This window comes from Vibrio sp. ABH4_348, from assembly GCF_056159765.1.
Genome location: NZ_JBSWVW010000001.1, coordinates 748,370 through 863,712 on the forward strand (window position 1 = coordinate 748,370; position 115,343 = coordinate 863,712).

Below are 115,343 nucleotides of genomic sequence, written 5' to 3' on the forward strand. Positions count from 1 at the left end.
AGGCTATGGGTGGCTTACTGGCGATGAGTGATGAGTGTAAAAGCCTAAATCAGCTCTGGTTAGATAACAAACAAGCGAGTGGTGTTCAGCAGGATCATTGGGCCAAATACGTTGAACAAGGCCTGCCAACGGTTAAGCACGAGGACTGGAAATACACCTCGCTTGAGTCTTTTAAAACAATAGACTTTGTCGCTAGCCCTTCAAGCGCGAATATAGATCAACAAGCATTTGAATCTCAACTGCTTGATATTGATGCGATCCGATTTGTGTTCGTTGACGGCCAGTTCGACCAATCGTTATCAAAGACTGAAGATGCTGCATTTGAATTTGCGATTGTTAGTTCGTCCGAGTTTGAAGCCCCGCAAGCTGTTGAGCCTGAGATCTTCCTTCATCTTAATGAAGCGCTGGCGAAAAGTGTATTAACCATAAAGGTTAAGCCTAACGTCGAGGTTGAAAAACCAATCCACATTGTCAACATTGATGCGAATTTGAACTCTGGCTCTAGTGTGACACGTCAACATATCGACATTGCGCAAGGTGCATCGGTTAATGTAGTTGAACAGTACTTATCACTAAACCCAGAAAACCAGCAAGGCGTATTTCACACCGGTAGGCTTTCGGCAAACGTCGGTAATAATGCAAGCTTTGAGCACTACTGCGTGATTCAAGGAGCAAAGCAGAGTCATCACTTTAGCCACAATGACATCATTGTTGGACGAGATGCGCGCATTAATAGCCAAAGCTTTTTGCTTTCAGGTCATTTGATCCGTAGGACAATCAGCACCGAGCTCAATGGCAACAATGCTTATCTTAGAGTGAATAGTTTGTCGCTACCGCAAGGCAATCAAACGTTCGATACGCGAACTTATCTTGAACATAATTCGACACACTGTGACAGTGAACAGCTACATAAAATCATTGCAACAGACCAAGCAACTGCTGTATTCAACGGCATGATTAAAGTCGCAAAAGGTGCGATTCAAACTGACGGTCAGATGGACAACCACAATCTATTGCTCAGTGAAAAAAGCCAAGTAAATACAAAACCGCAACTTGAAATCAACGCAGATGATGTAAAATGCAGTCACGGAACCACAACAGGTGCAATCAACCAAGATCAGGTTTTCTATCTAATGGCTCGTGGTATTTCACGTAAACAAGCCGAGAAAATTGTGACTATGGCGTTTGCTAATGAAGTGACCGACTTTATTGAAGTACAGAGTATCCGAGACGTTGTTGTCGAGGCGATAGATAAAGCAATTCAAGGCAGTATGAATGGCGATTGAACAGCAAAAAATTAGAGCGCAATTTCCCACTCTCAATGTAGAGGTAAACGACAAACCCTTGGTTTATCTAGACAGTGGGGCAACCGCTCTTAAGCCCATTTGCGTAGTAGAGAGAACAAACGAGTTTTACCAAAAAGAAAATGCCGCGGTTCACCGTGGCATTCATTCTTTAAGCGCTAACGCAACAGATGCGATGGAGTCAGTACGTACTCACATACAATCTTTTATCGGTGCTTCATATCGAGAAGAAGTTGTCTTTACTGCCGGCACCACAGCGTCGCTTAATATTGTTGCCCACGGCTTGTGTAATACTGTGCTAAACGCTGGTGATGAAATCATCATCACTGACATGGAACATCACGCTAACATTGTCCCTTGGCAAACTTATGCCAAGCGCCACCAGTTGACTGTAAGAATCTTGTATTCGGATACTAACGGTGAGTTGGATCTGAACGAACTGAAAGGCCTAATTAGCGAAAAAACCAAGGTCATTTCGGTTGCCCATGTTTCTAATGTATTGGGCACGATTAATCCTGTCGAAGACATCTGTCAACTTTGTCGCCAACAAGGAATCATTTCCGTTGTCGATGGTGCGCAAGCAATCGTCCACCAAGCGGTAGATGTTTCAGATCTAGGATGTGACTTCTACGCATTTTCCGCTCATAAGCTTTACGGACCGACTGGAATCGGAGTGCTTTACGGTCGAAAAGACCAATTAGATGCGTTGCCTCCATTTGAAACCGGTGGCGCGATGATTTCGCAAGTCGATCTTGAGGACGGAACTACCTTCAACGACATTCCTTGGCGATTCGAAGCAGGTACCCCTAATGTTGCTGGAATCATAGGCTTTGGTGAAGCTCTCAAATTTGTTGAAGAACTCGGTCTTGATGAGATTGCCGAGTACGATAATGACTTGATTGAATATGCGTATCAAAAACTGTCTTCAACTCAAGGTGTTACCATCTATGGTCCAGCTAAGCGGGCAGGTGTCATCTCATTCAATCTCAATGACATTCATGCTTTTGATGTCGGTAGCTTTTTAGACAAATATGGTATCGCGATTCGAACAGGTCACCACTGTGCAATGCCGTTGATGAAAAAGTATGGCGTATCATCGATGTGTAGAGCATCTTTTGCCGTTTATAACACCAAAGAAGAAGTTGATCTTCTGGTAGAAAAGCTTGAGCGTATTCGGCTTTTTTTTGAATAAGGTTTTTGAATAAGGTTTTTGAATTACGTTTTTGAGTTGGATTTTGGATTAGAGCAGTGGATAGACAAACAATAATAAAGAATTTTGATCGTTGTTACGACTGGGAAGACAAATACATGTACCTAATTTCATTAGGTGAAAAGTATGCAAATCTACCGTTAGAGGCACAAACAGAATCCAATGAAATTCATGGCTGTCAAAGCAAAGTTTGGATAAACGTAGAGCAGAAAGAGGGCAAGGTGGTATTGACTGGAACTAGCGATGCCGCGATAGTGAAAGGCTTAGTTGCAGTTGTGACGATTGGACTTTCGAATCAAACCGCATCCGATATTTTATCATTTGATATCAAAGTATTTCTGCAAAGTTTAGGGTTGGAAAAGCAACTTACGCCAACACGAGCTCAAGGGCTACAGGCTATGGTCAACACCATTTACCAAAAAGTATCTCAGCTCTAATTCTGTTTTATCACTTCAGTTCAAGAGCAGCGTTTTACGAAATCTCGTCGTAAAATTGCTGCTTTTTCGTTTATCTCATAGCAATCATATAGTTTGCAGATATGCGTTAACGCTATTCGAGCATACTTTTTGCTGATGGTTCTGGCTTCATAGCTGTTTGAATCATCGTCGTAGATGACCATCATTCGAGTATAGATTTTTCGTAAAGCCTGAAGATAACTCTTGTCGTCACCAAACTTTTGCGCGATTTTACTGAGCTGTTCGGCAGCCTTGTAAAACTCGATAATGACACTGGGCACCGCACCTTGTTTATTTAGGTTTTTCTCTGCGATATGAAACTCGACGGTCGAGTCAGTGAGCTGAAAGTGATAAGTATCGATTTCTTTTTTAATCCAAGCGTTAAACTGCACGGTCACTCCTTACATTTATTTGAAAATGATAATTATTATCAAATAAAACTGCAACGTTACAGTTTGTGTGGGATTAGGTCTGCTACGTCCCAAGTTTGATTGGCACGTAGCAGATTATCAGTGAACGGTGTGATGCGAAAATTCTATTGAACTAAACTCGTCGCCTTAACTTCTCGAATGAGTACCGCCTTCTCGCAAGCCTTGCGTTGCTTTTCACTAAGCGGCAGACCATTTCTCCATGACCCGTTTTCGAGGGCATGTTTAAATTCGACGTATAATTGCTCAGGCAATTGGTGCACGATAGACGCAAAACACGGTTCACTATGTAACACGTTAGGCTACCTTTTCTTCTGGGTGTGAATCAGCACTTTCGATCGATTCTACTTTTATTGGAGGAAGAGGGTTTCTTGAACCAACAGCCTCTTCAATTGAATTAAACCCATCTTTGTTAAGAAGTTTTACCAAGCCACGATTGATTTCGTTAATGTTCTGAGGACCATCAAAAATCATAGTGGTAATCATGTGCAGTAAGTTGGCTCCTGATGTGATTTTTTCGTAGGCATCATTTGCGCTAAATACACCACCCACACCGATAATGGTGATTTTACCGCGAGTACGACGATAAACATGGCGAATAACGTTGGTCGAGATACGTTGAAGTGGCAATCCACTCATTGCACCTTTACCTTTTGGCAGCTTACCTTGTGCTGAAGGGTATTCCTCTGGAATATGCTCTTCATTCGTTTCGGGTTTTGCTAGATTAGTCAGTACAACTCCGTCCATCTTGTGAGCAATACATCCGTCAACAATGACATTGATTTCTTCAAGAGTCATATCAGCCGCTAACTTTACGTAAATTGGTCGGTCAGTCAGTGGACGAATTTCTTCGTTAATGGCGGAAAGTAGTGCATCTAAGTAATCAGGATTAACAAAAGGTTCGCCATCTTGAGTGTTTGGACAACTGATGTTGACGGTAAAGTAATCACCAATGTCTTTAAACGCTCGCATGGTCTTTAAGTAATCCGCGATAGAATCTTCCAATACAAATTCAGGAGTGATATTCGATTTAGCGGCATTGATTCCAACCCGTAAGCGACCAAAGTTAGCATTGGCGAGTCGCTGGGCAATTTTTTCAGCACCTTGGTTGTTTAGACCATACCAAACCACAATGGCTTTTGATTTGACCATTCTGAATAGTCGACGTCCTGGGTTTCCGGGGCAGACTTCACCGGTAAATGACCCAAGCTCAGCGAGACCGAAACCTAGAGAAGGGTATATCTTGGTTAGTTCACCATCTTTATCGAAACCAGCGGATAAGCCAATCGGATTGCGATATTCGACACCATCGACGGTTGTCTTCAAGGATTTATGATTGTAATCGAACAGAAGGCTGGTTAACCCTCGTGTAATTGGATTAGAACCTAAGAAAATACCCACTTTTTTCAAAGCTGCGTGGGCCTCTTCTGGTTCCATTAAAAATATCAGAGGACGAACGATTCTGTATAGGACTCGTAGTATAAAGTTTCGGATTCCTAAGAGTGTACTCATGACTAAATTCCTTTGTAGGGCTTGTTATTTTAATGTAAATGATATTGATAACAATTATCAATATCATTTACATTAGCAGCGCTTGCGCTGTGTGTCGATAGTAAAAACAAGTTACTGTTAGCTCTGTCTCAGCTCTTATCGAAGGGCAAAAAAGAAAAATGAAAGGGTGTTTGATGGGGTGTCTTGGCTACAGCTAATCCGACATTCTTAGGTCTCGAGCAAGAATCAACGCCAATCCAATAATCTGAAGAAAGACGGCAAAGACTTTTAATCGGCTAATTCTAGTTTCAAGCAGCGTCGTTTGTTCATCCAATTCAAGGTTAGTGAGATACAAATCGTCTATTCGTTCACGTTGTTCACGCTGTGAATTTTGCAGATCGTTAAGCAGAGAAGACAAGTAGAGGTTTTCTTCAATCAAATTGACGTTAGCTTCTTGACCTGCGCTGACCCAATTTTTGAGTGCCGGATAAAGCTTTGCCCAATTTATTGGATGATTTTTAGAATTGGTGGCAGAGAGTACAGTGAGCATCTCAATTTTTCTTTCAATCGTCTCGACACTGCTCCAAGCCAAATCAATCATGTAGCGTTGTGAGGATTTTTATTCAGATAGCTGATCTACTTCTTTCTGGTAGTTTTCAATTGAGATGCTAAGCAAAAATATCGCAGTCATATTCATGATTAAGCCAAGTACAACTTTGACCCATGTTGACGACACTTTGAAATTTGGCATGTTAACTCCCGAGGCTCTTTGAGAGTGTAGACATTGCAAAACAGCTCTGCTGAGGGAAGTTAGTTGGACGCATAAATGCTTAAGTTAATGGGCAAAATATACGCTTGTGGTATTTCAACACCTATTGCAGTCTTCTAAAGGGTATACTGAGGCAAATGCTTGTATTAAGTCGAACATGGAAAAAATAGCCATCTTAGTAGACGTGCAAAACGTTTATTACACCACCCGAGAAAAGTATCGCGCTAACTTTGATTACAACCAGTTTTGGTATGTGGTTTCACAAGGCCGAGAGGTTGTACAGGCAAATGCCTACGCTATTGCTTCCTCTGATGCGAAGCAAAGACAGTTCCATCATATTCTTCGTGGAGTAGGGTTTCAGGTAGTGCTTAAACCTTTTATCCAAAGGCGTGATGGCAGTGCTAAGGGGGATTGGGATGTGGGAATCGCCCTAGATGCTATTGAGTTGGCCGAGTCAGTAGATACGATTGTTCTAGTTTCGGGTGATGGTGACTTTGAGATTTTAGTGGATAGAATTCAAACCAAATTTGGCAAGAAGGTCGAAGTCTATGGCGTGCCCGGGCTTACTGCACAAGGCTTGGCTGAGGTGGCAGATAAGTTTGTTCCCATTAACCAAGATTTTTTGTTGTGAACAAGTTTTGAGTTAGCGACGAGCGTGTATCTCGCTGCGATATTCTGTCGGTGTTGAACCTTTGTAATCCTTAAATTGTCGGTTGAAGTTGGCTTGGTTCTCGTAGCCAACCTTTTCCATTACGATTCTTATTGGAAGATCAGTGTTGATCAGCAAGTTGCACGCCACGCTGAGACGCACTTTTTTTAAATATTGGCTGAAACTCTCTTTAAAGTGGCTTTGGAAAAGCCTTCTAACGCTACTTTCACTGGTGTAAAGATGACTCGCGAGGTCGGCAAGGGTAATGGGTTCGGCAAAATGTGATTGCATAAACCGTTCAGCTTTCTCTAGCTTATCCTGATTGGTGCTCTCCGCATCAAGCGCACAACTTGGCCTCGGATTAAGCAATTTACGCGGTTTAGTGTCTTCGATAAGCAGTGCGAATACTAAGATTAGCTGGCTGATCTGCCGATGAGGAGGGAGATCAAGAACCGTGTCGAGAATCCCAACCACTTTTTCAGCTGTGTCGGGTGAGAACGTCAATCCTCGGTTTGAATCTTCTAGAATTACTTTGAGTGGTTGCAGTTCATTGCAAGTACCCACTAGCTGGTCTATCCATTCTTTTCTAAACCAAACCACGTGAGTTTCACAAACGGAGCTATCTCTATTGTGGTGAGAGTACACCGCGTGTGGCAGTCCAGGGCCAATCATGATCATGTGATTATGATTGACCACGGTTTCGTGGTGACCAATAAAACAGGTTCCAGAAAAGTGGCGGTGTATGGCGATTTCGTATTCTAGGTGGCGATGCCAATCAATCTTTTTCGCTTCCTCGACAATCTTTTGATAACGCCATGATACGCCAATTCGTTGCGGGACTCGTTCAAGCTTTCCTTTCATACAACACGCATAGTATTAAATAACCTTCTAAATTATAAAAGAAAAATACTCCTACTTAATGTGCTTGAACACATAGTATTGCAGGTTGAACAAATGCGACTTAACGAAGGTTGCCCAAGACATATGATGAGTTCAAACGAAACAGGAGAGCCATTATGTCAAACATCAATCAAACCTTATCTCAGCTAGTCGCCAATACTCGTAAGCAGTGGATTTCAACCATTGTCCGAGGCTATCGAATCAAAGTACCGAACATATGGAAATACTATGGCTACAAATCAGAGCAAAGTTTTTATGAAGATCTGATCGACTAAGCCGATTCGTCACAAACTAAGCTTGTGCGTTGTCAATGTTGTCTTCGAAAGCGAGTGTCTATCACACTGTGACAAGGATGTCGCAAGTTACCCATCCTGCCAAAGCGGTTGGAGTTGGCTTGCTTGGTGTTTGTCTAAGCCATAGCGCTTGTTGACATCACCAATGGTGAGAATGTTTTTGCCTTTTTGGTAGTCTTGTTTGAGTAGCGTGTTGAGCTCAGTAAGGGCTTTGCTGGGTTTTGCCCATTCCGATTCTGGGATTGGTTGGCTCCATGATTCGACTTCATCAAAATGGCGAGTGTGTTTCACCATTTGTTTGATGAGGTAGTTTTGGCGCCAAATACCCAGAAAAGTGCCATTAATTATCCACCATATCAAACGAGGACCAAATTCTTCAGGTTTGATATCGTTGGCGTCACAATGCTGCTGTTTAAGCTCTTCATAGGTGAGTGGCGAGGGCTCTCCAATCGTGTCTGGTCCTTGCTCCATGTAACTTCGAATCATTTCCCAGAGTCGAACTCCATGTTGCTGTGTCATCACACCTATCTGTACCGTTGCCCAAAAATGGCCGTAGTCTTCTTCATCATTGGCAGCAATTAACAAAGAGGCTTGGGTAAATACACCGCCAGTAGAGATGGCGCTGCTTTGCCCAACCAGTACACACACTTTTTCCCAAGGGAAAAATCGATATTCGGTTTGTTTGGTGTCTTCATTCCAGCGAGAGAACATCACCTCACGGCGTTGCCGATTAAAGCGTGGCGGAAGGGTTTGGGTGAGGGTTTTACGAGCGTTTGCATGGATTTTATACACGATGAAACACATTCCAAATATTGAGCCTCCGAATCCACCGACTAGCACAAAAAGCTCAAAGTAAGAAAACACTTCTTGCCATTGGCCATTTATTTTAACGTGTAGATACAAACCACTGATGATTTGACTAACTCCACCAGCCATTGTGGTTACCCCAACTGGGATAATCCAGCCCATGAGAAACATAATCCACATCAGTTGTGTTTGAAATATCACACCCCCCGCCCCACCAATCTCTAAGTAGGTCTGGTTTTTGGATACCAATACGTCATGGATTGCAAGTGGTCTGGTGTTGGTCTCTACAGGCATTGGGCTCAGTGCTGTGCCACCTTTCATGGCGCTTGAGCTGCGTTGGCCAGCTGAGAATGGGATAGAGGGTTTACTCATTACCCATCCTGCCAAATCGGTTCGAGTTGGCTTGTTTGGTGTTGGTCTAAGCCGTAACGTTTGTTGACATCACCAATGGTGAGAATGTTTTTGCCTTTTTGGTAGTCTTGTTTGAGTAGCGTGTTGAGCTCAGTAAGGGCTTTGCTGGGTTTTGCCCATTCCGATTCTGGGATTGGCTGGCTCCACGCTTCGACTTCATCAAAGTGGCGCGTGTGTTTCACCATTTGTTGTACCAGGTAGTTTTGGCGCCAAATACCCAGAAATGTGCCATTGATTATCCACCAAAAGGTCATGCCCGGGCCGAACTCTTCAGGCTTAATATTGTTAGCGTCACAATGCTGCTGTTTTACCTCTTCATAGGAGAGTGGAGAAGGCTCTCCAATCGTTCCAGGCCCATGTTCCATGTAACTGCGAATCATCTCCCACAGGCGAACTCCGTGTTGCTGTGTCATCACACCAACTTGTACCGTTGCCCAAAAATGGCCGTAGTCTTCTTCATCATTGGCTGCAATCAACAAAGAGGCTTGAGTAAATACACCACCTGTGGAAATAGCGCTGCTCTGGCCAACCAGTGCACACACTTTTTCCCAAGGGAAAAATCGATATTCGGTTTGTTTGGTGTCTTCATTCCAGCGCGAGAACATCACCTCGCGGCGCTGGCGATTAAAGCGAGGAGGAAGGGTTTGGGTGAGGGTTTTATGGGCGCTGGTGTGGATTTTATAGGCGATGAAACACATTCCAAATATCGAGCCACCGAATACACCTACCGTAGCAAAAAGGTCAAAATAAGATAATACTTCTTGCCATTGGCCATTGATTTCAACTTTTCGATATAAGTCATCAATTAGTTTAACTACTCCCCCAGATTGAACGGTTACCCCAACTGGGATAATCCAGCCCATCAGAAATAAAATCCACATCAGTTGAGTTTGGAATATTACACCTCCAGCACCGCCAATTTCTAAATAGGCTCCATTTTTGGAGACCAGTACATCATGGGTTGTCAGAGGAGCTGTGTTGGTCTCTACCGGCATTGGGCTTAATACCGTGCCGCCTTTCATCGCGTTAGAGCTGCGCTGGCCGACTGAGAATGGGATAGAGGGTTTACTCATTATCCATCCTGCCAAATCGGTTTAGGTGTTGGTCTAAGCCATAACGCTTGTTGACATCACCAATGGTGAGAATGTTTTTGCCTTTTTGGTAGTCTTGCTTGAGTAGCGTGTTGAGCTCAGTAAGGGCTTTGCTGGGTTTTGCCCATTCTGATTCTGGGATTGGTTGGCTCCACGCTTCGACTTCATCAAAGTGGCGCGTGTGTTTCACCATTTGTTGTACCAGATAGTTTTGGCGCCAAATTCCCAGAAAAGTGCCATTAATTATCCACCAGAGCAAACGAGGACCAAATTCTTCAGGTTTGATATTGTTGGCATCACAATGCTGCTGTTTAAGCTCTTCATAGGTGAGTGGCGAGGGCTCTCCAATCGTGTCTGGTCCTAGCTCCATGTAACTTCGAATCATTTCCCAGAGTCGAACTCCATGCTGTTGGGTCATCACACCTATTTGTACCGTTGCCCAAAAATGGCCGTAGTCTTCTTCATCATTGGCTGCAATAAGCAAAGAGGCTTGGGTAAATACACCGCCGGTAGATATGGCGCTGCTTTGGCCAACCAGTGCACACACTTTTTCCCAAGGGAAAAATCGATATTCGGTTTGTTTGGTGTCTTCATTCCAGCGAGAGAACATCACCTCACGGCGCTGGCGGTTAAAGCGAGGAGGAAGAGTTTGGGTGAGGGTTTGATGGGCACTTGCATGGATTTTGTAGGCTATAAAAAATCCACCAAATATTGAGCTTCCAAATCCACCTACTATCACAAAAAGGTCAAAGTAAGAGAGTATTTCTTGCCATTGGCCGTTGATCTCAACTTTTCGATATAAGTTATCAATTAGTTTAACTACTCCTCCAGATTGAACGGTTACCCCAACTGGGATAATCCAGCCCATGAGAAATAAAATCCACATCAGTTGAGTTTGAAATATAACACCTCCAGCACCGCCAATTTCTAAATAGGCTCCATTTTTCGAGACCAGTACATCATGGGTTGTCAGAGATGCTGTGTTGGTCTCTACCGGCATTGGGCTTAATACCGTGCCGCCTTTTATCGCGCTGGAGCTGCGTTGGCCGGCTGAAAATGGGATTCTCGTATTAGTCATCGATCATTGTCCGGTCGGATTTTCATTAGTTGAAGGGCTTGTTTTAAGTTGAACGGTGTTGTTAGCTGCATATCTTCTATTTCTAACAGTTCTACTTGATATAGGCCTGTCTGCCCCTTTACTGGTTCCAAATTTTCAGGCTGTTGCAGATTTATTGTGTAGCGTGCACCAGACTGTTCTTTGAATAAGATTTGTCCAGTTTGACACGTAACTTCTATTAGCAGATCTAAGTACTGCAAAGTTTTATGTCGCGCTGAGTCTTTCGGCCAGTCAAGTTGGTAGTGGGTGTTCATACCATCAAAAATGACATTGCCGAGTTGAATCAGAACAGATTGGGTGATGTCATTCGTTTGTTCTGAGCTGGTCGATTTGACAAACCCCGCAATGCGGACTTGATGGGGTTGAGCCTGAGGAACCATGATGTTGATTTTCGAGACATTATGGTAGGTCTTGGTAACACCGTAGTTGGTGCGATATTCAATGGTTGAGAACTGCTGGGCATTGACTGTGACTTGCGGAGTTTGTGTGACTTCTAGCCATTTGGTTTGCTGGGTTAAGCTATCCCAGTTTTTATTGCCGTCTCTAAACCAAGTGTCAGGTTTTCCCCAAGAGGAATTACTGATCCACTGCATTAGTGGAGTTGACTGAGTATAGTTATATAAAAACTCGCCCGCTAGCATCAACGCGCTAGCTGCTAAAAACCAAGGGTTAGCGAGTAAGGTAGCGCCAAAAACGGTTCTACCCGCTTGTAACCAAGTGGTTCTGCCTGCAATTGCGGCTATGATTTGTTGACCGCCGCCATAGGCAACCCGTCCAGCTTGCCAGCCTTGTATTCCGTCACCTGCTAGCGCTAAGCTGGCTCCCACTACCGCTGTCAAATCACCTTTTTTCCAACCTGAAAAGATTCTTTCTGATTGAACAAATCCATTTGACAATGAGGAAAAAAATAATGCCCCTGTTGAAATTGTGTTTCCAATTGACAACACTTTGCCTATTGCATTGGCACCAGCCGTTGACATAGCCTGAAAATACTGCAATTGAGTAGCAGTTCGAAGAATTTCTGTTGTGACAGAAATACCAGATGAAAATGCACTCAACAAATCTGACCAAAAGTCGAACTGTTCTATTTCTCGTAACTTCGACTTTCTGTCTAATTCTTTTGCCGTTTGGCCAAAGTTCCAAGCTTCTAATAAGAAAAACGCGAAGGCCAGTGAGCCACCACCAATCTGCCCATTGAGTGGTAGCCGAGTCCATGGTTTGTTCGCCTCATGCACACCATAGAGAAATTCATTGCGTAGCACCTGTTTTTTGGTTCCTACAATTTTGCGAACATCCTCCATAGATTGGTCTTGGACAGTCATTGAAATTTGGGACGGAGCATGTTTGCTACCGGGTTCAGCAATAGGGTTCGCAGATGCTTCTAATTCATCGAGGATTTGTTGGCTTGCAAACCCTAACTCATTCAAGGTTCTTTGATGTTGTGCTCGTAAAGCATCTTTTTGAGCGGTCCTGAGCCCTTTTATTTGCTCTACCTTATTACGTTCGCTCAACACGCTTTGGCTTTGAATTTTGAGGTCAATAATACGCTCGAGCTTGGTATCAATGCTTTCAGCAGCTTCTAGACTGCCAACATTAATTTGAATATTGGCATTTTTTTTGTGGCCAAGTAGAGTAAGACTTAAACCAAGGGGTAAGTGTTTAGTGATACTACTAGCTTTAAGCTCCAAGCCTTCCGCTTTTTCTATAAGTTCAGTTAATTCGTTGATTGACAAGTTGAAAAAATTTAACCCCAGCAAGCTAAATTCCGTTCGTATTTCGGGTGTTAGATTCTCAATTTCCGTAAAACCTTTGCCCTCCAAATAATCAGTGAGCACTTTTAACGGCGCTGCACCTTCCGCTGTTGCTAAGGAGTTGTCGATGACACCTCCTGTGTTGACCAGTTCATCTTTTCCGGTTTTGTCTTTAAATGTTGCGCAGTTTTCTTTGGTGCTACAAAACAGTTGTATATTTTGTTCACCGACTCGGTGGAAGAGAAATTCACGATACTTAGGTTCATTTTCTTTTAGGTAGGCAAGGTTGGTTGTCCAGTGGTTTTCAATTTGCAGTCTGGCAACTAGGTCATCTTTGACTTCCTTATCAAATACCGCAATTGACGCATACGCCTGTGGCATTATTTTAAGCTTATCGGTATCAAGCTGTTCGAGTTGCTCGTGCCAACGTATTACTTGTTTGTGAGCCGGGTCGAACCACGCTTCCATTGCTTCGTCGTCGATGCGATCGATAATTCCACGGTGGCCGAAACTACTCCCATCTAACAGCAAATCCTGTTGTGTATCTACATTTTTAAAAATGGTTTCAAGCTCCCGCTGAGTAATCCCTATGCGGTCGGCCAGTTCTTTGTTTAAAGTTTGTTGATTCTCAAAAGCTTTGTATTCTGGGGTGTTGGTAATGGCATCGGGGGAATCAACTCGCTGCGTGGCATCAGGTACAACCCTTCTAAATCTGTCACGAGCCTGAATAAATTCAAAGTGGCGATTGCGCACTTCCTCATAGTTGGCTTGAGCGTTCTCGCCCTGCAAGAAAGCCTTGAATTTGTCTGAATTAGAATTTTGTTGGAAGTTGTGGGGTTGTAACGATTTAAGTAATTTAGTTTGGGAGGCAGCAAAATAACGTGCGCTGTTGTCATCATCTTTGAGCCATTGGGCTTGCAGAGAAGCAATACCTATAAATGAACTAGATAATTCGGTCATGATACCGATCGGATCTTCTAGAATAAGTACTGCGGAATCATCGTAATAATCGGGTAATCGAGAGCTAACTATTGTGGCTGGATCGACTTGTTGAGGTTTTTCGGGTAACCAACACCATTGTTCATCAATGTTGTTCGCGCTTATCTCGGGAGTACAATCAGCTAGGTTTGTGCTTAGCGCGTCAGTTGGCAATAGATGTCTGTTACCGTCGATCGCATCAAAGTTAGAGACGTTACAACGCTGCATTATTTCAGCTTTTAATTCAGGGTCTGCGAGTAATTGACCTTGTAACTTAGCCGAGATGGGTGTTGGGCTGAATAAGACATGAATATGCCCCCGTTTTTTTACGATTAGCCCTTTTGAGGACTCGGTATAAACGAACTCTTGATGTCCGCTTTCATTAACCTGCATACCTTGTTGTTCAAGCTTGGTGACAACGCTTTGTTCATCCACAGTAAAGGCGTACATGATGTCAGAGCGTTCGCTATGAATGACATAGATGTAACTTAACTTGGGAATAGGCCTGATACCTAGTGGTCTGAACTTGATATCATTTTTGAGGCGGCTATCTACGGCTTGATGTTTTGCTCCGGCTTCAACAAGAGCATATCGAACGGGAATCAACTGGATTTTGTCTAGAGATAGCGGACAGGGGCCCAGTGGATCAAAGATATCCCTATTTGATGCGCAAAACGCCGCTTGGTTAGCACTAGACACCACAACACTCCTTCTTCCATTTCAGTTTTCTGTAATAGCACAACCCGCGTTAGGTTTTACTGCGGACAAAATCTTATGTCTTTTAATGAGGTACAGGGATGAATTCAAGTCTGGCTTTAGGGATTTACAGTGGAGATCAATATTAAGCAACTTATTGCTCATTGTTGGCAGGTGTTAGCTCCAAAATAAGGACTTGAGCAGCAATCAATCGATTAGGTGTTTAGATTTGTGTCTTGTTAAGCATTAACGCGTAGAATGAGAATATTGAATGCAGATCCGTAGGTATTTCCGTGTCCTCAAAAGAAAGGTCATTGACGAACACATCATTAGTTAGCACGTTTCAAGAATTTGCTGAACTTGCAGATTACTCATTACTCAATTCCCTCAATGAAGACCCACAGGCCACTAGTGATGGCGATGATCATTTTCCTCGGCAGGTGTTTTCTGGTCACTACGTACCCGTTGCTCCCACGCCGATTGCTGAACCAACCTATATAGCTCACAGTCAGCGCTTTTTTAAAGAGCTGGGGTTAGATGATGAATTAGCAACTACGGAAGAATTCAAACGCCTTTTTTCAGGTGATATGCAAAGTATGCCCGAGCCAATGAAATCAGTTGGCTGGGCGACCGGCTATGCCCTATCAATTTTTGGAACCGAATACACCGAACAATGCCCATTTAAGACTGGCAATGGCTACGGTGATGGCCGAGCAATCTCTGTATTTGAAGGCGTGTTAAATGGTAAACGTTGGGAGATGCAACTTAAGGGCAGCGGACCAACACCATATTGTCGAGGTGCCGACGGAAGGGCGGTATTACGCTCCAGTGTTAGAGAGTTTTTAGCGCAAGAATATATGCATGCGCTAGGTGTGCCGAGCACGCGCTCGTTATCACTATTTGTGTCTAAATCAGATACGGTTGATAGGCCATGGTATCGCGAAGGCTCACGCTCGGACAATCCAGATGTGATGGCAGAAAATCTAGTCGCGATTTCTACGCGAGTTGCATCCTCATTTTTGCGGGTCGGGCAGCTTGAACTTTTTAGTCGTCGGGCTCGAAAACAAGAACATCATACCGCCTTGCACGAGTTAGAATTGATTGTGCGACATATCATTGCTCGAGAGTACGGTGAACAAATCGATCAAAACCAACCTCTCCCGACACAGCTAATTAAGCTGGCGACGGAGTTTCGTGACAGATTAACTTCCTTAGTTGCAAACTGGATACGAGTTGGGTACTGCCAAGGTAACTTTAACAGTGACAATTGCGCCATTGGTGGTTTCACGCTTGATTACGGCCCGTTTGGTTTCTGCGAGTATTTTGAACCTTACTACCAGCCTTGGACTGGAGGTGGACAGCATTTTTCCTTTTTAAACCAACCGCTCGCGGCACAGAAAAACTTCGAGACGTTTTGTAATGCTCTTCTGCCTTTATTGATCGAACACGCAGATAAAAGAGCAGAACTAGAAAAGGTTAGAGATGACTTTTCCAAGGTCATGCAAATGAAAATGACCCAAATGTGGGCAGACAAACTCGGTTTGGTTGAACTTGATCACGAGCTACTTGCAGAGCTGTTGCAGCTAATGATGAAAAGCCATGTCGACTACACCATTCTCTTCAGAGAGCTGAGTAACATACCTAATACCATTGCTGAGTTGCGGGTCGGCTTCTATGCTGAGCCAGACAATGATTTATCCGAACAGTGGCAAAACTGGTTGGACAAATGGCGCAGCCATATTGACCAACAAGGCGACAGCCTAGCAATATCGCAGAAAATGAAAAAAGTTAATCCCAAATATACTTGGCGAGAGTGGTTAGTTGTTCCCGCTTACCAGCAAGCTCATCAAAATGATTACAGTCTTATTCATGAACTACAGAATTTATTTTCAGATCCATATGGGGAACAAACCGAACAGATTGCTGAGAAATATTACCAACTTAAGCCACTAGAGTATTTCCAAGCTGGTGGCGTGTCGCACTATAGCTGCTCATCTTAGGGCGCTATAAGAATGGCGAGGGTTTAATTTGTTCTCTCGTCATTACATCCTATAGTCGTCAAAGAAAATACGTTTACAAAAGCTCGCTTGAGAAGCAACGCAAGCAGATTATAGTTTTAGTGAGGGATGAAGAAGTGGGAGGAACCCTTTGACCGTACTTCTGACTATACTTGTTTTCTTATGCGGAATAGGCTTACTTGCGATAGGCGTGTTGCTATCGAAAAAGCCAGTTAAGGTAAGCTGTTGTAATCAATCAGACTCTGAAAAAGTCGCTTGTGGTAGTAACGAAGATACTAGAAATTAGCCTACAGCGAGAAGCAAAAAACCCGCACAAGGCGGGTTTTTTAATGTGGCGGAGAGATAGGGATTTGAAAGCTATCTCCGCAAGATCAAAACGCTTATTTTACAATGACTTAAAGTAATACCTCAAAAGACGATATTGTTGATTGTATAGTACATCTGTAACTAAATTTAGACAGACATACGAGAAAATATCTTTACGTTATTTCACTGCTCTTTTTGAATTATTCGTAATAGCTGTGAAGCTATTTCTTCTACTTCATGATGAGCACTTGATAAAGCGACCTTGTCCGCCAAGCTATGACTGAACCTAGAGACTTGCTCATGATCAACGCCGTGCCAAATGGGTAAGATAACTTTTCCACCTAACATTGACCTATTTACAAGAGCATCTAATTCATATTGAGGCCATTGCTTAGAAAAAAAAGCAGGAGATAATACAACAACGCCATACTTAGCATTACCAAGACCTGAATCTATGGAACGGCGCAAACTGTCTCCCATTTCTAAAGTAAACTCATCATACCAAATCTTTAAGCCTAACTTGTTTAACTCATTAACAAGAGGCCTCACAAACGCAGGCTTGTCTTCACTGGCGTGAGACACAAAGAAGTCATATTGCTCTAGTCTTTCCATTGTTCTTACTTTTTCACTCGAAACGGACATGCATTCACTGATAACGGCTTGAAGCTTCGCCCACTCAACCTCAGCCATTCTTGCTTCTTCATTGTAAAAAACCTCATGCATTGAGTACTCAACATCAGAGATATAGAAGAAAAATTTGTTTGAAATTTTCTGGGCATTTCTCTCAACCCACTTCCACTCGTAGTTAGTGATCGTATTGATAGAACGTTCAACATACGTTCCTTTAACTAAATTACCAAATCGAAATCGGCCTGTAGAGGGGCTAAATGCTATAAAATTAGAACCTCTACCTGAGAAGATAAAATTGAAACCATCATCGCGAAGAGTTGACTCGGAGTCTTTACTCTTTCTACGAGCATTAAAGAAAACGTAAATTGATCCCAGTGTTACCATCAATAGTAAAGTAGGGAATAAATATTCCAACATTAGTATCACCTACGTATATAAAGCAAGTTGGTGGCTCTTCAAAGAACCACCAATCCCATTCTTAGTGCTTCTTACTTGTTTTATTGATCGGAATCTTAAACATTCCACCATTTTTCCGAGTGATTCGCTTTCCTTTAACTGTGATATAAGGTCGATAAATGTATTCAATTTCTTCATTAGTATTTGTATTAGTAATACTCATAACTTGGATCTCTTTCAAAGAAACCACACTAGATCTTGACCATATACATAAATTTTGAGTATGCTCACGAAATCTAAGTGGTCATGCTTAGGAAAAGTTAGTCTGTACTGCAATTCAGTCTAACTCGCTTAGATGATTTATAGGGCAATGAAGCTGCAACTTCGTTGCCCTTTTCATTTCTGTTCTCTACGCACCCCCTTAAATGGTTCTCCATCCATTTTTACGTCCATGATTCGCCCAGTCTTAGTATCGCGTTTAGCCCAAAGACCTGACGGTGTTTGGAACTGCGAACGCCCTTTAACAGCTCCGATTCTTTTGTTGTCACCATATGGTTTGTTAACTGCCATGATTATCACCTTACTTGTCATATGAATTTTAAAATGAGCCTTAGCTCATAAAACATACTAACCTAATCATTTTGATCAGATCAAGTGGTTAAAGTGATTTTTTTGTGTAATACTAATTTTGGCTTAGGAGAATGAACAATGAACAACGAAAATCTATCATTTGCCGTGAAAGAAAGGCTGCAGTACATTGAGTTCTTATTACAGTTTCGTGGTTGGCTGGCTAGAGGAGATCTAGTTGATAAATTCGATATTTCTGCACCTGCAGCAACAAGAGACTTTAGAAAATACAAAGAGCTAGCGCCAAACAACCTAGACTTTGATGATAGCGGGAAAAAGTACATTATTAACGAAGCAGCGTTCTCGCCGATGTACCCTCTAAAAATTAATGAAGCCTTAGGAAAACTCAGAAGTCCAGTTTTAGCCAAATCACTAGGGCTTGGTGAGGGTGAGAGTTTCACTGTCCCGCCGCGCTTATCTTTACCCAAGCTCAATGTACTGATGTCCATTTCTAGGGCAATTCTTAATGGCAATGCGTTACAAGTTAATTACTTATCTGTACAAAATGGGGAATCTAGTCGAGTAATTGCCCCACACTCTATTGTTGACAATGGCCTCAGGCTGCATATAAGAGCTTATGATTATAAGAGGAACAAATTTTGTGACTTTGTTTTAGGTAGAATAATCAGTGCACATCATTCTGATAAGGTTGTTCTATCTGAGAATTCTAGGAAAGGGGATAACCAGTGGAATAGGTTCATTAGATTAGAGCTGGCTCCTCACCCAAATAAAAACAATGTCCAAAACAGTATCACCATCGAACATGATTTTGGAATGGTGGATGGTGCTAAAACTCTTGAAGTTAGGGCGGCCGTTGCGGGTTATTGGTTACGCCTTTGGAATGTTGATTGTACTAAAGATGCCTCTTTGTTGGGTAGTCAGTATCAACTTTGGTTGAGAAACCACGAAACTCTGTACGATGTTGAAAGTGCAACACTATCTCCAAGATCATAGTACTGTGAATCCAATGTAGCGTCTCATTAAGAGCAGTGAAGATATGGAGTAGTTTAGTACTGTAATAACTCTAATCACAAAACGCATGGTTATGCCTTGTGTTGCTTAGTGAATTTCTTCAGTATGAAGACTACATCTTTCTGAAAATTGCGCCTCTAAGGTAATGAGGTGCAATGTAACAAAATAAGCCTAGATACATGGATAAGATCAAAGAGTTACTCAAATCAGGTTTTTTTCCAGTCCAACTGCCGCCAACCTTTACAACAACCGAATTTGCTGAGAGTTATCATAAATTTCAAGGTCGATGGTCAGCACATAAACAACCAGAGACTAAGGCGGAAAAGTTTTCAGTAGCAAGATCTTCATATTATCGAAGAGCGACAAGCATAGTTAACCCGATTAGTTACTTTTTTCTAGTTAAAGAAATCGCTGAGTATTGGTCTGACATTGAACGACACTATAGAAAAAGCAATATTTCCTTGAGCAAACCTAAGCTGTCTCCATCGCTCAGAGCAATAGATATAAGTCGTTTTAGTGAGCTTTATGAAGCTAAAGTGACAAAATCTGCGGGTTATCGATATGCATTGATAACTGATATTACTAGCTATTTTCCTACTATCTATACCCATTCAATTCCGTGGGCTATTCACGGCAAGAGTGCAGCCAAAAGAAACAGGAAAGCATCATCAGCTTTTTTTGGTAATATTTTAGATAGTAAAAGTACTAAGTTGCAAGATGGACAAACCATTGGATTACCGATTGGCCCTGACACTTCACATATCATTGCTGAGTTAATTGGAGTCGCAATTGATAGAGAGCTCAAGGAAGCGATAGGATATTGGCCTGCTGGTTTTCGCTATGTTGATGACTACTGTTTATTTTTTGACAAACGAGAACAGGCAGAAAAAGCTTTAGCAGAACTAACTAAAGCGGTAAGCAATTTTGAACTTCAAATCAACCCATCAAAAACAAAAATAGTTGAAGTAAAAGAGTTAGTTAGTGAGTCTTGGAAATATAGTATAAGGAAGCTAAAGATATCCGATGAAAAAAGGAAGCAGAGAGATGATATCCATAACTACTTTGAAGTCCTTTTTTCGATAGAGGATAAGTTTAAAGATGAAGCAGTTGTAAAATATGGTCTAAAACAAATATCTTCGTCTATCATCCGCAAATCAAATTGGGATATTTTCGAAGCATACATACTGAAATGTGGTTATAGCTTTCCGAACACGCTCCAAGTTATAGCAAACCTTCTTTCAACATATAATTTTTATGATTATGAACTGAACAAGCCTGCTATTGAGAGGTTTTGTCATAACCAAATTAAAACCCACTCCATATCTGATCACCATAGTGAGGTGTCATGGTTGCTGACGATATGCAAGGGTCTTAAGTTAAATGTTAAGCGAGAAGTCGTGCGTGAAGTAGAAGGCATGGATAGTTCTGTTTGCAACCTTCTAATTTTAGATATGCATCACAGTGGTCAAATTAGCTCAAATATTCTTGCCGATACCTTAAGAAAATTTGCTAGTACCGACTCTCTAGAGAGTAGTTCTTGGTTACTATCTTACGAAGCTGGTAAACGTCTCTGGCTCAAGAACGAAAATACTGACTTTATTAAAACACACCATTTTTTCGGAGCTCTTCTCAAGCATAACATTAGCTTCTTTGAGCCAGAAAACCTAATTAGCCCCATATTTAAGTTCAAAGATACTGAAGAAGATTATGATTTTTCGACCTTTTTTGATAGTGATGATCATATCGAAACTCATTTTGACTTCGATGACCAAGACGATGAGTATTTTGATGAGCTGCCAAAATATGACGGTGAAGAGAGCAATGAAAGTTATGAAGATCAAGGCTTTGATTTTCTAGCGGATATATTATAGATAGTTGCTTCAATTGAACATAAAGCCTTGCCTTTATGGCTAAGGCTTTGTATCTAGTTGTATCTCCAAGTCTGCTTTTTTCTTTAGTTACACATCCTATCAGCAATTTCTTTTAGGCTCTTTAGATCTAGACGGCCGTTAGCCCAGCCTTCAGCAAATGGTATTGTGTTTGATTTAGGAAGTTGGTTGTCATGAAGATCTCTGACCCTGATTCTCGAAGGAAGGGCGGCACCTTCACCTACAAATATGGCTTCTTGTTGTGACAAAATGGGTAGTGCTCCAACCATCCCAGACAAGCCATCTGGTAGAAAGCGGGCGACATGCTGTTGATCCGCAGAGTTAGTAAGCCTTAACACAACCCAAGTGCCACACTGTGATATCACAGTGCTATCTACATCTGCGGGCCTCTGACTTACTAACATTAAGCCAATCCCATATTTTCGACCTTCTCGTGCAATGCGTCTTATTGCTCCTTGTGCTGCTGCATATTGTGCCTCTCCATGATCAGGTACGTATCTATGCGCCTCTTCACATACGAGCAGAATCGGATCTTTTTCTTTCTCTTCTTGTGTCTGGAATACTTTATATTGAAATAATAGTCTAGCAATCAAGGCAGCTAGAGGGCCCGCAACTTCGTTAGGGAGGCCAGAGATATCTATTATTCTAATATCTTTTTTATCCTCAACAGGAGCCCCAACAAGCTGGTTTAAAACCTTGTGAAGTTTCATTTCATCTTGTTCACCTTCCCAACATTGCAACATAAAAGACAGCCGTTTATCTCTTCGGAGAACTCTCACCTTATCTAAGACTGATGGAATACGAGCTTTCCCTAAATCCGTAGGTGGCAAGGTTTCAAGGATCTTCGAGCCTTTTTTAAAACGTCCTCCTTGTATGAATCTTATATGGCTCTCAAACTCATCTAAACAAAATGGTCTTGGTTTATCTCTATCAAACTCAAGAATGTCCGATGTGTCTTTTTTATCACAAAGGTTTGGATCATCATGGTTTTCTAGCTCTTTCAATACTTCCGTATCAAACTCTCTAGGACACGGCTGCACAATTCCAGCTGCAACCATTCGAGCATGTGTCAGAGCTTTTTGGACGATGTTGTTTTGGCTAGTGGCACTTTCTTCAGTCTTGCCAACTATCAAACTGGTAAATTCATCGCTTGACATTAACCAGTATGGTAATTTTATTAATTCTTGTTGATCCTCACCCGCTGTGATGCCATAAGCTCTATACTGTATAGCCCTTTTACTGAATGCGGCACCATATTCCCCATGTGGGTCAATTACGACAATTTGCGGAGAAAAACTCATCTCTCCAGTGTTATGCTCCAAAACGCTATGAATTATTGCGGCGACAGTTCCCGACTTTCCTGAACCTGTTGATCCCAATACAGCACAGTGCATCCCGAACATTTTGTTTATATTCGCTCTGCAAGCAGTTGACTCCGATGCGCTATATACAGCAAATGGAACTAGTGGGTCGACCTTCTCTTCTCGTTCACCTTCAGCTGAGCGATAAACACATGAAATCTCGTCATTTGTTAATAAAAACACGCCTTGTTGAGGCAATGGGTATGTCTTAATACCTCGCTTAAAGGACAATTTAGAACTAGAGTTATTCCAACTACCTTCGGCCAACAGTTGCACTTCCATAAGTCTTTGATCGGATTCAGTATTTATAGGCATTCCAGCCTCTAACAATTCTTCAGAACGCATTCGAAGCATTGTAACTAAACCGAAAATAACCTTTCGACCATAGTGGATCTTAACCATACTGCCGATTTGTCCTATTGGATAAACCCGACCTTCGAAAGTTCGAGTTAGTTCAGAGACCTTATTCGAGATTTCAACTTTGATAGTTGTCCCTGAGACCTCAACAACTTGACCTATTTTCAGCTCATCAGTTGGTGTAAACATGATTTATACCTCACATCCGTTTTTAAGTACTGATGTGACACCTTTGAATGTCCACCAATCGTCGTCATCGCCTTTTCTTTTAAAGGGGCCTTGCGCACCAACATATAGACCATGAAGAGATGCAATTATTACTCGCGAGCCATAACTCGACTTACGCCATCGCTCTAGACAGGATGGAATTTCTTTTCGGCATTCAAGAAAAGCAACTAAAACGGTTCTATTGTCGTCTTTAGATAGGGCGAACTCGATTTCATTGTTGATGTGGTCATCTCCAAAACTATATCCGCACACAGCTAACACATTACTATTTGGAGAGTTTAGAGCTTTGCGAAATAGGTCAAATTGTGCAGAGAATGGATCTTGTTGGGTTGCTATATATTTTGTAGCTTGAGGATAGATGAGGACTCGACGATCAGCTTTTGGATAGCGATCATTATCTCTGACTCGCCAGACATGTCCCTTTTCACATAGAAACCAGTCTATTGAACCATGCATTTTGACTAAGTTGGCACGTTGGCCATTAGTAGGGACAGGCTCGCCATAGCGTTGAGTTCGGTGAGCTACTGCACCTCCAGAAAAACCATCCCAGTAGGGGATTTTGTTCAATGCCAAAGCATCTTCTAGCAAGGTGTCATAGTTAGTTGTAAAAATGTTTACGGGTTTTCTCCGCTCATAAATACCAGCGCCTGCGTGATTGAACAGAGTGTCAATAAACTCTTTATGAGAGTCAATTTCGACTATTGGTTTAGATACAGTTCCTTGTTCAGTTGTGTTTCCCTCTTTGTCTTCAACATAGCCACTTCTAATTACATTCGAGATCGAGTCAAGTATTAAACGATGGGCTACTTGCAGTTCCTCCAACTTTACTTCATCACCATTTATGCTGACTTTTTTATCCTTACTCCTTTCCGCCAAGGCTGCATAGTCACCTAAATGGCTGAGAATATGTTCGATATGGCACTCTGGAGGCAACTCTATGAACAAAGGGGCAACAATCTGATCGAATATGCCCTGATTGTCCGTTTCTAAGTCTTTTTTAACTTTATTTGTCAACGGGTACATGAGTGGTAGTTTAGCGTCAAAACTAATACCTGCACCCATTAACCAGCTTTGCTCGGAGCACTTCAGGTGTTCCTCTACTTGAGAAAACAAATCTGCGTCTATGAGGTTTTCCATTCTAATCCTTTGATTTACCTTGCATGTGGTAAGGTTTTATTACTCCAATATTGCTCTTGTTGACTAAGCAACTCAAGTCATAATAATAAGCAATGTGATTTCATCGGATTTACACCATGAATACGATAGTGTGGAGCGCACATAAAACAACTTGGTAAATTACGGCTAGTTATAAACTGATTACTTGCTTCTATCGATTTTTCTAGCCATCTCTTACTTAGGTCGTCTGTCCTCAGAGGCTGTTAGCTTCGCCCGTGTTTCAGATAGGTTATCTCTAACCTCGACAGAGCAGCCAGCTCAGCAATGCTTAGAACGATGGCTCTCGTTTTCGCTCAGCGCAGAATCCAGCTTCACTTTCACAGATGTATACTCATTTTGCAGCGCGGAAAGCTGTTCATTGATGGATTGATGAGTCCCTTGAAGCGTGTCGTATTTCTCAGCAATGGAGTTTAAATTGCTTGTAAGTTTAAGATTGTCTTGAATTAACTCGGAATGACTTTGTCTAGATTCAGCCAGCTCACATTCTAGTTCTTCAATTCTGTCTTCAAGCTGTTCTTTTTCCACAACTTGTTTCTTAAGCCGTTCTTCAATATCAGCAAAGTCAGCTTCAGCTTGCTCCTTAGCTCTATATGTTAGATTGTACTTTGCGTCGAGATCTCTGACACGAATAGCCATCATGGTTTCATAATGCTCGTGCGCCTTGTTATTCAAAGCAGTCGTCATATCACGCATTACATTACAAAGCTCTTCCTCCCGCTTAGCTAAAAGTTCGTGCAACTCCACTGGAAGTTCATAAGACAGAAAAGCACGGGTAGCTTCACACTCTTTATAGTCTTGCGCATTGAGTGCTTCAACCGAGATATGTCCACCTTTTATCAGGCGATCTAAGTCCGATTGAATTGCGGAAATTTTTCCTCGGCCTAATACTTCTTTTATGCTCCAGCCCGAAGGCTTCTTTCCTTTACTGATCAATTGAGTCGCAATGTTGATGATATCGTCATCCGTATATGATTTTGGTCTAGCCATTTTTCACCTGTTTTTAGTTATCATTTTTAGGTTAGTTAGTTAGTGAAGTAAGTTAGTCACGTTAACTAACTTACTTATCTATTGAAGCTTCGGCTTCAATTGCAGTATTGGCCTTTTTAATAGCCTTAATTTCTCTGGTAACCCCTTGCGCTACCGAAGGAGGAAGCTCTAACGCGGCACTGAAAGCGGACTCAAGATACTCGGCTTGTTTTTTTGCCACTTTGTTGTCACGCGCATTGATAGCTAGTAGCACTTTCTTGAACACACTGACCAACCTCGGAACGATAGCGTCAGTTAGCTCTAGAGCCAGTTGGGATAACCTTGATTGTTGATCTTTAAGCTCTGTTATCTCAGTGGTTACTGTATCTTTTTCAACTTGAAGCTCACTAAGGTTGACCTGCACTTGAGCCACGTCATTGAGTAACTTGTCAAAGTTATCTTTTAAGGAATGAGTGTTTTCTACTAGCTCATTGTATTGCTGTTCTGCTGAATGAACCTTTGCTTGAACCAACTCAAGTTGGTGCGTGTAGTAGTTATGGCTTCGAGCAGACTTAGGCAAGTTTGCTTCCTTGTCTATCTTCTTGCGCTGCGCGGATTTTCGCTCTGCTTCAGGAGCAAATTCAGCTTTTAGCCCCTTGTTTTTAAAAAGGTGCTCATTGGCAAAATCAAGCATCATACGTTGATGGTAATGACCAAACTTTTGACTGAGCTTCCTGGTAAGCTTGCCATCCTCGGGAAACAACGCTTCGCTGCGGTGGTTTTCACGAATATACTCATTAACGATGTTAATCTGAGTTTTCCTCAAGTCATATTCACCAGTTTGGTTGTTCCTACCCGAGATAAAGTAGTGAGTATGTGCTCCAGTATTGACATCAACATTTCGCTCATCATCATGTCCAATAATTGCTTGAATATCATAAGCAGGATAATGGTGCTTCAAAAACTCACGCGTAAATGAAATGTATTCTTCAAGCGTTATGGTGTCGTTGCCAACGTTCCATTGATGCGGAACTTTAAAGATGCCTTCTTGCATAAATACATTGTTCGCTGCTGGTCGCTTCTGCAACTGGTTATAAGCATTCAGATACGTTTCTAGCATCTTGATGCGTTGCTTTTTCCGCTGCATTTTCAGCTTTTTAAATTGCTCGATACGTGAGTAGGGCACATGCCCTTTTGCGTTTAAGACTGCTTGCAAAAACTCCGCAGCCTCGGTATTTCCTTTGGTTGTTTCACTCTTAATGGCGTTGTTCATTTTGAGGCGATACTGCCGCTGCTGAGTTTGCAATTTCGATTGATTGCGAATTTTTGTCTGCGGTGCCAACTGATACAACAGCTCTAAACGCTCATCTTCGGGCAATGAGTGCAAGGGTAAAACCTTTGACCCTAGCCAAATTAAGTTGGTATCTGCCAGCTCCTTATTCCACTCTAACCGCTTAGAGTCATTAACAGCGGTGGGTGGTGCAATACGTAATGAGTGAGCTAGAGAGTGTTCGCACTTAACTCGATCAACTGGTTTTGATGTGAAGTTAAAGCGTCGATGAAAGAATCGAATTTCCTTCATAGTCACCCCCGAAGGGGTGAGTATGGTAGAGAGTCAAGAGAGCCATCTCTTGCCCGCAGCTCACGTTCATCTTTTTGGAACAAAAAGTGTGACGGGAGCGCAGCGGGTTGCTTAGTCATCTCACTTTTTAAGTGAATGACTTTGGCACCAATGGTGCCATTCTTGGCAGTGAAACTGCCATGGCTGACAACACAGATGACAATGGTGTCGAGAGTAATCATGGCTGACTCCCGACAAGCATTTTTACCGCAGCGAGAAGCTCAGGTTTAGTTTGTAGCACTTGAATCAAAGCTACGAACTCAGATGAAATTTCTGTCACAGGCACGGGCTCAGAGACTTCCATATCAAACGTACTAGACAGGTTCCTTGCCGAGGCACTTGCGTAGTCGGGGGAGTCTACAGCTATCCATTTGCCATAATGTTTGTCTATCATTGCCGTATCGCTATGGCCCATCTGACGCGCAATCCACTCTTTAGAAATACCTGCCGTCAGGTTTTGACTCGCAAAAGTATGTCGAAGTTGACTTGCGCCACGGTGCTCCACTCCAGCCTTTTCTAGAAATGGCTTGAAAAAGGTTTTATTAAACTGCGCTGCGTGAATGAAAGGGGCATCAGTTTGACTGTTGTAAAAGACAAACTGTAAGTGTTCTTTGATACGACTTTTGTTATCACTTTGCAGCACCGAGATTTCACGAGTCGCCTTGTCACCTGTCAGCTTAAGCTGTTTTAGCAACACTTGAATAGCCAACTCATTGAGCTCGACTTTCCTTATTGACTCTTCAGTTTTTGGAGTCTTGTAATCACTGAGCACCTTGGCCCGACGAACAAACATTTCCTTGCGCTTAAAGTCGATATCTTCCCAAGTTAGTGCAATCAGTTCACTAATCCGAACACCAAGAAGAACATTCAACATGAGCGCATGCTTGCCATGTAGACACCCATGAGTACTGTGAAGGCTGTTCAGTTCCGCTTTAGAGAAAGGCTTGGGTTCAACTTTGCACGCTTTAAAGTTCTTGACGTCTAACATTGGGCTAACACCAATAGCACCATCACTGGCAGCGTGCTTGAAAGTACCTCGCAATACGGTCATGAACTCATTGATTGTTTTGTTCGCATAACGCTCGTGGAGGTCGTCAAATAAATCTAGAATGTCGCTATGACAAATGTCGGAGATTAATGTCTCACCAAAGTAGCGCTTCAAGGCGCTCGCTTTGCACTTGTTGTTAACAAGAGTTGATGGAGCAACTCTGAATTTTCGGCTTTTGATGAATTTATCTGCGTAATCTTTAAATTTTTTGGGGTTCCTGTTTTCCATTTTCTCAACTTAGGCAGCTATGGCTGCTCTTCTATTTGAGAGCATCATATCTAGGCAAAATCAGGAAGTCCAAACTGAAAATACTAATATTATTAGTTACTTATTATAAAATCAGAGCACTTTCGTTCTTAATCAATCAGTTAAGAGTTAGCATTTTTTTTCAAAAAAAATGGAAGGCGGTACTGCCTTCCAGTGGTTGAACTTCAAGAGGTGTAACGGCTGATCTCTTTGAGGGTAAACCGACCGATTAAACTTTTCTTGCTGCTTTACTGACATGTTCTGCAAACTTCTCAGCCTCTTGTTCTGAGTAGTATTTACGCTTTCGTCGATGCTTCATTTTGCTATCTCCTCGCTCAATTTTTGTTTGGCTATTGAGTTCTACAGACGATGACTTTCTAACGAACTCATCAGGTTGATTTTTTGTTTCACTCATGTCTTTGCTTCAGTTAGATAGCAGCGCTTTCAAAAGCGCTGCGAATACGGGTGATTAAAGTTCTGCTCATAAGTAACTCCATCGGATTACCATGAGTGAGCAACGACATTGATTTTGTAAATCTGTCGCTGCAACAATGGCTATTTAATTCACTTCTGGGATTAAACTAAGTAGAAAATTGCTAGGATTGCCATGAGTAAGCAAACGGACTCCTCGTGTTAATTGATGATGCAAACTGCCTACTGAGTTCTTCACGGCATCATTCACTGCATAAGTCAGCGTAACGTCATCACACAGCTCTTTATTTTGTTGATTTACCAAACCCGTTTCAAACAGGTATTGCATTATCAGCAGATACAGCTCATCGACGTAATCGTTCCTGGTTGGTATGTGGTTCTTATAAGCAAACTCCTCATACTCTTCTTCAACGATATTCCACAAACTGTAGAGCGAGAAATTAATCGCTTGAAGCTCAGAAAACCAACTAATATCGTCACCAATACCTGATTCTCCTTTTTTTTCAAAACGGCACTCGTTTTCATAGTGATCAACAATACTCTGCGTCATTATCTCTGCAAGTCGATAATGCTCATGTACAAACAAGAGCAAAAGATGACAGTCACGCAATTGATGAAGTTCGTTATAAAGGGAAGAGTACTGACTATTCAGTTTAGGTGCATGCCGATAAGCATCAATTAGAACCTCGTTACATGAAAGTGACATGATCTTATAGCTCTGTTCATCAAAAGCAGAATAACGCTCTTTGACACTGCTGGGAGTGTAAAGGCGCTTATTATCTAGTCCCGTCCATGAGTTGGGAACGATCATGTTATCTCGTGAAGGAAGATGCCATTTTAAAAGATAATGACCTGTGGATGCTTTTGTTTCGTTTTCATCCGTTACTAAAACAAATTCGATACCGAGTGCACTTTGAAAGCTCATAGATATTAAAGATGGCTCTAAATCTAACAGAGCTGGTTTGATAGTGCTTGCGACTAACTCGATCAACTGCTCTTCCGATAAGCTGTAATCGCAGAAAGCCCTGGTGACACGTTGCCAAATGGTGTTTTGAAAGCGAGCCTCTAAAACGGAGTCACTTTCTTGCTTCCAATCCACCAATACATCTTTATTTCGACTTAACCTTTGGTGGACTTCATTAGGGCTGAGATTAAACAAAATGTACGCAAGCATATTATCCCTCTGACGAAAAGGAATACTTAGCTCTAGATTGCGTCTTAGATGTTCATTGAAAGCGTTGGTTAACTTAGTGTAAGTCGATTTGTTGCGTAAACGCATAGCTGTCTCTCCGACATGCAATAGCAAGCTGCGGCTGGCGTTTACAAAAGCTTACTAATGCACTGGGTTTCAGCACAAAGACTTTAAATTAAGTTAAACTGAGTACGGACAGAGGTAGGTATCGCCAGCGACCAGTGTATGTCATCCGCACTCATTGTAATCGGTTCTAAATTTTCAATGCAAGAGATTTAGAACCGATTAAGCGTAAATGCATTAACAGCATGCACCAGCTTCTCTGCTGGAAGTTGCTTGCCGTAGTGTCCGTAGGTCATGCTGGTATTTTTATGCCCTACGATTTGAGCTACCACATGTTCTTCAATATTAGCTTGCTTTAGTTCATCGACGAATGTGTGTCGGAAAGAGTACGCAGTGGGGCGACTACCTGCTTTAAACCCACAAGCAGTCAGAACGTCACCCATGCTGTCTCTGAAATCCTTTGACCAATCGGAATCCTTACCCCGAGGGGTAAAATCAAAGAGCTGCATTTGTTTTTTATCTTGCCGAGATTTCACATATTCGAGAAAGCCCATTTTTATTAACCCTTTATGGATGGGAACTTTCCGTTTAGAAGATGCATTTTTCAGGTGTTGCTGCTCTCCGTTGTCGGTAAAAGAGATGGTTGGTATCGGGCCATCTATGTGGATATCAGCTACTCGAAGTTGGCAAGCTTCCGAAGGACGGCAGCCATGCAACATCATGACTTTAGTGGCCCATTGGAAGGATGAATCCTGCTCTTGAAAAGCACGACTGGAAAGCAGGCGTGTCAGCTCCTTTTCGCCCCAGCGTAGGCGCTGGGAATGAGACGAGGTGTTTTGGGAGGGTAGCTTTACATGTGCAAATGGGTTGTTGGCTATCAGCTCTTGCACGACACACCAATTCATGAATTGTTTGATGGCCGCGAGATAGTCCCTTAAAGTCTTATGGCTTAATCCTCGACCTAAGAGCTTATCTCGATAAGCCATAGCAACACTACTGGTGATACTCGTTCCTTCCTGTTGCTCTACAAACTTTAAAAAATCCCCATTACGCTGCTTTAACTGCTTAAGAGTGAGGTTAGTGACTTTTTCTAGGCGCTTAGATTCAATAAAACGATTAAGAGCATCATTATTGATGGATGGTATCTGTTTATTCGGCTTGGGCTCATACGTTTCCGAGAGCAGACGACATTTTGAGTCTCCATCACCTGTTTGTTTATTAAAAGAGACTCTAAGCTTGTTAATCTCAGCATTAAGCTTTTGCTTAAAATCTGGAAAGGGTAAAAACTTTGTCTGTGCTAACTCGAAAAGCTCGAAGATTACTTTTGTCTGGTCAAGATTGCGTTTGTAAGCCATACGGCGATCACGCGTGGCTAGGGATAAGCGAATTTCCTTAGGAAAACCGTTTTTTTGAAGGGAAGTCGGGATTGTAACGCGTGTGTAGTACACGCTATTAGGTTGTCGAAACAAATACATCTGTATCATCCTCTTGTATTTGTCGACTTTTGAGTTATGAAAACGAAAAAACCGCTGTAAAAACAGCGGTTTAATCTTTAAAAGTGGCGGAGAGATAGGGATTTGAAAGCTATCTCTCCGTATTGAAGTTTGTTTTAAGTGTCTGATTTTATTTTAATTTGTATTTTTTTTGGCACATTGTGAGTGTCATTTATGTGCCATATCGTACCATCAACCTGTATCACTGAAAACTGAAACTAAATTGAGAAACTAATCATGTTCTTAGCATCAATATTTTGATTTCCGCGGACGTATTGATCCCAGATCAAGTAGTGCTTTCTAAGCATGTCAATATTTGAGTGGCCCACAAAAGTCGCTACTTCTTCATATGACATCCCAGATCGAACAGCATTTGTGATGTATGTATGCCGAGTTGGCATAATTCCTCGAAACACAATTCCACTTTTGACGAAGTACTTTTTGAGCTCTTTTGTGTAGTGCTTATGTGAGCTCCAGTGTCGATTTGTTGAGGGGTCGCAGAAAATGAAGCGAGCAGTTTGTGTTTTGCGCACATTGCTAACTTTAAATTCATCAAGAACAGACTTGTTCTGTGCAATGAGTTTATTAATGATGCGCGCAGATGCATCACAGATTCTGATATGGCGACTCGAAGAATCCGCTTTTGTTGCATTGAATTCTCCTAAAACCATTGATTTATTAATTGTCAGCTTCTGATTTTCAGGGCAGTAGTCATCGAATGTCAGTGCAAGCGCTTCGGATGCTCTCAATCCCTCGTTTACACAAAATATAAATAGTTCAATGACACCATTGTCATCAGCGTGTGACGCGATGCTTGTTACAACTGAATTGGGATAGGGATAGACGGGCTGTTTATCCCTTAGATTCTTGACTTTTATGTCGTTTGTGAACGGACTTCGCTTGAGTTCCCCTTTTTTAACTGAGTAGTTAAAAATTTTACGCAATAGAGATGCAACGCTTTTAATTGTTGATGTGCTATAACCAACCCCTTCCGAGAGCTCAACTTCTCTCAACCCTTTGTTTAAGAAGTCTTCTATTTGTAGCGGCGTAATATCTTTTACGTGGTAATCGCCAAGGTGATGTTCAATTATATTTAGTTTACTCAAATTACTTCGGTTAGTTGCTTCAGTGCCATTCGCAAAAAATGCTGTTTTCTTGAATTCACGAATTGTTGTTGTCATGCGTTTTCTTGTAGGGCGTTTGTAAGTGCTCACTTCTATGTTTTCCTATATTCGTTAAATGAAGTAATTTCGAAAGCACATAAAAATTTACGCACAAAAAAGTTGAGAGTGAAATATTTAGCTGATTCAGCTGAGAGTGTGTCAAAGATGGTACAGTCAGCTATTTGGTTGTTCGCTAATTAACCGTTTTTGAGGGGGTTTACTTGATGAAAAATTGTTTGTTGGCGACGACAAATTTTTTTGACATCACTCATTTGTGTTCGTAAACCTTCAATAAAACGAGGATGTCATGAAAGACCCACGTCAATTGGAGTTGTTCACCTTTCCAAACGAACAAGACACACAGCAAAGCGAAGAGAAACTGAAATTCGGGAACTACACGTTTTCACGCGGATCTAGCGGCTATGAAAAACAAGAACAATGGCTAGTCAATTTAATGATACCAAAGACGTCGTTTGGCGTGCTCTTTGGGCCCAGCGGTTCATTGAAATCTTACATTGCGATTGACATGTGTTGTGCAATTGCAACAACACAAAAAAGCTGGCTCGGTAAATCAACAGAGACATCTGCTGTTGTTTACATAGCAGCCGAAGGGCAAGCGGGAATCGCGAAACGTGTAAAAGGTTGGGAGCTTGAGAATAATCAAACTGTAAGAGACTTATACGTGCTTGGCGAGAGTATTTCACTCTCAGAACAGTTAACGGCTGCGCAACTAATCTATGCATTACAACAGATTGAAGAACGGCAAGGTGTGAAAATCGGCCTGATTGTTATAGATACACTTGCTCGTTGCTTTGAAGGTGATGAAAACTCGTCCCGCGACATGTCCAGTTTTGTCAGGAACTGTGACTATTTGCGCAATAACTTTGATGCGACTTTACTATGCATACATCATTCTGGTCGTGATGAAGCACGCGGAGCAAGAGGAAGTACGGCACTTAGGGCTGCATGTGATTTTGAATTCAGAGTCAAACGTATAGGAACCTCTACTAAAGTCAGCTTACAAAACACGAAGCAAAAAGAAGCCTGCGAAGCGGATCCTATTGACATCGAGTTTAGTCAGATTGACATCGGAACACGTTGTGAAGATAGTTTACCAGTCAATACTTTAGTGCGTTCAAACTACTCGTCTAGTTCCGCCACCCCAAGCACTCCCAATTGTTCAATTTTAATTGCTCTCCGAGCGTCAAAAGACAAAAAACTAACACGTGAAGAACTAAGAAATACTGTATTTGCGGGAGAGCGAAAACTCACCGACGCTATGCGTAAGTCCCTGTCTCGAAAGCTCGATAAATATAATTCTGAGGGCTTGATACAAGTGATGAAGGCAGGAATTAAGGCCTCAGATTCTGATTTGATTATTCTTTTGTAGTGTGTGAAGTGAAATCATGAATTGTAGGTGCGTGGTTTGGTAAATCCGAACCACTACATTAGCTGATTAAAGCGAATGAAGTATTTTATCCAGTGTAAATGGGCCTTTTCAGTTTTGATACTACAGCCTCGCATTCGCATGTGCCTGCGGATTTCTTAGATGAATTTGCTTGCCATTTGCCACCTCCTAGAACTGTGTTTTTATACAGTTTATTGGTGTTGGACGGAGTTTGAGTATGAAAAATGGCTTGTTTTTTCAGGATTAGTGGCTCGTTTATTCGGCAGGGAAATTACTAAGTCATTGATAATTAATAAGTTGATGCCAAATCTCACTAAGATACCGTGCCACGTCAAAAAGTGATAACAGGCCGGCTCGTTTTTATGTGATGGTTAAATAAGAAACTTGACGTATATTCTTTAATTATTAGAGAGTTATGGTAGGTTAGTTGTACGTTAGGCCGGCGGGATAACGAGCCGGCCTGTTATTAAGAATGTTAGCAGCCCTAGAGGAATCATGGAAGATTTAGACCTTCTTTATAACCCCAAATTTAGAGAGGAAAATGGCCTTATAATTTTAGAGTGGGAACTTGATAACCTAAAAGCCAACTCAAACACTCTTGGTGCTCGCGAGCCTGAAGACAACGAATTATTTCTGTCTGTTACCGCTATTCTTGATTGGTTTGAAAACAATGCTGAACTTGATGAAGAGCCTTGGTATAACACTGAAAGCTCAGACTTTTTGAGAGCATGGGAAATAAGTAAAGAGCTGGTAGAGTTGTGGGGGAAAAAATTAATATCTCAATTTCCCTCTTATAGCTTTTATGTCGCAGCAAACAGACTTGATCAGCCTAAAGTTAGGTTTTATAAAATTCGCAGTCACGATGTACCATCGCAGTTATCGAGCAAAGATAGTTTTAGTATGGTGTTTAGGGGCAGCTAACAAGTTACTCAAAAGGACGCAAAACGCTTGGCTTGCGCTCCTTCGTCGCTAATTTTAGCCAAGCATTTATGCGCCCATTAGTAAGGCGTTAGCTACCTAAAGGATAAATCGTGCTAAAACTCTATCGTTTTACCGAAAATAAGAAAGAGTATTGGGAAACTTGGGACAATGACGATGGTTCACATACAGTACATTGGGGGCAACTTGGCACTCAAGGTGAAAGTAAGGTAGTTAAATCTAGTTTTTTCAAAAAACCTCAGGACAAAATTCAAAAAGAAATAGATGAGTTAGTCACAAACGGATATCAGCAAGCTGAGCAGGAGTTTACCTTATTAGTTGAATATGAAGTTGATGGTTTCGGGACTAGTGAAGACCTAGATAAACGGGCTAGGTTACAAGATCGAATGAATGAAACTCTTGGCTGGACAGGCTTAGGTCATTGTGATGGTGGCAGTATTGGTAGCGGCACAATGGAAGTTTGCAATTATGTAGTAGATTTCGAAGTTGCAAAAGCTGTAATTGAAAACGACTTGAAAGGTACGGAGTTTGAGGATTATACGCGTATTTACGATGAGAATGCTGAGTAATCGGTAGCTAACAAGGCCGTCAAACAAAGGACACAAAACAGCAGGCTGTGCTCCTTCGTCGCAAATTTTAGCCTGCTATTTTATGCCGTTTACGGCAAGCGTTAACTCTCTTAGAGTAGATCATGGACATATTTAAGAAACTATTTGGAACTAGAGAAAAGATAGATTGGGACAAGGTTAAGGAATCCTTAGGGCCTAAAATTGAACGTTTAAAACGCCCAGCTGTAAGGCTGAAAAAGACGTCTAAATACAAAAGCACCAAGTTCGGTGGAAAACCATTTGTTAACAAAAATGATTTCGAATGGCCAATAAGTAAGGGAAAGCCAATGGCTTTTCTTGCCCAAATAGACTTATCTGAAATTTCTAGCGTGCATCGTTATGAGTGGCTTGCCGATAAAGGCTTCTTGTTATTTTTTTATGATGTAGTTGAGATGCCTTGGGGGTTCGATCCAAAAGATCGGGGAGGCTGGGCTGTATTGTATCATCCCGAGCCCGATGGTTACGTCGAATATCCACTGGACTTGGATGAAGAGTGCAAAATTAAAGAGATATTCATTGAGCCAGAACTAGTTCAAATACTCCCAAATTACGACGATCCTAATGTTGAGAAACTAGAACTATCTGATGAAGAAGTTGATGCATATATTGATCTTAATGATTGTGATGACGAACCGTCCCATCAAATAGGTGGCTACCCGTCACCTGTCCAAGGCAATCATATGGACCTAGAATCTCAACTGGCTTCCAATGGTGTTTATGTTGGGGGGCCAGAGGGTTACGAAAGTGAAGAGGCGAAAAAGCTAGAGGCCGGCGCTAAGGAATGGAAGCTGCTATTTCAATTTGATAGTGATGACGATTTGGATGTTATGTGGGGTGATTGTGGGATGGTATATTTTTGGGTGCAGGAACAAAAATCTAAACTTAACCAATTCGATAATAGCTGGTTGATACTCCAGTGCTGCTAGCTAGAGTTAACAAGTTTGTCAAAAGGACGCTCCTGTCGTCGCGCCTTTTACAAAGGCGTTATAACGCTAAAGGAGTACAGAGTGAAAATAGGCATTGTTCAGATGCAAATGAGATGGACTGTTGCACAAAATCTTACGACGATATCTGGGTACATTAAAAAGCTAGGTGCACTAGATGTCCTAATTTTCCCTGAACTCGCATTAAGTGGCTTTCATAGAAATATAAAAGCTGAATCTAAAGAGCTCTTAATTCAAAATGCCATAGTCGAACTACAAAATTTAGCGAAAAAGTATCGAACAAGTCTGTTTTTTGGTGCACCTAAAGTAGTTGGCTCAAATGTGTTCAATAGTTATTTGTGCATCAGTAAAACTGGTCAGGTCATAGCACAATGGGACAAGGCTGGATTAACTGAAAGTGAATCCCAGTTTTTTGCTAAAGGTGGTAATAGAAGCGTGTTGGATCTTGATGGAACTCGCTGTACCACGGTAATTTGTAGAGAAGTCGAGGATGCAGACTGGTTTATCTCTCAAGTTCGTTCCCGCTCTCCAGAAATTATAGTTTGGCCTAGCTATATCAGCCAAAGCGGCAATGATAATACCCTAACGGGCTATTTTTCAGCGGCTTCTGAAATAGCTAAGGAACTTGAAGCATTTGTTTTACAGTGCAACTGGCCACAAGCGCTCAACGATCAGAACATTCGTGGATTAGGTGGTAGCCGTATATTTGGAACTGATGGTCAATGTCTTTTGTCCATGCCAGTAGATCAACTTGCGATAAGTATCTTGGAGTTTTCTAAGGGGGAGTTGAGGTCGGTTGAGGCTTTGAGTTCACTGGAAACCGCGTTATAACAAATAAGGATTAAGCGCTGCGCAGCCAGCGTTAAATCCCGAATGTTGAACGAGCCCGACGCTGCTTTATATAGGAAATTGTGGGTGTTGGTGTGGCGCTGATTCAGACTGAGGGATTTTCACAGCGCGAGTCAGTTCGGATAAGTCAGTCAGCGCTGCCTTATCAATGCGTTAGCTATTCTTTGGTCTCGTTTTTTTCTGTCTTCTCCTCTTCGTTAAGTGAAGGCCACTCTCCTTATTCTGTTCGCCTTTCGGCTAGGTCGGTCGACTCACTTCCACACAGACCATCTGATGATGACAACACGGACAGACTCGAATGGCGGCAGGGTGTACTCTTTTCTCCTCGGGTGTGAAACTCGAGTCTTGCGCCATCAACAGTCGCTGTATCTGCACTAAAGTGGCCCTCGCTTGTCCGCGCCAGAACCAATAATCACGCACCCGTTGAAACCCCTTGGGCAACACGTGCTGTAAGATGAGTATTAAAAACGCTTATATAAGTAAGCAAAACACTTAAGTGGTGAGCGCCTCGCAAGTTGGGTTTCTCTGTTGCTTGAGGATAAAACGTTTTATTCCATTGCCACGCGCCCTCGCCATACTTAATCGAGACTTCGCCACGTACGCGCCCAAGCCAGAACCAACCTTTGCTGACGACTTGCCTGAACCACGTATTTCTAAAGCCAGCGTCAGAGACAATAATATGGCTAGAGTTGCGAACGTTTGATCTAAAAAACCAAGCCCCCTGTGACAGCGTGACACACTCTAGAGTGTGTCACGCTGTCACAGGGGGAAAAGGGAGTCGAGAGGGACCCCCTCTCGCAAGTAGTAAACCTAAACTGAACGTAGTTAACAGTTGGGTTTGCTATCTTGACTACGAAGCGAAGATCGTTGTTTTTGAAACGGAAGAAAAACTTCGTAAGCTTCTAATAAATCATGGCGATCAAAAACTGGACGGTTACCGCAGAATCAACAGACAGCGTATTTGCACGCGAGATCTATTTGCTCAATGCAAAACACCCAAACCACCAACACACTGAGAAAATTATTCCAATCTGTGGTGGGAAAGGCACCGCATTTCGCATTCACGAACACTATGAGCAGTATCGAACACGGCAATTGCTAGCACGAAAAGGCGGTAGACCACCTAAAGCCGCGGTTGAATTTGTGTTTACGCTTCCTAAAGGCATTAGGCCAAGCAAAGAAGACTGGACGGAAATCCTCAAACAGTTGGTCAGTAACCTAGCCAAAAGCCTCTCTGTACCCAGTTCCGAGCTTATTTCTTTAGTTCGAGCGGTCGTTCATCAGCAAAATCAAAGCCCTGAAGTTAAAGGGACAGGAGACCACATGCATGTTGTGATTGGGAAGTTCACCCAAAGTGGTACACATTTGAGGCAGTTGCAAAAGAAAGCAACCTTATTACTCATCAAGCAGGTGTACAACCAAGCCATCCTGTCCGTTCTTGGCTTAGACCACACCCAGTATCAGGCCGAAAAAAGTTATCAGGGAATGGCTAAGAAAAAAGCGCCCACGTGGAAGGTAAAGGCTAAGCGGCGGCATGAAGCAATGGACGCCAAACAAAAAGCGCTGATTGGTCATTTAACCCGATTGCAAAACCAAGTTGAAAAATGGGTACTGGCTTATCAGCAAAACAACATAAAGCAACTGAACAGGCAGGATAATAGGCTGTGCAAAACGCTGTCTGAGCTTGGTGCTATATCCGCGCAATGTGCGCCCGAAGAGCAACAAAAAATCAAGCAAACCCTAGCCCAACTCATGGAATCTATCGCCCTAAAAAGACCAAGTTCCAAAGCTGCGATTTCTTATCAAAAGAAATTTTGTTTCAAGATTTAGACTTCGTATAGTTAAAAAAAAGGAACTATGTCTACTACGTTTTCAGAAGCACTTAAACTAACGATCACAAAAGTTAATCTTAGTAGATTTAATCGAGCTGTGACTGCACGGGTTTTAAACATAATTGCACAAGCAAAAGACGGGCTTGATACAGTCGAACTCAACTCAAACTGGACACTGCAAGAAACAGAACGGCAGCTGGTACGTGTACATGTGATATTTAGCAATTGCAAAGATGAAGTCGATTTCACTGAAGAACAATTGATTGCGGAAACCTCTTATGAAATTGCCGTGAATATCATTAACAAATTTATGGATGCACATCCCTACATCAATCAGAGAGGCCAACACGGTCAAACTCGGATAGAGCCATAATGCGGAAATGGCAAAACGTATTGTGAGTAAGCCTAATACTTGCTCACAATTTTTGCTGTTTATGGTTTGTGCAATCAGCCGCTCTGTGTCCTTGTTCATCTAGTCAGCTCATATTCCTCAATGTTAATATTAAATCTATAAATAATAGAAGTTGGATATGGAAAACAAAGGCTAGGTTGTATGAAATTAATGAAGAAATTAACGGCTTTATGTTTGGGTTTGGTAGCGTCGGCCAGTGTGAGCGCGAACATTCCGGCAAAGGTTAAGGTGATGATGAGTGACAAGGCAAGGGATGCTAATGCACCTATGTTTGAGCATTACGAGAAAATTGTGACGGCTTCAGGTGGTGTTCTGGCTGAGTCTGAAATCTTCCCAGCGGTTGCCGCTGCCGTTGCCGCAATATCCACGCTCCCACGAGACGACTTTGATCTAAGTTCAACCATTGAGCCAGAGTTGTTTGCTAGATATGTTCGCGTCTTGGAGTTGATAGCTGAGAACAACGACAACATCATCGCTTCATGGGCATACGCTCAGGAAATCACCCTCGGTGAATATGGCGAACTGTGCGGTGAAGGTGTGGCTGGTTGCCCTGAAATAATGCCAAAAGCAGCAGTACCTCATTTTGAAAAAGCGGCAAATGGTGATGTGACAGGAAATGCTGCGAGTCATTATGCTAATTATATTTCGGATTACTGGGGTGATGATGCGGATTACTATGCGTGGAAAGCTCTGGGATCAAGACTTCGGGCGGAACACGAAGCTGCAGAAAACGCCAAGTACGCAAACTAACGTCAACTCAAATATCAAGGAGCCTGCTTATACAGCAGGCTTTGTCGTTTTTGACGTACATATACCTCTTGCTGGCCATTCGGCACCTTGCGTAAAGACAACATATTCAGTTTTAAGCATTGCTGAAGACCTCGGCTACATGACAATTTCTACCTAGACAATAAGCTGGCAAATTGCTTGATGTTTGATTTTAACGGGACTTGCTTTGGCGTATCTGCCATAGGTGATATTAGGTTTTGCGTGCCCGACAATATCGGCAACCAAGTTCTCACTGATACCGAGCGCTTGCATGTCGTTTACAAATTTGTGCCTCAGACCGTGAAGTGTGGGCCTGTAAGTCGGCATAAAACCGAGCTCGTCCAGTAGCTTCGAGAATCGGTTCACAAAGGTTTTTGACCAGTCTCGATACGCGCCAAGGGGTTTAAAGCTAAATAGCTTTTTACAGCCTGCTTGGTAGCGCTGCTCAGCGTATTGAAGTAAACCGTCTTTGATTAAAGATGGATGAAGCGGCACGGTGCGCGACGCCGCTGCACTTTTTAGCCGTTTGTCGCTCGTGTTTTCATTAATATCGATACACCAAATATCATCAATCAGTTTGATGTCTGCTACATCGAGCTGACAAATTTCTGAAACACGCGCTCCGGTTGCTAGCAGCAAACGAGGGACCCAATAGTTTTCGAGTTCCGTTTGATGGTGTAACCGCTCAGCACAACTATCTAAAGAAGTATGTTTGAGCAGCTTATCCAGTTCGCACTTACGCCATACCTCGCGACTGTCGCTGGCTTTACGTCGCGCACCTTTGTGAGTCACTTCATCAAATATATTCTTGCTTATTAACCCTCGGATTTTTAGCCATTTCAAGAACTGTCTACACGCGGCAAGGTATTCAATCACCGATTTGTCGGATTGCCCTTTTGCCAGTAAACCATCTCGAAAATCAATGGCGTTAGCTTCTGTCCAGTTTTCAAAAACTCGCCCCGCAAAGCGAATAAATTTCGACACGCGTGATTCAAGCTGCTGCATGGTTCGGGGTAGAACCCCTTTCAGTTTCTTAGATTGAATGAATAAGGTGAGTTGCTCAGCCACACTCGTTATTGGCTTAGTGGCTATCGCTTGCTCATGTTGTATTGAAGTGGAAGCGACTTGCTCACTTTTAGTTTGCACAGAGGGGATTGGCGAAGCATCGAATGAGAAGTGTGCTTCGCGAATGGCCTTAAGTTGATTCTTGAGTTGTTGAAGGAAGTGTTGGGTTTCTTCAAGGGTAAATGACTGAGATTGAACTTTGGAAAATTCGCGTCTCAAAAAGCTCACTACAACCAATAGGCGATCGATCGCAATAGCGCGATTTTTGGTAGCAAGTGAGAAACGAAGTTCTTTTGGAAAGCCCTTGTCCATAAATGGAACAGAAACATTGTATCGGGCGTAGTAAGTTGCGAAGCGGTCTTTGAGTAGGTACATTTTGCGTATCACTTGTCAGTAACATGCCAAAATGCAAAAACAAATAAAAAGCCTAAGCACTTTAAAATCAGTAACTTAGGCTTCGAAAAATGGCGGAGAGATAGGGATTTGAACCCTAGATACGCTATTAACGTATGCCGGTTTTCAAGACCGGTGCTTTCAACCACTCAGCCATCTCTCCGTGTGGTGCAGATAATAGCCCTGAGCTTATGGGCTGTAAAGTACTAACTTAACTAAATGGGTCTTTTTTCAACAATTGCTGGCTGTTTGCCGTATATTTAACCAAAGAGTTGTTTTTTAGTAAGTTATCAAGGGTTAAAAACGGAAAAAGGGAAGCATTTGCTTCCCTTTTTAGGTGTATGGTCGGACTGATAGGATTTGAACCTACGACCCCCGACACCCCATGACGGTGCGCTACCAAGCTGCGCTACAGTCCGATGGCTGTTAATCTAACTGCAAAGGTTTTACTCGTCAACCGCTAGATTTAGTCAATCTAATGATTTAATTACCTTTTGTATAAAAACGCTGCAATTCGGTTAAACCTTGCATAAGAACAGGCAGCGTTGGATTTTCGTCAGACAAACGCTGGTAATTCTTATCGTATAACTTAAAGTTGCCGAACTTATCAATTACGGTCGTATGTTCGTTGGTTATTAGTGCTAATTCTCGAGCGTCACCAGCTAATATCCAACTGCGTTTGCTTTCATCAAATAAGCTTCTGCCGCTGCTAAAGTCGTTTGGATTAGAGGAAACGCCCAATAGATCTTGCATCAAGGTAACAGATACATCTAAGTGGCTGGTTCTGTGGTCAAAATCAGATGGTACTTTACCTGGCCACTGAATGATAAGCGGTACGTGCAATTGAAAGCGGCTGTAGTTAGAGTTTGAGCCCCATGCATTAGATTGAGTCTCGTTAAATTCTGAGCCGTGATTTGATGTCAACAAGACCAGAGTTGAAGTATTAAGACCAAGGTCGTCAATACTGTCAAAGATGGTTTTCAAGTGTAGGTCAACGGCGGCGGCAGACAAAGCGTAGCCAGCAGACAACCTATCTGTAGCACTTCCCACGTTGGTATTCGCTGTATTGTAACTACCGAACTGTTCGACAGTAGTAAGCTCAATGAATGAGAACCAAGGTTGACTCTTTGATTGCTCTCCAACCCACTTACGCCAAGAATCAATAGCTTGAGCATCTTGGCTTCCAGTACCTGAAGCTTCGACGTTATTCGGGGTAATGCCACGGAATATGGTTTCTTCAAACAACTCTTCCTTAAAGTTATTACCGCTAAACAAGCCAAATTGGTAATTTTGTTGCAACAGAGCGTCAACCAGCACTGGTCGCGAGGCTTGCGAGCGAATACTGCTGGCGTAACTGCCAGGCAAACCGTAAAACAACCCAAACATTCCGTAACTGTCGTTACTAGATGAATAGTGATTGTTGTATCGCAATGAGCGCTGAGCAAAATCTTGGGCATGAGGCATGGCCTCAGCCTTTAACATGTCTGCTCTGAGGTTGTTGACAGACACAATAACGATGTTCAGAGGATTTGCACGTCTGCTGTATTCGATTTTCTCAAGCGGGTATCGAACCAACTCAACGTTGCCTTCGTTTTCAGCTTGTCTTTTTAAGTACTCTTCCCGATCCAGTAGGCCGTGTTTCTCCATAAAGCTTTTCGCTGTCATGGGGTAAGAGAGTGGGAAGTTTGCACGCTGAGCAGTAATTGGATTGTAGAAGTAGGCGTCGGCCCAAACATAAATTAGGTGACTGGCGATGAAGGCGACAAAAAATATTCCTGCCAGTGGTTTACCTATGTGTTTGTGAGCAAGACGTCGTTGTTTAGCCCATACCCATTCAGACAATGCAAGCTGCAATAGGAAAATCAGCGGGACAACGACAAAAAGATACTGCAAGTCTTGGCTAAGTGAGTTGTTCGATTCATCGGTAAACAGAACCTCCCAGACCACTGGAGTAAGGTGGAGGTTGATCGCTTGATAGGTTTGAGTATCAATCAAAAGAGTGGTGAGGCCGATAGTGGCAAATACCACGGCTACCATTCTAAATAGCTTTCTAGAAGGCATTAAAAAGCTCAGTGGGAAAAGCACCAAAAGGTAGAGTGCAAATACCAGAAAGCCGAAATGACCAACCCAAGAAACCGCTAAATAGAGCTGGCCCAAGAAACTCTCAGGCCAAGGAGATTGTGAGATATAGCGGGTGCCGATAAGCATGGCCGCGATAATATTAAAGAATGCGAACCAATGTCCCCAACCAACCAGTCGAGAGACGCGCTCACCGTATGAATTTCCGTTATCTACCATATCTCGTTGTAGGGTCCGATTTTTCTTATTCTTCGTTAATAGATGAAATGAGTGCTTCAGCGAATTTCTCAGCTAATGCCTTACGTTGACCCGCGCTAACGTTTTGATTGAGGACATTTGTAGCAATGTTGCCAGCAATCATGAGTGACAAATCGGGACTTACTTGGTGCTTGTCTAAAACCGCGATGACTTCCGCCAAAATGTTTTCAACTTGTTTGTCACTATATTTAGATGTAATCGGCATAACGAACCTAGTCTTGATACCTGGTGATGATAGTAAAGCGGGTTATGATAACCTACAATGCGTAACACCTTAAGCGAGTACAACGAAAAATTCACAATGAGCCTGCACTTATCTAACGTTATCCTTCACCAACTTCAGAAAGACGAAAGCGATGAGTTATCCGTTACTTTTCGCCAAGATTCCCTTGAGCATAATACATTTAGCGAAAACCTTGTCGCTGAGTTGCATCGTGTTTTTAACGCAAAGGCAGGCAAAGGTTTTGGCTCTTTTAAATCAGACAGCGAATTTCAAGACTGGTTGCAACAAGTTCGTCAGGGAACGCTAAAGTTCTATGATTTTTCACAAAACTGTGCGAACCGACTCAAAACTGAGATTGCAAAGTATCCTTTTGCTGAAGAAGGTGCCTTGGTAATTGCTGAATATCAGTCGCTTGCCACCGACTATTTGTTTATTGGCATTATTCCTACCAATGAAAGCTTAAGAATTACTGAAGGTCTGAACATCGGCTCGACTGACTACTTAGACTTGTCAAAAATGGATATTGCTGCGCGAATTGACTTATCTACCTATGAAACAGATAAAGATTCGAATCGTTATTTGTCTTATGTTAAGGGGCGAGTAGGGCGCAAAGTGGCCGACTTTTTCTTGGATTTCTTGCAAGCGGATATTGGCTTAGATGTAAAACAGCAAAATCAGGTTTTAATGCAGGCAGTGGAAGACTTCTGCGCAGATTCTAAGCTAGAGAAATCAGAATCGACCGAATATAAAAAACAAGTATACGACTATTGCAACGAACAGCTTAAATCTGGCGATGAAGTGGCAGTCCGCGAGCTGAGCGGCGAGCTACCTGCCGCTCAAGACGGGACCAGTTTTTTGGATTACACTCAAGACAGAGGTTACGAGTTAGAAGAAAGTTTCCCTGCTGATCGCTCAACCATGCGCAAGTTAACCAAGTATGTTGGCGCCGGAGGTGGCCTAAACATAAGCTTTGACAGCTTATTGCTGGGCGAACGTATCTACTACGATCCAGAAACCGATACGCTCACTATCAAGGGTACGCCGCCTAATCTTCGCGACCAATTGACACGCCAGAAGAATTAAAGGCTATAACAGGTCGCCACTACGCATAGTCCTCTGTGTATAGTCTGGCGACTTCAACTCCCAAAAATGAAACTCAAAGAGCAAAAAGTGAACTGAACGGTACTTTAGTTTGGGTTTTATCGTCATTTAACTCTATTCTTATAGTGTTTTCTCTCCACTGATTGGCTGAATTCTCCGTTATTTGCTTCGTACTTAAGTAGCGCAGTAATGAAGAACAGGTGATAAGCGCCGCATAAGGTGGAAACTAAGGGTAAGAGCATCTAGCGTCTATGAAAGTTCGAGCAAAACCAATTTGGGTAGTGATTGTCCTGTGGGCAATTTGCGTACTGACGATTTTGTGGTTCCAGTCAAAACATATTCGTTTGATAGAACATACGGAGCTGTTGCGCTCAAAGGCGGTCGAAATTCGCGAGTCTTTGTATTACGAAAGGTCCTTTCGTAATCAACTGACCGACAAGATGGCGGAAGACTTACAACAACTATTTGTATTGCGAAATCGCATCGACAAAGAGTTTGAAGCTGGGTGGTTTTCTTATGATATCAGTCACCTTATGTACACTTCAGATCGTTATATCAATGATGTACAAAGCTATATTGATACTGAATTAAAGCTCCGAACTGTCATGGACCAAGTACATCGGCAGCGAGATGTCGAAGGCCTTTCCGATGATGCGATGGCGCGTTATTACCAACTTAGTGCCTATTTGTTTGAGGGCATTTTTGGGGATTCACAGCGTGTGTCAGTGATCTATCGCGCGTTAGACCAACTTTATAGCTTGTCATTATCTCTAGAAAATACTGATGAGAAAAAGCAGCTACAATTTTTGCTTCACAATACCTCGGAAGTATTAAGCAGCTATGCTCAAAACGATCACCTTGTTAGAGTGATGAAGGACCATCCTTTTTTCGAAGAAGTCGAACTGGTACGTTTACACTATTACTGGTTGGAGAGACGAAGCACCCAATTGGTCGCCATGCTTAGTTTGTTGGCTCTGATTCTAAATGGTTTTTTTGTTCTTGCACGACGTGATGTACAGAACGCACAGCCTCTCAATGAAACAGATTTTGAACTCGAACAACCTACTGCCCCAGTAAAGCATGAGTCCATGGAAAACGTAGAATCCAAACCTGTGGCAAGTTACTCAGATATAGTCACGGTTGAAACTGAACACGATGCAGAGTCGAATCCGTTTCAAAAGCTTTACGATTCGCTCAATCATGAAAAAGAGGCGGTGTTCCAACTGCTGACCATATTTGTTGACGACCACCAAAACGATATACATAAAATACGCACCGCCGCCTCGGAAGATGTAGATGTGGCCATTAGAGCGGCGCATAGTTTGAAAGGTGTTGGCGGTAATATTGGTGCAGCTCAACTTTCTAGTGCAGCAGAAGAAGTGGAAACTGCGCTCAAGCAGGGTACTAGCGACTATTCGAGCTTGCTCACCAAGTTGCAAAACGAGCTAGAAAATACCGTGAATCTTGCTCGTATTGAGCTGAACAAACTTCGTTAACTCTAGCCGTTTGATTGAACCTCCTATTCGGTTTTAAAAAAGGCCTTAGTTATCTGTAGAAACTGCTTGTGTTTACTCACCAAACAATGAAATATGTGTATGTCGTTATTTTATTACATGGAGAGTGCACAAATGAGAGTAGGTTTAGTTGGTTGGCGTGGCATGGTGGGTTCTGTCCTAATGCAACGTATGGTTGAAGAAAAAGATTTTGACCTTATCGAACCAGTATTTTACAGCACCTCTCAAGTGGGCATTCCAGCACCAAATTTTGGTAAAGACGCAGGTGTACTGCAAGACGCCTATGATATTGAAAGTCTGAAACAGCTGGATGCCGTGATCACTTGTCAGGGTGGCAGCTATACAGAGAAAGTTTTCCCTCAGCTACGTCAACAAGGCTGGAAAGGTTACTGGATCGACGCCGCGTCGACATTGCGCATGGCAGAAGATTCAATCATTACCCTCGATCCGGTCAACTTGGCGCAGATCCAACAAGGCATTCACGCAGGTACTAACACATTTGTTGGCGGTAACTGTACAGTGAGTCTGATGCTAATGGGTCTTGGTGGTCTATTCGAAAAAGGTTTGGTTGAATGGGCAAGTGCAATGACGTACCAAGCAGCCTCAGGCGCGGGTGCCAAAAATATGCGCGAGCTTATCAATCAAATGGGTGTGATTCGCGACTCGGTTGCTCCAGAGCTTGCTGATCCTGCTAGCTCAATTCTTGATATTGACCGTAAAGTAGCAGATGTGATTCGTTCTGATTCATTCCCAACTGATCAATTTGGTGCACCTCTAGGTGGTTCATTGATTCCTTGGATTGATGTAAAACGCGAAAATGGTCAGAGCAAAGAAGAGTGGAAAGCAGGCGTAGAAGCGAACAAAATTCTAGGCTCTGAATCACCGATTGCGATTGATGGTACCTGTGTGCGAATTGGTGCGATGCGTTGTCACTCTCAAGCATTGACCATCAAGCTTAAGCAAGATGTACCAATGGATGAAATCGAAGAAATCATTGCTACGCACAATGATTGGGTGAAAGTGATTCCAAACGATCGTGACATCACAGCACAAGAGCTAACACCGGCTAAAATTACCGGCACCATGACCGTTCCTGTGGGTCGTCTGCGTAAGATGGCAATGGGCAATGACTTCCTAAATGCCTTCACTGTTGGTGACCAGCTATTGTGGGGGGCTGCAGAACCGCTACGTCGCACATTGCGAATCATCCTAGCCGAAAAATAAGCCATAGCAGCTACTTATAGAATGAAAAAGCAGCGAATCATCGCTGCTTTTTTTATTGGTGTTACTTTTTCTGTCCTCGGGTCAAGCGTCATCTGGGCGAACAACCCGAACATCTGGCTCTGGCAATTCACAACCGCAATGCTTGCAATGCATAGCATCGGAATCGTGGCCTGATCGCGAACAGTTACTGCATTTAACCAGTGAGCGATGCGAGCTCATTTCCTGACTCAACTCGGCAGTTATAATCCCTGTAGGTACGGCCAAAATAGAGTAACCCAACAACATGGTCAAAGATGCAATGGCTTTACCCAAATCAGTTTGTGGAACTAAGTCACCATAGCCCACCGTGGTAATGGTGACGATGGCCCAATAAATACTCTTGGGAATACTGGTAAACCCGTTTTGCGGTCCTTCAATCACGTAGATCAGTGAACCAAAAATCGTGACCAAAATGGCCACGGAACTGAAGAAGATAAAAATCTTCCGTTTAGCCATTAATAAAGAACGCAGCAAAAGGTTTGAGTCTTGAAGGTATCGAACCAACTTGAGAATTCGGAATATTCGCATCACACGAAGTAAGCGAATGACGCCAAAGAATGTCGCGCCCGGGAAAAAGAACGCCAAATAGGTCGGCAAGATGGCAATCAGGTCAACAATGCCGTAGAAGCTTTTGGCATAAGCTGCGGGTTTAGGCGAACAGTACAATCGCACTAGGTACTCAATAGTAAACAAAGCAGTAAAGCCGTATTCGATAAATCGAAGCTCGGCGTGCCATTGATTGTTTATAGTGGGAATGGATTCAAGTAACAGAACCACAAGAGAGGCTAAAATCACAACGATTAGTGCGATATCAAAGTTGCGTCCCGCTGGCGTGTGATGACCAAAAATAATATCGTAAAGGCGAGTTTTTAAGTTGGTGCTCATAACACTGAAAAACAAAAAATAAGCAGCATCATAACTCAAAAACTCACATTGTTTAGGTGCTTTCTCTGAAAGCTGATGAAAGTCGATGTTTAGGCGAGACCTGGCAGTAATCCTTTTAGCCCGTTGACGATAAACTCAATCCCTAACGCACCCAAAATCAACCCCATGATACGGGTGATCACGTTAATACCCGTTTGACCAAGAAAACGGACAATAATTGGTGCGGAGCGAAATAGTAGCCAAGTGCCAAAGCTAAACACAGCAATGGTCACGCAAATCCCTACCGTCTCTAATAAAGAAGGGTAACGAGCACCGTATACTATGGTCGAACTGATTGCACCAGGGCCTGCCATTAGCGGCATGGCCAGCGGAACCACACCAATTTGTTCGCGGCTGACGTATTCTGACTTTTCTTGCTTGTTTTGTTTTTCTTCGCCGAGTTTACCGCTCATCATGGTAAAAGCGATACTCATCAACAGCAGTCCCCCTGCCACTCTGAATGAATCGAGTGAAATACTAAACATGTCCAATAACCACTGACCAACGAGCAAAGACACAATTAAAATAATGGCCACAGAGGTTAGGGCTGTCGTCGCTGTTTTAGTACGCTCTTGCGCATCCATATGGCCAGTCAGACTAACAAAAACGGGCATGATGCCGACTGGATTGACTGCGGCAAACAAACCAAGAAAAAACTGGAGGTAGATAGCAAGTTCAATACTGCTCATCGTCGTTGTAATTTCCAAACAAAGTCATGCGCTGAAACGCGAAAATTTGGCGCTAATGTAAGGCATCTTGCCCTTTTCGACGAATGAATATTTTTAGTCAAAACCGGCCAGTTCAGATGAGATTTTTTAATAGTTGTCGAAACGGTAAATGAATTGTGCTCGGTTAGTTAAATCACGATGTCGTTTCCTTTCAATAAAACTGTCGAAATACGCACAAGTTCAAAATATGCTTCTAGTTTTATAGTGTTTTAAGCCTATGATTAGTAGCACGAAGGGGGCGTAAAACAGGATGTTTTATATCCAAAATGTAAAAAAATTACATTTAGTGTGGTTTTTCTGGCACGTAAAGTGTGTGCTGATCACATTTTGGGGAATACATGATGTTTATTAAAAGATATAAATATCAGTGTCTTAGTGATTTGTCGGGGTTGGTTTTTTGCTCATGGTCACATTTAGTATTTTATAACTGATCTGAGTCAATATTTGCGAAAGAGTGAAACCTTATACTCAGTCCTGAAAGCAATTTACTAAGAATGCTAACGGCGAAAGCCCTTAATTTATACCGACTTATAAAAGCAGCACACTTAATAAAAAGTTTTTAGTATTGTTAATTGAGGAGATTCACTATGCCTGTGACTAACTTGGCTGAATTAGATGCACTCATTGCACGAGTCAAAAAAGCACAAGCGGAATTCGCTACTTTCTCACAAGAGCAAGTAGATGCTATTTTCCGCGCGGCTTCACTAGCAGCAAACCAAGCACGTATTCCTTTGGCGCAACAAGCCGTTGAAGAATCTGGTATGGGTATTGTGGAAGACAAAGTAATTAAGAACCACTTTGCTTCTGAGTACATTTACAACAAATATAAAGATGAGCAAACTTGTGGCGTTCTAGAAGAGGACGACAGCCTAGGCACAATGACCATTGCCGAGCCTGTAGGTATCATCTGCGGTATCGTACCAACTACGAACCCAACTTCTACTGCGATTTTCAAATCTCTTATCTCTTTGAAAACTCGTAACGGTATTATTTTCTCTCCGCACCCACGTGCGAAAAACTCGACTAACGACGCAGCTAAGCTAGTACTTGATGCAGCGATCAAAGCGGGTGCTCCAAAAGACATCATCGGCTGGATCGACCAACCATCTGTTGAGCTGTCTAACGCGCTAATGAAGCATGAAGATATCGCACTTATCCTAGCAACTGGTGGCCCAGGCATGGTTAAAGCGGCGTACTCTTCTGGTAAGCCAGCTATCGGTGTTGGTGCGGGTAACGTACCTGTTGTTATCGATGAAACAGCGGATGTTAAGCGCGCAGTTGCTTCTATCCTAATGTCAAAAACATTCGATAATGGTGTGGTTTGTGCATCTGAGCAAGCGGCCATCGTAGTAGACGACGTTTACGATGAAGTGAAAGAGCGTTTTGCAACTCACAAAGCTTATGTATTGAACAAAGCTGAAGCAGACAAAGTACGTAAAGTACTGCTTATCGACGGTGCACTAAACGCGAAAATCGTTGGTCAACCAGCTCCAGCGATTGCTGAGTTAGCCGGCGTAAAAGTTCCTGCTGACACTAAAGTACTTGTTGGTGAAGGTCTGGGTAAAGTGTCTTACGATGATGCATTTGCTCACGAGAAATTATCTCCAACACTTGGTCTATTCCGCGCTGACAACTTTGAAGATGCGGTAGCTCAAGCGGTAACTATGGTTGAGATTGGCGGTATCGGTCACACCTCTGGCCTATACACTGACCAAGACAAAAACAAAGATCGCGTTCGCTACTTCGGTGAGAAGATGCAAACAGCACGTATCTTGATCAACATTCCAACCACTCACGGTGGTATCGGTGACCTTTACAACTTTAACGTTGCACCGTCATTGACTCTTGGTTGTGGTTCTTGGGGTGGTAACTCAATCTCTGAGAACGTCGGTCCTAAGCACTTAATCAACAAAAAAGTTGTAGCGAAGCGAGCTGAGAACATGTTGTGGCACAAACTACCAAAATCTGTTTACTTCCGTCGCGGCAGCTTGCCAGTGGCATTGGGTGACCTAGAAGGCAAAAAACGTGCTTTCCTAGTAACTGACCGCTTCCTATTCAACAACGGTTACGCAGACGAGACTATCAACATCTTGAAAGCGAACGGTATGGAAGTACAAACGTTCTTCGAAGTTGAAGCTGACCCAGTATTGTCTGCCGTTAAGAAAGGTGCAGACGCGATGAAAGCATTCCAACCTGACGTGATTCTAGCGCTAGGTGGTGGTTCACCAATGGATGCAGCGAAGATCATGTGGGTAATGTACGAGCACCCAGACACGCACTTTGAAGACTTGGCAATGCGCTTTATGGACATCCGTAAACGTATCTACAAGTTCCCGAAAATGGGTGTGAAAGCTGAAATGGTTTGTATCCCAACCACATCTGGTACAGGTTCTGAAGTAACACCGTTTGCGGTTGTAACTGACGACGAAACTGGTGCTAAGTACCCACTAGCGGACTACGAGCTAACGCCTCAAATGGCTATCGTAGATGCTAATTTGGTAATGAGCATGCCTAAGTCTCTATGTGCATTCGGTGGTTACGATGCGGTAACTCACGCTCTAGAAGCTTACGTATCGGTTCTTGCGAACGAGTACTCAGATGGTCAGGCTCTACAAGCACTTAAGATGCTAAAAGAGTACCTACCTTCTAGCTACGCAAATGGTGCAAACGACCCAATTGCTCGCGAAAAAGTACACAACGCGGCAACTATCGCTGGTATCGCATTTGCTAACGCATTCCTAGGTGTGTGTCACTCAATGGCTCACAAAATCGGTGCTGAGTTCCACTTACCACACGGTATGACTAACGCAATGCTGATTGACAATGTTGTACGCTACAACGCGAACGACAACCCAACTAAGCAAACTGCGTTCTCTCAGTACGACCGCCCACAAGCGCGTCGTCGCTACGCTGAAGTAGCAGACCACCTAGAGCTATCTCAGCCTGGTGACCGCACTGCTCAGAAGATTGAACGTCTTCTAACTTGGTTAGACGAGCTGAAAGACAACTTGGATATTCCTAAGTCTATTCAAGCAGCGGGTGTTCAAGAAGCAGACTTCTTGGCTCACGTAGACCAACTAGCAGTAGATGCTTTTGATGACCAATGTACTGGTGCGAACCCTCGTTACCCACTGATTGCTGAACTAAAAGAAGTGATGCTGTCAGCGTACTACGGCCGCCCATATGTTGAAGGTGAAACGTTTGAAGGTACTACCGTAATCAAAAAGAAAGCGGACCAAAAAGTGGAACCTGAAAAAAAAGTAGCTAAAAAAGCGAAAGCGGAAGCTTAATAGTAAGCCGACGTTATGAGATAGGCCTCGCTAGCACGTAGCCCATCTTATCGGGAACTTAAACCCCAGCCTGTAAAGGCTGGGGTTTCTTTTTGAGCAAAACAAAGGCAAAAAAAAGCGCTCAATTGAGCGCTACTAGATTAAGAATTAAGATTACTTATCTTCTTCCGGCAACTTAACGTTCAGTTCAAGGACTGAGATGTCATCGTCTTTATGTTCAAACGACAAATCGACCATGTTTGGATCGATATCGACGTACTTACTGATAACGTTCAAAATGTCTTGTTTCAGCTCTGGCAGATAAGCAGGGGCCGGGTCATTTTGACTACGACGCTCAGCAACAATGATTTGCAACCGCTCTTTGGCTAGGTTAGCCGACGTCTTTTTTTGTGGTCGAAAAAACTCTAATAGTGACATCTGGTTAACCTCCAAATAAGCGCTTTAACAAGCCTTTTTTCTCTTCGGTAACAAACCTAAGCTCAACGTCTTCCCCTTGGATACGGCGAATCGCATCTTGGTAGGCTTGGCCTGCATCAGAGTCTTCATCAAAGATCACGGGAACACCCTTGTTAGAGGCGTTAAGCACAGATTGGCTTTCAGGAATCACACCAGCCAAAGGTATATTTAGAATTTCTTGCACATCTTCCAAAGCCAACATTTCGCCCTGACTGACGCGCGCTGGGTTGTAACGAGTTAGTAGCAATGATTGACGGACAGGGTCCAAACCTTGCTCTGCACGGCGTGATTTGGAATCCAAAATGCCGAGAATTCGGTCAGAGTCTCGAACTGATGAGACTTCTGGGTTGGTCGTGATAATAGCTTCGTCAGCAAAGTACAGCGCCATGAGCGCGCCTTGCTCAATACCAGCAGGTGAATCACAAATGATGAACTCAAAGCCCATATCGACAAGACCCTCAAAGACTTTTTGTACGCCTTCTTTTGTGAGGGCGTCTTTATCTCGCGTTTGTGAGGCGGCCAATACGTATAGATTTTCGCATCGTTTGTCTTTAATTAACGCTTGGTTTAGCGTTGCGTCACCTTGAATGACATTCACGAAATCGTAAACCACTCGACGCTCACAACCCATGATTAGGTCTAAGTTTCGAAGGCCAATATCGAAGTCGATAACCGCGGTTTTTTTCCCTTGGAGAGCAAGACCCGAGGCAATGGCTGCACTAGAAGTAGTTTTACCTACACCGCCTTTGCCTGAGGTCACAACAATAATTCGTGCCATGGTGTTTCCTTTAATAATTATCATACGGCGCTGCTTTGGCGAACTGCTAAGAGCGAACGTTTATAGGGTGATGTGTTTGAATTCGAGTTTGTCTCCGCTTAGTGACAACATCACTTTCTGCTGCCAGTATTCGGATTGGCTATCGTCAATGAGCCAGTAGTGACCGGAAATTGAGACCAGTTCGGCCTGCATTTTTTGGCAGACCAAAACAGAATGGGTATTGCCCTGTGCGCCAGCGATTGCTCGGCCACGCAGTGTGCCGTGAATATGAATTGAGCCATCGGCAATCACTTCAGCGCCTTCACTCACATTATTAAAAATAATCAGATCCGAACCCTGCGCGTAAACTTGCTGCCCGGACCGCACCGGGTTGAAAATAACCTTAGGCGGTTTGCTTTGAGCTTCTTCTTTAGCTTGGTTAGCTTGCTGATGAGCAATTTGACTGGCGCTCAGAATGGCAAAGCCGGACTGACGGGCCGCTGACTTTAAGGTTTCGTCATGGCAACCCGTGATTCCCACGGGAATCATGCCTGCAGACTCGATTCCCACTTTTAACTGATCAAAATCGATCTGTTGGTGAAGTTTGCTTACATTTAAAACCACAGGTGCTGCTTGAAAAAAGCTAGGTGCTTGTGCGACTTTTTCAGTTACGTAGTTAATGGCGTTCTCGACATTATGATCAGCTAAATGCAAGACCGACAGGGTAAAACTGCTACCTTTTAGATCGGGTTTGCGGGAAGAAGTACGTGTGTCACATGATGTCATCTAGATTTCCTTGATACAGCGGAGCATTTGACATTGCCTGAGGCAGGGTGAGTCATGTTATATTCCCCGCTACACGGCAGCAATAGAGCCAAAACTGATTGGTTGTTTTTTGGCAAAAAATTGACTGTTTTTTGACTTAATGTTTGACGGGCCTTTGAACTGACTTGTTATTTGCCTGACATAAAGAGAGAGTAAGTAGTAGTACTATGTTGACTGCCATCTATAAAAGCCCCAAAAAAGAGGGCATGTATTTATATTTAAATAAGCGCGACGATTTTGAACGCGTTCCAGAAGTATTACTGGAGAAGTTTGGTTCGCCCATTTTTGTCATGATGATAAAAATGGAGGGCAGACAATTGGCACAAGTTGATATTGAGAAAGTGAAGAAGTCGCTACTGGTTGATGGTTTTTTCCTACAAGTACCCCCACCACCAGTCGATTTATTAAAAGAACACAAAGAGCGCAAAGCTAAACTGCGCGGTGAATCAGATACCGAGTAGTCAGCTACCTTTGCAAGGAGGCGAGATTGAAATCACTACTATCATTGGTCGTCGGGTTAGCAATTTCCGGGAGTGCATTGGCTAACTCCCCAACCTTTGATGAATACGTTGTTGGGCTAAAACAAGAAGCATTAGAAAAAGGGATCTCGCAAAGTACATTAGATGCGGCATTTGCAGACGTTGAATACAAAAAACGTTCAGTAAAAGCTGACCGCAATCAGCCTGAGCGCCGTCTCACTTTGGATGAATACATCCCTCGTGCGGTACCAGATTGGAAAGTAAAACAAGCGAAAGGCCTGTACCAAAAACACTATGATGAGTTGAATCGCATCGGAGCGCAGTACGGTGTGCCACCTAGATTTATTGTGGCACTGTGGGGCGTTGAAAGTAACTTTGGCAAGTTTACAGGTAACTTCAATGTCATCTCCGCTCTTTCGACCTTGGCGTATGAAGGCCGACGTGAGGCGTTTTTCCGCAAAGAAACACTTGCTGCATTGACCATTCTAGAACAAGGCCACATCGCACCTGAAAACATGAAAGGCTCTTGGGCTGGTGCAATGGGACAGTGTCAGTTCATGCCATCTTCTTTTTTGACCTTAGCGGCCGATGGCAATGCAGATGGTCGTAAAGACATTTGGAACACTAAAGCCGATGTATTTGCGTCAACGGCTAATTACTTAAGTGAGTCTGGTTGGCAAGAGGACTACACCTGGGGGCGTCAGGTCAAGTTGCCCAAAGGCTTTGACATGTCTTTGCAAGGCCGTGAAGCTGCAAAAGGCAAATACATTACTGAATGGAATGAGTTGGGAGTTCGTCGTTACAACGGCAGTCCACTACCTAAGCTGAGTCAAGACATCAAAGCTTGGTTAGTCGCGCCAGATGATGAAAACGGTCGCGTGTATTTGGTATACAACAACTATAACGTGTTGATGAAGTGGAACCGCTCTCATTATTTCGCGATTGCGGTAAGCCATTTGGCCGATCGAATCGCTTTTGACTAGGAGCGAAAACCACAGTTCCCTTAAGCTGGGAAGCCAATTTTAGGTTGACAGAAATACCCGCACTCGGTATGTTGTCGGCATGAATACAGTTAAGAACATCCAACGAATTATTATCATCATTCCCTAGGAGTGGTGGGTTCGACTGTAGAAAAATTTCTAACCCGCCTAAGAGGCGGGTTTTTTAATGCCGCCTCTTAGACAGAAGAGGCAGATATGACGGATAAAAAGCAAAACTCATCGAATCATGCGTTTTCTTTTGTAGACGCTGAGCACGACGTGTTAGCGTTCTGGAAAAAGGAAAATGTCTTCCAACGTTCGTTGGAACAAACTAAAGATAAACCTGAGTACGTCTTCTATGACGGCCCTCCGTTTGCGACTGGTCTACCGCACCACGGCCACCTAGTTGCCTCTACAATCAAAGATATCATCCCTCGTTACCAAACCATGCTGGGCAAGCACGTTGAACGCCGCTTTGGTTGGGACTGTCATGGACTACCTATCGAGCACGAAATCGACAAATCTTTGGGTATGTCAGCCAAAGAAGCCGTTGAGTCGTTAGGTATTGCAAAATACAACAACGAATGTCGTGGCATTGTTCAGCGTTACACTGCCGAGTGGGAAAAAACAATCAGTCGCCTTGGTCGTTGGGTTGACTTCGAAAACGACTACCGCACCATGGAACCTTGGTTCATGGAAAGTGTTTGGTGGGTATTCAAGCAGCTTTGGGACAAAGGCTTAGTTTATAAAGGCGAGAAAGTTGTTGCTTACTCGACTGAACTAGAAACCGTTCTGTCTAACTTTGAAGCCTCTTCAAACTACAAAGACGTTCAAGATCCTGCAGCCACTGTTCTTTTCAAGATGGAAGACCAAGACGCGTACATCGCAGCGTGGACAACAACACCTTGGACTCTGCCATCTAACCTTGCATTGTGTGTGGGCCCAGACATTGATTACGTATTGGTTGATGACAAGACCATAGGTAAAAAAGTATGGGTGGCTAAGGCACTTCAAGAAGGTTTCTCAAAAGATAATGAAGTTGAAATCGTCGCTGAAGCCAAAGGTACTGAATTAGCAGGTCAAAGTTACGAGCCTCTATTCCCATACTTTGCTGAGCACGCTGAGCGTGGCGCATTCCAAATCTTCGCAGACAACTATGTCTCGACCGAAAGCGGTACTGGTGTTGTTCATATGGCGCCGGCATTTGGTGAAGACGATAACCGCGTTTGTAAAGCAAACGGCATGAAGGTAAGTGAGTGCCCTTTGGATAGCCGCGGTCGATTCACGGCAGAAGTTACTGATTTTGTTGGTCAATACGTTAAAGATGCAGATAAAGGCATCATTCGTTCACTAAAGGATTCTGGTCACCTATATCGCCAAGAAACCCTAGTGCACAGCTACCCACTGTGTCCTCGCTCTGATACGCCAATTATTTACCGCTCGGTACCGTCTTGGTACATCGAGGTCACTAAGGTTCGCGACAACCTAGTGAAAAACAACCGCCAAATCAATTGGGTTCCAGGTCATATCCAAGAAGGCCGAATGGGCAAATGGCTAGAGAATGCGATTGACTGGGCTGTATCTCGTGACCGTTACTGGGGTACACCGCTTCCAATCTGGATCAACGATGTGACTGGCAATGCGGAATGTATTGGTTCAGTCGCTGAGCTGAAAGCACTATCTGGTGTTGAAGTATCAGATCTACACCGTGACTTCGTTGATGAACTGACCTTTACCAAAGAAGGTGAAGAGGGTGTTTATCGCCGTATTCCTGAAGTCTTTGACTGTTGGTTCGAGTCTGGCTCAATGCCTTACGCCCAGCAGCACTACCCATTTGAAAACAAAGAGAAGTTTGAGAAGAACTTCCCAGCTGCCTTTATTGCAGAAGGCGTTGACCAAACTCGTGGTTGGTTCTACACACTGCAAGTATTGAGTGAGTGTTTGTTCGGCAAGCCTGCCTTTAACAACGTTATCGTGAACGGTATCGTGATGGCGGAAGACGGCAAGAAGATGTCTAAGCGCCTTAAGAACTACACGGCACCAGACATCCTGATGGAGCAATACGGTGCAGATGCACTGCGTCTTTACTTGATCAATTCAGGTCTAGTAAAAGCCGAAGAGCAGCGCTTTGCGGACTCCGGCGTTCAAGAAATGGTGCGTCAGGTATTGCTGCCTTGGTACAACGGCTTCAAATTCTTGCAGACTTACGCTGACATCGACGATTGGAAGTGCGACCAAGGCCCGGGTGAAAACAACATCCTTGACCAATGGATCGTATCTCGCCTAGAGACATTGAAAGAAAAAGTGAACCGCGAGATGCAAGCTTACCGGCTGTACAACGTGGTACCACCGTTGTTTGACTTCCTAGAGCAGTTAACCAACTGGTACATCCGCTTGAACCGCTCGCGCTTCTGGCAAACAGAAATGACGCAAGATAAGCAAGAAGCGTTCGCAACATTGCATTACTGCTTGTCGACCTTCTCTAAGTTAATGGCACCGTTTGCGCCGTTCTTGTCTGAGCACGTTTACCAAGGTTTGGCTAAGTACTCAGCGCAAGACGACCAACCAATCTCGGTTCACCTATGTGATTACCCGAAACCGGATGAAAGCAAGCGTAAGGCTGCACTAGAATCCAGCGTAGAGCGTTTCCAACACCTGGTAACTATGGGTCGACAGAAGCGTAATGACATTAAGATCAAGTTGAAGACGCCACTGCGTCGCGCGACTGTACTTCACAAAGATCCTGAAGTGTTGGAAGACGTGAAAGTGCTTGCGGATTACATCGCAACTGAGCTTAATATTAAAGAAGTGAACTTCAGTACTCAGGAGCAGGATTTCATCTACCTAAGTGCCAAAGCTAACTTCCCAGTGCTTGGCAAAAAGCTTGGTAAACGCATGAAGCACTTTGCAGGCTTGATCCAGAAAATGACTGAAGCTCAACTTGAAGAGCTACAAGACCGCGGACAAATTGAGTTGGATGGTGTGGTATTTACCGATCAAGAGATTGTTATTTACCGCGCGGCGAAAGAGGGCGTAAACGCAGTTTCTAACCGTTACATTTCCATGGAGTTTGATTCTGAACTCGATGAGTCTTTGATTGCTGAAGGTACAGTTCGCGAAGTGGTAAACCGCATCCAAAAGCAGCGTAAGACGCAAGGTTTAGAAGTCACAGACCGTATCAACCTTGAGCTAGCTGCAGGTGAGCCTCTAGCCGGATGGATCAAACAGCACCAAGATTACCTAACCAGTGAAACGCTAACGACAACTATCTCGTTTGACTTAGCGGAAGGTGAAGGTGAAGCATATAAAATTGATGAGCATACGTTGAACGTTAAGCTGACCGTTGCTTAATTACCTTAAGTAAGGTGAATAAAAAGCGCCCCAACATAGGTTGGGGCGTTTTTGTTTGTAACGTTTTGTCGGTAGACCAAGTTATTTGAGCTTAAATTTTCCCATCATATCTTCAAGATGATCCGAGGTGTCATCGATATCTATGCTGATCTTCGCCGCTTGGTCGGCATTGGTGTTCAGTTCGTTCACCATGTCTTGAATTGCCACCATATTCCGGCTCACTTCTTCGGTGACTTGGCTTTGTTGCTCAGCAGCCGTTGCCACTTGAGCATTTAAGTCATTTATCTCCAAGACTGAGTCCGTCACTTGCTCTAGCGAATCCATTACACGGTGTGTGTTTTCTGCAGTCTGCTCGCAACTGTTTCGCGTAGTGTCCATTGCACTTACAACGCTCTGAGTTGTACTGTTCAACTGTTCCAACATTTGGTTGATTTGAGAGGTGCTATCTTGAGTTCTTGCGGCAAGCGCACGAACTTCATCAGCAACCACAGCAAAGCCTCTACCTTGTTCACCGGCGCGCGCCGCTTCAATTGCAGCGTTCAGGGCCAACAGATTGGTTTGCTCGGCAATATCACCAATCACTTGCAATACCGAGCTGATTTTTTGCGTATCAGCGTTCATGTCATTGATGGACCTAGACATGGCTGCAACTTCATCAACCAAAGCAGAAACGCTTGAAACGGCTTGGGTAACAATCGCTTTTGACTCATTAGCCGCGCTGGTGGTTTTATCAGTCAGTTGAGCCGCATCTGTTGCACTTTGCGCAATTGAGCTGGAGGTGGCGTTCATTTCGTCAATCGCGGTGATCGCCATTTCAGTTTCGCTGGTATGTTTAACCAGCGTTGATTGGTTGTTTTGAGTTTGCGATTTCAGCTCTTTACAGGCGTCGCCAATGTGCTTTGAAGAGTCACCGACCTCAATAAACATTGCTTGCAGGTTAGCAATAAATTGGTTGATGGATTGGCTAATTTGACCAATCTCGTCTTGCGAGCGAACTTCGAGGCGCTGAGTTAGGTCACCGTTGCCTTGTGAAAGGTCAGCAATAACGAGTTTAAGCTTCTCAAGCGGTTTAAACGCAACGTGTAACATTGCGATACTGATGGCAATAATAACTAACCCGCAAACCACCAAAACAAGTGTGATTGATTGGTTAAGCGAATCGGTCATTTCTTCAATGTGGTCATAATCGATATAGCCGGTGAGTTGCCAGGTTCTATCTCCCAACGCAACAGGGCGTGAAATCGCTGATAGGTTGCCATCTTGCTTGTTGGAATAGAGAACTACCCCACTTTCAGAAATAAGCTCTAAGTAACTACCCGACACTTGATAAAGTGACAGCAAGTCCTTTAGCGTTGTCAAATCGAGTACAAAAAAATCAACTGAGTCATCCATCCTCTTTAATGAAATTAGCATCCGTGGCTTGCCGTCTACAACCTCTACCGGGCTAATCGATGGTGTTTCAGTTTGTTGATTGGCCAGTTCAATATAGGCTTCACCACCATCAATGCCGAGGTTGCCATTTTCGTTAAACGCATAGCCATTGACCACTTTTACTATTTCATCAAATTGGGTTTTTTCTTTGGTCTCGGCAATGTCCATCATGGTGAAGTTTAGACTGCGTACTAGCCCAATCAGATTATCCAACTCGGACTTAAGGTTTTGATTCGCCAGATCGATATTGTGTCGAATATTTTGGGATTCACTGGACTCAATGTAGCGGCTGACTACTTGATTCACACTGACGTAAGAGGCTGCAATCGTAATTGCAATGATGGAAACAATAAGTAGAACAATTTTGTATTTGAACGAGAGTAACTTCATACCATGCACATCCATAAGCAACGTTCAGTCACCTTCGACTGAGTATCTGTGGCGAATATCCGACGAGAGACTAACCCGAAGGTAATATTTTTATCGATAACTATAACGTGCTTGTTTTGTCTTAAACAAGAGATTTGATGCTAACCTGTTGAAAATTAATGATTGCTAGAGTGTTTTTTGAACAAGTGTCTCTCAACAAATGGCAACAAAAAGGGAGCCATTGAGGCTCCCTTGACACAAAACGTTTTGACTTTACTTGGTGTGGTATTGTTCACACGCCATCAGAGTGTTTTCAATTAGCGAAGCGACGGTCATCGGGCCAACACCTCCAGGTACTGGAGTAATAAGGCTGGCGTTACCGCGTGCCACGTCGTATTCCACATCGCCAACCAACTTACCAGACTCAAGACGGTTGATACCCACATCGATTACCACAGCACCTTCCTTAATCCATTCACCAGGAATGAAATTCGGTTTACCTACGGCAACAACTAGCAGATCAGCTTGGCGTACATGACCTTCTAAATCTTTAGTGAAGCGGTGGCATGTGGTTGTCGTACAGCCACCAAGAAGCAGCTCCAGAGTCATCGGGCGGCCAACAATATTGGAAGCGCCAACGATCACCGCGTGTTTGCCATGTAAAGGCACGTTGTAACGCTCAAGCAGCGTCATAATACCTTTTGGGGTGCAAGAACGTAGCTTTGGAATACGCTGTGCCAAGCGGCCTACGTTGTATGGATGGAATCCATCCACGTCTTTTTCAGGAATAATACGTTCCAGAACCACAGTGCTATCGATACCTGCAGGCAACGGCAATTGGACTAGGATGCCATCGATTTCTTGATCATTGTTGAGCTCATCAATCAGAGCCAGCAGCTCTTCTTGCGAGGTGTTAGCAGGCATGTCATAAGACTTAGAAACAAAACCCACCTCGTCACAAGCGCGACGTTTACTGCCGACATAAACCTGAGACGCTGGGTCTTCACCAACCAGCACTACCGCAAGTCCGGGAGCACGTAAACCAGCTTCAAGCCTAGCTTTTACTCGCGCCGCGACTTCTGAGCGAACAGTTTGAGAAATAAGGGTTCCATCGATGTTTTGAGCAGACATGACTTTCCTTTAATGTAAGAAAATTAGATAGCGTTGGAAATTGTTGCGCATTGTCGCAAAAAAATCACTGAACATCTATAAGCAAACGTTTGCTTTGTGTTTTTATTGAGCATGGTGAGGAGGGGTGAGCTTTTTTTGCTCATTCAGATCAGAATGTTATAGAAACCCGTTGATTTAGGCCGAGCAACTCGTATAATCCTTTCCCTGTAGCGCGCCCTTAGCTCAGCTGGATAGAGTACAACTAACCCCCTAAAGGTTACCACTTTATCTAAAATGCTTATTGTGCTGAGGTCTTGCTAGATGGTAAGATTACCACATGGAATTAATGTGCTTACTACTAAGTTTTATCACTTACCACATGGGAGATAATGTGGTAAGTTCAAATTAAGTCCCCTTAGCTCAGCTGGATAGAGCACGTGCCTTTAACCGAGGAGCCTGTATTTGGAAACATATACAGTGCAGAGGGTGAATTCAAGGGAACCTCAGCGCGTAATGGCGGTGGCAATCTTGAGCCAAGCTCTACAAGCGTGTAGAGAAGGTGCAGAGACTAGATGATGCAATGCGATCTCATTGCGTAATACATCACTAGCGCCCTCCACCCCAACAGATAATGCTGTGGGTGATGATATAGTCCAGACTACAAACATCATATGATGGCAGTGAAAACTGTAGTGGTACGCTAAGCATGTGGTCGCAGGTTCGAATCCTGCAGGGGACGCCATACATGTAAAGACGCAGCATTGGTAAATGCTGCGTCTTTTTTGTTTCTGATCTCTTCCGAAAAAAAACATCGACTTTATGTCGTTGATACTTTATTCGCCCATCTACTTTGTTTTTTACCAATGCCCCCAAATCCAAGCTCGGACAGACTGGAAAGAGTCTAAATGCTGTCTTCTCAAGCTCACATTCAAAATCGCTTAGTAAAATAGACCTAACAATAGTTGTTAAATATCTTCACATGGCAAGAAACATACAAGCTAAGTAAGTCATTTATATTTCAATAAGATAACGTCGTTAGTTTGGTTGAGGATACAGAAGAAAATGCCAAGCTTACTAATAAAGTGGTGTCAGTTCTTGATTATCCTGATGGTTGTATCTCAATTCGTTATGGACATCGTGAACTTAACTTCAAGACCTTTGATAAACTCGAAAAAGTTTACCAAGCTCGAATCGTCGACTACAAACTATTGGATAAAGTATTTTAAATTGCAAAACAAAAACAGGATGAATTTGAGCAAAATCAGCTTAGAGAAAGAAGTAAAAGATCTTCAAAGTGGACAGCCCCAAAAACGAGCAGTTGAAGTACAGCTAAGGACACGAAATCCGGTACTCGTTGAATCAAAGAATAGCAAAGCGAGCCAATCGAAAAATAGTTAGCCATGAACGATTGCATAATATGCTAATAGGATTGTGATATACCCTGACAATAGTGCCAGTGGCTGGCATAACTGATTGTCCGGTTTAAGGTAGGAATAAACAGAACAAAACAAAAAAATGGCTACGATAGGCAAAAGAAACCAAAAATCAACAAACATAGTCACCACTAAAAAAAGCCGCACAAACACGGCTGTCAACTTAAGGAGTCAAACTCAAATTAGGTTTTACATAGGAAACTGGAAAAGCTTAGTATGGAAGGAGGTTTCTTGTTGGGCCTAGATCACAATATGCAACAACATTCCTATTTTTTTGCTAAGGTGTGACTTAGTTCTTCTCGTTGTATTCCTGACAATTTTCCTGATTCTATCAAAAGCATTTCGAGGTGTTGAAACCGACACAAGTAGGTCACTGTTACCCCTTGGCACACACCCGCTCTACGTAAATTAGGTACGAAATTTGATTGAATTAGTGGTGAGCTTGTAAACTCGTTCAAACCTGAAACAATCTCGACTAAGTCACTGTGTTATATCTAGCAATTTGGCTAGCTCTACAATGTCAATAAAGTGATTCATCACTACCTCAGTAATTTATACTGATAATAGTGTAGTTTACATGTCAGCCAGTACTTTAGTTCTAGCTAAATTAAATAGTTAGAACAGAACTTTTTAAAATGGGATTGGTAACTTTGTAGCCTCGAAAGTTATTACAGGTAAAGTATTGAGTGAGAGTGGTTTAAACTCCAGCTGCCTGCCGATGGAAGAGCAAACAGTCTATTACCTGTATAGTGAACGACTGTTTCATTGTGGCTTTGTGAAGAACATCTTCAATAACGTCGGTAGCCGTTTGAATCATTGTAAAAAAAAGGCTATCTCGATTACAATATTCGTAAATAATAAGCGTCAGAATGCATAATGGAATCAGAACTATTAAATCTCGTTATTACGTCGATTAAACGTGGTAATGATAATCAAGCAGTAGCCAAGACTAGAGCACATGAGAATGATGTTTCGGTGTTGTCAGATGCGATAAAGGAAAAGCTAACCTCAATTTTTCAAACTACAGGCCTTCGTCTGGGTCGCTTTAACACAGAGCCGCGTCGCCCGAACTTTGCGAGTACTCTCGAAGAGTACTTTAGCCCAGAGGGTTATAGATTTTCTAACTTTCAGAAATTTGCTTCAACTTTGGGAGCAGATTTAGCCGCGGAGTTGAACAGAGGCCAAGCACAAAAAGCAAAAGACGGCTTTCTTCTCACTTACTATTACTCGATGACTCAGTTTGATGATGACACTGAAGAAGAGCTCACTGACTATTTTTTGGGAGTAATCTTCTTACATCGATTGGATGGCGTGGATATTGATCCTGTTCGCCTTGACTTAGAGGATATTGAGCAAATTAACCTTGATTCACTAAATCTAGGTGCTCGTATTGACATAGAGCAGTACTTGAATGAGCAATTGGATACGGCTCTCAAACCGATCGCGTTTAAAATTGGTCGAGGTTCTGACGTAAGAGTTTACTTCCAAGAATTTGTTGGTTGTAGTGAACCTAGTAACTCTAAGTTAGATAGCCAGAATTTACTCGAAGCAATTGAAATGACGTGTAGTCGTTTGGAGTACGATGAGGATCAGAAACGAACTGCATCTGAGTATGCAGAGAACTATAGCTTGATGATATTGAGTGGTGGACAGAATTCGATGAGCTTGGAACACTTCGCACAACATGTATTTCAGGAAGAAGGTGAGGCTGAGCAGTTTATTGCAATTGCAAATGAGAGTTTTAACTTAGGTGAGACTGTTGGTTTAGATAAAGCCGAAGTCAAAAAATTTGGTACAATTACGATAAGAAATGAAGCTTTTAACATCAAATTCAGTAAAGCCTCTCTTAGCCGTAATGATAACTCTGTAGTTTGGGATGAAGGCGCTAGTTGTCTGAAACTGTATGGTTTAAGCGATGAAGATATACTGCGCTTAAACTTAAACACTTGATGTGGATAATACCTTTTGAACTTTTATGAGCTTCGTGATTTATTGGTTGAACTTGACCCGACTTGGACTGAGTCTGGGGATTTAGTCGCGTTTTTCGAACTTGACGAGAGTACTCATAGCCTGCTCTCGGAACAGTACGACATCACAATCGATAAGTTAAAAATACAAGGTGGTCGACGCTCAAATATGGCGCGAGAACCATCTTCAATCACTCCAGCGATGTATGGAAAGGTTGTCGAATGTTACTTCAAGACTAAAAATAATGCGCTTGGCGGAATTTACCAAAATATAGAGGAACTTGCGAAAGATCATCCAGTATCACCACCTGATAAATTCATTCTTTTCAAGAACAGCGGTGAACATAGCTATTATGATTGTGAAGACGAAAGCATTTCCTTGGAGGGCAAGGTTAAGCACTACGTTGAAATCTCTCTATTGTGGTCACGTTTGCAGGAAAATGCGGAAGATCATTCAGATACGTCTTTAACATTTTTATACCGTAGAAAACTGAAATTGCGTGCAAAGTATGATGTGAGTTTGCTTAGGCAAGAATACGGCTCACTTAATCGATTTCAACGGATTCTTGACGTGTTAGCAGAAGATGCTCATAAAGATGCGAAACCACATATTCTTCAAAATACGTTAGTTCATGTTTTATATCATGTGGCTGAAGAAGAGCGATTTGGCTATCTTTTGAAGCATTTTGAGCAGTTTACAACTAAGTTCGATGATGGATATCATGCATATGTCGTTGGATTTTCTTTTGATGATCTTAGAAAAGAGTATGAAGAGCGCTACCGTGAATATATGGTTAAGATCAATGACCTGATTTCTTCGTCACTTACAAAGGCTCTTATGATACCAGGTGTTCTGTATCTTACAGCAACAAGAACGCAAGCATACCAGACATCAAAAGGCCTATCTGCTGGATTGGAGGCTTTGGTTGTAAATATGGGGATAGGAATAGCAGCTATAACCGTGTTCATGATTTATTGGTGTATCTTGAGCAATGAAAGGAAATCATTGACATCAATCGAAGATGAATTTGAGAGCTTGATGAGCCGCCTTGAAGAAAAATCTCCACATGCAGTACCCCAAATAGCAAAGTTTAAAAGCCATATTACGGAGAGATTGCGAAACGGAAAAACTTATATTTGGATTCTTATTCGTTGTAACTTGGTCGCATTGCTATTTGCGTGTACTTGGATTGGAGTAAGGACATGCTCTATTTAAAGCTACGGTTCCAGTAGAGACCCCGTAAATTGTACTGTGTAACTGTCAGAGCAGGTCTGAATGAGTAAAATTCAGTGAGTCGGTTTTCGGATATAATCGCAAAGCGGTTCAGAGGTTGTCGCCAGTTTCCAATTTGTACTAACTCAGACCGGATACACTTTTCGGTGTATTCAAATCTAAAGTTTCTTGTTCTATTTGAATGACTTTTTTATCACCCAACTTGGAAAGCTTTGAAACTATTTTGTCTGAAATAACTAAAGGTCTTGTTTTGGTGATGATCGCTAATAATTCCTTAGCTGAGACTCCATTAGCGTCATCCGATTTATTGATTATATCCATTTGATGAGGGAACAACGGTCGTTCAAAAAGCTCTCCCATGAAACGTAAAATCTTGAATCCTCCAAGATCGATATCTCCCCAATGGTAGAAGTTAACTGAATTATTTAGCGCAATATCTAAAGATTTAAAGACTGAGTGCCAGCGGCGGGAAGGAAAACCATTGGTGTAAATAATTAGGCCGCCATCATCAATTTCACGACAATAGCGTTCAAATGTCGTTTTGTTTTCGATGAACAGTACATAACTAGGCTCTGTCGTTACAATAACATCCTTGATTGCATCAGGTGGAATACCAATAAATGGCCAAGCATTATCTACACAAAAAAGGCCTTTTGTGGTTTTAATCGTTAATTTGCCTTTTATTTTTAGAGAAGGGGGGAAACGGTATAGTCCCCAATAAGCCAAAACAGCATCAGGTTTTGAATCATCTAATTCCGGAGTATCAGGCTTAAGAAGGTTGGAAATCGTTAACTTAAGTTGTTCTAACCTTTTAGACTCTTTAAAAAGCTTCACAGACAATGTTCGATAATCTATGGAATAGTTGCTTGGTTGTTGGTGCAAGTACTCAATAACTCGCAAGGCATCAATAAGCTTTCCAAATGATGTAAAATCACAGCTGAAATACCGCTTTCCTTTCTTCCAACTGTTGCTTAACTCCATCTCTAAGTTTTCGAATCGTGGAGGTAACACAAGATTTGCATCTACAACATGTCGAATAGCCTCTGAAATCTGTTCTGCTACGACAGGCTCTCCAAGGTAAGCTAAAAAATCTCTGGATGAAGCAATTTTTATGCGTTGAAGCAGATCATGCTCATCAAAGCCTCTAGGAATAAAACTGATATCTAACCATGAAAATTGATGAGTGAGATCATTTAAATATGCATGCAGTGACTCCCGCTCATCAACAGTAGCTTCATGATAGAACTTAAATCCAGACACTGATATTGGCACATCCAATGAAGGTTTTAATCCTTGGGATTTGTTGACTTTTCCAGCAAGATTATCGAACAATGTATTTATGATAGAAGTCATGGAGTTAGTATCCCTCCATTTCAGCTACACGTTCATCCACCAAGTGTTGATTAATGCTTGGGTCATCACTTTGCAACATCTTCCTCGCCGCCTCCTTATATCGCTTTGGATCTAAGTACATCGCATCGGCTGACCGGATTACATTATAGCTTTCTTCTACATATGGGCCGATTTTAGCCTCACTTTCAGGTGGTGCAGCTAAAATTACCTGAAGTCCTATATCCTCAAAAAACTGTAGTGCAGCCTTGGAGTTACTTCCGTCAATCTTTGAAAATGCCTCATCAAAAATTGCAATAGCTGCGCCACCAAAGGCCTCTTTTCCTGAAACCCGAATCTTGAAGGCCGTCATAAAAGCAGCCCCCAGTGCAACATAGTATGGTGTGCCTTTCTCTCCGCCAGAGCCTTTGGACACCAATTCTTTAAAGCCTCGTTTTGTCCCAGTAGCCTTTGATGTTGATTCTAAGTCGTAATTGTAGAAAGCTCGATAATCAGATAGATCCATAAGCCGACCTTCTTCAAGCGTTTTAGTAATTAGCTCGATAGCAGGATGATCTTCCGGTGTGGCGAAAAGGCCATCGGGACTAACCAGCTCTATATCACTAGTACTCGTAGCATAAGCGTGAACCTGTTTAAGAGCGCGGTCTTCAACCAAGGGGTACTTGAATTGATAAGTATTACCGTTGAAAACAATGCCCGTCAGTGCATTGTTCAAGTCTTTGAAAGTACTTTCCACTTTTTGGAAGTTATCCTTCAACTTCGCTACAACTTCTGAACGGAAACCCTTAATCATATTTTCGCGTACAATATCAGCATCATTTTTGTATCGAACGATATCAGTCTTCTCAATTCGCTCAGCATGTTCCCGGCAACGAGCATACAGCTCCGTACCCGACATACCATCAAATTCACGACGGTCGGGCACGTTATACTCAACAGCATAAGCCATAGCCTTTGATTTTCCGGAGGTTAAATTGACTTGAGCCCTTTTAGCGTGCTCCTTTGTTTTTGATTGAGCTTCACTAATAATTTCATCGTAATTGTCTTCACCAAAGGTTTCTTGAAGTACCTCTAAGCAATGTATGCTCTCTTCAGTTTCGTGTCCTTCGCGTGCTTCAATCTCTCTCCGTTTATCAATTGCTTGCTGACCTATCGCTCTAAGCTTAGAGATCCTTTCATTCTCTTCATTGATGTCTCGATCGAGGTTGGCATGCTGAACATTCAGTTTCCCTTTTTCTTCGTTGGCGTTTTGCAACGCCTTATCGTGAGCACGGTAAGCATTTTCTAAATAACCATCTTCAGAACCTTTCAGTTGCACCAAAGATTCTGTCAACTCGTCGATACAGCCACAAGCTTCATGGTAGCTCGCGAGAGTATCGTATAGAACTACACACTGATGCTTGAGATCTGTAACGGTGTTTAAATGATCGTAGACTAAAGAAAGTCCTTTTATTTTCTGATCCATATTGTCTAGCTTGACTTTGAGCAATTCAATTTCTTTTGCTAAGACTATAGAGCTATCCTTACGAGCTTTCTCGCCAAGCAAAACAAAATCAATTTTATTACCCCCCCCAATGGTACCGTTTGCGGCCACCATTCCGTCACGGGTAATCGCGCGTTTTGACTGCCGTAGTTCAGACTCGGTTTCTACCAAATCAAGGTTTCTTAACTGGGCATGTAAGTAGCGCTCTGCAGTAGGGTGGTTGGCTTTAATCAAGCCAGCAGCAAAACCTTGCACTTGGTTTTCAGGTGTTGTTGGTATTTTTTCGGGATTTAGTAATTTGGCACGGCGAACTCGCGAGTCAGTTTTCTTAGCTACCCTATAGATAGAGATTGCGCGCTCAATCAATTCAGGTGAAGCTTCTCCGCCATCGGGGCCTATAATCACAAGGGCTTCACGGTTGCTACCGAGAAAATGTTCAATTCCTTTTTGCCACGACGTGTCTATGACTTCAGCCAAGTCGCACACAGGTGAAGAATTAATACCTTCATCATCCAATACCTTAACTAACGCTAACGTAGACTGGTTCAAACTGGATTGACCTTCACTGAGCCTACTTAGCACTTCCCCTTTTTTTCTAATCTCATCGTTAAGCGGTCTTCTTTCTACTTTCAGCTCGAGTAACTGCTCAGCGACATTAGAAGCAATATCCTCGAACTGTAATAAAGCCTCTTCTACAGCTTGGATGTCTTGTTTTGACTGAGGCCAAAGAGAATTAAACATACCCAAAGAGCTACCTGACGCAAAACATAAGGCATCAATTGCTTGATTGAGCTGAGACTTTAAAGTTTCGTCAACGTAAAGAGGTGAATACTCCTTAATTAATTCAGAAATAAGGCCTCTCACACGAGAAAGTGATGCTATCATCTCACCCTTAATTTTATTTTGGGCTTCGATATCTTCTTCAATTTTCTTTACTGAGCTCGCATAATCGGAACTTGTATAAATCAATAACGCTTCATCACGTTTTTCCTGAAGCTCTGGAATCTTGGTATCTAACTCCCCTAAGCGCTCCAAAACATCGTTGAACCTTCTATTTTTGTCTTCAAGTCGCTCTTCACAGAAATTTTTATTCGTATCTGAAGAAATGACTAGAGATTCTTGTTCAGCCCACTGGAAGGCTCGCATTTTCCTCGTATTCGTCTCGTATTTTTTTAAGAGACTGTTAATACTACGAAGCGCTTTCAATCGTTCAAGCGCCTCAGCAATAGTCTTTTGAATTCTTGTAAAGTTTTCGTAGTCGTTTTCTATTCTAACTACATCAATGTTTTGCTGAGGTAATATAAAGTCACGACAAAACTCAGACATACTATCGCGCTCTTTGAACGTTAGGCCATTCTTAATTGCACGGAACATAGCTACCGAAGATATCTGATTAGATGCACCAGGTGCTGACATAAGGCCGGAGCAAATATCACGGTATTCGCGAGCACTGTTTGCTGCTAGGTACGTTCCTTTTCCTGCTCTGAGACGCTGCTCAAAAGTTTTCCATGTGATAACTTGGTCACCTTCTAGCATAAAGTCGTCGGCTTTGATCTCACCGCCATCAAGAGCAAAGTGCTTTTTGGTCACCTCTGAATGCTTCTCTCTGGCGTGCAAGGAAACACCAAAAGAATAAAACCCGCCATCATTCTTTTTTTGAAACGTTAACGCAATATAGCTGTTGGATTCCGCCCTTGGTTCACTCGCAGAACGCCCAGGCGACTCAGCCACCTCTCCCAATACATAAGAACGAACAGAACGCCCCGATCGTTTACCGTTACTACTGGCCGCATTCATTGACATCAGATGTTCATCTGCTCCCGCTAAACAAGTTTGTATACCGTCTAGAATTGAGCTTTTTCCCACTCCATTTTGCCCGCGGAACAATGTACTATTCGGTGAGACTTCAATATCTTCAGCAGAAAATAAGTACCAGTTAACAAACGTTATTCGAACCAATTTATCAAAATGCCTACTCATTTTCAGATACCTCACTACCATCATTACTAAACTCAACATCTTCATCATATGGCGTGACTTCGTCATCTACGCCACACAAATCTAGCATTTCTTCAATATATGATTGAGAAACCACTTTCATGATTGAAGGGAGGATAGTAATTTGACGCATATCGGTTTCACTGTTTTTTGGGCCCAATTCAATAACTCCATATTTCGCCAACCGCGCAAGCGCTTCATGAGTGTCACTTGATTTGGGCTTAATACGTCCAGTCAACCTCTCATATTCATCAAGAAGCAAGTCTTCACTAGGACTTGTTCGACCTTCATCGCAACATCCCTTCCGCAGTTCGCCATCATGTAGCTTAGCCAATATAAGGAGGAAAAAAGACTCGTTGAGTTTGAGGGCTGGAGTGCTTTTTTTAGGGATGATCCCACAATAAGCATATTGTTCATCAACAAAGAAAGTATCACCAAATGCACCAAACAAGTTTTCAAAATATTCTCGAAAATCCTGATGGCGCAAAATTTCATAATGTCGCCCCTGACCATGTCCTGACTGCCATATGAATTGCTTGGCACGCAGTTCTGCGGCTGCGCCTATAAGATCATCCTCAGAAATGTTTCTGCTCTCGTATTTGTCAACCAGCAGTCCTAATTCTTTAAGCATTTATACCTCTTCTTAATCGCAAAACCGTTCCACTCGTAGTGATGGGGCAGTAATGTATTCATTATCTGTTGTCACACCTTCTATACGAGAAACCTTATATGTCTTAGACAGTTGCTCGAATGGACTATCAATTGGAACACTGTTATGTAGCAACTCTCTTAACTGTAAAAATGCCAACAGATCCTCTAGGCCATCAATAGACATCTCACAAGTGGTTATAGATGGTTTGTCGCCAAGCTCTCTCAATATGTAGTCTTCAAGGCGTTGTGGCTGATCTGCTCTGCGAGTTAAATACTCGTCATAAACTCGGCCATATGCGATATCCCAATTATTAACGGTTTTAATTCTCTGCTTTGTCGGTTGTGCTTCAGGTTTAGGCTTACGTGGTGAGGTTAACCTACAATCTGCTAAATACTCTTCATGAACTACAGGTGCCAGCAAAAGCATACTTGATTCACACAATGAAAAGTTAGCTAATGCCTTCGTAACAGTTTCGATTTTCCTGCCTATTTCTGGTACAGCCTGGAAGCTGTACTGCATAGCCTCTCGGGTACGCCGAATTGTGACGCTTCTATAACGCTCAATAATATCCATCAATCTAGGGATGCTGCTAAAAACCCTAAATATTTCATTTAGATCATTTGTGACTAACTGCTTCTGATGTTTGTAATCTGTATGACTATTCTCTCTAGCCAATCTTGCCGAGATCTGGTCAAGTTTTTCTTCATCGTTGAGAAGGCGTGTAAGGACAGAAAGAGTTTCAGAGCGGTATCGTTCTGGATGACTATTAATCTTGATATGGTCAAAACTGCCAAGACATTCCGTCAAGAACTCATCAAAAAAGGTTTGAAACAAATGAGCGTCAACACTTTGTTCACGCATCTTGTGTGTCACTTCTCGGGCACTTGCTGCAACAGACTTAAGCTCATTACTAAGCTCACGGGTTACTTTTGCGGCAAAGGTTACTTGAGCACAGTATTCTATTGGGTTGCTTTCAACGGACAACAAAGCGCCATATACCCCTTGAAAGGTAGCGCCAATCGAAAAATCACGTTTATCGCTAACACTTTTAATGGCTTGTAGTAAACGAGAAGACTGTTGCGGGATATACACTATCCGGCGATACCCCACATCATCCATTTCAATAACCCAGCCTGTTTTTCTCAGTACTGAGTAGATCTGAGCCGCCATGGATGTATGGTCCAGAATCTCTTCACCTCCATCTTCTTGAATCCATTCAACATTTTGGTTACCAGAAGATAGTGCGTTATATATAACCTGTCTGGCTTGTTTCGGCGTACATTCACCCTCAATGTATTGGTTCACAAGAGACTCATAAATAGCGAAAAGACCCGCACCATATAAGCGAGCATTTTTAGAGACTAACGGCCTAAACAGGTCAGTATTGATATGATCAAAAAACATAGCTCTATCATCTTCATTGCAACTTAGCACATAATGAGTCAACTAACTTGACATGTCAACTTAGTTGACTCGTTAGTATGATGTTAATAAACTAATGTTGTTAACAACAAAAAGGGTCATATAGTGACAACAACAAAGATAGATAATATCCCATGGGCACAGATACAGAGACTAAAGTACATTGAACGTCAACTTCTTTGGGGGCGGGGTCTTAAAACTCGGATGCTCGTTGATACTTACGGCATATCTCGCTATCAAGCTATTAAAGACATTAAACTCTACAGTGGAGTGTATCCCGGCAACTTAGCACCTTATGACCCAGCAGAAAAATCGTATCGCCCGGCCCGTATCTTTACACCCAAGTTAATTTCACAAGACCCGGTAGAAGTCATACGTGAAGGAGGTTTTACTTGTATAGAAGGTAGCGAAGTGGCCACCGTACCATTGCTTCATCGCCGCGTTATTGATGGTGTTATCCCTTCAATTCTTGCTGCCATTGATAATAGATCTGATGTTGAAGCTATCTACGCCTCAGCCTCCACTCCTATAGGTAAACGTCGCCGAATGCACCCAAAAGTAATAACCTACACCGGTAACCGATTACACGTTCGAGCATACTGTTATGAGCATGAAGGATATCGAGATTTTGTTTTGTCTCGCATTTTGACAAAACCAAAACACCTGGAGCCAAAGACGCTTCCAATTGACGATGTTAACTACTCTGAAAAAATTGAAATTGAGTTGTTTGTTAACCCTGCTTTATCAGCAGAGGGTCAGGACTTGATTAGACGTGAATATGGATTGATAAAAAATAGAACAGTGTTAGTCCGAAGATGTCTTGTGCAGTATTTCCTGCAAGCCAACTCTCTCCCAGTATCAAAAAAGCAGCTGGAAGAGTCAAAGAGCAGTCCTTGGGCCTTTCCTGTAATCTCGAGTCATCAAGATTTTTGGTAACTTTTGTTTTAAGATTTTTAATGTATTGAATCTACAGATACATTTCCTTGTTACGCTAGTAAAGGTACGACTACGTACACACTCAATCAGACTCTTTTAGTAGATCGCCAATCAGTTCAAGTACTTTCGTTTTATTTATCGGCGAGAGCCTATAAAATTTCAAAGCCAATTCCGCGGAAGTTTCATCTTCGCAAAAAAAGTAGTTTAACGGTACTTCGAGCTTGTCAGCTATTGCTTTCAGCGTATTTACATCTGGCGTGTGCTTTCCCTTTTCATATTGGTTCATCCTCGGGCTTGCAGTGCTTTCATCCATACCTATACAGACACCCAAAGCTTTTTGGGATAAACCCGCGTTCTTGCGTGCTTCCTTAAGTTTCGAGGGAATTGGGTTACTAAATGGCACTTATTGTTCATTGCTTTAATCCGAAGGTACTAAGATTTTCTTAGTTTTACTGTTTTCTGTATACTAAGCAATCCTTAGTTATTTGGATTTGTGAGTTGTAAATGAATCGTTCTACCAAAATCAATACCGTGATGCATAAGTTATTGATTGAAAGAAAAATAGATGGATTTTCTGTATTAGAGTTACGAGATGCGTTTCTTTCAGGGAGTGATACTGATGTTGAACCTGGGGAAGCAAGGCGAATGATCTATCGTCAAATCTTACGGTTCACCAACAAAAAATGGCTTTATGTTGAAGTTCGAGGAAACAAGAAAAAGTACTTTCAATCGGAGTTGTTTAAAAGTCTTCATGTTGTACCCAAAAAACAAAACTGCGGATCAAATAACCCTAACTATTCCGTATTGCAGCTCGAACACACAAAATTCAAGACTGAACTTAAAATCACTTTAACAGAAATTGAGGAATACCAGTCACTTATGGTTAGGTTTCCAGAGCTCGAATCGAGACTCATTGCACTGCATGAAGCTGCAAAAGAACGATCCGTGCAATTATTAGGAAAAGTAAATGTACTCAATAATACACTTAGCACATTATCTGATGGTGGATCGCTATGTTGAGACATTGGCAATCTGACTGTATTAACTCAGCTGTGAGAAAATATCAGTTTTATGGCAGTCACTTCTTTTGTCAGGCAACCCCCGGTGCGGGAAAAACTGTTATGGCTGCTCGTGTCGCTTTAGAACTGATCAACAGTAACATGGTGGATCTTGTACTATGTTTCTCTCCCTCACTCACAGTTGCTGAGGGAATAAAAAGGACGTTTTCAAAGACTCTCAACTGTCCGTTTAATGGTGGTTTGGGCTCTTTAGGTAAATCAACAACATACCAATCTATGAAATACCTCGATGATGACTTTTGGGAAACGCTATCTAATTTTCGAGTCTTTGTCGTGTTTGATGAAATCCATCATTGTTCAGGATCTGATATCAAAAATGCGAATGTTTGGGGACAACAAATAATACTAAAAGTACTAGGGCTGGCAAAGTACACGTTAGCGATGTCGGGTACACCGTGGAGATCAGATTGCCTACCAATAGTGTTGGCAGAGTACAGTAATTCTGAGGGCAAACTCCTAGTTGACTATCAATACACGTTAAAACAAGCTGTTGTTGACAAAGTGTGCCGACTTCCTCAAATCGTTCTAGTTGATAACGAACATCTTACAGTTTTAAGTGACAAAAAAACTCAGCATTTTTCGTCGATTCTCGAAATGATCGAACAAACGTCTACTACATATCGAAGTATCTTATACAACCAAGAAGCCATGGAGCATCTTCTAGGTCTTGGTGTTGAAAAACTCAATGAAATTCGACAGCGAGTTTCGTTTGCTGGCGGCTTAGCGGTTGCTGCATCTGTCGAACACGCGATTCATATTAGAAACATACTAATGCACAAATACGGCCAATCAGTTTCCATCGTGACCTATCGCCATGATGAACCACTTACAGAAATAGAGAACTATCGAAATGGCTCTGTTCAGTGGATAGTCAGCGTCGGGATGGTAAGCGAAGGCACTGATATACCAAGGCTCCAGGTATGCTGCCATATGAGTACGGTCAAGACAGAGCTTTATTTTAGACAGGTTCTTGGTCGAATTCTTAGAAGAGATAGCCCTGAAAATCAGACAGCATGGCTATTTACATTCGCTGAGAAAAGTTTGATTGAGTTTGCAGAAAACGTTGAGCAGGATATCCCTGATTCAAACTCATATGTACAAATGGAGTCCCCAATTACGTGTGATGCATCTAAGCCAGTACCATTTGAGTCTGACACAGCCACCCCAGATGAGAATTGTTTTCGAAGCACTTTTTCAAATGCTAAGTGGTGCGACCAAAGTCAAATGAAAGCTAAATCTCAAACGTCTCAGGATTCGATGGAAGAAATCAAGCTTGGGTCATTTAAACACAGAGTAATCGCTGCATTTACTTCTAGTCATCACCCATCCAAAGGTCACTAGAGTTGGAAGGCCAAATATAGGAAATAGAAATGAGTAAATACGATGAGCTTCCAAGTCTGGAAGAGTTCAAACTAAATCAAGTCCCTTTTCGAGTAGTAAATCCAACACTGCTTCCAGATGCTACTTTCAGCGCTTTTCAGAAATTTATGGCAGGCTCTACCAAACCTCACCGAATATACGTATACGCACACGACTACTCTCGGTTTTGTTTACTAGTTCGTAGGGGGGAAATTACTTTCTAAGTATTCATAAATAATTAAAGTCTCGACGGCTGGAAAGAAAGTGTGTGCTTAATGTTGCAAAAAACTTCTTTATAAAAATCACCATTACAAACTAATGGTCGGTAACTATAGTAACCATTGGAAAACCAAATTTTCAGCTTGAAGATAGGTGGTAGATTTTTATTCGTGCATATTCTTGGGAAAAAATCCATATATTCATCTTTGTAGGATTTAAATCCTAGTTTCGATGATGCGCATTCTTCAAAATCGTTCGAGTCGTAGCATTCTTGAAAAACCTCAGCATCAATCTGAAACCAATTATCTATGACTTTACCATGTGTATCTTGTACTTGCCTATAGTTGATATTAAAACCTTTACTTTTACAGTTAGAAACGAATGTGTCAGAGACAAACAATTCATCATCATGCCAGTTTAGTTTGAAACAGTCTAAGTTTTTGGGAATCGCACTTCTCTTTATTCTAAAAGGTGCAATTTGATGTTCTCTAGGTGTTTTTTGACTACTAGAGCCAGGTCCAAATATTCTATTCAAATAATCAAAGTCGCCAGAAGGCTCGGGATAACCATGGTGCTTTTTTGTACGAATATGTAAAAAATAGGCTTTATTTAGTTCATTTTTTGTAAATTCCGGGAATCGAGTGAAAAAATCAGTGTATTTTTCCATTTCTGTTAAAACAGATTCAAAATCCGGAGAATCCTCATCTATTATAAAAGCTTGAAGTCCTGTCGACTTACTTAATTTTCCGGCTTTTATAATATTGTATTTCTGTGTAAAATCATCAGTTTTATTGTCCACTTTAATTACAAATCTAGTATATTTTTTCATCTTTTCCGTTCGTGAGTAATTTGAATTGGAAACGAAGAATGGTTTATTGATACCTAATACAACAAACCAGCCTTCATTTTCGATCATTTAGCAGAGTTTAAGTCTGCCAGTGCCGCATTTTTAAGAGCTGGATAATCCGAATATATATTATTAATGGCTCTTCTTAGGCTATCTGGTGTTGCTCTCTGCGTACCAGTTCCATATGGGAAATATGCACGCCAAGCATTGGTGAAAACTTGATGTTCACTAGGTGTAACTGCAGCAGAGGACATTCTATTTGCGTTCAAGCCAAGCATAGGGGCAAATCTTTTTTCTAAAAGATGGTGGCTCTGTATACCTGTCCCCTTAAGCTGATATCTTAGCTGTCCATAAGGTTGAATTCCATAGTTACTTGCTTGACTCAACCCCCCAAAACCCAGGCGACCTCCGCGACCTCCACCACAAAACTGCCCGGGGCCACGGCCAGTGTTCATTGGGGAAACACCTAAATAATCGTGCTGATCCAAATTTATATGCTTGGATTTTCTAGTTAAGTTTCCTGGTGTATAGTCTCCTTGCTCAGACCATTTATTTACCATATCAATATGGTGATAAATGACTCTTTCTTCATGCTTATTCGTCGACTGAGACATCCAATCATTTAAGGTCCTTAGAGACCTAAAATGGCTACCGTAAAAACTGTTGTAACTGATATAACTAACTTGAAGTTTTATTAGTGTTGAGTTATCTAATTCAGACTGGTAGGAACTTATTATTTCTGTGTAATTCGCACCTAATTGAGCTAATTTTTTTCGTGTTTCGAAATAATTTTTCAGAAACTCTAAGTTGTGATTATCTGGAATCTGGCTAGACTGTAATTGAACAAGCCAGTCAAAGATTTTGTCGTCACCTTGTTTCAACGTGCTGTTGATAAAACTAATTTTGGCAACTGATTTTGCAGCTTCGATCAGCTCCCCCAAAATAAGATTTTTTTCTAACTCCCTTTTTTCTTCAATAAGTGAATATTTTTTGTCATCAGTATTGACATGAGAATATCTGATATCTCTTAAGTCTTTAACAAGTCCTCTTAATTGAATGTTCGAAATCTTATTGAGAATTAGTTGTTTTTTATTTTCTCGCTCATCTGGCTCTCCCCAAGCTAAAGTAGCTCCGAGCATTTTATGGAGCAAAGAACGCCACTCTGCATCAGCTGGAGAAACTAATTTACTAACGTAAAAATCGGATATAGTTCTAGATCTCAATAACATGTACTTTGAATAGTCTCTTGAACTTCGTACCCACAAGTAATCCGGATATGAGAATAAAAGGCTGTCAAAAAATTCCACTGGTCTCTCAAAGTCTTCAACCTCTTCAATAGCTGCTATATATCTAACGTAAACGCGGCCAAAGTCTTGTTGTGAGTGGACTATTTCTCTTAGTTGCTTTTCAAATAAATTAATTGCTGCTTCATTATTATTATTTTGTTGCAACTCAATTGCATCTATATAATCTCCCATCCAAGGGGATTCGCTTTTGACTGTTCTATCAAGAACTTCGTAGCTATTCTCTTTTGAGTTTGCGAATGAACTTAATAACAAAAAACTAATTAGTACTAGTACTTTCATTTTATTTACCTCCGAGGCATATAGTATTTTCCTATCAAATTTTTTTTTGTTTAGAATATGGAGCTGGAGGCTAATTCGAATTATTGGACAAGAAAACACTGACATTGATGTGTCATGTCACAAACTAACATCTCAGGATTACGGATATGTGGATTCAGTTCGGTAGGTGGTATTTTTCATATTCTCAAATTTCACCTGTTTCTGGGTTGTTTTTAAGTAGAGAACTGTTAGGTAAAATGAGCTCGTTATTGCCAAGAGATATGAGTACCAATACGATTTTTATGGATTTTTGCGTATTTTATTTTAGTTACAATCGTAGCTAACAAAGCTCGTAGTTAGGCGATTATCATTTTTCAGGAATACCTACCTTTGTAATCTTTTATTCTTACGGAAGTTTAGGTAATTTAGGTAGCGTAATTGTTCAACTTATTTTTCGTACTGAACAGATTGTTTCAACGGAACTTGGCGTCTATGAGATGGAATGTTAATGATAGCCGCATTTCTATTACCTGTTCTCACATAAACCATAGGGCTTTTGGCAAGGGACGGATAGTTTACGAGGGCGTTGTTGATCAAATCAGCTTGAGGATCAACAACGCCGTAGATGACTAGCAGTTAGCCTCTTACGGGCATACCTAGTCTTATGACTTTGTTTATAGCTTTAACATTCGCCATAATTTCGCCCACTTGAGCGTTGTAACATCTCAAGCTCAGTTTACCGCTTGTGAGTTTTTTATATCGGGATATTGCAGTCTCAGATATTGAGCGATAGTGATAACCAGACTCGGATTTCCACTCCGCTATTCTTCCGTTTTTCAGAGCCTCTACGGCTTCATTTCTGGGATGCCCATCTTCCCAAAACGCTGCATTCTTACGAGGGGGTATTAACGGAGTACAACCTTTCTTTTTCAAAGTCTCGTGGCAACTTTTTGTGTCATATGCTCCGTCAGCAGATACAGCATCGATCTTTCTACGTAAAGGGTTGAGCAACGTTGGCAGCACTTCGCTATCACCAACATTGACCAGACTGACCTCGGCACTAATGGCTTCATGGGTATCTACATCAACGGCTAAGTGCAGCTTGCGCCATGTTCTGCGTTTTTCTGCCCCGTGCTTTTTCACTTTCCACTCACCCTCACCAAAGACTTTGAGACCAGTCGAGTCAATGGCGATATGGCGGATAGCCCCTCTCGATTTATTGCGATATTTGACCTGAACCGTCTTCGAGCGTTTACTGATACAAGTGTAGTCAGGGGACGTCAATTGTACGTTCAGTAGTTTAAATATCGAGTCGATAAAGCCTTGAAGAGCTCGTAACGGCAGAGAGAAGATACCCTTAATCATCAACGCAGTTTCAATCGCAGTATCTGAGTATTGGAAGCCTCTACCACGGTTACCATGATGGGTTTTGCATTGCCATGCATCAATGGCTGAGTCATCTATCCAGAACGTAACCGAACCACGCTTGCACAGAGCTGTATTGTACTCGGCCCAATTCGTTATCTTCTTTTTCGCTTTCCCCATGTCATCACCGCTCTTGCCATCACAAAGGATCAGATCGCAGGACTTGGAAAAGGTTCAATTGATTTAGGCAACAACGCCGTTTACGAGGATACCCATGTTCCTAGAAGACAGCGTCTTGTTTCGGTGGAATTTTCGGTGGTGCCAGTTTGCCATGCATCAAAGATGGGTACATGAAAAGGGTAGCTGAGCCCAGTTTAAACATAGAATTAATGACGCGTTAAAGTCTCTTAATGGCAGTAAAAATACGTGCTTAATTATGAGAACTGCCCTAATCGCTAAGTCACTAAACAAAACAATTGACCTGCTTGGTTTACTTCTATTGGTGAGCGGTCTCTTTATCAGTCCAAAGTGTCAGTTATTCACGATTGATTACAGCTTGGTTTAGGAAAAAAATCATTTGAGAACTACAAGCTAGATCATCCGCTCATAAAAATAAAACCATTTGTATTAAACACAGAATGTAAGGCTGTCAGTCCTGCGCCACTTTTGCCTACGATGTTTGCAGTATTTGAAGAGTTACTAGCGTTAAACATATGTTTAAGATTGAACTTTACGGAAAAACTCAACTACATACGATGTTCAATCAGAATCTCTATGTGATGAAAAAAAGTCTACAATTTTAGGCTCTTTCATCATAGTCGTCTTTATTTTCTAATTGTTCTTCAAGCCTTATTTTGATTTGTGCTAACTCTGTATACTCTTGATCACCGCAGATTCCGGTCATTTCATTTTCTACTAAATGTAAAAGTATTTTTATTTGATAACCATTTAGTTCCATTGCGCCTTCTCCACTATTCAGTTTATCCTTCTATAAATCATTTAATGAGTTTATTGGGAAGCAGCTTTTCAAGAACATCCTTGAATCCGGGATCTGAGACGACTGTATGTTTCCTAAGTGGTCGTGCTGCATAAAGTGTCCCTTCATCATTAAAGTAAAACTGGCCACATTGACCATCCAAAAAATTTGTCAGAATCTCTACATCTAAACTATTAAGCTGTGGTGAGGGAAGATTAAGTTTGGAGTTTTGGTCCGAAGGCGGTACAACTTGGTTTGGGTAGACCGCTGGTAACTCTCGAAGCTCGCGTATTGCGGCGTTTTGCTTGCTCAGAGAAGTCATCTGACCATACAAAACGGAAATCTTGTACCGTAATACAGGATCAGCAATATTCAGTAGGTCATCTTCAGTAATAAAAGGGTTGGGTTTATTTACGCTGGTAGCTTGTTTAGTGCTAGCTAAAACAGCAGCTTTAAGCCCTTTTTTTTTTCCCTGAGCAACTTTAATCCAAGCGTCAATTAAAATAGGGTAAGGGTTTTTACCAGCTCTTCGGTTGTAGATTGATTGCTCAGAGATGAGAGTTCCATTGCTAGCTAACGCCTTAACCACTGCCGGAACCGATGGGGATCCGTTTAATCCCACGATTTTTTCGCAGATATCTTGAATACTCTTAAGTGTAGTTTTTACTTGCTCTCTACGTGTAGTTCCCAAAAGCTCTTCAAACAACTTATTTACATCATTACTCGTTATTACGTCTTGTTTTTTCATGTTTAGTTCGTTTGCTCAGTTCGCTGTTCAATTAAATCGTTAGGAATATCAACTGGGAATACCTCTAGAAGTTCCTTTTCAAGTCCAAGCTCTGATAGCTTGGTTCGGCCATCTTTTAGAAGTTGGAGAGTCCTGGAGTCTACTTTTGTTACTAAAAGCTTTGCGAAAGCGTCTGCAGATATCTGCTTCTCCTCTTTTGTTAAATTCATAAGCATCAGGGGTTGATGTCCATTTCTTAGTAAGATTTCATCCATGAACATGTCACGTTCGCGTTCAAAATCGATGTTTCGTTCTTGCTTATAGAAGCGACTTGCTTGAATGACGAAATCCAAGCTTTGGAAATTGTTTGGCGCCTCGACATAATCTATATCAAACTCTGAGTCGCTATGCATTAATAGAGTAGGAGCATCATTCATTTGAGCACTATGTTTCTCGGCAATAGGAGCATTAGGAAGTTTTTTCACTTTCTCAATTAGGTTATGTGTTGCGTGTAACTCCATAAAAACATTGTCAAGCTCAATCGAATACTTTTCATTTAAAGTCTGAGCCTTTTTGATCTTTGCGTACAATTGCGAAGATACTTCCTTGCCATCTTGAATCAGAACCTTGCGCTTCACCTTCAGGATTTGTTCCTCTTGCTGGGAGTCACTTAGAACGTTCGAAATCTTCTCTGACTTCAGAATCAGAGAGTTGCCATGAACCCAAAGCTCAGTCAACCAAGGCAACCCCGTGATAAAGTGACGACACATCACACAGTTTTTATCTTCAACAGGCAAATAGACCGCTTTTGATTTACCACTTTTACGGACACAATCACCACCGTCATGACATCGGGTACCATTATATGGACACAAACCTAGATTTGTGCCGTCCCACAAAGAGGCGGTGCAACGGGACACCTTAGATTTTGCACCATCAATTGCATCCTCAGAGTTATAGGCGGCATATTTCGCAACCTGATCCCAAGCTGCGTCTTTCAACCAGTTTTGAAAGCTCTTCTGGTACTGAAGTTCTATATCACGACTGGCTTCATTTAGGACTTCACTAATGTGGCGCGGATGAAACTTTTGATAGTAGATTGTCATTAAAATACTTTTGTGACCTGCTACAATCTTACTCAAAATCTCAATAGGAACCCCTTGATGGGCAAGAGAGGTCAGCCCGGCAACTCGCAGACCATGAGGTGTATAGAGCGCTTGCTGAGGGGCGTTAGTGTACTCGTTACGAGATAGAATAATTTGACAATTTACACCTTCTTCTTGTAAGCGTTTTTCCAGCTCGGCCATTAACTTAACCCAGAACTCGTGCAGCATACGATTTGTTGGCGGCATTTGACGATTGCCATTCTTAATATTTTTAGCTGAACGGAATAAATAGAATCGGTCCGGTATGGAAGCCATTACTTTTTGCGAGGGGTCATCTTCGAAAACGGTAATTGGAATGTCTTTATATTGAACAGGTGCAGTTACAGGGTTATGCCTTTCTTGCCAATTCCTTAATTCGTCAAAATATTTGATAACATGAGGGTTTTTCCATGGAATTTCATAACCTGACTTTTCGCTATAGCCGACTTTTTTATCAGCCGTTTTATTGGAATTGATATATAAAACAAATTCAGGATTTAAAATACCATTGATTAACTTCCTTCTGAATACGCCTCGATTCGTAACTTTTGCACCAATGTTCTTCCAGTAATTAGCAAGCTGGTGGGTGTTTTTTACCCAAGTGTCGGCCTGAGCGTCGTATCGCCACATATCGCCTTCGCCAGAGTCAAGGCGTAGTACTTGAATTTTTCGCAGAGGAATTTCAAGCATCACTAGATACAGAAATGTAATGACAGGGATCCAAACAGGATCACCGCTTTCGTCAACAATACTTTTATTGTACTGAGAAGTGATGGACTTAGCCCATTCGTAATCATTTTCAGTCAGTATTTCTTTTAGCTTAAGAACCATCCACAAAGGAGGACTTGGCTTCGATGACTCGCTTAATTTGATATCACTATTGTTTTCACTTCCATGCAATTGAATTACTTGGTTTATTTTGTGGTTACTCAAAATCGGGTGACCCAGAGTTACTAACTCACCATTTTCATCTGTGTCCGACATATAAGTCGCTATATACCAATTTCCGAAGGAATTCATCCTACTTATTGTTTTGATTAATGTTTTACTGGTGATCTTGTTATTCTCTACAAGGGTGTTTAACCAACTGTAAAACTCTTCACCGCGGTATTTTGAAAAATATAGTAATGGATCATCAGGAAAGTGGTTTGGGTCATCTGACGCATATGTCTCTTCAATGAAATCTCGCATTTTTGTAGCGCAATCTTTAAAGCTTTTGGTGGAAAAAGCATTTTTTGCATCTAAGAACTCAAGCCAAGAATCGACCCACTTTTTCATGTGTTTGTCAGGGTTCGCGAACAGATCTCTCGTTCTATCGTTAGTGTCAGAACGTTGAACTTCAACACATTTTACGTAGTCGTCGATTTGAAAGTGATGATCGAGGCAGAGAGCCATAGCTCGCAAAGCCTTGCGAACTTGTGGATTGGTGTCTTCATGCCATCGGTTGTTTTCAGTTCGAATTGGGAGAATGAACTTCTTAAATATGTCGACTGATATCTCGGAAATTGAGCTTACATTATTGATATATTGAAAAAACGCTATAGATCTGTGGAAATGACTATTTGCTGACCTACGGCCTTCTTCACTAACAACATTGCCATTGAGATTTAAGTTGTCATGAATGATGCTCAACTCATTATGTAAAATCGAGACGCTTGGTTTAGTGAATTGACTAGCATTGAAGCGGTTATTATTTCCAAGATTTTGATAGAAAAAAAGACTATTAATTTTTACTTTACCATCTTTAGCAAGACGCTTTAAGGTGGCCATTCCTTTTTCATGAGCAGATATTGCTTCTAGACTTTGTTGAAACTTAGGTACAAAAAACATAGCGCTGATAGTAGCTTGCTCGTAATCACTTACAGACTCACAAAACTCAATACCTTTCAATTTTTGAGTACTTTCGGAAGTCATCATCTTTATCCTTAGATACCACTAATCTTAAATTTGTTTTCCACAGGATGGCCAATGGAATACCTACTAAGGGTTGCTCTGATTTTCTCTGCAGATATATCTTTGTAGGCTTCTTGAGAATTGATGCTTCGCTGGCGTAAGGCTTTTTGTATCATTTTGGGAGGCACCCCAAGATCTGTAAGCGCCTGTGCAAAGAGATGGCGAAGTGAGTGAGGGTTCATTGCTGCATCTCTCCCACGGGGAATTCTTTGACCCAAGTATGATTCAAGCCGATAAAGTGCTTTGTCAAAGCTTTTATCAAATTGGCTAATTGAATATGGAGCACCTGCGTAACTCTCGCCAGTTCTATGGTCTACACCTGTGGCTACAAATAAAAAAGGATGGTCGTGACCATGATTTTTTTGATAGTCCAACATTAATTTGCTCCTGTACGATAGATATATAGAGTACATAGAAGAGAATAGTGCTTCTGCTGATTCGTGTAAAAAATATACGTCTGCATGATATGACTTTTTGTCTACAGCAAGTTTTTTCCATCCAGCTTTGAGTGATTTAGGGTTATTTGGCTTGTGTCTTGGCAGGATCCCTCGTTCCTTAAGGTACTGAGCTCTAGTCTTAGGTCCTTCACCAATTAAGTTTACTTTCGCTAAGCTAGGGTGAAAAAGCTTAACTTGGCATTTAAATTCACTGGTAGGATAGATGTCGTTAAACCACAAGTGCAGTGGTTCACTTTTTCTCATGCCTCCGAATAGAAGCAGTAAGGTAATCATTTTTGCAGTAATGTCTTCGCGTTCAAAAGGATCAGTCGCTAGAGGGTTTTTTACAAATCCATACTCAAAAAGTGGTACGACAAGTTCCACAGGGAAGCTTTTAGTTTCAGATTCAGCATTGATGTATGATTTGGAGTCATCTTCGAACTCATATCCGAATGTCCGGCGTGTCTCAATCAAAGCTTCAGCAACCGTATTTGGGTTTTTGGCGTGCTCCATAAAGCTTTTACTAATAATGTTTCTTGCAGACTTTAGTAGAGATAGAGTTAAATTTTCTGTTGAGCTAAACGACTGTAGGAATGCAGGCTCATTCTTTGGCTGTTTCTCAAACTCTGATATCCAATCAATGAACGTCGAGAGGGAAGACCTTAATCTTTTTGCTTTATCTAAACCAGTTGGTGCCCAATAGAGACAAGTGGGGTCTTTACCATCGCTTCCAATTGTTCCGTTTTCAAGGCTAGACATGAAACTGCGAAGCTGCGTGTACTGATCAACATCAATTTTACGCTGGGCGGTGCAGTAATCATAAAACAAGCCCACTGAACGCGTGACGTCACGCATCCATGTGTCACTTCGAGAGGGATATGCAAGAAAATAAGAGACTAGTGACCACATGACCGTATGACCATTTTCTGTTTCGAGATACAACACAGGAAACGCTGTAGCTGGGCTAGTTGCCACCGTTTGCTTCACAACAAAATGATATCGACCTGTAGGAGCGAATTCCTTCATCCATTTCTCTTTATTCTATGATTTATGTTAATGGTAACTTTGGTTAGGGGGTAGCGCAATTTTGATTTTGAATTCCAAATTACAATGATGGTGACTAAATTAACTAAAATATCGGTTAACTGGTAATTATAGGTAAGTTAATTGTAGGGTGTTAAACGAGCACGTCCCTTCTAAGGATGTGGTCGTAGGTTCGAATCCTACAGGGCGTGCCATTATTAAAAACCCCAGTACCTTGTGCTGGGGTTTTGTCGTTTTGGCCCTTGAACGACAAAAACTAAAATCTGTCATGAGGGTGGGTTAACTGATCGGCTTGTTTTAACCTCGACAGCATGTTTTCACGGCGAAGGTCCAATATCTCATCGATAAGTTTTTCTTTTGCCGTTAATCCAAAATGCTCTGAGTAGTTTTTCACTTTCGCGATTTCATCAGAATGTAGACGGTACACTTCTACCTTAAGTAGAGCCTCTGCTTCGCTCTTAATTAGCCCCTTACCCTGAAGTGTTCTGATTATTTTTCCGTCCAACGGGTTGTCTTTTCTAGCCATTCTCCATCTCCAAGTGAAGCGCGACGCATATTGTTCGAAATTACGTCGCATAACTTAGAGCTTCTTTGTTGCAGTTCTATGGCAGTCTATTCAATTCCATTTGACTTAGGTATTGGTCGATGCGTTTTTCATCGACTTTGACATGCTGTCTTTCAAGCAGAATTTTATCTCCCACTACGTGAGGCCACTGGCAGCGGTTCAGCATTTCGATATCGTTATGGTCATTGCCAAAGCAAGCGGTCTGCCTCCAATCGATACCGAATTTTTCTAATGCTGTTGCTTTGTTTGTGGTCTCTTCTTGACTAGGCACAATATCAAAGCTGCCTTCACCTAAGTGGTGATAAATGGCGTAGCCAGTGATTTCACTTTTGACGAACTGCTCGATAATTGAAAGCTGCGAGTAATCCAGAACAATCATCTTGGTTACAGGCTGCGCCATCATGTCTTGTACTGAAACTTGATAGTTTTTCACGGAATCAAAACGTTGATGGAAGTTATCTGGCTGGCTTGATAGGCAAAATTGCATCACTGAGTCTGCGACAAAAGGAATCTTGTTGCTTTCTAAATACGCTAACAATTTTGCGGAAGCGTCAATTGAAAAACTCTGATACTGGGTAACTTGTGCCCGTTCGCTGATCATAGAGCCATTACACCCAATGATGAGTTGTTTGGTCAGTGATTCTGGCAGCAAAGGTAGCGTGTCTCGAAGTGGCCTTGCTGTGGCAAAAATTACCTTGTGCCCGTTCTCAACCAAGGTATCGAGCGCCTGGGCGATCTCTGTTGCCAGTGGTTTATTGTGGAAGACAATAGTGCCATCTAGGTCGAAAACATAATTTAGTGATTGGTTTGCTGAGTGGCTTACTGAATAGCCCATTGAATTACCTATTGAATCGTAGTTTGAGGCTTAATATGTATTTGCCATTTTAGAGAGAGATTTAGTTTGTTTTGGCAGTTATGGCTCGAAATATGGTAGTTTGGGCCCAACTCAAAGTTTTCATTCAAAACCCGTATGGCCAAGCTACAACGCATTCAATTTGATCCGAATACCTGTATTCGTGTTCATCATATGACAAACAGACCACCAATTTTTGACTGGCATAAACACGACTGTTTTGAACTGATTTTAGTTTGCTCAGGCGACGCACAGAAAAACGGTCTTGGATTAGCCGATAACAAATCGGGTAGAAAGTACTTGGCTAACCAAGTTTCAGATATTGTTGAGCAAGAGTTGGTTATCATTCCTCCTTATGTAGAACACACGTGGGACACTGAACTTACTGCTGAACATGTTGTGGTGGTATTGCTTGATAAATCATTTTTTGATTGTTCATTGCCTGAAATTGGTGAAGCGATTCAGTGGTTATCTCAACTGAATAGTGTGATTTCTCTCAGTGCTAGTAACTGGAAAAACGAAACTGATTGGTACGAACAAATAGTAAAACCCTTAATCCAATTAAAAGTACAAACCGCATTAGAACGTTTGATAACGGTAATGCGTGTGGTAAACAGCTGTGCAGAGCATGCACCGCAAACTTCCAGTTCGACAAACTCGTTGTTAGCGACAGATCAAGACTTTATTCAGCAAGTGATGTCAGCAATATCTGATGTTACGGTCCGCACTCTTGCCGATTGCGCACTACAGTTAAACGTCAGCCAATCAACCCTAAAGAGAAAGCTCAAGCAAGAGTTGGGACAGTCCTATTCGCAACTTAGTCGTCAGATCAGAGTCGAGCGGGCGCAAAGTCTGTTGGCAACAACGAATCTTCCGTTGGCATTGGTGGCCGAACGATCCGGCTTTACCAGTGTTCGCGCGTTCAATTTAGGTTTTAAGCAAGCCACGGGCGTAACGCCTTCAAAGTATCGAAAGCAAAATCGCTGGCGAAGTATACGCAGTAGTTAAAAGTATCTAATTTATTGTGTAATGAATATGTTTTATATATGATTTGTATATAGTTTGAAGCTGCGAGTCAAAGACATGGGTATTGTTAAAATCTCAGATGAGTTACACGAAGAAATCCGCAAGGTAAGTGCTGTGATGGAGCGTTCCATCAACTCCCAAGCCGAATTTTGGATCAAAGTTGGCATGGTTGCTGAAACCAACCCGACAATGAACTTCCAACAGATAGTGGCGCAAATGCTCGAGTGTGCAGATTTGAAAGGCTTACAGTGTGAGACATCCGATGCCTAAGCCTGAAATCACGATTAAAACCAAACAAGAGCAAGCATTGATGCGTGAGTCGGGCCGATTACTGGCGCAGGTTTTTGTCATGCTTGATGGTTTTATCAAACCTGGCGTGAACACCATGCAAATCAACGACAAAGTTGAAGACTTCATTGTGAATGAGCTTAATGCCCGCCCAGCGAGCAAAGGCCAGTATGACTATGAATTTGTGCTCAATAGCTCAGTCAATGATGTGGTTTGTCACGGCATTCCAAAAATCAGTCAAACACTAAAAAAGCGAGATATCGTTAATATTGATATTACGTTGGAAAAGAATGGCTTTATTGCTGACTCAAGTAAAATGTTTGTAATGCCTGATGCGCCACCACTGGCAAAAAAGTTGGTAGCGGAAACGTATCAGGCGATGTGGCTTGGCATTAAGCAGGTAAAACCGGGCGCGACGCTCGGTGATATTGGCCATGCCATTCAGTCATTTGCGGAAGGTAAGGGTTACAGCATTGTCCGCGAATATTGTGGTCATGGCATCGGTCGAGAGATGCATGAAGAACCTAGCGTGTTGCATTATGGCCAGCCGGGTTTAGGTGAAGTACTTCGCGAAGGTATGACATTCACCATTGAGCCAATGATTAACCAAGGTAAGCCGCAGACTAAGTTACTAAAAGACGACTGGACTGTGGTTACCCGTGATAAAAAGTTATCGGCGCAATGTGAGCATACGATATTAGTAACAAAAGATGGTTATGAAGTGCTCACGCTTCGCCCAGATGAAAACATCCCAGTTTGATTCAGACTGAAAACAAGCAAAGGCAAAGTTATCTCAAAACTTTGCCTTTTCTTACTACCTTGGAGTAATACCTTGAAGCATTACCTTGATTTAACGCCTTGAATTAGCGCCAAAATATGAAACTAACTTAGTGGTTTAACTGAGCCACAGAAAAATCAGAGCACTGCCCGATAGCGCTTCAAGCCATCCCAAAGCTTTCATTTTTCCCTGACAAGCGTGTCCGTGCAAATAAGACAAGACTCTCGCCATAGGTTGAGAAAGTAATAAAGCTGCGACCGCTAGATGCAATTCGTCGGATTGCGTCATTGCTGCCCAACATGCAATACCGGCTTTAGCAGTAAACACGCCAGCGTAGATCGCCATGAACTCATTGAATCCATCTCCGCTCAGTTTTCCATAGCCAATAAACTGAGACAGACTGTGTGGTTTGAACCAAGTCCAGACCGCAAATAGTAAAAACGTCGCGGCAATAGCAAAAAGTAGCAGTGATGAGAGAAGAGGGGTTGTCTCTTGCATAATCCGTTTCCTGAGCGTGAGTTGATTAAGGTGTGGTTCACGGTATCACTGCAAATTTGCAAATATAATAGCCAAAAATCCAAATCAGTTTTGCGTATGAGCAATAATAAAATCAGTCCAACGCGTATTACAAACCTAGATCACCTAGCCGATTTTGTTACGGTAGGGAAGCTAGGTAACTATACGCTGGCGGCGGAGCACCTTGGCGTCCCTGTCAGTACTATCAGTCGCAGAATTCGAGCGCTTGAGGCCCGGCTTGATACGCGCCTATTTGAACGTAATACTCGACACGTCCGGTTGACGCAATCTGGCTCAGAATTGTTAGAGCAACTGATGCCCTTGATTTCGGATATTCAAGATGTCACCCAGAATATTATTCGAGGTGAACAAAATCTGTCAGGGTCGATGACGGTCAGTGTATCGAGCTTTGTTGCCGCAAATGGTGTGACTGATTGGACTTTGGAATTTATGCGTTTACATCCCGAAGTTCGGGTTCAGTTGTTGATTGGCAACGAGTTTGATTCCTTGTTTACTCAACCCATTGATGTTGCAATTCGCAGTGGAGAACTCGCCGACTCAAGTCTTATTGCCACCAAGTTATGCGAGCCAAAATTCACGATTTTTGGCTTGAAGGCATTGCATCAAAAAAACGTTAGCGATTGGGACGGTATTGCTGCGACCTCTTGTTGTGTGCCTAACCATTGGCCATCAAGCTGCCAGCTCAAGAAGCAAAGTAAAACCAAAAGACTGGAGTTGACGACGATTGCGATGGGCAATGCACCGGAGCCGTGTTATCGAGCGGTAGAGTTGGGTATGGGAGTGAGTCTTGGCCCAAGGTATTGGGTCAATCAACAGAGTCACCTCATTGACCTGACACCCGATTGGAACGTGCAACAGCCGACCAGCTTGTATGCGGTTTATCCGAGTAGGAATCACCAACCGACACGATTGACCCAATATATATCCTTTCTCAAACACAAAATGGAGAATATTTACTGATGGTTAGGCCCACTAAGGACGCTGACTCTACCAGCAAAACTCGCATCATTGAGACAAAGCGGTTAATACTTCGGCGCTGGTGCAATGAGGACCGTGAGCCTTTTGCTGCCATGGGGCAAGACGAAGAGGTCATGCGCTATTTTCCTTACTTGTTGGATAAAACTGAAAGTGATGCTTTGATCGATAGATTGGAATCTCTGATTGAAACTCAAGGTTTTGGCCTTTACGCAGCGGAAGTGAAAGCGACGGGTCAATTTATTGGCTTTGTTGGATTTATTGTACACCCGCAAGAATCAGGTTTGCCCAATGCACCTTTTACCGAGATTGGTTGGCGGTTGTGCCGAGAATCTTGGGGCAATGGTTATGCACCCGAAGCTGCTAGAGAAGTGCTTAAGTACGGATTTACTGAACTAGGCTTTGAAAAAATCTATTCGATGACGGCGGTTGCAAATATTGCTTCACAGAGGGTGATGCAAAAGATAGGGCTACTCAATCAAGAACCTAATTTCATGCATCCCAAATTGGCAGACGGTCATTGGCTTAGAGAACATGTGTTGTATAGTCTAAAAAAACAACAATGGTGATTTTTGTAATAGGTTGTTTATCAATAGTATTTTTCTATTTCCAATGATTCGAGATTAAGTTTTTTATGGTTTTTTACACTAAGGCGTGAGTTTGTCATAAAAGGTTCATAACAATATTTTTGCCAAAATCCTAATTGTTCACGATAGTTTAATAAGATTGTCATAAAACTCAGTTAGCTAGTTTAGATCGGATAGCTGTTTAATATTTTTGCAATCTTAATCGCACTCTGTTCTATCACTGCCATTAGGAGACACTATGCAGCATCAAGAAATGATTCAATACAGTGAGTTTGGGCTGATCAGTCGCACTAGCTTATTTGCGCTAGCGACGTTAATTGGTTGTATGATCGCCCTGTAACCACAACGCTATTCCAGCCGCGCAGCGAATCTTCCGCACGCGGCCGGGCCTCGAATATCCCGCTCGAAATTCTGTTATTCCTATTTTTTCCTATTCCTGTTTTTACAAAACAGACTAAATGCACGTAAGACGCGTTGAGTCCCAACTTTTGGGTATAATGTCGTTATCATGCTTAAACAGGTTTCTAATGAAATACTCGCCGATAACGTCAACCCGATTTTTAGGTTTGTCGAAAGTCTTCTATTCCCAAGTTTCTCCAACACCATTAGTTAATCCACGTTGGGTGAGTTGGAATACTGACTTAGCGAGTGATTTGAACCTACCTGTATGCCCTGACAAAGAACCTCATATGTTGGATGTTTTTTCGGGTCAAAAAGAGGGCTTTGGGTTTCGCCCGATAGCGATGAAATACACTGGCCATCAGTTTGGACTTTACAACCCGGATCTTGGTGACGGACGCGGATTGCTACTTGGTGAAATTCAGACTCAAAATGGCGACTGGTTAGATGTGCACCTCAAAGGCTCCGGTCAAACACCGTATTCACGCTCCGGCGATGGTCGCGCCGTATTGCGCTCAACCATTCGCGAATACTTGTGTGGTGAGGCGATGCAGGGTTTGGGCATCGCAACCACTCGAGCCCTTGGCGTGATTACCAGTGATACCCCTGTTATCAGAGAGCAACAGGAGCAAGCGGCAATTTTAGTGCGCACCGCTAAAACTCATATTCGCTTTGGACACTTCGAGTATTGTTTCTACACCGAGCAATTTGATGCAATGCGCGAACTCGCCGATTCGGTAATTGATTGGTATTGGCCACAGTGTAATCAGGCGTCTAAGCCTTATTTGGCAATGTTTGAGAACATTGTCGAACGCACCGCGTCAATGATAGCGCAGTGGCAATCAGTCGGGTTTACTCATGGTGTAATGAACACAGACAACATGTCTATTTTGGGGGAAACCTTCGATTTCGGTCCGTTTGGCTTTTTGGATAGTTATGAGCCGAGCTTTGTTAGCAATCATTCTGACTACGAAGGCCGATACGCGTTTGAACGGCAACCCAGTATCGCCCTTTGGAACCTTACCGCATTGGCGCACGCGTTGACGCCATTAATAGAAAAAGCAGACCTTGAATTGGCATTATCTAAATACGATTCCTTAGTATCCAAACAATACAGTGCACTGATGCGACAAAAGTTGGGTTTGCAATCGAAATACGAAGGGGATAGTGAGCTATTCGAACAGATGTTCAATCTTCTCGAGGTTAACCAAGTTGACTACACCTGTTTTATGAGAGCACTCAGCAGTTTGGATAGAGAATCAGGCCAGAGTGTCATTGACCTTGTTCAAGACCAACAAGCTGCAAACAATTGGCTAGCCAAGTATTTGCAGCGCTGTCAGCGAGAAACACATCAATCGGGAGAATGGGCAGGGAGCCCAATCACTGTTGAGCAACGCTGCCGTGCGATGCGCCAAGTAAATCCCAAATTTATTTTGAGAAATTACCTAGCTCAGCAGGCGATTGAACAAGCAGAGCAAGGTGAGTATCAGATGGTGGAAGACTTACGGTTGGTATTGTCAAAACCTTTTGAGGAGCACGCTAGATTTACGCAGTTTTCCAGGCCGCCACCAGAGTGGGGAAAACGGCTGAGGATTAGTTGCTCATCATGAGCCTTGCGACAAGCTCTGTTTCCACTCAACCAATTTAGACACTAATAGTCTTTTGTTTATGGGTTTAGTTAAAAAGTCGTTCATACCCGCGGCGTAGCAAGCTTGTCTATCACTTTCCATGGCATTGGCAGTGAGGGCAATAATGGGCAAGGTTTGAGCTTGTTCGCCTACCGTGCCACTGCGAATTTGCATACTCGCCTCAAAGCCATCCATTTCAGGCATTTGGCAATCCATTAAAATCATATCGTAGTTGCTGTTAGATTGAAGCGTATCAAGCAGCACCTTGCCGTTATCGCAGATCTTGTATTTGCAGCCAAGCTTATTGAGCATGCCAGATATTACCACTTGGTTAACGCGGTTGTCCTCTGCAATGAGAAGATTAAGTCCCAATTCGTTCGAGTCATCCGAGAGTGTTGCGTCGTCTAAGCCTGATAGATAGTTATTGGTAACGAGCTCGTTGTCTTCAAAGTCTTCACTGCTCACGACCGAAAGCGCTTTGTACAAATCAGTTGTGGTAAGGGGCTTAAGTAAATAGCCGCTAAATCCAAGTTTTTTGTAGTTACTGATGTCTTGGCTATTGTCGAAGGAAGTCATCATAACAAACTTGCTGTTTTGGCTACCCGGCTGTTGGTGGATGACACTGCTAAAGGCTTCGCTTTCATCGATCGACATATCGATAAGCGTGATATCAAAGCCTTTTTTGTGTTTATCTAGACACTGCCGACAGGCTTCAATTGCTTGCGCCTTGTTTTGCGCACTGTAGGTATCAATGCCCCAATGCTCTAATTGTTTGATCACAATCGTAGTGTTCATCTGATTATTATCGATCACTAGAACATGCAAATTTTCAATGTCCAATGTGGGCACTGAGCTGGTCGATTGCTCAGATTTTTCGACCAGAAGGTCAAAATAAAATATGGTGCCGGTGCCGACTTCACTGACTACATGGATATCCCCATCCATAAGATGACAGAGCTTTTTGACAATGGCGAGGCCTAGCCCTGTACCACCGTACTTGCGGGTTGTGGAAGCATCGACTTGCTCAAACTTGTCAAAGAGCTTGTTGAGTTTATCTTCGGGAATACCGATTCCGGTATCTGAAACGGAAGCTTCCAGTTGCCAGTGACTAGTGGAATGTTCGGACAAGCGAGCTTGAATAACTATCTCACCGCTTTCGGTAAACTTAATGGCATTACCGATCAAGTTATTGAATATTTGCCGAATTCTCGCGCTATCGGCCATGATACCCGTTTGTTTGATGCCCACTGTATCTAAGATAATTTCCAAATTTGGGTTTTGGGTGTTGGCGGACATACCCTCGCACAAGTCTCCTAGCATTTTAAGGAGGTCAAAATGATGGTTGTCGAACTCCAACTTGCCCGCTTCAATTTTAGAAAAATCGAGGATGTCGTTGAGTAAGGTCAGCAATGAAATGGCACTGGTATGAGCTAAGTAAGCTTGATGCTTTTGACTGGCATTGAGTCGATTATCCATTAGGAGGTCAAGCATGCCGATAATACCGTTCATCGGCGTGCGTATTTCGTGACTCATAATAGCCAGAAACTCACTTTTCGCGGCTACGGCTAGCTCGGCTTTCTCTTTGGCTTCTCTTAACTGTTTTTCAACGAACTTGCGGTGAGAGATGTCTTGGACAATACCGGAAAATATGGTGCCTTCAGCCGTGTCGACCGATGCAATAGCGAGATTTATCGGGAAAAACTCGCCACTTTTCTTTTGGGCAGTTAACTCGCGTCCCAATTGACCCATTTTACCTCGGTGGCCAATAATGTGGCCTTTGCGAGTCTGTAAGTATTGCTCCAAATAACCTTGGTGCTGGCTGGCAACCTCATTAGGCATGAGCAGTTCGACGTGATTGCCAACGATTTCCTCGGGTTTGTAGCCAAACATGGCTTGTGCTGCCTGATTGAAGCTGAGCACATAGCCACTCGAGTCAATGGTCACCATGCCATCGGCTGCAGTATCGACAATGGCTTGTAGCGTTTGTAAGGTCTCGCGGTGTTTTTCCATTAATTGTTGTTTGGATTGCACTTCTTCGTCAAGACTGTGAACAGACGTTGTTGTGCGTTTAAGTTCGCCGGTCAACTCATTAATGGATTCAGCGATAGATTGGATCTCGTAGTCATCGTACTTGGGAAGCTGATAACTTAGCCCTCGTTGTGACAACAATTGGATATGCCTGTTCAGGCTTTCGATTGGACTAATCAAGAAAATATGCAGGACTTGGTAGTTGGTCACTATTATAAGTAGCGCACATGCCAATAAGCCTAAGTTAAGCACCGAGGTGATTTTGGATAGGCCAGAAAGTGCTTGGTCTTTATCAAAAGTTAGGTTGAGCTCTAATGGCATTGCGCCAATAACAAGAGTTTTTGAAAGCTGAATGTCGTTGTTTAACAAGCCGTCGTTGATTTGGTCACCAATTGCAGTATCGGTGTCTTGCTCAAAAGGGCTTTGGGAGGCTTGACCCTCCATGCCTTCGCCCAGTCCTTTGGCATCGATGTTGATGCTAGGTAAATCACTTGATCTGAGTTCTATACCAGTCAGCGGGTAGCCTGCACCTGTTAATCTTTGATAAGTATTATTAAGAAGCTCGCTCATCTGTTGACGCCAATCAATCGACATTAACAGCCAGCCATATAGTTTTTGCTCTTCATAGAGGGGCGCTAAGTACCATTGCGATGTAATCGAAGCAGTATTCGCTGAAGGAGTTAATTCTGAAGCTGAGGTTTTGCTAGTAGAGATGAAAGGGTCAACAACCGGGGAGCTAATTTTGATTTCTTCCCGCAGTAATGGATACAAATTGGCAAAGTCTCTGACGTTAGACCCATCCCAATGTTGGGTAAGGTTTGGAGCGAACTTTTCAGTATTCACAGCGTGGGTAAAGACAAAACCGTCAAAGTTAATAACCAGCAGATAGTTGATGTATTCTGAACTTTCAATAACCCGGTTAAGAGAGTTTTGTAATACGGCCGGATCCTGATTCAGTATCGCCTTTGATACGCTCTCATTGATTGCTTTGACTCGGATGACCGACAATAGCTCGTCGTCTTGTTCTTCAATGACACCTTCTATTAGTTCCAGGGTTCCAGACAGCTGGGTCTCTATGGTGTCGGTTAGCTCTTTCTCAGCGGTATGCTTGACGTAAATCGCCGTCGCCAGAAATAGGGTAGTCGTAATTAGGATAATGGCTGCAGTTACTTTGTTAGCTAGCTTCATTATTTATTGGGTATGGCCATTGTGAGCGAGCGTCATAGCGTGCTGACTATGTTCGGTAGCTAAAGCGAAGACCTGAATATCATCCCGAGAGCCAACAGGCATTGCATTTGCACTGGTAAATACTCCGGACGCTAATAAGAACAAGCCAATGATGGTAGCGTAGAGAAAGCGACTCAGTATCTTAATTTCGGTGGGTGTCACATCCTGCCCTTATGCCATGTGATGTCATTTTTAGTTTAGTAAGAGTTGGAAAATTTGCTCACAGTTGGCAGAGAAATATTTCGTAGATAGCTGAACACAAAAGAATTCCAAGCGATCGTGCTCAAAAACCGCAAAGAAAGTTGTGCTGGTAAACACGGCTTAGTCGTACAATTGTTGGTAGATGTAAACGAAATGTTGGAAAATCATGCAGGCCAAATTACTCGTTGTCGATGACGATAAAGAAATTCGGGATTTGTTGAATGAGTATTTGACGTCAGCAGGCTTTGAGGTAACGACGGCGTGTGACGGCGTTGAATTGCATGATCGATTGAACAAAGTTGGTTATCCGGACCTAATTTTGTTGGATGTCATGATGCCCGGGGACGATGGGTTTACTCTGTGCCAACAAATTCGACGCCAATCTGATGTCCCTATCATTATTCTTACCGCTGTTTCTGATGACACTGACCAAATTATTGGCTTGGAAATCGGCGCCGACGATTACATAGCAAAACCTTTTAATCCTAGGCACCTTATGGCGCGGATAAAAGCCGTTTTAAGACGGGTGCAGTTAGAGGGGAATAAGCCCGACAATAAACCGAGCTTAGATATTGTCTTTGGAGATTGGACGCTAAACACCATGTCTCATCAACTTCGTCATTTGGAAAATGGCGAGGTACACGACTTGTCCTCCGCCGACTTTAGTTTGTTAATGCTGTTTTTGTCCCGTCCTAATGAAGTACTGGATAGAGACACCATTTGTCAGGTAACGAAAGGCCGCGACGCTTTGCCTTTTGAGCGTGGTATTGATGTTCAACTGAGCCGGTTGCGACAGCGTCTGGGCGATAGCGGCCGCTTCCCGCACTACATTAAAACCATGCGTGGCAATGGTTACATGCTGGCCGTACCCGTTTCCCATGAAGGTGGTCGATAGTTGTGAAGCTGCCTAGGTTTTGGTTCCCTAAGTCTTTGGTTGCGAGAACCTTAGGCTTGACTGTATTAGCCATTGTTGTCGCACAAGGTATCGCTACGACAATTTGGTACTACGACTCCAAAAATAAAGAAATAGAGGGCATTCGCTCTGCTTCTGAGAGCATGGCCAATATGTTCGCCTCGACTGCCAATTTCTTTCAATCTCTGCCGGTTGGCTTTCGGCATATTGTGCTGGATCAGATTCGCGATATGGGAGGTACGCGATTTTTTGTTTCTTTTAATAAAGAAGCGCTTATTGTCGAGCCAATCCCGGATACCAGACTAAAAAAGGCCTCAATGTCGGCGGTTCGATCGGTCTTGTTGGATAAGTTACCTAAAGCAAAACAAGTACTGGTCGATTTTTCTCAGCCCGACAAACTGCGCCTACTTCGCAATGACTTGTTTCTCGACGATCTACCTAAATCTTGGGCACATCATACTTTAACGTTAAACCCAATTGACCCGCCAGTAATGGTGGCGCAAATTGAGTTGAATACCGGTGAATGGCTCTATGTAGCGGCATTGTTACCCGCACCTTATCTCACGCTAGACGATCGTTTGCTTAATCGAGAGCAGTGGATGTACTTGCTGATTTCAACCAGCATTTTGTTAGCGCTTACTTACTTCCTTATGAGGCGGCAAGTTAAACCTCTCAAGCGTTTAGCCAATGCGGCCAACGCGGTAAGTATGGATATTGAGCAAGCACCACTTGAAGAAGAAGGTGCGGAAGAGCTAGTGACTGCCACCCGTGCTTTCAACCGGATGCAGCAACGAATCCATCGCTATGTTTCCGATCGGGAACAATTGTTTTCGTCTATTTCACATGACCTAAAAACGCCAATTACCCGCTTGCGTTTGCGCAGTGAAATGTTGCAAAACGAAGTAAAGCGAGAAAAATTCAATCAGGATCTCGACGATTTGGAGTTAATGGTGAAAGGCGCACTGCAATGTGTGCGAGAAACGGAGCTTCACGAAAACAATGCCTATATTGACTTGGTTGGTATGGTGATGACCATTATCGAACCCATTAACCAGCAAACGACTAGGCTTGAATTAATCGCCAACGACATCCCGTCCATAGTGGCTAAACCTCTAGCTATTAAGCGTGTTTTAAGCAACGTGATAGATAATGCAGTCCAATATGGTGAACGCGCTACTATTACCCTAGAGTCTACACAAAGCTGTGTCATCGTCAGTGTGCTCGACAATGGTCCCGGTATCCCCGAACACAAACTTGAGCAAGTTTTTGAGCCTTATTTTCGATTGAGTAATGATGGGAAAGGGCACGGTTTAGGACTGGGCATTAGCCGCAACATTATGCACGGGCATGGTGGAGATCTCATTTTATCTAATCAAGCCGGTGCTGGTCTTAAAGTTGAAATCCTTATTCCCACGGCCCTAGAGGTCTAATGTAACAGTAATGTTACGTCAAGATTACTATTTGTTGCATTCTTTTGTAATCAGCTAGTTACACTTCCATTGAACGTGAAACAAACAACTGAAGCGCACAACATGTGCAAATCGGTGTTTAGATAAACATGGAAGATAACAATGAAAACCAAATTGAAAATGAACAAATCGCTACTTGCTTTATCCCTAATCGCGGCTCCATTTACACAAGCTGGTGAAGTGGAAGTACTTCACTGGTGGACTTCTGGCGGTGAAGCCAAATCGGTGGCGGTACTAAAAGATATGCTCGAAGAGCAAGGCCACTCGTGGAAAGACTTTGCTGTTGCTGGTGGCGGCGGTGAAAGTGCGATGACGGTACTGAAAACGCGTGCTGTTTCAGGTAATCCACCATCGGCGGCTCAAATCAAAGGTCACGACATCCAAGAATGGGGTGACCTTGGCTTCCTAACGGACCTTGACGACGTTGCACAAAAAGGGAAGTGGGACGATGCTGTGCCTTCATTGGTTACGGACATCATGAAACACGAAGGCAAATACGTAGCAGTTCCCGTCAACGTGCACCGCGTAAATTGGCTGTGGGCAAACCCAGAAGTGTTTGAAAAAGCGGGTGCAGAGATTCCGGTAACTTTGGGTGATTTCTTTAAAGCGGCAGACAAAATCAAAGCTGCTGGATTTGTACCTCTAGCACACGGTGGACAACCTTGGCAGGATGCGACTGTCTTTGAAGTAGTTGCGATGGACGTTCTGGGTAGCGAAGACTACGTGAAAGCGTTTGTTGAGCTCGACATGGACGTGCTTAGCGGCGACAAAATGGTAGAAACTTTTACTCAGTTTAAAAAGCTACGTAACTACATTGACGAAAATGCTCCAGGGCGTGATTGGAACGTTGCAACATCAATGGTTATCAATGGTGAAGCGGCAATGCAAATCATGGGTGACTGGGCGAAAGGTGAGTTTAGTGCTGCTGGCAAGCAACCAGGTAAAGACTATGTGTGTGTCGCAGCACCGGGCACCAATGGCCAGTTTGCTCACGTAGTGGATAGCTTTGCCTTCTTCGAGCTTGGTAACGAAGAAAATAAAGGCGCACAAAAAGCACTTGCCGCAACCATCCTACAGCCTAAGTTCCAAGAAGTATTCAACTTGAACAAGGGTTCAATCCCAGTGCGTTTAGATATGGATATGTCTAACTTTGATAGCTGCGCATTGGATTCAATGGTGGCGTTTAAGTCTACATCTGAAAAAGGTGGTTTGGTTCCATCAATGGCTCACGGTATGTCAACGACTAGCTATGCTCAAGGTGCAATCTTTGACGTAGTGACCAACTTCTTTAACGACGACAATGCAAGTCCACAAGAAGCAGCTCAAAAACTTGCAAAAGCTGTAAAAGCGGCAATGTAAGACCCCCAAGAGGACTGGCTTGTAGGGAGCCAAGTCCTCTATTTTCACCCTAGTAAGTTGATGGATACAAATTTGTATCCAATAAGGAAGTTCTTATGGAGCAAGTGATCACTCGCTCTGCCCCCAAGCCCAGTCTTACTGACCGTCTGCAACATTGGTTACCCAAAATTGTTTTGGCTCCTACCATGTTGGTGACAATTGTGTGTATCTACGGATACATAGCTTGGACCGCAGCGCTGTCTCTGACCAATTCACGTTTTTTGCCCAGTTTTAAATTTGTCGGTTTTAACCAATATGAAAAACTAATGGACAACGACCGTTGGTTAACCTCGATTTCTAACCTTGCCATCTTTGGTATTCTGTTTATTGCCATTGCTATCGCATTGGGCGTCGCGTTGGCAATATTTCTCGATCAGAATATTCGCCAAGAAGGTGCTATTCGTACCATCTACCTCTATCCAATGGCCTTGTCTTTTATCGTAACGGGTACGGCATGGAAATGGATTCTAAACCCAGGGTTAGGTTTGGAAAAACTCATGCAAGATTGGGGTTTTACCAACTTTGAATTCGATTGGTTGGTGAATTCTGACATGGTGGTGTACACCTTGGTTATTGCCGCAGTTTGGCAATCGTCTGGATTTGTGATGGCGATGTTTTTAGCCGGATTACGCGGGATTGATTCGTCAATTGTAAAAGCAGCTCAAATTGACGGAGCGAGCTTGCCAACGATTTACCTAAAAATCATATTGCCGTGTTTGCGTCCGGTCTTTTTCAGCGCAGTGATCATTACCTCTCATATTGCCATTAAGAGCTTCGACTTGGTCACCGCGATGACTGCGGGCGGACCGGGCTACTCTTCAGACCTTCCGGCACTGTTTATGTACGCTCACTCATTCACGCGCGGACAAATCGGTCTAGGTGCGGCCAGTGCCATGATGATGTTGGCGGGTATCTTGGCGATTTTAGTCCCGTATTTGTATTCCGAACTTAGGGAGAAGAAATCATGAATAGTGCTGTGCGTTCTTCTTCTGGTATCAACCTTGGTCGCGTATTTATCTATAGCGTGTTGGTCTTTTTCGCATTGATTTACCTGATGCCGCTATTTGTGATGATCTTAACTTCGTTTAAGTCACTGCCAGATATTAAAGCAGGTAACTTGTTGTCCTTCCCTCAAGAGTGGGTATGGGATGCATGGGCTAAGGCGTGGGGCAGTGCCTGCACTGGAGTGAAATGTGAAGGGGTGAAGGGTTATTTCATCAACTCTTTGCAAATGGTAATTCCCGCCGTGGTCATTTCCACCTTAGTTGGCGCGTTTAACGGTTATGTTATTTCAAAATGGCAGTTTAAAGGCTCCAACTTGTTTTTCAGCTTGATGTTGTTTGGCTGTTTTATTCCTTTCCAAGTGGTACTTCTACCGATGGCAGCGACACTAGGTAAGCTAGGGCTCGCGAATACAACCATTGGTCTGGTCTTGGTCCACGTGATTTATGGTGTGGCGTTTACCACTTTGTTTTTCCGCAACTTCTACGTTGGCGTGCCCGATGAACTCGTCAAAGCTGCGAAGTTAGATGGAGCAGGATTCTTCACGATATTCTTCAAGATATTACTGCCGCTTTCGTTGCCAATCATCATGGTGACCGTGATTTGGCAGTTTACCAATATCTGGAATGATTTCTTATTTGGTGTGGTGTATTCCGGTTCGGATACCCAACCTATTACTGTCGCACTCAACAACTTAGTGAATACCAGCACTGGTGTGAAGGAATACAACGTAGACATGGCAGCAGCCATTATTGCCGCTTTGCCAACATTGCTTGTCTACGTATTAGCAGGAAAATATTTTGTTCGCGGCTTAACCGCGGGATCAGTTAAGGGATAAGTCATGGCGACATTACAACTCAATCAAATACGCAAAACCTACCCGAAAGCCGAACAAGAAACCTTGAAAGGTATCGACATTCAAATTGAGTCTGGCGAGTTTCTCATTCTTGTTGGGCCTTCCGGATGTGGTAAGTCTACGTTAATGAATACCATAGCGGGTCTGGAGGATATCTCATCCGGTCAAATCGTGATTGATGACATCGACGTATCTAACGTTGAACCCAAAGATCGTGATATCGCGATGGTGTTCCAGTCATATGCTTTGTACCCCAATATGACAGTGCGCGACAACATTGCATTTGGGCTAAAAATTCGAAAAATGCCAGCGGTTAAAATCGAAGCTGAAGTGAGCCGAGTAGCGGAAATGCTGCAAATTGATCACTTGTTAGACCGCAAGCCTGCGCAGCTTTCAGGTGGCCAGCGTCAGCGTGTTGCAATGGGACGTGCTTTGGCTAGACGCCCTAAGCTCTATCTATTTGATGAACCACTTTCTAACTTAGATGCCAAGCTTCGAGTGGAGATGCGCCATCAAATTAAGCGCTTACATCAAAAGCTGAACACCACCATTGTCTACGTGACCCACGATCAGATTGAGGCAATGACGTTAGCAGATCGTATTGCAGTGATGAAAGATGGAGAACTTCAGCAATTAGGTACGCCAAATGAAATCTATGCCAAACCAAACAATATGTTTGTGGCGGGTTTTATGGGGTCACCTTCGATGAACTTCATTAAAACACAGGTTGACCTCAATGAAGATGATCAGCCAATTATTCGAGTCACGGGAAATGGCGATCAACAGCATCAAATCAGATTGCCTGAGAGTATGCGTGAGCACGATGGACGAGAGTTAGTGATTGGACTTCGACCTGAACACATCAGCGAAATGAAGTCGGAAACGGGTGAGGCTACGACAGCACTCGATTTGCAAATTGAAGTTTTGGAACCAACGGGTCCAGATACTATTGCGATGATCGAAGTGAATGGACAAGAAGTTGCGTGTCGATTGTCGCCTGAGATGGATGTTCAAGTGGGTGAAACGGCTACTTTGCATTTTGACCTGAATCGCGCGGTATTCTTCGACGCTAATACTGAGCAGAGAATCGATTTCTAGCTCGACTTCAAACACCTTGCACTAGATTTTTATCTGGAAAGCGAACGTTTTCAGGCCCACCAAAGGTGGGCTTTTTTTGTATACCCATGTTTGTGTGCATAGGCCACAAATGCCCCATTTCGCAAAATATTTTGGGTCATTAATGACCCAAAATTTATGGCAGGTTTGTCTTTTCTTTCTCTTTCCTAAGCGTTATTTGATTTAACATTATGTTTTATAAGGTAAATAATTATTTTTTACGTGTTGGCTTAGTCCTTGCGTTGTGAATGTGACCACCTAGTGAAGGGTGCGAAATTTAACAAGGAGAACAACATGCTCAAGCCTCTTACTCTACTTTCAGCTGCGATTTTATCTGTGACCAGTTTTACTGCTGCCGCCAACTGTGATCCAGGCGAAACCGTTATCAAGTTCAGTCACGTAACCAATACTGACAAGCACCCTAAAGGCATTGCGGCGTCTTTGCTCGAACAACGCGTCAACGACGAAATGAATGGTAAGGCCTGTATGCAAGTCTTTCCAAACTCAACTTTGTACGATGATGACAAAGTACTAGAAGCTTTGTTGAATGGCGACGTACAGCTGGCAGCTCCGTCACTGTCTAAGTTTGAAAAATTCACTAAGAAGTACCGCATCTTTGACTTACCATTCTTGTTTGAAGATGTGGCTGCGGTTGATCGTTTCCAAAACTCTGAAGCGGGCGACAAGCTGAAAAATGCGATGAAGCGTCGCGGTCTGCAAGGCTTGGCGTTTTGGCATAACGGCATGAAGCAAATGTCTGCCAATGTACCTTTGATGCATCCAGATGACGCCAAAGGGTTGAAGTTCCGTGTGCAAGCCTCCGATGTTTTGGTTGCGCAATTTGAGCAGCTTGGTGCAAACCCACAAAAAATGTCGTTTAAAGAAGTGTATGGTGGGTTGCAGACTAAGGTTATCGATGGTCAAGAGAACACTTGGTCCAACATCTACGGCAAAAAGTTTTTCGAAGTACAAGACGGTATTACCGAAACCAACCACGGTATCCTTGACTACCTGGTCGTGACTTCAAATGATTTCTGGAAAGGTTTACCGGCTGACCAGCGTGATCAACTAGCCAACATCATCCGAGAAGTAACCGAAACTCGTAACTCTGAATCTAGCCGCGTGAATCAACAGAACAAAGATTACATTGTTGAAGCTGGTGGTGTGGTTCGTCAACTGTCTTCAGAGCAACGCGAAGCTTGGGTTGACGCGCTTCAACCTGTGTGGAAAAAGTTCGAAAAAGACATAGGTGCTGATTTGATTGAAGCAGCACTTGCCTCTAACAAATAACTACTACAGCTCGATGGTTGGCATTAGCCGTTGGTTTTGGTAGTGCCAACTATTGTAAACGCCGGATGACATTTTTTCGGCTCATACGTTCAACAATTAGAGTGATGTAGTGATGAAATCATCTTTTTTCTCAACATTAGGTCGATGGACAGATGCGATTGAAGAAGCCTTGATTGCATTTTTTCTGGGTGCAATGACCCTTTTGACCTTTACTAACGTCGTGTTTCGATATGTCTTTAATGACAACATACTTTGGGCACTTGAGCTGACAGTATTCATGTTTGCTTGGATGGTGCTGGTTGGCGCATCTTATGGTGTCAAAAAGCACTTTCACATTGGTGTTGATGTGGTGATCAATGCCGCTTCTCCTTCATTAAAAAAGACTTACGCCATTTTGGCGGCAATCGCCTGTTTAGCATTTTCGATCTTGCTTTTAATCGGTTCTTGGAATTATTGGTATCCATTTGCTACCGAGCGAGCTTGGTATGAAACCGATGATATTCCCATGCCCGAAATACTTCAGTTCCTGTCTGATTGGCTAAATGAAGGCGAGCGCTACGAAAAAATGCCTCGTTTTATCCCTTACATGGCGCTGCCCATTGGCATGAGTTTACTGACGCTGCGTTTCGCCCAAGGTTTCTATCAAATTTTGACTGGAAAAATGGATAAGTTGATAGCGGGCCACGAAGCAGAAGAAGACTTAGAAGCGCTCAAACAAAATATGTCAGAGGCGTCAGAGCCGTTCGACAATACCAACTCAAATCGCAAGGAGCCGTAAGCCATGGATATTCTAGTGTTGTTCTTAATGGTCATCGGTTTCATGTTGATTGGTGTGCCAATTGCGGTTTCTCTAGGTTTATCGAGTATTATCTTTTTGATGATACATTCAGACGCTTCTCTTGCGTCAGTTGCCCAAACTTTGTTTAACGCCTTTGCTGGCCACTATACCTTGCTGGCGATTCCATTCTTTATTTTAGCGTCGAGCTTTATGTCGACAGGTGGCGTAGCCAAACGCATTATCCGTTTTGCTATTGCACTGGTGGGTTGGTTCCGCGGCGGACTAGCGATGGCGTCTGTGGTTGCCTGTATGATGTTTGCGGCACTATCGGGCTCTTCGCCTGCAACGGTTGTGGCAATAGGCAGTATCGTTATTGCTGGGATGATCAAAAATGGTTATTCCAAGGAATTTGCATCCGGCGTGATTTGTAATGCTGGAACCTTAGGCATCTTGATTCCACCTTCTATTGTAATGGTTGTGTATGCCGCTGCCACGGATGTCTCTGTTGGTCGTATGTTTTTGGGTGGTGTGATTCCCGGTCTACTGGCTGGCGTTATGCTAATGATCGCCATTTATATCGCGGCTCGTGTCAAGAACTTACCTAAACAACCCTTTGTCGGTTGGGGAGAGTTAATCGCTGCGGCGAAAGATGCGAGTTGGGGATTGCTGCTGGTCGTAATCATTTTAGGTGGTATCTATGGCGGAGTGTTTACACCAACTGAAGCGGCAGCGGTGGCGGCGGTGTATTCATTCTTGATTGCCAATTTCGTTTACAAAGACATGGGACCCTTTGCGGATAAGCAGAACACACGCCCATTTTTTGTAAAGATTTTCGAGTCCCTATTCCATAAAGACACTAAGCATACGTTATTCGAAGCCGGCAAGCTGACTATTATGCTGTTGTTTATCATTGCTAATGCTTTGATTCTCAAGCATGTATTAACTGAAGAACGCATCCCGCAAATGATCACCGAGTCTATGTTGTCTATGGGCTTAGGGCCGATCACTTTCCTAATCGTGGTGAATATCTTGCTCTTAATTGGTGGCCAATTTATGGAACCCTCAGGGCTGCTAATCATTGTTGCGCCTTTAGTGTTCCCAATCGCGATAGCCTTGGGCATTGACCCAATTCACCTTGGAATCATGATGGTAGTGAACATGGAGATAGGGATGATAACCCCTCCCGTAGGGCTCAATTTGTTTGTGACAGCGGGGGTCGCCAAAATGTCGATGATGAATGTAGTGAAAGCAGCATTACCTTGGGTTGCGGTGATGTTCTTGTTCCTCATCATAGTGACTTATGTTCCTTGGGTATCAACCTGGTTGCCAACCACCTTGATGGGACCTGAAATTATTACCAAGTAAATTCCTTAAGTTACAAAATAATTAAAGGACCCAGCTGTTTTAGGCTGGGTCTTTTTGTGTTTAACGTCGATTGAACAAACTTAGCGATTTATTGACGAGCAATATCACAACAACTGCAATGACCCAAAGGTAGCTGGTTACAAACAAGGCAAATTTAATACTGGCGAATGATGAGTAAAGTACCGTTAATGATTGCGAAAGGTCACCAATTTGGTTGAGAAGAACAAAAGATACCAAGTTTTCTAGCGCATCGAAGATAGGCGCAAGCGGCAACAGAACAATAGAGTATTTTACTGTACTTGCGAATCGCTTTTGACTCCAAGATTCTGGCAATGACTTGTAACACGCCATACCTGCACAAAATAGATTCACAATATTGGCTGCGATAAATCCAAAATCGATGAACTGTGTTTCCCAATAAATACCTAACGTTCCCGCTTCGAGCATGTATTGGTAATAGGTGTTAAGCACTTCCGCATCGAATGTTGTTTGTCCTTGGTAAAACGGGACAGGGAATTGAGATGCGGCATAAGATGCATCAAGTGGGATCCTTGATAATACAGTTAGCCCGTAGGTGACGAGGGTTGCAAGCCACCACATCCATGCGGTGCCCTTGGTCTCTGTAATTTTGTTTAGTGTTGAAATACTGGTAGTCATAAAATTCCCTTAACATTTAGTTCGATGTCTAACTATGTGTGGAAATTTAAACTATTTTCTGCGTATGTCAAACGAAAACCTCGGTTTTAGTTAGATGTCATACCAGTTGGTGAAGGAATAAAAACGGAACTACGACTTGGATAACCCAAGTCGTACGGTATTTTTAAGTCCATTATGGGGAAAGTTAGTTAGCAAGATTTGACAGATTTACCTTTGGATCGAGTATGCGTTTGAAAATACTACTGGCTTCGCCAACGGGTGGTCTAAGATCAAGTTGATTGAAGCTACCAAGTTGATAGCCGTTGGATTCGACCTCACCGATTTCAAAGGTAAATACATACGCACCTTCAACGCCCATCCTGATATCGCTCATTAGCAGGGTATTATTTTTCTGATACACCGCGTAAAGCCCTTTCGTGAACTCTTTTAATTGGTCAATCCGAGAATCCGATGGAAGTAGCATTAACTTGTCTTTGACTGTTGGATAAAAATAATGGCTGACTTCGGAAGGACTATCAAAAACCGAGGCATATACCTCATAGTGACCGGCTTGAGTGGTTGCTACGCCACGCCATAAAAAGGTATTGAATGGCGCTGGAGTACTTTCAAAGGCAATTGGCTCAATTCCAGCTAATGCAAAAGACTGCTCTATCTTGTCATCGATATACCATTTAGCGCCCAAACTCCAAACAACGTAGACAGAGCTGATTACCAGCGCAAAGGTATTGAGGTTTTGTCTGACATGACCATTTTTGATAAACCCCAATACTAGTAACGATAGAAGTAAGGGCAAGGTATAACTCGGGTCAACAATAAATAGATTCGAAAATCCAAACGGATAATCAGTGAGCGGCCAGAGCAATTGAGTCCCGTAGATGGTGAAACTATCGAGCAGGGCGTGAGTGCTTAAAATTAGCAAGATTCCAACTGTCCAGCGCCGAAAACTAGCCGGCTTCGCCCAGGCAAATTTAGAAAACAACATCGCCAGTAGTGGAGCCAACAATAAATGGACAAGTAGAGAGTGGCTAAAGCTGCGATGGAAAACAAAGTTTTCGACAGCGCCTCCAAAATCAATCAACACGTCTAAATCGGGTAAAGTGCCGAGAGCCGCGCCTACTAATAGCGCTTTGCGTCCGATTTGGTTGCCAACCGCCGCGTAAGCGACGGCACTTCCTAACGTAATTTGAGTAACAGAATCCAAGGTAAACTCCTACAAAAAACAGACCCTAAACATAAACTAAGTGCATTGATCTGACATTAACCCCAGATAATGACTTTTATTGTTTGGGAATACTAAGCAACTGGGAAAAAGAGTCGGGTTTTGCATAATGTAACCGCCCAAGTGCTTGTGTGCTATGGTAACTATCTAGTCCCGATACTGCGACCGTATCCAATGATTCAATATCAATAAAACCATCGGATTGCAGCGCGTTACGCTCTAACAAAATGTGCTTGATTTCACCTATTACCAAATGGGTACCGTTGATGGCGAGTGTTTGCACCTCACATGTACTGACCGCAAATTTGAGTCGACTCTCTTTAACAAATGGTGCGTCAATACCTGTGAGATATTCTGGGGTTAGACCGACGTGTTCAAACTCGGATGTATCTTGCGGGTAACGAGCCGAACTTTGATGAGCCTGCTTCCAGATGGATTGATTGACCTGATTAATGGTGTAGATCCCCGTTTCTTTCAGATTGCTTAACGTATCGCGCGGTACGCTGTTTGGACGAATAATCATTCCCACTAGTGCTGGGTCGGCACCAAGGTGAAAAACTGAACTGACGATCGCCAAGTTGGCGACATTGTTTTGATCTTGTGTGCCGATTAAGTTGGCACTTTTAAAGCCAGATAAGCTGTTTACGAGCCTCGCTCGGTAGCGAGATTCCATGTTGCTGAGCTCTTGCTGATTGATTTCCTGAAACATAACGTATCCTTACATTCGAGATACATCCGATACGAAGTTTGCGATGGGCCCGATCGAATTTCGTTATGTTCATTTGTATTGTTTTTTATCCAGCCCATGTCGCTGCATTTTATCGTACAGGGTTTTACGGGGCAGTTGCAGTTTTTCCATAGTGTCTTTAATGCTACCTTGAGTTTGAATAAGGGTCTGTTCAAGAATACTTTTTTCAAAATTCGTCACTTGCTCAACCAGACTCTTTGAGTCGGCTTTTGACGTTTCTTCACCAACACTAATCTGTCCTAGTAAAACAAAACGTTCGGCGCTGTTGCGTAGCTCTCGAACATTGCCCGGCCAGTCGTGAGTAAGCAGCATCTCTAGTTGTTGTTCCGATAATGCTTGCGCAGTGGTACCGTAGCGTGACGCGGCGACCAACAAAAAGTGGTGGAACAGGGTTGGCAAATCATCTTTTCGCTCTCTGAGCGGGGGGATAGGTAAAGTCACCACGTTAAGGCGATAATACAAATCTTCACGAAAACGACCTTGCTCGGCTTCTTTTTTTAGGTCCACCTTAGTGGCAGCGATTACCCTAAAATCAACAGGAATTAGCTGATTAGATCCCAAACGTTCGATTTGCCTTTCTTGCAATACACGAAGCAAACGAATTTGCGCGGTCATCGGCATCGATTCAATTTCATCTAAGAACAGTGTACCGCCGCTCGCATGTTCAACTTTGCCGATTCGAGTGGTGTCAGCGCCGGTAAATGCCCCTTTCTCATGGCCGTATAGTTCGCTTTCGATAAGGTTCTCTGGTACCGCACCACAGTTAACGGCGACAAAATTGGCATCTCGACGCGCGCTTTGTTCGTGAAGTGAGCGAGCAATCAGATCTTTGCCCGTTCCGGTCTCACCATGTAACAACACATCGGCACTGGTGTTAGCGATGTGCGCTATGGTGTCGCGCAAGTGAACTATTTGCGGATTGCTACCGATTACTCTGGGGCCAAGGGTTTGACTGGCTTTGAGAGAGCGCTTTAGTTGTTCGTTTTCCAGCTGCAATGTCCGCTTTTCTATGGCGCGTCTTGTGCTGTCAATGAGTCGATCAATGGAAAAAGGTTTTTCAATAAAATCGTAGGCGCCATTTTGCATTGCGTTTACTGCCATGGAAATGTCGCCATGGCCAGTGATCAGAATAACCGGGATTTTGTTATCTTGAGACATCAGGGTTGATAGTAGATTTTCCCCGGACAGACCTGGTAAACAGACATCGGTTATCACCGTTTTAGGCGTGCCACGTTCTTTGATCGCCAGTAGTGCTTCTTCCACACTGGGAAAAAATGCCGCGTCGATGTTTTCCAGCTCAAAGCTTTGCGCAATGGCAGCACGAATTTCACTTTCATCATCGATAAAATACACATCGGTCATCGCTTGGTTTCCGTTGTTTTAGGTAATTGAATCGTGAACTGAGCACCTCCCAGCTCCGAAGAAGAGCAGGTTAGGGATCCACCCATATCATTGATAATTTGTTGCGAGATGGATAAGCCTAGCCCTAAGCCATTGGTTTTAGTGGTGTAGAACGGCTCAAAAATTCTTTGTTGATATTCAGGTGCGACGCCCTCACCAGTGTCGCTGATGATAATTGCAATTTCGCTAGGTAAATCTTCTACTTTGATATCAACCAGTTTATGGTCTTTATTAGCCACTGCTTGAATCGAATTATTAAGGAGATTGATCAACACCTGCTCCAACTGGACCCTGTTGGTTGTGATTTCAATGTTTTCAGCCGATACATTGAGATTGACTTTGACCATGGCTGAGCGCAGAGCAGGTTTTAATAAAGCTAAGCTTTCATTGATCAGATTGGCGACGTTAGTACTTTGAACATCTCGCCCGTCCGCTTTTTTAGCAAATGACCTTAATTGGGTGCTTATGGCTGCCATACGCTCGGTAAGAGAAGAAATTCGCGCTAGGTTATCGTCAACGCGTTCGAGCTTCTGTTTTGACAAAAAACGCCGTCCATTGTCGGCAAAGCTGCGAATCGCTGCCAATGGGTTATTGAGTTCATGACTAATGCTTGCCGACATTTGTCCTAAAACCGCGAGTTTGGCGGCTTGAATTAATTCGTTTTGGGTACGCTTAAGCGCGTCTTCGGCGCGAATGCGCTCTGCGATTTCCGCTTGAAGTTCCGAAGTCCGTTCCATGACCTGAAACTCCAACCTTTGCTTGGCTTCGTTTTCAATTGCCTCTAGTTGCCTTTTTTTGATGGCTCGGTGGTGAGTTAACATAACCGCCATGAAGATCACCGAGAAAACCAGAATTAATACTGTTTCAGAGCTCAATGTCTGCCAAAAAATATGGCTTTTGGGGGTGAGTACACGAACAGTTAGTGAGGTTCCTGGTAATTGTTTTGAGCTAGCAAAGTAATCACCATTGAAATCACCGCGTCTTGGATCTGCAAGTTCAGTCGGGGATGTGTTAGAAAGAGTGCCGACCAAACCCAATGATTCAATTGGCTGCTGACGATATTGACGAGATTCAACGACTGACTGATGGGTGAGTGGCTCTAGGTCGGTCAAGCTTTTATACAACCAATCTTGGCGATTAGACATAAACACCACACCATTAGGATCGGTGGCGACTAGAACACTGCCATCGAGGTTCCAATCGCGTTCAATGTCAGATAGTTCCATTTTGACCACAACTACACCAGTCACTTCCCCGGCGTAAAAAACCGGGTAAGAGAAGTAATAACCGCGTTCTCCTGAGCTAAACCCCAGGGCAAAGTAATGTCCTTTTGTTCCTAAGATGGCTTCTTGAAAATACGGACGCCAAGCGTAGTTGTTACCTAAAAACGAGCGTTGCAACCGCCAGTTGCTGGTGGCAATCGTATTTCCATGTTGATCAATTAGATACGTATCTGAGCCCTGAATGACATTGTTGACATTTTCTAAGTGACGATTGGTGATATCGATTTGTGCGCTGTTGTTCGGAGATAGCAGTGCGTCGATGATTTCTTGGTCTTGCGACAACAATTCAGGAAGGTGATCATATTTATCGAGACGCGCGTTTACCGTGTTAGCAACACGCTCCAAAACATAGTCGTGTTCAGACATCTGCTTGTCGTAAAAGTGGCCCCAAAAAATTGGATAACCCAGCAAAAGCAAAGCAAAAAATAAGGCTAACAAACCTGAGGTAAAAAGACGCGTAGAGTACATATTTCGAAAGTTTTTTCGTACCAATAAGGTCAATGTAACGGCAATTACACTTCAAGACCGCAAAGTGACCAACATCTCGACCAATTGATTACACGAGCCTGATCACCTTTTGGCACAAAAATGTAAAAAACAGCCCTTTTAGGTTGAATTTAGCGTTTAAGTCCCCATTTTGAGGTGAGATTCAGTCGGATTTGTTCGATTTTGATT

Annotated in this window: 101 protein-coding genes, 2 tRNA genes and 2 pseudogenes (1 of these 105 cut by a window edge); 46 read left to right on the plus strand and 59 right to left on the minus strand. The window is 42.7% G+C overall.

What is annotated here, in order from left to right:
* The 4 genes in view from sufC to ACXAFJ_RS03480 are tightly spaced (at most 56 nt apart) and all read left to right on the plus strand, a layout consistent with a single transcriptional unit that may run on beyond the window.
* Positions 1-31: the final stretch of a Fe-S cluster assembly ATPase SufC gene (gene sufC / locus ACXAFJ_RS03465; RefSeq protein ID WP_475321442.1), read on the plus strand. It extends 716 nt beyond the left edge of the window; only the last 31 of its 747 coding nucleotides appear in the window; the start codon falls outside the window, past its left edge; the stop codon is at positions 29-31.
* Positions 6-1,286, plus strand: coding sequence for a Fe-S cluster assembly protein SufD (gene sufD, locus ACXAFJ_RS03470; RefSeq protein ID WP_475321444.1), 1,281 nt, complete (start codon positions 6-8; stop codon positions 1,284-1,286). The genes sufC and sufD overlap by 26 nt, the downstream gene beginning before the upstream one ends.
* Positions 1,276-2,496, plus strand: coding sequence for a cysteine desulfurase (locus ACXAFJ_RS03475; protein WP_475321445.1), 1,221 nt, complete (start codon positions 1,276-1,278; stop codon positions 2,494-2,496). The genes sufD and ACXAFJ_RS03475 overlap by 11 nt, the downstream gene beginning before the upstream one ends.
* Positions 2,497-2,552: 56 nt before the next feature.
* Positions 2,553-2,951, plus strand: coding sequence for a SufE family protein (locus ACXAFJ_RS03480; protein ID WP_475321447.1), 399 nt, complete (start codon positions 2,553-2,555; stop codon positions 2,949-2,951).
* Between the two features lie 20 nt (positions 2,952-2,971).
* Here ACXAFJ_RS03480 and ACXAFJ_RS03485 read toward each other — a convergent pair whose 3' ends face one another.
* From ACXAFJ_RS03485 to ACXAFJ_RS03505, 5 genes are all read right to left on the minus strand, one after another.
* Complete coding sequence (locus tag ACXAFJ_RS03485) at positions 2,972-3,361, minus strand: hypothetical protein (protein WP_475321448.1); 390 nt, start codon at positions 3,359-3,361, stop codon at positions 2,972-2,974.
* Between the two features lie 143 nt (positions 3,362-3,504).
* Positions 3,505-3,693 (minus strand): DUF1315 family protein, encoded by a 189-nt coding sequence (locus ACXAFJ_RS03490; protein WP_475321449.1) that lies wholly within the window; start codon positions 3,691-3,693, stop codon positions 3,505-3,507.
* Between the two features lies 1 nt (position 3,694).
* Positions 3,695-4,909 carry a quinone-dependent dihydroorotate dehydrogenase gene (locus tag ACXAFJ_RS03495; protein WP_475321450.1) on the minus strand — a complete coding sequence of 405 codons (1,215 nt, stop codon included), beginning with the start codon at positions 4,907-4,909 and terminating at the stop codon, positions 3,695-3,697.
* Between the two features lie 193 nt (positions 4,910-5,102).
* Entirely contained in the window at positions 5,103-5,438 is a 336-nt protein-coding gene (locus ACXAFJ_RS03500) for a hypothetical protein (protein ID WP_475321452.1), read from the minus strand.
* Between the two features lie 69 nt (positions 5,439-5,507).
* Positions 5,508-5,639, minus strand: coding sequence for a hypothetical protein (locus ACXAFJ_RS03505; RefSeq protein ID WP_475321453.1), 132 nt, complete (start codon positions 5,637-5,639; stop codon positions 5,508-5,510).
* A 175-nt stretch (positions 5,640-5,814) separates the two neighbouring features.
* Between ACXAFJ_RS03505 and ACXAFJ_RS03510 the strand changes: the two genes are divergently transcribed.
* Complete coding sequence (locus ACXAFJ_RS03510; protein ID WP_475321454.1) at positions 5,815-6,288, plus strand: LabA-like NYN domain-containing protein; 474 nt, start codon at positions 5,815-5,817, stop codon at positions 6,286-6,288.
* Between the two features lie 12 nt (positions 6,289-6,300).
* On the opposite strand, the gene ACXAFJ_RS03515 is transcribed toward ACXAFJ_RS03510, so the two are convergent.
* Complete coding sequence (locus ACXAFJ_RS03515) at positions 6,301-7,167, minus strand: helix-turn-helix domain-containing protein (RefSeq protein ID WP_475321456.1); 867 nt, start codon at positions 7,165-7,167, stop codon at positions 6,301-6,303.
* Positions 7,168-7,322: 155 nt separating this feature from the next.
* Between ACXAFJ_RS03515 and ACXAFJ_RS03520 the strand changes: the two genes are divergently transcribed.
* Positions 7,323-7,481, plus strand: a complete 159-nt coding sequence (locus tag ACXAFJ_RS03520; RefSeq protein ID WP_475321457.1) for a hypothetical protein — start codon at positions 7,323-7,325, stop codon at positions 7,479-7,481.
* An 87-nt stretch (positions 7,482-7,568) separates the two neighbouring features.
* Here the strand turns inward: ACXAFJ_RS03520 and ACXAFJ_RS03525 are convergent, their stop codons facing one another.
* From ACXAFJ_RS03525 to ACXAFJ_RS03540, 4 genes are read right to left on the minus strand one after another with little or no spacing between them, the layout of a single operon-like run.
* A complete protein-coding gene (locus tag ACXAFJ_RS03525; protein ID WP_475321458.1) occupies positions 7,569-8,678 on the minus strand; it encodes a hypothetical protein in 1,110 nt (369 codons plus the stop codon).
* A complete protein-coding gene (locus ACXAFJ_RS03530; RefSeq protein ID WP_475321460.1) occupies positions 8,678-9,790 on the minus strand; it encodes a hypothetical protein in 1,113 nt (370 codons plus the stop codon). Before ACXAFJ_RS03530 ends, ACXAFJ_RS03525 begins: the two co-directional genes overlap by 1 nt.
* Entirely contained in the window at positions 9,783-10,886 is a 1,104-nt protein-coding gene (locus ACXAFJ_RS03535; protein ID WP_475321461.1) for a hypothetical protein, read from the minus strand. Before ACXAFJ_RS03535 ends, ACXAFJ_RS03530 begins: the two co-directional genes overlap by 8 nt.
* Positions 10,883-14,353, minus strand: coding sequence for a toxin VasX (locus ACXAFJ_RS03540; protein ID WP_475321462.1), 3,471 nt, complete (start codon positions 14,351-14,353; stop codon positions 10,883-10,885). The genes ACXAFJ_RS03535 and ACXAFJ_RS03540 overlap by 4 nt, the downstream gene beginning before the upstream one ends.
* Positions 14,354-14,664: 311 nt before the next feature.
* Between ACXAFJ_RS03540 and ACXAFJ_RS03545 the strand changes: the two genes are divergently transcribed.
* The gene (locus ACXAFJ_RS03545; protein WP_475321464.1) at positions 14,665-16,350 is read left to right on the plus strand and encodes a protein adenylyltransferase SelO; all 1,686 of its coding nucleotides are present in this window, start codon (positions 14,665-14,667) and stop codon (positions 16,348-16,350) included.
* 507 nt (positions 16,351-16,857) lie between these two features.
* On the opposite strand, the gene ACXAFJ_RS03550 is transcribed toward ACXAFJ_RS03545, so the two are convergent.
* Complete coding sequence (locus ACXAFJ_RS03550) at positions 16,858-17,721, minus strand: TIR domain-containing protein (RefSeq protein WP_475321465.1); 864 nt, start codon at positions 17,719-17,721, stop codon at positions 16,858-16,860.
* Between the two features lie 375 nt (positions 17,722-18,096).
* Positions 18,097-18,270 (minus strand): hypothetical protein, encoded by a 174-nt coding sequence (locus ACXAFJ_RS03555; RefSeq protein WP_206376118.1) that lies wholly within the window; start codon positions 18,268-18,270, stop codon positions 18,097-18,099.
* A gap of 138 nt (positions 18,271-18,408) precedes the next feature.
* Between ACXAFJ_RS03555 and ACXAFJ_RS03560 the strand changes: the two genes are divergently transcribed.
* Both ACXAFJ_RS03560 and ACXAFJ_RS03565 read left to right on the plus strand, forming a co-directional pair.
* Positions 18,409-19,281 carry a BrxR family transcriptional regulator gene (locus ACXAFJ_RS03560; RefSeq protein ID WP_270032935.1) on the plus strand — a complete coding sequence of 291 codons (873 nt, stop codon included), beginning with the start codon at positions 18,409-18,411 and terminating at the stop codon, positions 19,279-19,281.
* A 197-nt stretch (positions 19,282-19,478) separates the two neighbouring features.
* A complete protein-coding gene (locus tag ACXAFJ_RS03565) occupies positions 19,479-21,170 on the plus strand; it encodes an RNA-directed DNA polymerase (protein ID WP_475321466.1) in 1,692 nt (563 codons plus the stop codon).
* An 83-nt stretch (positions 21,171-21,253) separates the two neighbouring features.
* Here ACXAFJ_RS03565 and ACXAFJ_RS03570 read toward each other — a convergent pair whose 3' ends face one another.
* The 10 genes from ACXAFJ_RS03570 to ACXAFJ_RS03615 form a co-directional block, all read right to left on the minus strand.
* A complete protein-coding gene (locus ACXAFJ_RS03570; RefSeq protein WP_475321468.1) occupies positions 21,254-23,095 on the minus strand; it encodes an ATP-binding protein in 1,842 nt (613 codons plus the stop codon).
* Positions 23,096-23,098: 3 nt separating this feature from the next.
* Positions 23,099-24,271 carry an SIR2 family NAD-dependent protein deacylase gene (locus ACXAFJ_RS03575; protein WP_475321470.1) on the minus strand — a complete coding sequence of 391 codons (1,173 nt, stop codon included), beginning with the start codon at positions 24,269-24,271 and terminating at the stop codon, positions 23,099-23,101.
* A gap of 297 nt (positions 24,272-24,568) precedes the next feature.
* On the minus strand, positions 24,569-25,297 hold the full coding sequence (locus tag ACXAFJ_RS03580) for a hypothetical protein (RefSeq protein ID WP_475321472.1): 729 nt from the start codon (positions 25,295-25,297) through the stop codon (positions 24,569-24,571).
* A gap of 70 nt (positions 25,298-25,367) precedes the next feature.
* Positions 25,368-26,858, minus strand: a complete 1,491-nt coding sequence (locus tag ACXAFJ_RS03585) for a zinc ribbon domain-containing protein (RefSeq protein WP_475321474.1) — start codon at positions 26,856-26,858, stop codon at positions 25,368-25,370.
* 2 nt (positions 26,859-26,860) lie between these two features.
* A complete protein-coding gene (locus ACXAFJ_RS03590) occupies positions 26,861-27,079 on the minus strand; it encodes a hypothetical protein (RefSeq protein WP_171757876.1) in 219 nt (72 codons plus the stop codon).
* Positions 27,076-28,173, minus strand: a complete 1,098-nt coding sequence (locus tag ACXAFJ_RS03595; protein WP_475321475.1) for a tyrosine-type recombinase/integrase — start codon at positions 28,171-28,173, stop codon at positions 27,076-27,078. Before ACXAFJ_RS03595 ends, ACXAFJ_RS03590 begins: the two co-directional genes overlap by 4 nt.
* Positions 28,174-28,420: 247 nt before the next feature.
* The gene (locus tag ACXAFJ_RS03600) at positions 28,421-28,606 is read right to left on the minus strand and encodes a hypothetical protein (protein WP_061066152.1); all 186 of its coding nucleotides are present in this window, start codon (positions 28,604-28,606) and stop codon (positions 28,421-28,423) included.
* A gap of 144 nt (positions 28,607-28,750) precedes the next feature.
* Positions 28,751-29,902 carry a hypothetical protein gene (locus tag ACXAFJ_RS03605; protein WP_171305591.1) on the minus strand — a complete coding sequence of 384 codons (1,152 nt, stop codon included), beginning with the start codon at positions 29,900-29,902 and terminating at the stop codon, positions 28,751-28,753.
* A 188-nt stretch (positions 29,903-30,090) separates the two neighbouring features.
* The gene (locus ACXAFJ_RS03610) at positions 30,091-31,362 is read right to left on the minus strand and encodes a tyrosine-type recombinase/integrase (RefSeq protein WP_475321477.1); all 1,272 of its coding nucleotides are present in this window, start codon (positions 31,360-31,362) and stop codon (positions 30,091-30,093) included.
* A 227-nt stretch (positions 31,363-31,589) separates the two neighbouring features.
* Positions 31,590-32,585 (minus strand): tyrosine-type recombinase/integrase, encoded by a 996-nt coding sequence (locus tag ACXAFJ_RS03615; protein ID WP_475321478.1) that lies wholly within the window; start codon positions 32,583-32,585, stop codon positions 31,590-31,592.
* Between the two features lie 274 nt (positions 32,586-32,859).
* Between ACXAFJ_RS03615 and ACXAFJ_RS03620 the strand changes: the two genes are divergently transcribed.
* A complete protein-coding gene (locus ACXAFJ_RS03620; RefSeq protein WP_475321479.1) occupies positions 32,860-33,924 on the plus strand; it encodes a helicase RepA family protein in 1,065 nt (354 codons plus the stop codon).
* 53 nt (positions 33,925-33,977) lie between these two features.
* Here the strand turns inward: ACXAFJ_RS03620 and ACXAFJ_RS03625 are convergent, their stop codons facing one another.
* Positions 33,978-34,064 carry a phage integrase N-terminal SAM-like domain-containing protein gene (locus ACXAFJ_RS03625; RefSeq protein WP_475324050.1) on the minus strand — a complete coding sequence of 29 codons (87 nt, stop codon included), beginning with the start codon at positions 34,062-34,064 and terminating at the stop codon, positions 33,978-33,980.
* A 373-nt stretch (positions 34,065-34,437) separates the two neighbouring features.
* Between ACXAFJ_RS03625 and ACXAFJ_RS03630 the strand changes: the two genes are divergently transcribed.
* The 4 genes from ACXAFJ_RS03630 to ACXAFJ_RS03645 all read left to right on the plus strand — a co-directional run bounded on the left by ACXAFJ_RS03630 (position 34,438) and on the right by ACXAFJ_RS03645 (position 37,264).
* Positions 34,438-34,863, plus strand: a complete 426-nt coding sequence (locus tag ACXAFJ_RS03630; protein ID WP_475321481.1) for a hypothetical protein — start codon at positions 34,438-34,440, stop codon at positions 34,861-34,863.
* A 110-nt stretch (positions 34,864-34,973) separates the two neighbouring features.
* A complete protein-coding gene (locus tag ACXAFJ_RS03635; RefSeq protein WP_475321482.1) occupies positions 34,974-35,450 on the plus strand; it encodes a hypothetical protein in 477 nt (158 codons plus the stop codon).
* 122 nt (positions 35,451-35,572) lie between these two features.
* A complete protein-coding gene (locus tag ACXAFJ_RS03640; protein WP_475321484.1) occupies positions 35,573-36,415 on the plus strand; it encodes a YwqG family protein in 843 nt (280 codons plus the stop codon).
* Between the two features lie 81 nt (positions 36,416-36,496).
* Complete coding sequence (locus tag ACXAFJ_RS03645) at positions 36,497-37,264, plus strand: carbon-nitrogen hydrolase family protein (protein ID WP_475321485.1); 768 nt, start codon at positions 36,497-36,499, stop codon at positions 37,262-37,264.
* A 255-nt stretch (positions 37,265-37,519) separates the two neighbouring features.
* Here the strand turns inward: ACXAFJ_RS03645 and ACXAFJ_RS03650 are convergent.
* Positions 37,520-37,750, minus strand: a pseudogene (locus tag ACXAFJ_RS03650) (IS91 family transposase); the annotation flags it as partial.
* 2 nt (positions 37,751-37,752) lie between these two features.
* Positions 37,753-37,961: pseudogene (locus ACXAFJ_RS03655) on the minus strand (IS4 family transposase); the annotation flags it as partial.
* Between the two features lie 233 nt (positions 37,962-38,194).
* On the opposite strand from ACXAFJ_RS03655, the gene ACXAFJ_RS03660 reads away from it, so the two are divergent.
* The 3 genes from ACXAFJ_RS03660 (at position 38,195) to ACXAFJ_RS03670 (ending at position 40,276) form a co-directional block, all read left to right on the plus strand.
* On the plus strand, positions 38,195-39,112 hold the full coding sequence (locus ACXAFJ_RS03660; protein WP_475321486.1) for a hypothetical protein: 918 nt from the start codon (positions 38,195-38,197) through the stop codon (positions 39,110-39,112).
* 27 nt (positions 39,113-39,139) lie between these two features.
* A complete protein-coding gene (locus ACXAFJ_RS03665; RefSeq protein ID WP_475321488.1) occupies positions 39,140-39,487 on the plus strand; it encodes a hypothetical protein in 348 nt (115 codons plus the stop codon).
* A gap of 189 nt (positions 39,488-39,676) precedes the next feature.
* Positions 39,677-40,276, plus strand: a complete 600-nt coding sequence (locus ACXAFJ_RS03670) for a hypothetical protein (RefSeq protein WP_475321490.1) — start codon at positions 39,677-39,679, stop codon at positions 40,274-40,276.
* A 153-nt stretch (positions 40,277-40,429) separates the two neighbouring features.
* Here ACXAFJ_RS03670 and ACXAFJ_RS03675 read toward each other — a convergent pair whose 3' ends face one another.
* The 5 genes from ACXAFJ_RS03675 to ACXAFJ_RS03695 all read right to left on the minus strand — a co-directional run bounded on the left by ACXAFJ_RS03675 (position 40,430) and on the right by ACXAFJ_RS03695 (position 44,294).
* Positions 40,430-41,734 (minus strand): tyrosine-type recombinase/integrase, encoded by a 1,305-nt coding sequence (locus ACXAFJ_RS03675; RefSeq protein ID WP_475321491.1) that lies wholly within the window; start codon positions 41,732-41,734, stop codon positions 40,430-40,432.
* 90 nt (positions 41,735-41,824) lie between these two features.
* Positions 41,825-41,915, minus strand: a tRNA-Ser gene (locus tag ACXAFJ_RS03680).
* Between the two features lie 179 nt (positions 41,916-42,094).
* Positions 42,095-42,171: transfer RNA gene (locus tag ACXAFJ_RS03685), tRNA-Pro, on the minus strand.
* A gap of 64 nt (positions 42,172-42,235) precedes the next feature.
* Positions 42,236-44,050, minus strand: coding sequence for a DUF3413 domain-containing protein (locus tag ACXAFJ_RS03690; protein WP_475321493.1), 1,815 nt, complete (start codon positions 44,048-44,050; stop codon positions 42,236-42,238).
* A gap of 25 nt (positions 44,051-44,075) precedes the next feature.
* Positions 44,076-44,294: a YejL family protein gene (locus tag ACXAFJ_RS03695; RefSeq protein WP_475321494.1), complete on the minus strand. Its 219-nt coding sequence runs from the start codon at positions 44,292-44,294 to the stop codon at positions 44,076-44,078.
* Between the two features lie 96 nt (positions 44,295-44,390).
* Here ACXAFJ_RS03695 and yejK point away from each other — a divergent pair, with 96 nt between their 5' ends.
* The 3 genes from yejK to asd all read left to right on the plus strand — a co-directional run bounded on the left by yejK (position 44,391) and on the right by asd (position 48,151).
* Positions 44,391-45,395, plus strand: a complete 1,005-nt coding sequence (gene yejK, locus ACXAFJ_RS03700) for a nucleoid-associated protein YejK (protein ID WP_475324051.1) — start codon at positions 44,391-44,393, stop codon at positions 45,393-45,395.
* Positions 45,396-45,664: 269 nt separating this feature from the next.
* Positions 45,665-46,909, plus strand: a complete 1,245-nt coding sequence (locus ACXAFJ_RS03705) for an Hpt domain-containing protein (protein ID WP_475321496.1) — start codon at positions 45,665-45,667, stop codon at positions 46,907-46,909.
* Positions 46,910-47,041: 132 nt separating this feature from the next.
* Positions 47,042-48,151: an aspartate-semialdehyde dehydrogenase gene (gene asd, locus ACXAFJ_RS03710; protein ID WP_475321497.1), complete on the plus strand. Its 1,110-nt coding sequence runs from the start codon at positions 47,042-47,044 to the stop codon at positions 48,149-48,151.
* Between the two features lie 81 nt (positions 48,152-48,232).
* On the opposite strand, the gene ACXAFJ_RS03715 is transcribed toward asd, so the two are convergent.
* On the minus strand, positions 48,233-49,075 hold the full coding sequence (locus tag ACXAFJ_RS03715) for an ion transporter (RefSeq protein WP_475321498.1): 843 nt from the start codon (positions 49,073-49,075) through the stop codon (positions 48,233-48,235).
* Positions 49,076-49,164: 89 nt separating this feature from the next.
* A complete protein-coding gene (locus tag ACXAFJ_RS03720; protein ID WP_475321500.1) occupies positions 49,165-49,803 on the minus strand; it encodes a YchE family NAAT transporter in 639 nt (212 codons plus the stop codon).
* 626 nt (positions 49,804-50,429) lie between these two features.
* Between ACXAFJ_RS03720 and adhE the strand changes: the two genes are divergently transcribed.
* Positions 50,430-53,132 carry a bifunctional acetaldehyde-CoA/alcohol dehydrogenase gene (gene adhE / locus ACXAFJ_RS03725; protein WP_475321501.1) on the plus strand — a complete coding sequence of 901 codons (2,703 nt, stop codon included), beginning with the start codon at positions 50,430-50,432 and terminating at the stop codon, positions 53,130-53,132.
* Between the two features lie 153 nt (positions 53,133-53,285).
* On the opposite strand, the gene minE is transcribed toward adhE, so the two are convergent.
* Genes minE through minC form a run of 3 tightly spaced genes read right to left on the minus strand, consistent with a single transcriptional unit; the run spans position 53,286 to position 55,131 of the window.
* On the minus strand, positions 53,286-53,549 hold the full coding sequence (minE, locus tag ACXAFJ_RS03730) for a cell division topological specificity factor MinE (RefSeq protein WP_475321502.1): 264 nt from the start codon (positions 53,547-53,549) through the stop codon (positions 53,286-53,288).
* Between the two features lie 4 nt (positions 53,550-53,553).
* Positions 53,554-54,366, minus strand: coding sequence for a septum site-determining protein MinD (gene minD, locus ACXAFJ_RS03735; RefSeq protein WP_475321504.1), 813 nt, complete (start codon positions 54,364-54,366; stop codon positions 53,554-53,556).
* Positions 54,367-54,426: 60 nt separating this feature from the next.
* On the minus strand, positions 54,427-55,131 hold the full coding sequence (minC, locus tag ACXAFJ_RS03740) for a septum site-determining protein MinC (RefSeq protein WP_475321505.1): 705 nt from the start codon (positions 55,129-55,131) through the stop codon (positions 54,427-54,429).
* Between the two features lie 206 nt (positions 55,132-55,337).
* On the opposite strand from minC, the gene ACXAFJ_RS03745 reads away from it, so the two are divergent.
* From ACXAFJ_RS03745 to ileS, 3 genes are all read left to right on the plus strand, one after another.
* Entirely contained in the window at positions 55,338-55,631 is a 294-nt protein-coding gene (locus ACXAFJ_RS03745; protein ID WP_475321506.1) for a YcgL domain-containing protein, read from the plus strand.
* Between the two features lie 26 nt (positions 55,632-55,657).
* Entirely contained in the window at positions 55,658-56,632 is a 975-nt protein-coding gene (locus tag ACXAFJ_RS03750) for a lytic murein transglycosylase (protein WP_475321508.1), read from the plus strand.
* 213 nt (positions 56,633-56,845) lie between these two features.
* The gene (ileS, locus tag ACXAFJ_RS03755; protein WP_475321509.1) at positions 56,846-59,980 is read left to right on the plus strand and encodes an isoleucine--tRNA ligase; all 3,135 of its coding nucleotides are present in this window, start codon (positions 56,846-56,848) and stop codon (positions 59,978-59,980) included.
* Between the two features lie 81 nt (positions 59,981-60,061).
* Here ileS and ACXAFJ_RS03760 read toward each other — a convergent pair whose 3' ends face one another.
* Positions 60,062-61,801: a methyl-accepting chemotaxis protein gene (locus ACXAFJ_RS03760; RefSeq protein WP_475321510.1), complete on the minus strand. Its 1,740-nt coding sequence runs from the start codon at positions 61,799-61,801 to the stop codon at positions 60,062-60,064.
* Between the two features lie 252 nt (positions 61,802-62,053).
* Positions 62,054-62,911 carry a bifunctional methylenetetrahydrofolate dehydrogenase/methenyltetrahydrofolate cyclohydrolase FolD gene (gene folD, locus ACXAFJ_RS03765; RefSeq protein WP_475321512.1) on the minus strand — a complete coding sequence of 286 codons (858 nt, stop codon included), beginning with the start codon at positions 62,909-62,911 and terminating at the stop codon, positions 62,054-62,056.
* A gap of 1,019 nt (positions 62,912-63,930) precedes the next feature.
* Here folD and ACXAFJ_RS03770 point away from each other — a divergent pair.
* The 3 genes from ACXAFJ_RS03770 to ACXAFJ_RS03780 all read left to right on the plus strand — a co-directional run bounded on the left by ACXAFJ_RS03770 (position 63,931) and on the right by ACXAFJ_RS03780 (position 67,506).
* Entirely contained in the window at positions 63,931-64,116 is a 186-nt protein-coding gene (locus ACXAFJ_RS03770) for a hypothetical protein (protein ID WP_475321513.1), read from the plus strand.
* A 1,083-nt stretch (positions 64,117-65,199) separates the two neighbouring features.
* Entirely contained in the window at positions 65,200-66,273 is a 1,074-nt protein-coding gene (locus ACXAFJ_RS03775; RefSeq protein WP_475321514.1) for a nucleoid-associated protein, read from the plus strand.
* Between the two features lie 15 nt (positions 66,274-66,288).
* Positions 66,289-67,506, plus strand: coding sequence for a hypothetical protein (locus tag ACXAFJ_RS03780; RefSeq protein ID WP_475321515.1), 1,218 nt, complete (start codon positions 66,289-66,291; stop codon positions 67,504-67,506).
* A 138-nt stretch (positions 67,507-67,644) separates the two neighbouring features.
* On the opposite strand, the gene ACXAFJ_RS03785 is transcribed toward ACXAFJ_RS03780, so the two are convergent.
* The 4 genes from ACXAFJ_RS03785 to ACXAFJ_RS03800 are packed head-to-tail and all read right to left on the minus strand — an operon-like array spanning position 67,645 to position 74,411.
* Positions 67,645-68,877 (minus strand): Wadjet anti-phage system protein JetD domain-containing protein, encoded by a 1,233-nt coding sequence (locus tag ACXAFJ_RS03785; RefSeq protein WP_475321517.1) that lies wholly within the window; start codon positions 68,875-68,877, stop codon positions 67,645-67,647.
* A 4-nt stretch (positions 68,878-68,881) separates the two neighbouring features.
* Positions 68,882-72,385 (minus strand): SbcC/MukB-like Walker B domain-containing protein, encoded by a 3,504-nt coding sequence (locus ACXAFJ_RS03790; protein WP_475321519.1) that lies wholly within the window; start codon positions 72,383-72,385, stop codon positions 68,882-68,884.
* Entirely contained in the window at positions 72,330-72,986 is a 657-nt protein-coding gene (locus ACXAFJ_RS03795) for a DUF4194 domain-containing protein (RefSeq protein ID WP_475321521.1), read from the minus strand. The genes ACXAFJ_RS03790 and ACXAFJ_RS03795 overlap by 56 nt, the downstream gene beginning before the upstream one ends.
* A 12-nt stretch (positions 72,987-72,998) precedes the next feature.
* Complete coding sequence (locus ACXAFJ_RS03800) at positions 72,999-74,411, minus strand: Wadjet anti-phage system protein JetA family protein (RefSeq protein ID WP_475321523.1); 1,413 nt, start codon at positions 74,409-74,411, stop codon at positions 72,999-73,001.
* Positions 74,412-74,534: 123 nt separating this feature from the next.
* On the opposite strand from ACXAFJ_RS03800, the gene ACXAFJ_RS03805 reads away from it, so the two are divergent.
* Entirely contained in the window at positions 74,535-75,365 is an 831-nt protein-coding gene (locus tag ACXAFJ_RS03805) for a BrxR family helix-turn-helix transcriptional regulator (RefSeq protein ID WP_475321525.1), read from the plus strand.
* Between the two features lie 82 nt (positions 75,366-75,447).
* Here the strand turns inward: ACXAFJ_RS03805 and ACXAFJ_RS03810 are convergent, their stop codons facing one another.
* Positions 75,448-75,768 carry a helix-turn-helix domain-containing protein gene (locus ACXAFJ_RS03810; RefSeq protein ID WP_475321527.1) on the minus strand — a complete coding sequence of 107 codons (321 nt, stop codon included), beginning with the start codon at positions 75,766-75,768 and terminating at the stop codon, positions 75,448-75,450.
* A 101-nt stretch (positions 75,769-75,869) separates the two neighbouring features.
* Between ACXAFJ_RS03810 and ACXAFJ_RS03815 the strand changes: the two genes are divergently transcribed.
* From ACXAFJ_RS03815 to ACXAFJ_RS03825, 3 genes are read left to right on the plus strand one after another with little or no spacing between them, the layout of a single operon-like run.
* Entirely contained in the window at positions 75,870-76,385 is a 516-nt protein-coding gene (locus ACXAFJ_RS03815; protein ID WP_475321528.1) for a hypothetical protein, read from the plus strand.
* Positions 76,379-77,785, plus strand: a complete 1,407-nt coding sequence (locus ACXAFJ_RS03820; RefSeq protein WP_475321529.1) for a DEAD/DEAH box helicase — start codon at positions 76,379-76,381, stop codon at positions 77,783-77,785. Before ACXAFJ_RS03815 ends, ACXAFJ_RS03820 begins: the two co-directional genes overlap by 7 nt.
* Positions 77,786-77,814: 29 nt before the next feature.
* Entirely contained in the window at positions 77,815-78,027 is a 213-nt protein-coding gene (locus ACXAFJ_RS03825; RefSeq protein ID WP_475321531.1) for a hypothetical protein, read from the plus strand.
* A gap of 14 nt (positions 78,028-78,041) precedes the next feature.
* Here the strand turns inward: ACXAFJ_RS03825 and ACXAFJ_RS03830 are convergent, their stop codons facing one another.
* The 9 genes from ACXAFJ_RS03830 to ACXAFJ_RS03870 form a co-directional block, all read right to left on the minus strand.
* Positions 78,042-78,938 carry a hypothetical protein gene (locus tag ACXAFJ_RS03830; RefSeq protein ID WP_475321532.1) on the minus strand — a complete coding sequence of 299 codons (897 nt, stop codon included), beginning with the start codon at positions 78,936-78,938 and terminating at the stop codon, positions 78,042-78,044.
* A complete protein-coding gene (locus ACXAFJ_RS03835) occupies positions 78,935-80,455 on the minus strand; it encodes a hypothetical protein (RefSeq protein ID WP_475321533.1) in 1,521 nt (506 codons plus the stop codon). The genes ACXAFJ_RS03830 and ACXAFJ_RS03835 overlap by 4 nt, the downstream gene beginning before the upstream one ends.
* Positions 80,456-81,070: 615 nt before the next feature.
* The gene (locus ACXAFJ_RS03840; RefSeq protein WP_475321534.1) at positions 81,071-81,979 is read right to left on the minus strand and encodes an IS5 family transposase; all 909 of its coding nucleotides are present in this window, start codon (positions 81,977-81,979) and stop codon (positions 81,071-81,073) included.
* 619 nt (positions 81,980-82,598) lie between these two features.
* Positions 82,599-82,757, minus strand: coding sequence for a hypothetical protein (locus tag ACXAFJ_RS03845; RefSeq protein ID WP_475321536.1), 159 nt, complete (start codon positions 82,755-82,757; stop codon positions 82,599-82,601).
* A 37-nt stretch (positions 82,758-82,794) separates the two neighbouring features.
* Positions 82,795-83,523 (minus strand): hypothetical protein, encoded by a 729-nt coding sequence (locus tag ACXAFJ_RS03850; RefSeq protein ID WP_475321537.1) that lies wholly within the window; start codon positions 83,521-83,523, stop codon positions 82,795-82,797.
* Positions 83,524-83,525: 2 nt separating this feature from the next.
* Positions 83,526-86,564, minus strand: a complete 3,039-nt coding sequence (locus tag ACXAFJ_RS03855) for a VPA1269 family protein (RefSeq protein WP_475321538.1) — start codon at positions 86,562-86,564, stop codon at positions 83,526-83,528.
* Positions 86,565-86,572: 8 nt separating this feature from the next.
* A complete protein-coding gene (locus ACXAFJ_RS03860) occupies positions 86,573-88,063 on the minus strand; it encodes a tyrosine-type recombinase/integrase (RefSeq protein WP_475321540.1) in 1,491 nt (496 codons plus the stop codon).
* Positions 88,064-88,337: 274 nt separating this feature from the next.
* Positions 88,338-88,607, minus strand: coding sequence for a hypothetical protein (locus tag ACXAFJ_RS03865; protein WP_475321541.1), 270 nt, complete (start codon positions 88,605-88,607; stop codon positions 88,338-88,340).
* Between the two features lie 76 nt (positions 88,608-88,683).
* Complete coding sequence (locus ACXAFJ_RS03870) at positions 88,684-89,481, minus strand: HAD-IIB family hydrolase (protein ID WP_475321542.1); 798 nt, start codon at positions 89,479-89,481, stop codon at positions 88,684-88,686.
* A 135-nt stretch (positions 89,482-89,616) separates the two neighbouring features.
* Here ACXAFJ_RS03870 and ACXAFJ_RS03875 point away from each other — a divergent pair, with 135 nt between their 5' ends.
* From ACXAFJ_RS03875 to map, 3 genes are all read left to right on the plus strand, one after another.
* The gene (locus ACXAFJ_RS03875; RefSeq protein WP_475321544.1) at positions 89,617-90,507 is read left to right on the plus strand and encodes a helix-turn-helix domain-containing protein; all 891 of its coding nucleotides are present in this window, start codon (positions 89,617-89,619) and stop codon (positions 90,505-90,507) included.
* A gap of 75 nt (positions 90,508-90,582) precedes the next feature.
* Positions 90,583-90,795, plus strand: coding sequence for a ParD-like family protein (locus ACXAFJ_RS03880; protein ID WP_475321545.1), 213 nt, complete (start codon positions 90,583-90,585; stop codon positions 90,793-90,795).
* Positions 90,788-91,573 (plus strand): type I methionyl aminopeptidase, encoded by a 786-nt coding sequence (gene map, locus ACXAFJ_RS03885; RefSeq protein WP_475321546.1) that lies wholly within the window; start codon positions 90,788-90,790, stop codon positions 91,571-91,573. Before ACXAFJ_RS03880 ends, map begins: the two co-directional genes overlap by 8 nt.
* Positions 91,574-91,708: 135 nt before the next feature.
* On the opposite strand, the gene ACXAFJ_RS03890 is transcribed toward map, so the two are convergent.
* Entirely contained in the window at positions 91,709-92,089 is a 381-nt protein-coding gene (locus ACXAFJ_RS03890; RefSeq protein WP_475321548.1) for a hypothetical protein, read from the minus strand.
* A 96-nt stretch (positions 92,090-92,185) separates the two neighbouring features.
* Between ACXAFJ_RS03890 and ACXAFJ_RS03895 the strand changes: the two genes are divergently transcribed.
* The 3 genes from ACXAFJ_RS03895 (at position 92,186) to ACXAFJ_RS03905 (ending at position 95,699) form a co-directional block, all read left to right on the plus strand.
* Positions 92,186-93,088, plus strand: coding sequence for a LysR family transcriptional regulator (locus tag ACXAFJ_RS03895; RefSeq protein WP_475321549.1), 903 nt, complete (start codon positions 92,186-92,188; stop codon positions 93,086-93,088).
* On the plus strand, positions 93,088-93,672 hold the full coding sequence (locus ACXAFJ_RS03900) for a GNAT family N-acetyltransferase (protein ID WP_475321550.1): 585 nt from the start codon (positions 93,088-93,090) through the stop codon (positions 93,670-93,672). Before ACXAFJ_RS03895 ends, ACXAFJ_RS03900 begins: the two co-directional genes overlap by 1 nt.
* A 545-nt stretch (positions 93,673-94,217) precedes the next feature.
* The gene (locus ACXAFJ_RS03905) at positions 94,218-95,699 is read left to right on the plus strand and encodes a protein adenylyltransferase SelO (protein WP_475321552.1); all 1,482 of its coding nucleotides are present in this window, start codon (positions 94,218-94,220) and stop codon (positions 95,697-95,699) included.
* Here ACXAFJ_RS03905 and ACXAFJ_RS03910 read toward each other — a convergent pair.
* Both ACXAFJ_RS03910 and ACXAFJ_RS03915 read right to left on the minus strand, forming a co-directional pair.
* Complete coding sequence (locus ACXAFJ_RS03910; RefSeq protein WP_475321553.1) at positions 95,694-98,933, minus strand: hybrid sensor histidine kinase/response regulator; 3,240 nt, start codon at positions 98,931-98,933, stop codon at positions 95,694-95,696. The genes ACXAFJ_RS03905 and ACXAFJ_RS03910 overlap by 6 nt on opposite strands.
* Positions 98,934-98,936: 3 nt before the next feature.
* Positions 98,937-99,134, minus strand: a complete 198-nt coding sequence (locus ACXAFJ_RS03915; protein ID WP_475321555.1) for a hypothetical protein — start codon at positions 99,132-99,134, stop codon at positions 98,937-98,939.
* A gap of 205 nt (positions 99,135-99,339) precedes the next feature.
* Here ACXAFJ_RS03915 and ACXAFJ_RS03920 point away from each other — a divergent pair, with 205 nt between their 5' ends.
* The 9 genes from ACXAFJ_RS03920 (at position 99,340) to ACXAFJ_RS03960 (ending at position 109,360) form a co-directional block, all read left to right on the plus strand.
* Positions 99,340-100,068 (plus strand): response regulator, encoded by a 729-nt coding sequence (locus tag ACXAFJ_RS03920; protein ID WP_475321557.1) that lies wholly within the window; start codon positions 99,340-99,342, stop codon positions 100,066-100,068.
* Positions 100,069-100,070: 2 nt separating this feature from the next.
* Positions 100,071-101,516, plus strand: coding sequence for an ATP-binding protein (locus ACXAFJ_RS03925; RefSeq protein WP_475321559.1), 1,446 nt, complete (start codon positions 100,071-100,073; stop codon positions 101,514-101,516).
* 153 nt (positions 101,517-101,669) lie between these two features.
* Complete coding sequence (locus ACXAFJ_RS03930) at positions 101,670-102,914, plus strand: ABC transporter substrate-binding protein (protein WP_475324053.1); 1,245 nt, start codon at positions 101,670-101,672, stop codon at positions 102,912-102,914.
* A gap of 95 nt (positions 102,915-103,009) precedes the next feature.
* Positions 103,010-103,921 (plus strand): carbohydrate ABC transporter permease, encoded by a 912-nt coding sequence (locus tag ACXAFJ_RS03935; RefSeq protein WP_475321560.1) that lies wholly within the window; start codon positions 103,010-103,012, stop codon positions 103,919-103,921.
* Entirely contained in the window at positions 103,918-104,793 is an 876-nt protein-coding gene (locus tag ACXAFJ_RS03940) for a carbohydrate ABC transporter permease (RefSeq protein WP_475321561.1), read from the plus strand. Before ACXAFJ_RS03935 ends, ACXAFJ_RS03940 begins: the two co-directional genes overlap by 4 nt.
* A 3-nt stretch (positions 104,794-104,796) precedes the next feature.
* Complete coding sequence (locus ACXAFJ_RS03945) at positions 104,797-105,909, plus strand: ABC transporter ATP-binding protein (RefSeq protein WP_475321563.1); 1,113 nt, start codon at positions 104,797-104,799, stop codon at positions 105,907-105,909.
* Between the two features lie 312 nt (positions 105,910-106,221).
* A complete protein-coding gene (locus ACXAFJ_RS03950) occupies positions 106,222-107,217 on the plus strand; it encodes a TRAP transporter substrate-binding protein (protein ID WP_475321564.1) in 996 nt (331 codons plus the stop codon).
* A gap of 112 nt (positions 107,218-107,329) precedes the next feature.
* Positions 107,330-107,995 (plus strand): TRAP transporter small permease, encoded by a 666-nt coding sequence (locus ACXAFJ_RS03955; RefSeq protein ID WP_475321565.1) that lies wholly within the window; start codon positions 107,330-107,332, stop codon positions 107,993-107,995.
* A 3-nt stretch (positions 107,996-107,998) separates the two neighbouring features.
* On the plus strand, positions 107,999-109,360 hold the full coding sequence (locus tag ACXAFJ_RS03960) for a TRAP transporter large permease (protein WP_475321567.1): 1,362 nt from the start codon (positions 107,999-108,001) through the stop codon (positions 109,358-109,360).
* Positions 109,361-109,420: 60 nt separating this feature from the next.
* Here the strand turns inward: ACXAFJ_RS03960 and ACXAFJ_RS03965 are convergent, their stop codons facing one another.
* From ACXAFJ_RS03965 to ACXAFJ_RS03985, 5 genes are all read right to left on the minus strand, one after another.
* The gene (locus tag ACXAFJ_RS03965) at positions 109,421-110,017 is read right to left on the minus strand and encodes a hypothetical protein (protein WP_475321568.1); all 597 of its coding nucleotides are present in this window, start codon (positions 110,015-110,017) and stop codon (positions 109,421-109,423) included.
* A gap of 184 nt (positions 110,018-110,201) precedes the next feature.
* On the minus strand, positions 110,202-111,218 hold the full coding sequence (locus ACXAFJ_RS03970) for a metal-dependent hydrolase (protein WP_475321570.1): 1,017 nt from the start codon (positions 111,216-111,218) through the stop codon (positions 110,202-110,204).
* A 76-nt stretch (positions 111,219-111,294) separates the two neighbouring features.
* Positions 111,295-111,945 (minus strand): flavin reductase family protein, encoded by a 651-nt coding sequence (locus ACXAFJ_RS03975; protein ID WP_475321572.1) that lies wholly within the window; start codon positions 111,943-111,945, stop codon positions 111,295-111,297.
* A gap of 69 nt (positions 111,946-112,014) precedes the next feature.
* A complete protein-coding gene (locus ACXAFJ_RS03980) occupies positions 112,015-113,346 on the minus strand; it encodes a sigma-54-dependent transcriptional regulator (RefSeq protein WP_475321574.1) in 1,332 nt (443 codons plus the stop codon).
* Positions 113,343-115,136 carry a sensor histidine kinase gene (locus tag ACXAFJ_RS03985; RefSeq protein WP_475321575.1) on the minus strand — a complete coding sequence of 598 codons (1,794 nt, stop codon included), beginning with the start codon at positions 115,134-115,136 and terminating at the stop codon, positions 113,343-113,345. Before ACXAFJ_RS03985 ends, ACXAFJ_RS03980 begins: the two co-directional genes overlap by 4 nt.
* Positions 115,137-115,343 lie beyond the last annotated feature (207 nt).

Excerpts from the sequence above, each read along its gene's own strand:
- sufD (WP_475321444.1), top strand. The coding sequence starts at position 6 with ATGGGTGGCTTACTGGCGATGAGTGATGAGTGTAAAAGCCTAAATCAG.
- ACXAFJ_RS03475 (WP_475321445.1), top strand. The coding sequence starts at position 1,276 with ATGGCGATTGAACAGCAAAAAATTAGAGCGCAATTTCCCACTCTCAAT.
- ACXAFJ_RS03495 (WP_475321450.1), bottom strand. The coding sequence starts at position 4,909 with ATGAGTACACTCTTAGGAATCCGAAACTTTATACTACGAGTCCTATAC.
- ACXAFJ_RS03500 (WP_475321452.1), bottom strand. The coding sequence starts at position 5,438 with ATGCTCACTGTACTCTCTGCCACCAATTCTAAAAATCATCCAATAAAT.
- ACXAFJ_RS03505 (WP_475321453.1), bottom strand. The coding sequence starts at position 5,639 with ATGCCAAATTTCAAAGTGTCGTCAACATGGGTCAAAGTTGTACTTGGC.
- ACXAFJ_RS03510 (WP_475321454.1), top strand. The coding sequence starts at position 5,815 with ATGGAAAAAATAGCCATCTTAGTAGACGTGCAAAACGTTTATTACACC.
- ACXAFJ_RS03515 (WP_475321456.1), bottom strand. The coding sequence starts at position 7,167 with ATGAAAGGAAAGCTTGAACGAGTCCCGCAACGAATTGGCGTATCATGG.
- ACXAFJ_RS03520 (WP_475321457.1), top strand. The coding sequence starts at position 7,323 with ATGTCAAACATCAATCAAACCTTATCTCAGCTAGTCGCCAATACTCGT.
- ACXAFJ_RS03525 (WP_475321458.1), bottom strand. The coding sequence starts at position 8,678 with ATGAGTAAACCCTCTATCCCATTCTCAGCTGGCCAACGCAGCTCAAGC.
- ACXAFJ_RS03530 (WP_475321460.1), bottom strand. The coding sequence starts at position 9,790 with ATGAGTAAACCCTCTATCCCATTCTCAGTCGGCCAGCGCAGCTCTAAC.
- ACXAFJ_RS03535 (WP_475321461.1), bottom strand. The coding sequence starts at position 10,886 with ATGACTAATACGAGAATCCCATTTTCAGCCGGCCAACGCAGCTCCAGC.
- ACXAFJ_RS03550 (WP_475321465.1), bottom strand. The coding sequence starts at position 17,721 with ATGTTGGAATATTTATTCCCTACTTTACTATTGATGGTAACACTGGGA.
- ACXAFJ_RS03555 (WP_206376118.1), bottom strand. The coding sequence starts at position 18,270 with ATGGCAGTTAACAAACCATATGGTGACAACAAAAGAATCGGAGCTGTT.
- ACXAFJ_RS03560 (WP_270032935.1), top strand. The coding sequence starts at position 18,409 with ATGAACAACGAAAATCTATCATTTGCCGTGAAAGAAAGGCTGCAGTAC.
- ACXAFJ_RS03565 (WP_475321466.1), top strand. The coding sequence starts at position 19,479 with ATGGATAAGATCAAAGAGTTACTCAAATCAGGTTTTTTTCCAGTCCAA.
- ACXAFJ_RS03570 (WP_475321468.1), bottom strand. The coding sequence starts at position 23,095 with ATGTTTACACCAACTGATGAGCTGAAAATAGGTCAAGTTGTTGAGGTC.
- ACXAFJ_RS03575 (WP_475321470.1), bottom strand. The coding sequence starts at position 24,271 with ATGGAAAACCTCATAGACGCAGATTTGTTTTCTCAAGTAGAGGAACAC.
- ACXAFJ_RS03580 (WP_475321472.1), bottom strand. The coding sequence starts at position 25,297 with ATGGCTAGACCAAAATCATATACGGATGACGATATCATCAACATTGCG.
- ACXAFJ_RS03585 (WP_475321474.1), bottom strand. The coding sequence starts at position 26,858 with ATGAAGGAAATTCGATTCTTTCATCGACGCTTTAACTTCACATCAAAA.
- ACXAFJ_RS03590 (WP_171757876.1), bottom strand. The coding sequence starts at position 27,079 with ATGATTACTCTCGACACCATTGTCATCTGTGTTGTCAGCCATGGCAGT.
- ACXAFJ_RS03595 (WP_475321475.1), bottom strand. The coding sequence starts at position 28,173 with ATGGAAAACAGGAACCCCAAAAAATTTAAAGATTACGCAGATAAATTC.
- ACXAFJ_RS03600 (WP_061066152.1), bottom strand. The coding sequence starts at position 28,606 with ATGAGTGAAACAAAAAATCAACCTGATGAGTTCGTTAGAAAGTCATCG.
- ACXAFJ_RS03605 (WP_171305591.1), bottom strand. The coding sequence starts at position 29,902 with ATGCGTTTACGCAACAAATCGACTTACACTAAGTTAACCAACGCTTTC.
- ACXAFJ_RS03610 (WP_475321477.1), bottom strand. The coding sequence starts at position 31,362 with ATGATACAGATGTATTTGTTTCGACAACCTAATAGCGTGTACTACACA.
- ACXAFJ_RS03625 (WP_475324050.1), bottom strand. The coding sequence starts at position 34,064 with ATGCGAATGCGAGGCTGTAGTATCAAAACTGAAAAGGCCCATTTACAC.
- ACXAFJ_RS03630 (WP_475321481.1), top strand. The coding sequence starts at position 34,438 with ATGGAAGATTTAGACCTTCTTTATAACCCCAAATTTAGAGAGGAAAAT.
- ACXAFJ_RS03640 (WP_475321484.1), top strand. The coding sequence starts at position 35,573 with ATGGACATATTTAAGAAACTATTTGGAACTAGAGAAAAGATAGATTGG.
- ACXAFJ_RS03660 (WP_475321486.1), top strand. The coding sequence starts at position 38,195 with ATGGCGATCAAAAACTGGACGGTTACCGCAGAATCAACAGACAGCGTA.
- ACXAFJ_RS03665 (WP_475321488.1), top strand. The coding sequence starts at position 39,140 with ATGTCTACTACGTTTTCAGAAGCACTTAAACTAACGATCACAAAAGTT.
- ACXAFJ_RS03670 (WP_475321490.1), top strand. The coding sequence starts at position 39,677 with ATGAAGAAATTAACGGCTTTATGTTTGGGTTTGGTAGCGTCGGCCAGT.
- ACXAFJ_RS03675 (WP_475321491.1), bottom strand. The coding sequence starts at position 41,734 with ATGTACCTACTCAAAGACCGCTTCGCAACTTACTACGCCCGATACAAT.
- ACXAFJ_RS03690 (WP_475321493.1), bottom strand. The coding sequence starts at position 44,050 with ATGGTAGATAACGGAAATTCATACGGTGAGCGCGTCTCTCGACTGGTT.
- ACXAFJ_RS03695 (WP_475321494.1), bottom strand. The coding sequence starts at position 44,294 with ATGCCGATTACATCTAAATATAGTGACAAACAAGTTGAAAACATTTTG.
- yejK (WP_475324051.1), top strand. The coding sequence starts at position 44,391 with ATGAGCCTGCACTTATCTAACGTTATCCTTCACCAACTTCAGAAAGAC.
- ACXAFJ_RS03705 (WP_475321496.1), top strand. The coding sequence starts at position 45,665 with ATGAAAGTTCGAGCAAAACCAATTTGGGTAGTGATTGTCCTGTGGGCA.
- asd (WP_475321497.1), top strand. The coding sequence starts at position 47,042 with ATGAGAGTAGGTTTAGTTGGTTGGCGTGGCATGGTGGGTTCTGTCCTA.
- ACXAFJ_RS03715 (WP_475321498.1), bottom strand. The coding sequence starts at position 49,075 with ATGAGCACCAACTTAAAAACTCGCCTTTACGATATTATTTTTGGTCAT.
- ACXAFJ_RS03720 (WP_475321500.1), bottom strand. The coding sequence starts at position 49,803 with ATGAGCAGTATTGAACTTGCTATCTACCTCCAGTTTTTTCTTGGTTTG.
- adhE (WP_475321501.1), top strand. The coding sequence starts at position 50,430 with ATGCCTGTGACTAACTTGGCTGAATTAGATGCACTCATTGCACGAGTC.
- minE (WP_475321502.1), bottom strand. The coding sequence starts at position 53,549 with ATGTCACTATTAGAGTTTTTTCGACCACAAAAAAAGACGTCGGCTAAC.
- minD (WP_475321504.1), bottom strand. The coding sequence starts at position 54,366 with ATGGCACGAATTATTGTTGTGACCTCAGGCAAAGGCGGTGTAGGTAAA.
- minC (WP_475321505.1), bottom strand. The coding sequence starts at position 55,131 with ATGACATCATGTGACACACGTACTTCTTCCCGCAAACCCGATCTAAAA.
- ACXAFJ_RS03745 (WP_475321506.1), top strand. The coding sequence starts at position 55,338 with ATGTTGACTGCCATCTATAAAAGCCCCAAAAAAGAGGGCATGTATTTA.
- ileS (WP_475321509.1), top strand. The coding sequence starts at position 56,846 with ATGACGGATAAAAAGCAAAACTCATCGAATCATGCGTTTTCTTTTGTA.
- ACXAFJ_RS03760 (WP_475321510.1), bottom strand. The coding sequence starts at position 61,801 with ATGAAGTTACTCTCGTTCAAATACAAAATTGTTCTACTTATTGTTTCC.
- folD (WP_475321512.1), bottom strand. The coding sequence starts at position 62,911 with ATGTCTGCTCAAAACATCGATGGAACCCTTATTTCTCAAACTGTTCGC.
- ACXAFJ_RS03775 (WP_475321514.1), top strand. The coding sequence starts at position 65,200 with ATGGAATCAGAACTATTAAATCTCGTTATTACGTCGATTAAACGTGGT.
- ACXAFJ_RS03785 (WP_475321517.1), bottom strand. The coding sequence starts at position 68,877 with ATGACTTCTATCATAAATACATTGTTCGATAATCTTGCTGGAAAAGTC.
- ACXAFJ_RS03790 (WP_475321519.1), bottom strand. The coding sequence starts at position 72,385 with ATGATGAAGATGTTGAGTTTAGTAATGATGGTAGTGAGGTATCTGAAA.
- ACXAFJ_RS03795 (WP_475321521.1), bottom strand. The coding sequence starts at position 72,986 with ATGCTTAAAGAATTAGGACTGCTGGTTGACAAATACGAGAGCAGAAAC.
- ACXAFJ_RS03800 (WP_475321523.1), bottom strand. The coding sequence starts at position 74,411 with ATGTTTTTTGATCATATCAATACTGACCTGTTTAGGCCGTTAGTCTCT.
- ACXAFJ_RS03815 (WP_475321528.1), top strand. The coding sequence starts at position 75,870 with ATGAATCGTTCTACCAAAATCAATACCGTGATGCATAAGTTATTGATT.
- ACXAFJ_RS03820 (WP_475321529.1), top strand. The coding sequence starts at position 76,379 with ATGTTGAGACATTGGCAATCTGACTGTATTAACTCAGCTGTGAGAAAA.
- ACXAFJ_RS03825 (WP_475321531.1), top strand. The coding sequence starts at position 77,815 with ATGAGTAAATACGATGAGCTTCCAAGTCTGGAAGAGTTCAAACTAAAT.
- ACXAFJ_RS03830 (WP_475321532.1), bottom strand. The coding sequence starts at position 78,938 with ATGATCGAAAATGAAGGCTGGTTTGTTGTATTAGGTATCAATAAACCA.
- ACXAFJ_RS03835 (WP_475321533.1), bottom strand. The coding sequence starts at position 80,455 with ATGAAAGTACTAGTACTAATTAGTTTTTTGTTATTAAGTTCATTCGCA.
- ACXAFJ_RS03840 (WP_475321534.1), bottom strand. The coding sequence starts at position 81,979 with ATGGGGAAAGCGAAAAAGAAGATAACGAATTGGGCCGAGTACAATACA.
- ACXAFJ_RS03845 (WP_475321536.1), bottom strand. The coding sequence starts at position 82,757 with ATGGAACTAAATGGTTATCAAATAAAAATACTTTTACATTTAGTAGAA.
- ACXAFJ_RS03850 (WP_475321537.1), bottom strand. The coding sequence starts at position 83,523 with ATGAAAAAACAAGACGTAATAACGAGTAATGATGTAAATAAGTTGTTT.
- ACXAFJ_RS03855 (WP_475321538.1), bottom strand. The coding sequence starts at position 86,564 with ATGATGACTTCCGAAAGTACTCAAAAATTGAAAGGTATTGAGTTTTGT.
- ACXAFJ_RS03860 (WP_475321540.1), bottom strand. The coding sequence starts at position 88,063 with ATGAAGGAATTCGCTCCTACAGGTCGATATCATTTTGTTGTGAAGCAA.
- ACXAFJ_RS03865 (WP_475321541.1), bottom strand. The coding sequence starts at position 88,607 with ATGGCTAGAAAAGACAACCCGTTGGACGGAAAAATAATCAGAACACTT.
- ACXAFJ_RS03870 (WP_475321542.1), bottom strand. The coding sequence starts at position 89,481 with ATGGGCTATTCAGTAAGCCACTCAGCAAACCAATCACTAAATTATGTT.
- ACXAFJ_RS03875 (WP_475321544.1), top strand. The coding sequence starts at position 89,617 with ATGGCCAAGCTACAACGCATTCAATTTGATCCGAATACCTGTATTCGT.
- ACXAFJ_RS03880 (WP_475321545.1), top strand. The coding sequence starts at position 90,583 with ATGGGTATTGTTAAAATCTCAGATGAGTTACACGAAGAAATCCGCAAG.
- map (WP_475321546.1), top strand. The coding sequence starts at position 90,788 with ATGCCTAAGCCTGAAATCACGATTAAAACCAAACAAGAGCAAGCATTG.
- ACXAFJ_RS03890 (WP_475321548.1), bottom strand. The coding sequence starts at position 92,089 with ATGCAAGAGACAACCCCTCTTCTCTCATCACTGCTACTTTTTGCTATT.
- ACXAFJ_RS03895 (WP_475321549.1), top strand. The coding sequence starts at position 92,186 with ATGAGCAATAATAAAATCAGTCCAACGCGTATTACAAACCTAGATCAC.
- ACXAFJ_RS03900 (WP_475321550.1), top strand. The coding sequence starts at position 93,088 with ATGGTTAGGCCCACTAAGGACGCTGACTCTACCAGCAAAACTCGCATC.
- ACXAFJ_RS03905 (WP_475321552.1), top strand. The coding sequence starts at position 94,218 with ATGAAATACTCGCCGATAACGTCAACCCGATTTTTAGGTTTGTCGAAA.
- ACXAFJ_RS03910 (WP_475321553.1), bottom strand. The coding sequence starts at position 98,933 with ATGAAGCTAGCTAACAAAGTAACTGCAGCCATTATCCTAATTACGACT.
- ACXAFJ_RS03920 (WP_475321557.1), top strand. The coding sequence starts at position 99,340 with ATGCAGGCCAAATTACTCGTTGTCGATGACGATAAAGAAATTCGGGAT.
- ACXAFJ_RS03935 (WP_475321560.1), top strand. The coding sequence starts at position 103,010 with ATGGAGCAAGTGATCACTCGCTCTGCCCCCAAGCCCAGTCTTACTGAC.
- ACXAFJ_RS03940 (WP_475321561.1), top strand. The coding sequence starts at position 103,918 with ATGAATAGTGCTGTGCGTTCTTCTTCTGGTATCAACCTTGGTCGCGTA.
- ACXAFJ_RS03945 (WP_475321563.1), top strand. The coding sequence starts at position 104,797 with ATGGCGACATTACAACTCAATCAAATACGCAAAACCTACCCGAAAGCC.
- ACXAFJ_RS03950 (WP_475321564.1), top strand. The coding sequence starts at position 106,222 with ATGCTCAAGCCTCTTACTCTACTTTCAGCTGCGATTTTATCTGTGACC.
- ACXAFJ_RS03955 (WP_475321565.1), top strand. The coding sequence starts at position 107,330 with ATGAAATCATCTTTTTTCTCAACATTAGGTCGATGGACAGATGCGATT.
- ACXAFJ_RS03960 (WP_475321567.1), top strand. The coding sequence starts at position 107,999 with ATGGATATTCTAGTGTTGTTCTTAATGGTCATCGGTTTCATGTTGATT.
- ACXAFJ_RS03965 (WP_475321568.1), bottom strand. The coding sequence starts at position 110,017 with ATGACTACCAGTATTTCAACACTAAACAAAATTACAGAGACCAAGGGC.
- ACXAFJ_RS03975 (WP_475321572.1), bottom strand. The coding sequence starts at position 111,945 with ATGTTTCAGGAAATCAATCAGCAAGAGCTCAGCAACATGGAATCTCGC.
- ACXAFJ_RS03980 (WP_475321574.1), bottom strand. The coding sequence starts at position 113,346 with ATGACCGATGTGTATTTTATCGATGATGAAAGTGAAATTCGTGCTGCC.
- ACXAFJ_RS03985 (WP_475321575.1), bottom strand. The coding sequence starts at position 115,136 with ATGTACTCTACGCGTCTTTTTACCTCAGGTTTGTTAGCCTTATTTTTT.